Here is a 115343-nt window from a genome sequence, read left to right as displayed (position 1 = left end):
TGTGGCGGGCACGGCTGCCTGGAGGCGTACACCGGAGCCGAGGCGATGGTGCGTCGCTGGCGGCGCACCGGGGGAGATATCAGCCCCGACGCGGACGGCGAGCACGCGTTCGGTGCCTTGCTGGCCGCGGCCTCCCGCGACGGGAACACGATCTCGGATGCCGCGGCGTCGACCGTGCTCTCGGAAGCAGTGGAGTACCTCGGAGCGGGCATCGCGACCCTGGTGAACCTCTTCCTGCCCAACCGAGTGCTCATCGGTGGCTGGGCGGGACTGCTGCTCGGCCGACACCGACTGGAACTGGTGCAGGACAGCGTAGCCCGCTACGCGCTGCGCTATCCCGCCGACCGGGTCTCGGTGGCCGAGGGCAGGCTCGGTCCCGACGCGGTCACCGTCGGTGCCGCCACGTTGCCGGTCGCGCGCTTCCTCGACGAGGGCGGGCGTCGCACCGAGACCGTTCGCGCGGCGCACGCTCGGTGAGCGGGCTACGGCGCGCGGCGATCATCCCACGGCGCGTCCGGCTCCGTACGCTGCCGTTTTCGTCGTGCGTCCCGTCCGGGCCGCTGTGACACTCGGCGGATGGTGCAGCACTCCGGGAACGTCGAGCGACCCACCTCCGATGGACCGTATCCAGAAGGTGGTGAGTCCGCTCGTCAGCCGGGCTGGAAGTCCGTCCGGGTCGAAGGCCCCCCCGAGCGAGCACGCGCACGATTTCGAGGCCGCCGACCCCGGAACAGAACGTTCGAACGAGATCACCTTCACTCTGGGGCCGGAGCACGGTTCGCAGCCCCCCGCGACGGCTGCCGAGTCCCGGGACGAGAGCCCGTTGGCCGGGTTGCGTGTCGTGGTCGCCGACCACGACGTCGGGCTGCGGCGACGCACGGCCGAACTGCTGCGCGAGTACGGTGCGCTGGAGGTCGTCGAGACCGACGATCGCGAGAGATTCCGCACCGTGCTGCGAACCCGCCCGCGTGCCGAGAGCGGTTGGCACGTCGCGCTGTGGGATCGGGAGCTGGAATCCGATCCGGGTGGACTCGCCGAGTTCCTGAACGCCTGCGGGCACGAGTTCCCCGGCACGGCGTTCGTGCTCACCACCGATGAGGTCTCGACCACCGCGGCGGTGGCCGCGCCGCGCGGACGAGCCTCCGAGATCGTCACCCGCCGTGCCTCCGGCTCCGAACTGGCCGAAACGGTGCTGCGTGCCTTCCGGGACCGCCAACAGGATCGCGAGGAGGGCAGGGCGGAGTCCGGGGAGAGCGGGGCGGACCGGAAGCCGTTCCGGATGCTGGTGGTCGGCGCCCATCCCGACGATGCCGAGATCGGTGCGGGCGGGACCATCCACCGCCGCGTGCAAGCGGGCTGGGAGGTAACCGTGCTGACCATGTCACACGGTGCGGTCGGCGGCGATCCGGACGAGCGGGTCGCCGAGGCCCACGAGGCGGTCAACTCGCTGGGCGCGACTCTGATGTTGGAGGACCTGCCCGACGGCGGCATCCTCGACAACGGCGAGACGGTACGGCGGATCGAACGCGTGGTGCGGCGAGTCCGGCCCGATGTCGTGCTGGTTCATTCCGAGAACGACACCCACCAGGACCACCGCGCCGTCTACCGGGCCACTGTCTCCGCGGCGCGTGGCGTGGAACGGTTCGCCTGCTACCAGTCGCCCTCCGCCACGGTGGATTTCGCGCCGAACCGGTTCGCCGGGCTGCGCGAGACGGATCTGGAAGCCAAACTCACCTCCATTCACACCCACGGTTCGCAGGCCAGAACGCGGGCCTACCCGCGGGACGACCTGCTGCGGGCCACCGCGCGCTACTGGAGCCGTTTTACCAGGGAGTACTACGCCGAACCGTTGGAGCTGCACGGCAGCGGCCTCGTTCGTTCGGGAGTCGTCGAGCGGTGAGGCCGCCGTCTCCGGTATCACCCGATCCGGTGTCGTCCGATACACCACACCACGTGAAACGCGGTCCCAGCGGGGAGATGCGAAGCTCAGCGGGCGGAGTCGCCCCGGAGCGAGCACACTGGACGTGTCAGGAGCTCGTCGGGAGATGGGGGAACTCCGCTGAAGGGGCTGCTTTCGCTGCTGGCGGTGGCTTTGCTGGTGTGGTGGGTCAAGGAATCACCCGCCGAAGCCGCCTCGGCGGTGCGACAGGGTTTGGTAATGCTGCGACAGGCGGCCGAGTCGGTGAAGACCTTCCTCGAGGCACTGCCGTCGCTGTCCGCGTTGACTTCTTCCTAGCCGGCCGGCCCGGTGGTCGGTCGATCGCCGCGACGACGGGAACGCGCAGGGCACCGGGAACGTTTGGTGGAGGTCGGTTTCTCAGTCCGTGTAGAGCGCCTCGGCGAGCAGGGCGAGGCGGTTGGACAGCACGAACTCGCGCAGCGGTGCTGGGCGCAGGTCGAGCGTGGCCAGCGTTTCGGCGCGCATGTCGAACCGTTCCGCGCGGTACTCGCCACGGGTGGGGTCGTCGAACTCCGGGCCGTGGCGGGTGGATTCGTCCATCGAGGTCAGTCGTGCCACGAAGAAGTGCTGCACGGTGATGCCGCCGGAGCGGGCGGTGCTGCTCAGGAACACGCGTTTCGCGCCGGTGGCGGTGGCACCCATCTCCTCGGCGATCTCGCGGTGCATGGCCGCCTCCAGCGACTCGTCCCGGTGCTCCAGTCCGCCGCCGGGAGTTGTCCAGTAGGGCGCCATGTCCGGTTTCGTGCGGCGCAGCAGTACCAGGTGTTCCTCGTCGTCGATCAGGATGGCCCGGGCGGACCGGCGCTGGATCCGAACCGCCGGCTGGGACGTGCGCTGTTGGGTCATGCCGAACAAGCCTACGTGCGGTGCCGTGCCTCGCAGAGCGCGCCGGCCCGCTGACAACTTCGCTTTCTCGGCACGCTTCACATCGTGATTACACCTCGTGTTGTTCCATCCGATGCCGGAGTGCGCGAAACCGCGAACTGTCCGTCTCCCGGGGTCGTACTTCGGACCACCTCGACGCCGCGCTCTCGTTGGTCTCGGCGGTAACGGAAGGATTTTCACATGATCACGAAGCGGTGACTTCGTGAGATGGATCTCCTGTAAAGCGGCCGATCGCTCGCTTTCGCTCTTCCGAACGTCCCAATCCCACGTGCGCAAAGTGAGCATTGTTCGCATTCCTGTTCGCCTCGATGCTTTGTGCTGGTTTGTCCTGAACCGCCCGCCGCCGGCGAGGCGGAGCAGCACGTTGGAGGTAATCGAGTGCGCACGTCCCACAAGGGACGCCTGTTCAGATCACTGGGGGTAACTCTCCTGGTGTTCGCGGTACTGGGGTCTCCGTTGAGCCAATCGGTCGGCGCCACCGCCCGCGCCGCCACGGCCGAGCCGGTCGAGGCCGCGGCGACCGAGGCGGCCGCGTCGCGAGCCGCCGCCCGACAGGATTCCCGGGTCGAAGTGAGCGGTCTGACCACGTCCACCACACAGGTGTTCGCCAACCCCGGTGGTTCGTTCACCATGGAACAGTCCACGGTGCCCCAACGCGTCCGCAGGGACGGCGAGTGGACGGACCTGGACACCACACTGGTCCGGAGGAACGACGGCACCGTGGCCCCCACCGCGGTACCGGCCGAGGTCCGGTTCTCCGGGGGTGGCGACGGCCCGCTGGTGCGGCTCGGGGGAGTCGGTGACACGGCGGACAAGGCCCTGGAACTGGACTGGCAGGGCGAGCTGCCCACACCGGAGATCTCCGGAAGCACCGCCACCTATCCCGAGGTGTATTCGGGCGTGGACCTGCGGGTTCGTGCCACGCCGCGAGGCATTACCCACGAACTCGTGGTCAAAACGCGTGAGGCCGCGGCGGATCCGCGATTGGACCGGATCGGTTTCGACATGCGCGGCGAGGGCGTCACCGTCGAGACCGGCGAGTCCGGCAACGTGCGGGCGGTCGACGGGAACGGCGACACGGTGCTCACCACGGCCACCCCGATGATGTGGGAGTCCGCTACCGCGGGCGTCGCGAAGCGCTCCACGAGTTCCGCCACCGCGAAGGAGCAGCGGTCCCCCCCGCAAGCAGTCGCGAGTGGGAATGGAACTCGGTTCGGGCGAGGTGAGCCTCGTTCCGGATCAGGGAATGCTGGACGCGACGGACACGAATTACCCCGTCGTCATCGACCCGGCCTTCAGCTACGTCACTCCCGAGGAATCGGCGTGGACCCTGGTGCGACGCTCCCACCCGAACCAGGCCAACTGGAACCTCGCGCCACGGGACGAGGACGAGCGATACGCCGGTGTGGCGCGTGTCGGTCACGCACCGGGTTGGGGTTCGTCCTACATGGATCGTTCGCTGTTCCGGTTCGACACCAGAGCTATCAAAGGCGCTCGCATCAGCAAGGCCCAGTTCCAGATCTATCAGTCCTGGAAGTACTCGAACAGCTGTGATCCCGCCCAGGTGCCGCCGGTCGAGTTGTGGATGACCGGCCCCATCGGTCCGGGTACCACCTGGAACAACCAGCCGGGCTGGGGACGCAGGCTCGCCTCGAAGAGCACGGTACCGAAAGCGGGGCAGAGCTGTGGCCCCGCTTGGGTGGGGATGAACGCGCACAGCGCGGTGCAGCAGGCCGCCGACGAGCGGTGGAACGACGTCACGATGGGACTGAAGGCCACCGCCGCCGACGAGTCGTCCAACGATCCGGCCGCGTGGAAACGCTTCCACGTCAAGACTCAGGACGGGGTCCGGCTGTACCCCAAGGTGTTCATCGAGTACAACCGCCTGCCGGATCCGCCGCACGACACGTGGGTGGAGCCCTGGAGTGATCCGTGTCAGTTGTGCGATGGCACCACCTACCTCGGTGGTGACGAGGCACGGCTGAAAACCAGACTGACCGATCCGGACGGCGGTCAGGTCCGGGCGATCTGGGACATCCAGGCGGACGGCAGCAAAACCCGCGAACAGTGGTTGGCCAGTGACTCCGTCTTCAGCACACCGTTGGACCTGCGCGGACTGCACGGCAAAACCGTGTCCTGGAGCGTGCGGGGCAACGACGGTGCCCTGGACGGCGCCACCGCCAACGGTCCGAGCTTCGTGGTGGACCGGGTGGCTCCCGACAGCGCTCCGGGCGTGTCCTCATCGGTGTATCCGGCCGACAACAACTGGCACGGCGGCAGGGACGTTCCCGCCGAATTCACCTTCGACGCCGCCGGGGTCGGCGATGTGGACCACTACGTCTACGGATTCCAGGATCCGCCGAGCAAGACGGTGGCGCCGGACTCGCTGGGCGGCAGCGCCACGGTCACACTCACCCCTCCCACGGACGGGCCGGTGGACCTGTACGTGCAGAGCGTGGACCGTGCGGGCAACCGCAGCCCGGTTACCACCCACCACTTCTACGTCCGAGCGGGCAACGGCCCCGTGGCGCACTGGCCGCTCAACGGTGACGTCACCGACGCGGCCTTCCTCGGCGACCGGGACGGCAGCACGCACAACGGGGTCTCCTGGACGCCCGGTGCCGTGGACTCGGCGGTGCACCTGGACGGCAGCACCGACTATCTGACAGCTCCGAATTCCGTTCCCACCGACGCCGGTTTCTCCGTTTCGGCCTGGGTGCGCGCCGACGAGGTCGGCGACATGAGCCGCACAGCGGTGTCGCAGGACGGTGAGGTGGTCAGCGGTTTCATGCTGCAGACCCGCGCGGACGGCAAGTGGCACTTCGTGCTCAGCGGTTCTGACGAGACCGACGGCGGTACGTACAAGGCATTCGCGACCTCCGAGGTCGACGCCAAGACCGGGCAGTGGACCCACATCGCGGGTGTCTACGAACCCTCGGCCGAGGAGATCCGGCTGTACGTGAACGGTTCGCTGGCGGCCACCGAACCCTACTGGGGTGACATCTCCACCAGTGGTTCGACCGCGATCGGCCGGTCCAAGTGGAACGGCAACCCGACCGACCCCTGGGCGGGCGACGTCGACGAGGTGCGTGCCTACGACCGGGTGCTGGCCGAGTCGGAGATCAGCTCGCTGGTGAATCTGGACAACGTGCGCACCGGGCACTGGAAGTTCGAGCAAACCGGTGAGGCCGGTTCCGTGCCCAACATCGTTCCCGGTGGTCAGCCCGCCACGTTGCACGGTGATCCGGGCTACACCGAAGGGGCGTTGGGCTCCGCGCTGCGGCTGGACGGCACCGACGACCACGTCACCACCGCCGAGCCCTCGGTGCGCAGCGACGGCTCCTACTCGGTCGCCACTTGGGTCCGGCTGGACGAGAAGACCACCGAGCCGGTCACCGTGACCAGTCAGAACGGGCAGCAGCACGCCTCCTTCGAACTGGGCTACTCCGGCAGTGGGCAGGACTCCTGGACCTGGACGTTGCGCGGCTCCGAGCAGGCCACCGATCCGGAGACCGCCACCGTCTCCTCGACGAGAACACCGCGGACCGGGGTGTGGACCCACCTGGTCGGTGTCCACGACGTGCGAGCCGGGCAGCTGCGGCTGTTCGTCAACGGTGAGCTCGCCGGTAAGGCCCAGTTCAAGGGTGCCTGGCATCCGGAAGCCGGACAGTTCGAGGTCGGCCGGGCCAGAAGCGCGGGTTCGTGGGGCGGTTATCTGCCGGGCGCGGTGGACGAACTGCGCACCTACAGCCGTGCGCTCACTCCCGACGAGATCCGCGGCATCGTCAGCCAGGACAACGTCAGCTCCGGCTCCTGGAAGCTCGACGGCGACGTCACCGACGACTCCGGGCGCGGCCTGGACGGCACCGTGCACGGCGATCCCGGTTGGCAGGGCGGCCAGACAGTCCACCCCAACCCCGGGGACGAGGCGATCCAACTCGACGGCACCGACGACTACGTCGAAACCCCCAACGCGGTGGACACCAGTCAGAGCTTCACGGTCTCGACCTGGGCCAAACTGGACCACACCGGCGACTGGTACGAGGTGCTCTCGCAGGACGGCGACCGCACGAGCGGTTTCCACCTGCAGGTCAATCCGCAGGGCAAGTGGGGCTTTTCCATGTTCGGCTCGGATGTCGACGGTGGTGGCACTCCCACGCGGCTGATCTCGGCCGAAACCGCCCAGCTGGGGCTCTGGACCCACCTGACCGCCGTGTACGACGCCACGACTGGCGAGATCAGGCTCTACGTCAACGGTTCCCTGGTGGGATCGGCGGCACACACCAGTACCTGGAACGCCACCGGTGTCCTCGGTATCGGGCGGGGACAGTGGAACGGAGAGTCGGTCGATTTCTGGCCGGGCGCGATCGACGACGTGCGCACCTACAGCAGGGTGCTCTACGCCGAGGAGATCCGGCTGCTGGCCGGACGTGATCTGAACCTGGTGCACAACCTGCGGCTGAACGAGTCGGAAGGCACCAACGCCGCGGACTCGGTCGGCAACCAGCCGGGGACGCTGCACGGCGACGCCTCGTTCACCTCCGGACGTTCGGGCAACGCGGTGAGCATGGACGGCACCGACGACTACGTCTCCACCTCCGGCGTGGACCTGCGCACCGACGAGAGCTTCACCGTCTCGGCATGGGTGTATCTGTCCAGCAAGGACGATGAACAGGTTACCGCCGTCAGCGTCGACGGGCAGCAGACCAGCAAGTTCCGGTTGGGGCACGTTGCGGACATCGAGCATCCGTTGGGTGCCTGGATCTTCGAGATGCCGGAATCGGATACGGAGTCAGCACCGGTTACCGAGACGGCTGTAGCCACGCTGGATGCCGAGATCAACAGCTGGACACACTTGACCGGGGTCTACGATGCGACTACCGGCAAACTCTGGCTGTACGTCAACGGCAGTCGTATCAATGACGGAACGTTGCACAACACCTGGCAGAGCGACGGTGGGCTGCAGATCGGACGAGGTAAGGACGCCGGAGCTCAAACCGAGTTCTGGCCGGGATCGGTCGACGATGTTCGACTCTACACCGGCATGCTGAGCACTGACCGCATCGAATCGCTCTACGCGTCCTACGGAAATTCCTGAATCGAGGAAAACTCATACAGCCCTGAATTTTCGAGTTACAACGCGCGTCCCACCGGGAGGAAAGTGTGCGTTTATCGACGTCACGACCACGTGATAAGAGAGATGGATTAGCCGTGTTCCGAAAACACGTTGCCATGATAATGACCCCGGTCTTTCTGGCCGGTCTGCTGGCAGCCGTCGGAGTACCGCAACAGGCCAGTGCCGCCGACGGCCCTTCTGAACCGTTGCCCGATACGCCCTCGGTTCAGGTCGACCAACAGAACATGGCGATCGCCCCGAGGACGAGGCATCGAAAGACGCTCTGCAGGGGGACCAACCGGCCGGTGGTTCGGGAGGCCAGGAGAAAGGAGCGGGGAAGTACACCGCTACCTCACTCAAACCCTCGGCCACATGGGACGTCTCGGGCCACACCGGCAACTTCACCTGGAACTATCCCATCGAAGCTCCTGACGTTCCCGGTGGGCTCAAACCAGAGCTGGCGTTGTCCTATTCTTCGGGGTCGCTGGACGGACTGACCAGCGCGACCAACACTCAGGCATCCTGGATCGGTGACGGATGGAGCCTGTGGCCGGGCTACATCGAACGAAGTTACGCCTCGTGCGTAAGTGACTTGGACAACGGTTCAAACGACAAACCCGGTGACTTCTGCTGGAAGAGTGACAACGCCACGCTGTCCCTCGGAGGATCGGGCTCAAAACTCATCAAGGACGATGAAACGGGTGAGTGGCGGCCGAAAAGTGATGACGGGTCGCGTGTAGAGCGGCTGACCGGTGCGAACAACAGCGACAACAACGGGGAGTACTGGAAGGTCACCGAGGTCGACGGTACCCAGTACTTCTACGGTTCGCGTCCCGATTCGAAGTCGACCTGGACCGCGCCGGTGTTCGGGAACGACGCGGGCGAGCCCTGCCACGGTCCGAGCTTCGCGGAGTCCTCCTGCAAGCAGGGATACCGTTGGAATCTGGACAAAGTGGTGGATCCGAACGGCAACGTGATCCACTACTCTTACGAGACCGCGACCAATCATTACGGGCTGAACAACAACAGCGAGTCCGTGGAGTACGTTCGGGACGGTTGGCTGAAGAAGATCGAGTACGGTATTCACGAGAAACACGTACAGCAGCCGTCCGCGCGGATCCTGTTCGATGTCGCCGACCGTTGTGTTCCCGGTTCGACATGCGATCGTGAGCACGAGGAGAACTGGCCGGACGTTCCGTGGCGTTTGGAATGCACCGGTAACTGCGATGATACGCAGAACGCTCCGACGTTCTGGTCCACCAAGCGGCTTTCCAAGATCACTACACAGGTGCGTGGCGACTCCGGCTTCACAGCTGTGGACTCATGGAGTCTGCGTCACGAATTCCCCGATCCGGGCGATGGTGAACAACCCGCGCTGTGGTTGGACGGCATTACGCACACCGGCCATGTCGGTGGTTCCGCTGCCCTGCCGGAGGTGGAGTTCGAAGGTGTGCCGAAGCCCAACCGGGTTTACGCCGAGGACGGTCACGCCGCGCTGATCAGGTATCGAATCAGCGCGATCGTCTCCGAAGCAGGTGGGGTGCTCTCGGTCAAGTACGCCGAGCCGGATTGCGAGACCGGCGTGAACATGCCGGAGAAGCCGGAGACGAACACATTGCGTTGTTTTCCGGTCACCTGGTCCGCACCTTATGTCTCTGAGCGAACCGACTACTTCCACAAGTACGTGGTCGAATCGATCACCGAGCACGATCGCATCGGCAGCACGACGGGCTCCATCACCAAGTACGAGTACCTGGGTGGTGCTGCCTGGGCACACAGCAGTTCGGAGGTGACATCCGAAGAGGACCGGAATTGGAACGAGTTCCGCGGTTTCGGCCGGGTCCGGATCCGTACCGGTAGCGGCAATGACGGACCAGTGACGCTTACCGAGAAGCGATTCTTCCAGGGGATGGACGGCGATGCGTTGCCGAATAACGGCGAGCGTAGTGTCCGGGTCACCGATTCGGAAGGAAACAGCTACACCGACCATGAGTGGTTGCGTGGTTTCGCCTTCGAAACGATCACCTACAACGGTGAGGGCGGACCAGTGGTCAACAAGACCGTCACCGAACCGACGTGGCAGGGACCGACCGCCAAGAACGGTGACCTCGAATCCTACATGGTCAATTCCGGGACCGAGACGACGTACACGCCGCTGAGCAGTGGCGGTAGGCGTGTCACGCGTACCGAGACCAGCTACAACAAGCAGGGGCTGGTCACGCGGGTCAACGATCTCGGCAACGTCGACAAACCGGAGGACGACCTGTGCAAGCGCACCAGCTACGCGCGCAACACTGACAGCTGGTTGCTCAACCTGCCGAAACGTAAGTGGACGAACTCGGTGGCCTGCGGGAAGACGCCTTCGATGCCGCAGGACGCGGTGTCGGACACCCGCACCAGCTATGACGGCGGAAACTTCGGTGACGCGCCCACCTCGGGTAATGTCACCGAGGTCGAGGAACTGGAGCGGTACAACAACGGTTCCCCCGAATACACCACGGTCGCGACCAAGACCTTTGACGCACACGGACGTGTGCTCACCACGACGGATGCACTGGGCCGCGAAACGACCACCAGTTACACCCCGAAGCTGGGTGGTCCGGTGACCGAAACCTCTGTGACAAACCCGGCCGGACACACGGCCACTACGACCTTGCACCCATTGTTGGGAGCACCGGTCAAGGAAGTCGGCCCGGACGGTCGAATCACCGAGATCACTTACGACGCGTTGGGTCGTAGGACCAACGTGTGGCTGCCCAACCGTGATCGCGGCGAAAGCGAGAGCCCCAGTCAGAAATACTCGTACCGGATCGCCAAGGAAGAACCGGTGGTGGTCACCACCAGCACGTTGAATTCGGACGGTGACTACGTCAGCTACAACAAGCTGCTCGACGGGTTGTTGCGTCCACGGCAGATCCAGCGCCCGGCTTCCGGTGGCGGCAGGCTTATTACCGAGAAGCATTACGACTCGCACGGTCGCGTCTACCGTGCCACTCGTCCGTACTTCAACGACAACCCGGTGGACAAGAAGTTGTGGCGGGCGAGCAGCGCGGGTGAAGTTCCCGCGATGAGCCGCATCGAGTACGACGGGGCCGGACGTCAGGTAGCCGAGATTTTCATGGCTGGTGGCGTCGAGAAGTGGCGCACGGAGTACGGCTATGGCGGAGACCGCACTCACGTGACACCGCCGGATGGCGGTGTTCCCACCACCACGATCAACGATGCCCGTGGTCGCAAGGTCGAGCTCCGGCAGTACAAGAATTCCACTACCACCGGGGAATACGACTCGACGAGCTACACCTACACGGACGCGGGACAGCTCGAAACGGTCACCGATCCGGGTGGAAACACGTGGCGCTACACCTTCGACCTGAGGGGGCGCAAGGTCAAGGCCGAGGATCCCGACCGCGGGACCACGAGCTACTCCTACGACGCCGCGGGACAGATGGTGTCCCAGACGGACGCGAGAGGTAAGACGCTCGCCTATTCTTACGATGAGCTGGGACGTAAGACGGCCACTCATACCGGCTCCCTGAACGGGCAGAGGATTGCCGAGTGGGACTACGATTCCGCTCTTTACGGGAGTGGCAAACTGGCATCGTCCACTCGATGGATCGACGGCAACGCGTACAAGCGACGTATCGTTGCTTACAACGCGCAGGAAAAACCGACACGAATCAATGTCACGGTTCCCGACTCGGAAGGAAAACTATCCGGGACATACACGACCAAGTATGAATTCGAGGAAGACGGTTCGCTGGCGAACAAGATATTTCCTTCGATCGGAGGTCTGGACAAGGAGTCGATCGGACATTCGTACGATTCCCTGGGGAACCCGGCCACTACGTGGGGTTCACCCAACAAGGAGATCAAGTACGTTTCCGATACTCGGTACACCTCCTACGGTGAGCTCGCCCGCGTGCAGATGGGCGAGATCGGCAATCGGGTGTGGCAGTCGTACTACTACGACGAACACACCAGGCGCACCGAGCGCACGATCGTGGACGCCGAGGTGTCGGAACCGATGCAGGCCGATTTGGCCTACTCTTACGATCCGGCGGGCAACATCACCTCGATCGCTGATCAGCCGCGCAGTGGTGCCCCTGATGTGCAGTGCTTCCGGTACGACTACCTGCGTAGGTTGACCGAGGCGTGGACCACGGGTTCGCAGTGCTCGCAGGATCCTGCGACCGAGGATCTGGGTGGTGCGGCACCGTACTGGCGTTCCTACACCTATGACGAGGTCGGTAATCGTCTGACGGAGACGCGGCATTCCGCGGGTGGTGACTCGGTTCGCGAGTACTCGTACGAGGAGCAGGGTCATGCGTTGAATTCGGTGTCCACTGGTGGGGCGAAGAGTGGTGAGTTCGGTTATGACGCCGCCGGCAACATGACTTCTCGGAAGGTTTCGGGGAGTGATCAGTCGCTGGAGTGGAGTGCTCGGGGGAATCTGACCAGGGTTTCCACACCGGACGGCGAGAGCACCGAGTTCGTCTACGATGCGGATGGGAAGCGGTTGTTGCGTCGGTCTCCGTCGGGGACCACGTTGTACCTGGACGGTCAGCAGCTGCGGTGGGATGCGGAGTCCGGGGAGCTGTCGGGGACTCGGTATTACACGCATGGTGGCAGGACTGTGGCGGTGCGTGAGTCCGGTGCGGGGTTGACCTGGTTGGCGTCGGATCACCAGGGCACTTCGAAGTTGGCGGTGGATGCTGGGTCGTTGGAGACCACGAGGCGGCGGTTTTTGCCGTTCGGTGGGTCGCGTGGTGATCCGGCTGATTTTCCGGGTGAGAAGGGTTTCGTCGGTGGCACGATCGATTCCTCGGTCGGGCTGACCACGCTGGGTGCGCGGCAGTACGATCCGAGCATCGGGCGGTTCCTGTCGGTGGATCCGGTGATGGATCTGACGGATCCGCAGCAGATGCACGGCTACACCTACGGCAACAACAGCCCGCTCACCTATTCCGATCCCACCGGGCTGCAACCGGTCATCGGCACCGATGAGGAAGGCCAGCTCATACTTGCTCCGTTCCCCGGTAACTCAACCAGTAACAACGGGAAAACCCACCGGCCGAGCTCGGGTTCACAGACATCATCGGGAGCTGGCTCATCACGGCCGCGGGTGGATACGTGGGGCGCGAATCGTCCTGATCCCTCCCCGTCGCCGTCCGAGACACACCAGGGACCTGTCCCGTACAACGCCAAACTCCCCTCAGGCCCCAAGCCGTCGATTTCGATCGAGGAACTCAAAGCTCAGACCCACCGTGCTCTGGAATACGGGGGATTGATTCCGGTAATCGGCAACATTGCCGACGGCGCGAACTGTATCTGGTACGGGGCAGAGGGCAAAACCACCGACGCACTCCTGTCATGTGGGGCCATGATACCTGGTATCGGGCTGGGGATAGGGGTAGGTGTTATAGCGGCTAAGACGGGGATGCGCGCCTCCGACGACATCGCCAAAGGCCTCAAAAACACAACGAAAAAATCACCGAAAAAGAACAAAAAGAAAAACGAAAACGGTCGTGGCTATCTTAATAATAATGCTGCGGTAGGGGATCTAAAAAACCTAAAGCAAGGGAATGATCTCAAAAGAGAGCAAGAGATATATGGGAACTACTCTGATGAAGAGCTTCTACGTGCTGTCAGAAAACCGCGAGGCGGGATGGGAGAACAGCCTGGGGTTACCACGGATGGTAAAACTCTTCTGAACGGGAATCATCGAGCGAAAGAGCTCATCAGGCGCGCCGAGGACTCCAACTCGAGCATCAGCTATGATACCCCCATACCGTTGATAAACTTCAAGGGGGATTGATTTTATGGTACATATGTCAAAGGTTTTCTGGTGGAAAGTTCGTTGGTTTCTCTCTTCTTCTGTTTTTCGTTATGTCAACATAGAGAACATGGAAAAGATTTTCTCTGAATGTGAAAAGTACGGTATATCCGGGCATCAAAAAATAAATTGGTACAAAAAAAACAAGAATAACGTATCGAATATTTACATTAAGTTTGCTAAGCATGAGAGGCATCCGGTTTCGTGTTTTAGGTGTTTCGTAATTTTTGAAGTGTCGGAGGGTGAATACATCAAAACGTTGATGGATCTTTTGCCGTATAGGTATTTTAAGCAGAAATCGTTGCGCCGACATGAGGTTCATGGGCTCCTTGAACATGTGATAGATTTTGCTGTGCCGTTCGATCTCCTTTCGGGGAGTCAGGAATTTTGATACCCAAAAAATCGAGGAGGTGTATTTCTATTATGGTGGCGATAAATTTTGAAGAGTAGTATATCTGCTACTCATGTTGTTGCCGCTGTTGGTTGATTGTTTATCTGCGGCCCTTGGCTGATCCTTGTATTAAGTTATGGAGGATCAGGCGAGGGCCGCTACACATGCCTATCTACATAGACGCTGCGAGAGATATGACGTTCCGTTCTGGAGAGCTCCTCGATAGTGACGGAGGTGATTGTGATCTGGCTGTGCTGTAGTGGGTATTTCCAGTCCAGACTATGATTTGGTGGGGCCGTTCATCTGGGGGACATAGCGGCAGCGTGAAACCTGCCTTGTCTCGGTGGCTGAGGCTCGATCCAGTGTGTTTTCCTATACTTTCGAGTGCTGTTGTGAGGTGGCGAAAAGATGCCTGATACGTCACCAGGTCAGAATCCGCTAACTTGACATTTCGGTGTGGATTCTACCGGGACGGTACATGGCGACCGATGTCTCCATGAGCGTCTGTAAAATAGGATGAAGAGAGTCGTTATTTGTCAAGTTAGACGAAACCGACACGCCGTGGAGTTACGAATGAATGTTATTGATTGGAGATGCTACAGTATTTTTGATCCGGAAGTTTTAGGTCCTCCTCGGGATCTTTCTCGGCGTGATGTGCGGTGGCTGTATAAAAAAATCATGAGCGAGAAGCCGGAACGGTTGAAGGTGTTGCGAGAGTTTCTCGCGTGGCATGGTGTTGAGCTGTCGTCCGATGATGCCGGTGTGCAGCGGTTGAATGATTTCTTTCTTGCTCATGTCTCGGAAGACCCCGATTCTCCCGGCCGATTGCTTCCGGAATGGTACTCCGTAGCGCTGGACATGGGCTTGTTCCTGGGTGATGTGATGATCGAGCGGAATCCTAATCTATATTGGGAATTTCACACATGGGGAAAGAAAAATACAAATTACCAGAAGCAAGTTGTTGCGGGGTTTAATTTTCCTGATCCAAAATACAGCGTTGACCCAGAGGGCATAATTGTAATACAGGGAAATCGTGTCATAGATAATATGACAGTGAAGTCTGATAAGTTTATCAGAGCGGTTCATCAGGTTTCTGAGGATGCCAATCTGTAGTGGGAGTGTCGGGATCTGGTGCGGGTACGGTGTGCTGGGGCATGTTTGATGGTGGGGATGGTTGAGTTTGGTTGGTGGGTGAGGTGGTTTCCATGATGGTGGGGTGATGGTGCTGGCCTGTCTCGTCGGCTTCGCGCTGTGAGAGCGCGGAGCCGACGAGTGGTTGTGAGGCTTTTTGTCGAGAGTCTTTGGCGTGGTGGACTACCGGTTCGCGGTGTTCGCAGGGTCATGCGTTGAATTCGGTGTCCACTGGTGGGGCGAAGAGTGGTGAGTTCGGTTATGACGCCGCCGGCAACATGACTTCTCGGAAGGTTTCGGGGAGTGATCAGTCGCTGGAGTGGAGTGCTCGGGGGAATCTGACCAGGGTTTCCACACCGGACGGCGAGAGCACCGAGTTCGTCTACGATGCGGATGGGAAGCGGTTGTTGCGTCGGTCTCCGTCGGGGACCACGTTGTACCTGGACGGTCAGCAGCTGCGGTGGGATGCGGAGTCCGGGGAGCTGTCGGGGACTCGGTATTACACGCATGGTGGCAGGACTGTGGCGGTGCGTGAGTCCGGTGCGGGGTTGACCTGGTTGGCGTCGGATCACCAGGGCACTTCGAAGTTGGCGGTGGATGCCGGGTCGTTGGAGACCACGAGGCGGCGGTTTTTGCCGTTCGGTGGGTCGCGTGGTGATCCGGCTGATTTTCCGGGTGAGAAGGGTTTCGTCGGTGGCACGATCGATTCCTCGGTCGGGCTGACCACGCTGGGTGCGCGGCAGTACGATCCGAGCATCGGGCGGTTCCTGTCGGTGGATCCGGTGATGGATCTGACGGATCCGCAGCAGATGCACGGCTACACCTACGGCAACAACAGCCCGCTCACCTATTCCGATCCCAGCGGCAAGCTTTTCCTTATGCCGCCTCCATTCGATCCGATTGGTATGGTCACAACTGCCATCGCCGTCGTGAGTCACGTGACGAATTATGCTGGTCAGGGTTCGGATCAGCGTTACGTTGGCGGCGGTGGTTCCCAGAGTAGCTCTGGTGGTGTTTCCAGGGTTCGGGTGAAGGGGAAGGTCGCGTCGAAGGGGAAGCCTGAGGAGAACAATTCGTGGTTGCCGACGTTGAAGAAGGTCGGTCACGGGTTGTTGGACGGTGCCGGGATGATTCCGGTGGTCGGTAATGTCGCCGACGGCGCCAATTGTGCGTGGTATTCCGCCGAGGGTAAGGCGGTGGATGCCGCGTTTTCGTGTGCGGCGATGGTGCCTGGTGCGGGGCAGGCGGCGATGGCTGCCAAGTACGGCAAGCATGGCTGGGACGCGGCGAGTGGTTTGTGGAAGTCGTCGCGTGCCGCGCCGGTGCGGCGTAAGGCCGGGTCCGGGTGCGTGCCGGGAAACAGTTTCGTACCGGGCACGGCGGTGTTGATGGCTGATGGGTCGCATGAGCCGATCGAGGAGGTCGATGTCGGGGATCGGGTGATGGCCACCGATCCGGTGACCGGTGAGACCGAGCCCAAGCGGGTGGTGGCCACGATCACCGGGCAGGGTGAGAAGGATCTGGTCGAGGTCACCGTCGACACCGACGGCAACTCCGGGGACGAGACCGGTGTGGTCATCGCCACCGACGAGCACCCGTTCTGGGGCGACGACCAGGGCCGCTGGGTCGACGCCGAGAAACTCGACACAGGTGACGAGCTCCGCACCCCCTACGGTGAGCTGGTCGAGGTCACCGACACCCGCCAGTGGACCCAGACCCAGCGGGTGCACAACCTGTCCATCGCCGGCATCCACACCTACCATGTAAACGCAGGAAACACCGACCTCCTCGTCCACAACAAGGGGTGCAATTCAAAGGGCGGTAGTCAGAAAAATCAAGGAATTCAGGTTCCTGAAGGGGTTTCCAAAGGTAAGTGGCTCCAGGGGCGTGCTGCTAATCTAGGTTACGAACAAAGAGTTCCCGCGAACCAGCTTCCTTTTGAATCGATGGGAGAGCCCGGATTTTGGAGCAAAAAACAAAAAGCTTACATTACTCCTGATACAACTGGTCACAAAGTCACCAACGGTCGGAAAAAGTTCTCGAAAAGCGGCAAACGGCTGGGAACTTTCGATTCTGATATGAACTACATTGGGAAGTGATATGTTTAATATCGAGCTTACTAACGAAAAAGACGATTTTTTCGGGGAGTCTGTTTATAAGGGGCGCATAGTGGCCGGTGATTTGGATGAGTATTTCCGAAGTGAAACAAGTTGGTGGTCAAAAAGCGATTATGAAGAGAGTTGGATTAGGGAGATAATGCGCCTCATCAGAGGGGATACTGATGTGGCAGTATTGATCACTAAATTTTCCCCTCCGGAAAGTGCCAATTTTCTTCAGGGGTACGCTCTTTACGATTTTTGCGAGAATGTGATAATTCAAGAGCAAATGTTTGTTATTCACAATCTAGAGTATGTTTTCAACCCGTGCAAACCTGGAGAATTTTTGGAGTATAGCAGCACCACCGAAGAAGGCGAAATAATTTCTGAATGGAAAACGAAAAAAGAAGATTTGAGGATTTTTGTAAAAAGCCATGAATCGTGTTAACGACGAGGTGGATTCAAAAGCGAAAGTTGTGCAGATAGAACGTTTTTATCGGTGGTAACGCAAAAGCAACGGCTTTTCTGTGGTTGTGTGGATTTTTGGTCGGGCTCCATAGAGCCAGGGATGGCCGTTGCTTCTTGTTTTTCTCTGAACGTTGAAGGTTATGCAGGTGAGTTGAAGACGAGGACGGAAATAAAAAGCAACGGCCTTTCCGGTATCATGCTTTTCGACCAAGAACAAGCAGTATGCCAAGGAAAGACCGTTGCGTTACGCGGATACCACAGGGCTGAGTGAGGACCAGCTGTGCTGGTTGACTGAGCGGATCAGTGAGGTGATTCGGTGGGACCCGAGGAACACGTTGTCGGTGTTCATGGCTCTGGTGGTGACACTGGAGTCCTACCGGAGGAAATCTGACCCAGAAACAACTGGCGGCGTTCCGGAACACGAGTCAGTCGACGATCTCGCGGGTGTTGCGTCGGTTCGAGCCCGTCCTGGCCGAGCTCCTGGACGAGATGCACGCCCCACTGGAGGAGTTCCACGGACGAGTCACCCTCGTCGACGGTGTACTCATCCCCACAGGAAACCGTCGTGACCAGGAGAGACTGTACTCGGGAAAACACCGACGCTGCGGCGTGCGCCTGCAGCTGACCACCGATCTCCACGGGAACCTTCTCACGTGTTCGGAGATCTTTCCCGGCGCCACCCATGACCTCACGGTATTCCGGAACTCGTCACTGCACGAGACGCTGAACCATGCCAACACCATCGGCGATCTCGGCTACCTGGGCAGCGCCATCACCCAACCCACCAAAAAACCGAAAAACGGAACACTCGACCCCGACAGAGAAAAATCCAACACGACAATAGCGTTCCTACGCTATCCGATCGAACGCGCCATCGCCCACCTGAAAAACTGGACCATCCTCGCCAACCGATACCGCCGCTCACTCGTTCATCTTCAACGAGTACTCCACATCATCACAGGACTCCGACGACTTCAAGAGTCCTGGTAAACAGTTCAGTGCATAACCTTCAGGGTTCTTGTGGGGAGTGTCGACCTAACGGTGTAACTGCGGTGCCTGGAAGGCTTGGCCCCGCTGGGGCTGGGTCAGGAAGGGACCGCAGATGAGTACAACCGAAGAGCAGTCGCAGGAGCCGAAGCAGCCGGCGGACGCGTCGGCGTCTGTGGATCCGGGGTTGGTGCGCCAGCTGGCCCAGCGGGCCGCTGACGACGGCGTGGACCTGGTCGGCCCGGATGGCTCTTGTTGCAGCAGCTGACCAAACAGGTCCTGGAGGCCGGCCTCGAGGTCGAGATGATCGAGCATCTGGGCTACGACAAGCATGAGATGACCGGCCGCAACGGTGAGAACTCCCGCAATGGCACTCGTTCGAAGACGGGGACCACCGAGGTCGGCCCCGTCGAGCTCGACGTGCCCCGCGACCGGGACGGCTCGTTCGCACCGAAGACCGTGCGCAAGCGCCAACGCCAGCTGCACGGGGTTGACGAGATGGTGCTGTCGCTGGCCGCCAAGGGACTCACGACCGGCGAGATCTCCGCACACCTGGCCGAGGTCTATGGCACCGAGGTCTCCAAAGACACGGTCTCAAAGATCACCGACCGGGTCGTCGAGGAGATGGCGGCTTGGCAGGACCGGCCACTTGACCGTATCTACCCGGTGGTCTTCATCGACGCCCTCGTCGTCAAGGTCCGCGATGGGCAGGTCACCAACCGGCCCGTCTACACCGCCGTGGGAGTCACCGTCGACGGCGAACGCGACATCCTCGGGCTGTGGATCGGTGCTGGTGGTGAAGGCGCGAAGTTCTGGCTGCAGGTACTCACCGAGATCAAAAACCGCGGTGTGGAAGACGTGTGCTTCGTCGTCTGCGACGGGCTCAAAGGTCTGCCGCAGGCCATCGAACAAACCTGGCCACTGGCTATCGTGCAGACCTGTGTGATCCACCTGATCCGTAACACCTTCCGGCTGGCCAGCCGCCGGTACTGGGACGCCATGGCCAAGGACCTACGGCCGGTCTACACAGCGGCCACCGAAGCCGCCGCCAAGGACCGGCTGACCGAGTTCGCCGACAAGTGGGGCCAGCGCTATCCAGCCATCATCCGGCTGTGGGAAAACAGCTGGTCAGAGTTCGTGCAGTTCCTGGACTACAGTCCCGAGATCCGCCGGGTGCTCTACAGCACCAACGCCATCGAAAGCCTCAACGCCCGGCTGCGCCGGGCGGTCAAGGCCCGGGGGCACTTTCCCACCGAGCAAGCCGCGTTGAAGTGTTTGTATCTGGCGATCCGGTCGCTGGACCCCACCGGCACCGGCCGCCGCAAGTGGATGATCCGCTGGAAACCCGCACTGAACGCGTTCGCCATCGCCTTCGAAGGCCGTATCATCCCTACCAACGATCAGTAACCACCCGCACCGCAGTTACACTGTTCCTCTGACAGACCCCTCTTGTGTCGTTGTTTCGAATGTCCGAAACGCTTCGATCAAATGGAAGGTACAGGGAGGGAGCCTATCCCTGTCCCTGCTGCGGTTACCTGGTGCATGATTCCCCTCCGGGATCGTACGACATCTGCCAGATATGCTCCTGGGAGGACGACCCGGTCCAACTCCGTTGGCCGTGGTACAGCGGCGGAGCGAACAGTGAATCGCTTGTCGAGGCGCAGAGTGAGTACCGCACGGATATTCATGCCGGACGCTCGCGTCTCTCCAAGTGGTTCGCGAAGAAGGGACCCTCGAAAGGATCGGGGTTTCGTCCTATTGATCCGGAGGTCGACAACTTCGACTCCTCGGATGACACGCAGGATGAATGGCCGGAGGATAGTACGCGTCTATACTGGTGGCGCTCCAGTTTCTGGCGGAGCGAGTGATATTGGGTCAGTGGCCTGCTGGTTTCGCTGCGAGGTCGGTTGCTCACGGCAGTGCGCGTAGGTAGTCCGAACCGTCGGCACCGTCCAATCACAGTCGCGAGTAGCGATATCTTGTCAAAGTCTCCTGCCTCTAGCCAAGAAACAACGCTTTGTGGCATAATTCTCGCTGCGGAGAACACCACAGTAAACACAGTTGCGATGATCAATAGTGCGATAATTCCGGGTGGTTGATTGATATGGATTCCAGGTTGAAGCGGTACTGGTGGAATTTTCGTGGATTGCGAGGATCTAATAATATTCGTTTTGTTGCGGTCGAGGATATGGAAGTTATATTTTCCGACATCGAAAAGTACGGGTTGTCCGGGGTCAGGAAGAGGTGTTGGTACTACGAAAATCGAAATAGCATACTGAATATCTACACTAGGTTTGCCATACATGAAGGATATCCCAGGGACTGTTTTAGATGCTTTGTTATCTTTGAGATTACCGAGGGTGTGTACGTGCAGACTTTGATGGATCTGTTGCCGCATGTCTACCTCAGGCAGCGCCCGCTGCGGCGTCATGAAGCGCATGGTCTTATCGACGACTTGATGGGACGTCTCATACCGTTGAAGTATCTCACAGATGAATACCGAAATTGATTTCGGCGACTTTCTGGGGCGACTACGTCGTTCATGATCCCTCAAAATCAAATACTGTCTACCGCTTGAAGGTGTTGTGGGGTTTTCTCTCTTGGTATGGATTCATCGGGTGACTGATGATGCCAAGATGTAGTGAATTGTGAGATTCTGGTGTAGGGATTGGTGGGATGGGCGCTTGGTATATGAGGTGATTCCGTGGTTGTGGGGTGATGGTGCTGGCCTGTCTCGTCGGCTTCGCGCTGGTATTCTGCGGCATGTTCCGCTGGATAGGGTTAGTTGAATACTTTTGTCATGTGGTCGGCAAGCTCTTGCTTTGGGGATTTTTTACGAAGGAGGACGCCTTGCTCGTATCCAAGATCGACAGTGCGATGCAAAAGTTTCGCGAGAGCGTTCTCGATTTCGAGGAGTCGAGCATTCAGCACGACTGAGCCAGTGCGGAATCCTTCGTCCGGCGACCTCCTTCAAAATCGGTTGCCGGGCGTTCCGGGACTGTGGTCGTGTTCGTGTCGTGGTTTATTTTCACGAGAAGGACGTGGTTACACGGCTGCTCTTCGACGTCGACGCCGACTCGCTGGTCGACGCGCTCGACAGGTCGAGCAGGGTGGCCGAAACGGTGGAGTTTCCGGCGCTTCGGGTGGAGCTGAACGATCCGGACAATCCCGAACACGGGCCGAGATACGCCTCCCGTGCGTACTCCGCCGTGGCTCCGGACCCACGACACACGCCACAGGAGACACTGCTCGCTCCCGCCTATCCGGTGCTCGAAACGTACGACTTCGCCGCCGACCGCTACCACATGGACGACGAGGACGGCGTGCAGTCCGCGTTGCTCTTCATCGAGCATCGGTTCCTGCCCAGTTCGGGGGTGACGATCATCTCGATGTCGGGAGGTTTCGGTCCGCGAGCCGTCGAGGAGTTCCATGCCGCCGACCTCCCGCGTTGCGTTCCCCGGCCGGAGGAAGCAGGACGCGTTCACACAGCCTTCGAACATTCCGGAGACGATCCCGAACAGGCGATGGTCCGCCTGCACCTGTGGCTGCCTGCGGGGGACCTGAGCACCGCCATCGGCCTGGTCCGGGAACCGGTCCGCCGTCACGACGCGGCATTCGTCGAGCTGCTGCCCGCGGGCAAGCTACCGGAGGACGGTTATCACGCGGCACTGCTGTACCCCGCGCCGGAAGTCGCGAACGACGATCGGCCGCATACCCTGCGCACCGTCGCTACGGCCGCAGCCCGAACCCTCGGCCTTCATGCGGAAGAAGTGAATGTCGAGCAGTGCGGCGATGAGCCGATCGCTTTCGTAGCACGCCCCTTGGTGGACAGCCATCTCGCGGAACCGCGAGCGGTGGTGGGGGTCCACGTTCGCCTCGGAGGTGATCCGCTCGCGCTCGCGGCAGAGGACGAGCAGGACGAGGAAGACGACGAGGAGGACGAGCCGGACGTCGAACCCGACCCGGACTCCTGGGCAGAGGAGGAACGTGCCGAGTTCCACCAAGCACTGCGAGATCTCTTCGAATGGAACCGGGTCTGGCTCGTCGCCGACGCCGAGGTGCGCTGTACTGACGGTGCCATTGCCGAGGACGTGCTCTGGCGATGCGCCGATGAAGACCTCTCACGGGTTTCCGACGAGGATGTTCAGGGCCACCCCGAAGGAACCCGTGCCCTCGACAACGGGAACCACAGCGCGCGGTTGTCGATACGCACCTTCGAGGACGACCCCGACCGTGTGCTGGAGAACCTGCTCACCGTGCTCCCCACCGGCACGTGGCACAGCGAAACCCGCCCCTGGCGAACGGAACGGAACAAGGAAGTGGTGCTTCGCTGGTCACCACGTCGCGACGAGCACACGGCCCTCATCGCCGAGCTGCGGGTGCGTGTCTGTCGCGGAGTGCCGTCCCATCTCCTGTGAGAGCCGGCTTCCCAACGGCTGCGACCGGACGAACCGGCAGCGCTACGGCGTCGTGCCTCCGTCCAGCAACACCTTTCGGAACTCCGCCACCAGCGGTCGCAGGTCGATGTGGTGCCAGGCGGCCCACAGCCGCACCGAGGAATCGCACCAGGGCAGCTCCCGCAGCGCCACATCAGGGGGAGTGCCGCGCAGTACGCTGCGCTGCAGCAGCGCCATGCCCAGCCCGGATCCCACCAGCCCCAGCGCCGCCAGCGGCTCGGGCGCCACCGTGCGGATGTTCGGGGTGAACCCGTCCGTGGCGCACGAGGCGAGGAACTCCCGGAACTCCTCGCCATCGTCCTTGCGGCCGATGGCGATCCAGGGCTGATTGTCCAGATCGGATGGTTCGACGCTCTCGCGGTTCGCCAGCGGATGATCGGCGGGCATCGCGAGCACCAGCGGATCCGCCAGTACCAGCTCGGATTCCAGCACCGGATCGTCCCCGTCGGGCGGCGCGTCCACCAGCGCGATGTCCAGGCTCCGCCTGCGCAGCGCCTCCAGCTGTTCGGGCCCGGTCTGGTTGTACAGCGAGACGTGCACGTCCGGCCGCTCCCGACGCAACGAACGCAGCGCGCCGGGCAGCACGTCGGCGTGGATGGCGTGCTCCACGTACCCCAGGCACAACCCGCCGGTCTCGCCGCGTCCGAGTCGCTGCCCGAGCGACTCGACGCGTTCGGCGTGCCGCAGCAACGCCCGCGCCTCGGTCAGGAACACCTCGCCGTCCGGGGTGAGCCGGACGCGTTGTTTGCTGCGCTCGAACAGCACCAGCCCCAGCCGCTTCTCCAGGTCGGCGATCCGGCGGCTCAACGGGGACTGCGAGATACGCAGCCGCTCGGCGGCCCGCCCCACGTGCTCCGTTTCGGCCACGGCCACGAAGTACTCCAGCTGACGTAGCTCCACCATGTCAGACCCTCACCGCATCAATCTTCGCCAATTGAGTCTTGGACAGCTGTAACAGCCGAGCCTAGCGTCGTGGGAGAGGGGCCGGAAACCGGCCCGCACCACGCACGACGAGGAGTACACGTGAGCATCCGATCGTTGTTGTCCGGCGAGACCCTCGGTTTCGGCGCGGCCCCGGTGGGCAACATGTTCCGCCCGGTACCGGAGGAGGACGCGGCCGCCACGATCCGGGCCGCCTGGGACAACGGCATCCGCTACTACGACACCGCCCCGATCTACGGGGCCGGACTGTCCGAGATCCGGCTCGGCGAGGTGCTGTCGCGGTACGAACGCTCCGAGTACGTGCTCAGCACCAAGGTCGGCCGCGTGATCGAGTACGAGACGGACCAGCCCGCCGACCCGGACGAACAGGGCGGCATCTTCGCGCACGGACGCCCCAACAAGGTTCGCAACGACTACGGCTACGACGGCACCATGCGCTCGATCGAGCAGAGCCTGCACCGGCTGGGCACCGACCGCATCGACATCGCCTGGGTGCACGACATCTCCCCGGACTTCTACGGTGACGACTGGCTCGACGCCTTCGCCGCCGCGCGCACCGGAGCGTTCCGCGCGTTGACCATCCTGCGCGAGCAGGGCGTCGTCGGTGCCTGGGGCATCGGTGTCAACACCGTGGAGCCCTGCGAGCTCACCCTCGGGCTCGACGAGCACACCCCGGACGCCTTCCTGCTGGCGGGGCGCTACACCCTGTTCGACCACTCCTACGCGTTGCAGCGGCTGCTACCGCGCTGCGCCGAACGCGACGTGGAGCTGGTCGTGGGCGGACCGTTCAACTCGGGCGTACTGGCAGGTGGGAAGCACTTCGAGTACCAGGAGGCATCGCAGCGGGTGCTCGACGACGTCGACCGGCTGCGAAAGATCGCCGAGCGGCACGGTACCGACATCCGGGCCGCTGCCCTGCGGTTCCCGCTGGCGCACCCCGCCGTGGCGGCGACGATCCCGGGCATGTCGCGTCCGGAACGCGTGAGCCAGAACCTGGAGCTCTCGCGCACCCCGGTCCCGGCCGAGTTCTGGCGGCAGCTGCGTGACGAGGAGCTGGTCGACCCAGCCGCGCCGCTGCCGGACGGCGTCTGAGCCCGCCCACGACCGTCTCCGACGCGGGTGCCCGCGGTCCGCGCCTCCGCGGGCACCCCACCACAACCGAGCGAACCGATTCCGCTCATGCGTACGCACGATCTCGCCGAAGGGAACAGCCGCCCGGCATGTCGAACCAGAACAACCCCACGATCGCGGTCACCGGTGCCACCGGGGCGCTCGGCGGCACCATCGCGAAACGGCTCGCCGCCCGAGGTGCCTCGCAGCTGCTCCTCTCCCGTGATCCGACGCGGCTTCCCGAACTTCCGGGCGCGCGGCACCGTGGCCCGGCGAGCTACGACGACACCCCGGCCATGCGGGATGCCCTGCGGGGAGCCTCGACGCTGGTGCTGATCTCCTCCCACCCCACCGGCAAACGGCTGGAGGAGCACGCCAGCGCCGTACGGGCCGCGATGGACGTCGGCGTCGACCGAGTGCTGTACGTGTCGCTGATCGGCGCCGGCCCCACGGCGACCTACCGCAACGCCCGCGACCACTGGCTGACCGAGCAGTTCCTGGCAGGAGCCGGGGTGCGGCACACGATCCTGCGGTCCGGGTTCTACGCCACGACCCCCGCCGCGCTCGCCGACGACGAACTCGTCGTGCGCGGTCCCGGTGGGGACGGCCGGACCGCCTTCGTCACCCACGACGACATCGCCGAGGTGATCACCACCGTGGCCCTCGACGAGAGCACCGAGCACGACGGGCGGATCCTGGACGTCACCGGCCCCCAGGCGCTGACCCTGGCGGAGATGGTGGGCGCGATCGCGGAGTCCACGGGCAAGTCCTACCGGTACGAGCCCGAAACGCTGGAACGGGCCTTCGCCCGACGCTGGCAGCTCGGGGTCAGCGGCACGCAGATCGAGGCCTGGATCTCCTGGTACCAGGCCATCGCGGGTGGTGAGCTCGCCGCCGTCACCGATGTCGTCCCCCGCGTCACGGGATCACCGGCCACTCCGGTGTCCAGGATGGACTGGTGGCCCGCTCCGGACTCGGCTCGATGAACGCGTTCACGGTGGTGCCGGGCCGCGCTCGACGCACCCGGCGCCACCGTGACACTCACGCTGCCCTCCCGACGACCGCCAACTGCCAGGCGGCGCGGCACCGTTGACGGGCGGCGGTCGGCGAGGTGCTTCGCGACTCGACGTTCAGCGTGCTAATCGCCGTCCTCGTACCGCAGCTCGTCGACCAGGCTGGTTGCCACTTCACTCCGGGCGAGCAGCGGCACCCTCCCCGCCCCGCCTTCGCCGGAATCCACCCGCATCACCCGCACGGTGGTCCCGTTGCGTTCTACCACCTCGGTCAGTGCGACCTCGTCGAACGTCTCGTCGGTGGCGAGCAGCACTCCGGCGACCGCCTTCGGGTGCGGGGCCGCCGCGCGCAGTGCCGTTCCCGCCGCGCCGCTCGCCGCGACCAGTTGCAGCCGTGTCCCCGCATCGAACTGCCGTTCCAGCAGGGCACGTACCTGTAGCAACCCGTCGTCCACAGTGGATAGCGGGAACCAGTGCAGCGGCACGGTCTCGGCGAGTCCGGACCACGGGCCGGGAGGGCATCCCGCCCCCCGTCCTTCCGGGTCGAGCACCAACACCGCTGTCGTTGTCGGATTCGAGTCCGCCGAATCGGCACTGTCCATGCGGACCTCCTTTCCGCTGTGGCCCGGATACCCGGAACAGCGTGGTTTCATGCCGGGCGGCGCCGTTTTTCGACTGTCCCATCGGGGCAGGCGTGTCGAAAGTGCCGAATTCTAGATCTCCACCCGGTTTCTCGGTTCAGTGCGGATCCCTACCCAGCAGCCACGCCTGCCGGTGTCGGTTCGCTTCGAAGCACTTCCTGGCGAGCCGGGTCGTGCGCCGCCGTGCGGGGTTGTGCCCGATCTCCCGGGCGTTGACCTGCTCGGTGTCACGGGTGGAGGCGGTGGTCCTGGCCTGCTCGTGGCGCCGCTGCTCGTTCATCGCTGTGACCTCCGGTGGTTCCTGCTCGGATGACACGAGTAGTTTATATAGACAGGTCTGTCTAGTCAATTCGGATGTGCCGCTCCGACCTCACTCGTATCCGGTGTGGGAGTGAGGCGGGTACCCGCTCCGCACGCGTTTCGCTGGGGCGGTCGACTACCGCGCGGCGCGATCCCGGGCTGGCGCTGGACGTCGATCGTGCCGAGCTGGTGGTGGAACAGGTGCCGTTGCTCGTCCGGTATCGCGAGCTGCCCGTTCGGCTCGGGGGCTGAATCGGAACTTCGAGCGACGATTCTCAACGATCCCTCGAACTCTCCGAGGGAGTGACCGGTGCGGTGAGCATGCCGTGCGCGGCGTCGATCAGATCGATCGTCCAGTGCGCGGGGTGCTGCGGATCGGTCGGGGAGCCGGTGCGCTCGTGATCGGCGATGGTGTGCAGCACGAGATGCACCAGCATCCGCATCCGGCGGCCCAGTACCGCCTCCGGTAGTTCCTCGAGGCAGTGCCGTATCCCGGTCCACACCGAGCGCAGGCTGGAGGCCACCTCCCAGTCCCAGCCCGTGGGCGATGCGGGCTGGCTGAAGTACTGGGCCAGGAAACGTCCGTAGTGGCTGCCTGTCTCGTTGGTGCTGCTCGCCAGCGGCACGATGAACGCCGTCAGCAGGTCGCGCAGCTCGGTTCGCGCCTCGTCCTGCTGCTCGGCCAGCAGCCGCAGTCGGTGCTCGTTGATCCCGCTCATGCGGTGGTCGAGGATCGCGTTGACCAGTGACTCCTTGTCGCCGAAGTGGTACTGCGCCGCTGAGGTGTTGCGCTGCCCGGCGGCCACGCCGACCTCGCGCAGCGAGACCTCGCTGATGCCGCGTTCGGCGAACAGTCGCTCGGCGGTGACGATCAACCGTTCTCTGGTGCCCTGGCTGGTGGGACTGCTCATCCGGGCTCTCCGCGCTCGCTCGTTCGAACGGATTCATTGTGCCAACACCTTGCCCGTTTAATACACGTGCTTTAAATTGTGGCGCACACGACGGGGAGGGATCGATGAGTTCGATTCACGAATTCGCCGAGCGCTGCTGGAACGGCGAGGCGAGCACGCTGCACCACCTCGGCGGCGAGCAGCGCGCCGCGGAGCTGCACCGGATGGCCGACGGTGTTTGGATGTGGCCCGGTTTCGGCAACGTCTACGTGTTCCCCACCGAGCGGGGGATCGTGCTGTTCGACACCGGAAGCCGGACCACCGCCTCCGAGCTGCACGCCGCCGTCCGGCGGTACTGGTCACTGCCGCTGCACACCGCGATCTACTCGCACGGCCACGTCGACCACGTCTTCGGCACGGAACCTTTCGAGCGCGAAGCCGCCGACAACGGTGACCCGGCGCCCACAGTGCTCGCACACGAAGCGATCACGGCCCGTTTCCACCGCTACCGGCGCTCGGCCGGGTACAACACCGTCGTCAACCGCAGGCAGTTCCGTGCCCCCGAGCTGAACTGGCCCACCGATTACCGCTATCCCGACGTCACCTACCGGGACAGCACCGAGCTGCGCGTCGGTGAGCTCGACATGCGGCTGTACCACGTGCTCGGCGAGACCGACGATCACACCGTCGCGTGGTTGCCGGAACGGGAAGTGCTGTGCGTCGGCGATCTGTTCATCTGGGCCTCGCCCAACGCGGGCAATCCGCAGAAACCGCAGCGTCACCCTCTCGAGTGGGCACAAGGGCTGCGGTGGATGGCCGAGCTCGAACCCCGGTTGCTGCTTCCCGGGCACGGCGTGCCGATCGAGGGGCACCAGCGGGTGAGGCAGGCGCTGACCGACACGGCCGAGCTGCTGGAATCGTTGCACGACCAGGTGCTGGAACTGATGAACACCGGCGCATGCTTCGACGAGGTGCTGCACCGGGTCTCACCACCGGAACACCTGCTGTGGAAACCGTATCTGCGGCCGATCTACGACGAACCGGAATTCGTGGTCCACGCTCTCTGGCAGCGCTACGGCGGCTGGTGGGACGGTGATCCGTCCCGGCTCAAACCTGCCCCGCGTCCCGAGCTCGCCGCAGAACTGGCCGCCCTGGCGGGTGGAGCCGAACGGCTCGTCACGCGGGCCCGCGAACTCGGCGCGGCCGAACAACCCCGGTTGGCCGCCCACCTGGCCCAGCTCGCGGGTGACGCTGCGCCCCACGACCCGGCGATCCATCGACAGCGGATGCGGGTCTTCCGGGAACTGGAACGCGAGGCCGGTTCCACGATGGCACGCGGGATCTACGGTTGGGCCGTCGCCGAGTCCGAGGCCGTCGTGGAAGGGGGCGACGCGATGCGGGCTCTGGAACGCGCGGCCCGCCAGCACCCGACCGGTATCGAGCTGTGATTACCCGACGGCGGATTCGCCAGCGGAAAGCCCGACCTCGCAACCGCCCCGCGGCACCCGAGTGGGCAGCGGAGCCTCACCCTGTGGTGTGCTGTGGGTGACGGGAGCCGATTGTCCGAAAGGTGGCAGTGAACGCGCCATGTCAGTGCCCAGCCACGGAACCAGGCGCTGGCCGAGCCGGGTGTACGGCGAGGGGGACGAGCCGGACGCCCGGTTCTCACTCGCCAACGAACGGACCTTTCTGGCGTGGCTGCGCACCGCGATGGCGCTGATGGCCGCCGGCGTCGGTATCGAGACGGTCAACGCCGCCACCTCGTCGTCCCAGAATCCACTGGTCACCTGGCTGGCACTGCTGTTGTTGGCGGGCGGGGTGCTCGTCAGCGCCGCCTCGTTCACCAGGTGGGCTGCCACCGAGCGGGCGCTGCGCACCGGCAGACCGTTGCCCGCGCCCAGGATGGGGGCCGTGCTCGGCTACGGCCTCGCCGCCGTGGGAGTGGGGATCGCCGTACTGCTCGTGATCGTGGGGATCTGACGTGCCCGACCACCACACGGGTGACGAGCGAGCCCGCGCCCCGGTCGATCCGGGGTTGCAGATCGAACGCACCACGTTGGCCTGGTTGCGCACCGGACTGTCCTTCGCGGTCGGTTCACTGGTGCTGACCAGGCTCATCGCCCACACCAGGCCGCTGGTCGCGCTCGGCTGCGTGCTGGCGCTGCTGCCGGTCGCGGTGCTGGTGGGAGTGTTGGCGGTGCGCCGCTACCGTGCCGACAGCGCCCTGCCGCAGCATCGGCAACCGCTGGCGGACGGTGCGCTGCCCGCGGGCGTCGCGCTGCTGGCCGTACTGGTCGGAGCGGTAGGGATGGTTTACACCGTGCTGTTGTAGCTGAACTTTCCGGTGGTGCCCGCTCTGCGGTCTCCCTTGGCGGAACCTCCCGCACGGCTCTCGCTGCGTTGCTGGGCTGGTCGCTCTGGTGTGGTGGTTGCGTAGCCGTCACGTGAGTCGGCGCCTTGCGGTGTTGGGCCGCTCTTGAGTAGCGATCTACGCGGCGAGGCGGCCCGGCCTTGCAATGCATCCGACTCACGCACCGGGCACACGCGCGCTGCGACTCGCATGGTCGCTTCTCGACGTATGGCGCGGGGCGGGGGAAATTTCGCGAGAAATTGACGCCCACCCAGACGGTGCCGACCGCGTACCACCCCACCCGCTCGGCGATTTCGTGGGAAGTCGACACTACGGGGTGCCGATCCCACCGGTGGTGGTTCGGCACTGGTGCTCCGAATCGGACCGCACAACCCCAGTCAGGGATGCTCGCCGCGGTCCAGATCGGCCAACACCGCTTCGGCGGCGCGTCGCCCCGAGACGAGCGCACCCTGGATCGAGCTGGTGTCGCGGTGATCGCCGCACACGTACAGCCCGTCGCGCAGCCGTACCTTTCGCCGGAACGGATGTGGCGCGGGCATGGCGGGAAGCGCGCGTGGAATCGGATACGTCGCCAGCCACTGCCACTCCCGGGTGCCGCTGCCGAACAGTCGGGCCAGGTGTTCCCGGACCTCCGGTTCCACCGCGTGCGGATCGGGGAGTGCTCCGAGAACCGAGGTGCTGATCAGACTGCTCCCGTCGGGCGAGTAGGACGGTGCCACGTCGCTGAGCACCGTGGTGTTGAGCACCGCCCGTCGTGCGTCGGTGACGATCGTGCCACCGCGTACCGGGCTGTGCCGGGCACGGTGGTAGAAGGTCGTCACGGCGTTCCACGCGGGAACCCGCAGTCCCGGGAGCAGTTCACCGGCGGTGCTCGCGTCGGTGGCCACCACCACGGCCCGCCCCCGCATCGTCGCGCCGTCGCGCAGTCGTATCCGCCCAGGTGAGACCTCGGCGACCGGCTGTTCGTACCTGATGCTCGCCGGTGACAGCCGCGCGGCGAGCTGCCGCGGCAGCGCGGCCATCCCGGTACGGGGCAGCACCGGCGCGGCACGGGCGAAGCAGCGCCACACGTGGTGGAAGAACCGCGAGGAGGTGGACAGCCGGTCCTCCAGGAATACCCCGGAGAGGAACGGCCGGAACAGCTCCTCGACCGTTCGCGTCGACAGACCTCGGCGTGCCAGGTCCACGCGGGTGGAACGGTCCGGTGCCGAGGTGAGGTGCCTGCCCGGCAGCAGCGCGTCGCGGGCGGTGAAAAGGCCGAGCGCGGCCGCGTCCGGAATCGGCAGTCCACCGCGCACGAGCTCACCGATACCGGCCGGATCCGTGCGTGGATCGGCCAGCCGCACGACGCGGCCGTCGCGCCGGACGTGTCGTATTCCCCTGGTGAACCGCCGCGGTTCCAGGGCGGGCACGTCGACGCGGTTCCGCACCTCGGGGTAGGCGGGAGCCAGCACCTGGAAACCGCGGTCCAACCGGAAACCGTCCACCTCGTCGGTGCGAACCCGTCCGCCGGGCTCCTCGGCCGCCTCCAGCACCAGAACCCTTACACCACGCGAGACCAACCGCTCGGCGGCGCTCAGTCCGGCGAGCCCGGCGCCCACGACGATCACTTCCGAGGCCACGCGGTGAACCTAGTAACCGCATCCGCGCCGCGCCACTCGGCGAGCATCTGTCATTCGATCGAGTGAGTCCAGTCGGAATGGTGGGATGTGCTGCCGAAACCTCGTCCCCGCGGCCACGGGGACGCCGGACCGATCCAGTAGCCTCGTGCGGCGTGACCGCCCCCGCGATTCTGTGGTTCCGCCGTGACCTGCGACTGTCCGACCACGCGGCCCTGCTGACCGCCGCACGCCGGTCCGAATCCGTGTTGGCGGTGTTCGTGCTCGACGACAACCTGCTGCGCCCGGCCGGGGCCAGTCGGCGCGACTTCCTGTACGGGTGTCTGCGTGAGCTGGACGAGCGTCTCGGGCACCGGTTGCTGATTAGGCACGGGGACCCCGCCGAGGTGCTGCCGGAACTGGCCGGGCGCGTCGGTGCGGAGAGTGTGCACGTCTCCGCCGACACCAACCCCTACGGCAGTCGCCGTGACGGGCGTGTACGCGAAGCGCTGCGGGAACGAGGAGTCGACTGGGAGGTCACGGGCTCGCCCTACGCGGTGACACCGGGACGGATCACCAAGGCCGACGGTACGCCGTACAAGGTATTCACCCCGTTCCGCCGTGCCTGGTCCGAGCACGGCTGGCCGCTCCCCGCCGAGACCGGTGTGGACACCGTGGAATGGATGAGCCCCGACGGACTCGACGGTCTGCCCGTTCCCGACGTCGAGCGGGACGCGGGCCCCGAGCTGCCACCACCGGGCGAGACGAACGCACTGCGCCGTTGGCACGAGTTCGTCGAATCGGGCCTGGCGGAGTACAACCAGCAGCGCGACCGGCCGGACATCGCCGGGACCAGCAGAATGTCGGCCTACCTGCGTTGGGGGTGCGTGCACCCCCGCACGATGCTGCGCGATCTGTCCCGACTGGACCACCACGGCGCGGGGAGCTACCGCAACGAACTGGCCTTCCGGGAGTTCTACGCCGACGTGCTGTGGAACTGGCCCGCCAGCGCCCGGTACAACTTCGACACCCGCTTCGACCGGATGCCGCTGGACACCGGCAGCGAGGCGAACGTGCTGTTCGACGTCTGGTGCGCGGGACGGACTGGCTTCCCGATCGTGGACGCGGGAATGCGCCAACTGCTGCACGAGGGCTGGATGCACAACCGCGTGCGGATGATCGTGGCCAGTTTCCTGGTCAAGGATCTGCATCTGCCCTGGTGGTGGGGAGCTCGCCATTTCATGCTGCACCTGGTGGACGGGGATCTGGCCTCCAACCAGCACGGCTGGCAGTGGGCGGCGGGCAGCGGCACCGACGCCGCGCCCTACTTCCGCGTCTTCAACCCGACCACGCAGGGTGAGAAGTTCGACCCCTCAGGGGAGTACGTGCGCCGGTACGTGTCGGAACTGCGCGGTGTCGACGGCAGCAGGGTGCACCGTCCGTGGAAGCTCGACGGCGCGCGGGCGCCGGACTATCCCGCACCGGCGGTCGATCACTCGCACGAGCGGCAGGAGGCGCTGGCCCGCTACGGTCGCATCAAGAACTCGTAAAGAATTCGCGGCGGCATGTCCCGGGCTGCCGTGAGTTCTCCCTCCGAGCCCGTCGCGAATGTCCGGCCGCTGCGGAAGCGAGGTCGTCACCCTTCCGCGGGCTGCTCCCGCCGGGACGGGTGCTCTTGCCGGGAGGGTGCGGTCATCGCCCAGCGGATACCCGCCGTGACGGTCCGCCCGCTCAGTCGCACCAGAGTCGCCTCGGTCACCGGCAGGTACGGCAGCCGCAGCGGCAGTCGCGCCCAGCGGGGCAGCAGTGCCACGGCCGCCGCCGCCAGTCCCGCGTAAGGGGCACGGGCCGCCAACGGCAGCGGTGGTTCCAGCAGCAGGAACCGCGCGGTGGAGCGCGCTTCCGGGGTTCCCGCCAGTTCGGGACGGTACTGCCGGATCTGCTCGTCCAGTTCGGCCTCGGTCTCCGGTGGGTCGATCACGCCGAGCTCACGTGCGACGTGGGCGGTGTCTGCGACATAGCCGTCCCGACCGGGAGCGTCCAACGGGCGCTCGCCGTAGCGCTGGTGCGCCCGCAGGAAACTGTCGATCTCGGCGATGTGCACCCAGCGCAGCAGCCGCGGGTCGGTGGCCGCGTAACCGCGTCCGTCGGGCGCGGTTCCCGCTACGTGCTCGTGCACCGCACGGATCCGGCGGACGGTCTGCTCGGCGTCGTCGGCGGTGCCGAACGTGGTCACCGCCAGGAAGTAGCTGGTTCGTTGCAGCCGTCCCCACGGATCACCCCGGTAACCGGAGTGCGCGTTGACCCCGGCCATCGCCAGCGGGTGCAGCGACTGCAGCAGCAGTGCCCGCAACCCGCCGACGAACATCGAGGCATCCGCGTGCACCCGCCGGATCGGCCGTTCCTCGTCGAACCAGCGCGGTCCCGTGGTGGAGTGGATGCGCTCCCTACGTTCCGGTCCCTCCGAGCCCGCCACGTGTTCGAATACGCTCGCTCCCAGCCGGGAGCGCAGCCGCGATACGGTCATACCGCCATCGTGCGCGCATCCGTGCCACGCGCGCCACGGTGCGAGGCCCTCACAGCTCCAGCGGGATCCGGCTTCCCGCCGCACCGAGCATCGCGGCGATCGCGTCGGCGATGTCCGGGGTGTGACGACGGTTCTCGGCGTGCGCCACGCGCAGGTTGACCGAATGGCGTTCCGCGTCGTGCCACTCGGGCCAACCCCGCCGCGCCAGGTCTTCCAGCCTGGCGAACTCGGGCAGCGCCTCGGTGGTGTTGTCGAGCAGCCATCGCAGGTACTCGCGCTGCTGCGCGAGCACGGAGTCGTCGCGGGTGATCACCGGGCCGTGTCCGGGGACCAGGGTGTCCGCCTCGAAGGTCTCCAACCAGTCCAGTGCCTCGATCCAGCCCCCGATGCTGCCGTGCAGCGCCAGGGGAGTGACGCCGTGGAACAGCAGATCGCCGGTGAACAGCACACCGTCGTCGGGGTGGTGGATCACCAGGTCCCCGTCGGTGTGCGCCCTCGTGGGCACCGGGTGGATCTCGGCGTGGGTACCGCCGAGATCGACGGTGGTTCGCCCGGTTACCGGAGTGATGTGATCCGGCGGGTCGATCGAGCCCCAGTCGGCGTACTCGAACAGTTCCGGGTAGGTGTGCGGCCCGTCGTGGATCTCCTCGACCGCTGAGTTCGCCGCGTGGACCGAGCCGCCGTGTTCGACCACCTGACGTGCTCCGTGCGAGTGGTCGCCGTGAGCGTGGGTGAGCACGGCGGTCAACCCCGTCTCCGGCTCGGGACCTCGCGCCGCTTCCAACAGGGCCCGGCTGCGGCTCTCGGTGGCGCAGGTGTCGACGAGCAGGGTCCGGTGCTCCCCGGTGATCCAGCCCGCGTTGTTGTGGAACCAGCCGCCCGGCAGCTGCAGGTAGGCGGAGCTGTGCTTACCGATACGAGTGATCGCGGTGGCCGTCACTGCGTGGAGTCCCCTTCCGGAAACGAAGATCACGGATGTCGCTCGGTCATGTTATGCCGCACGGTTGTGACGCCGCGCACGCCACTGTCCGAGCTCGACGGATTCGGCGTGTCGCCCCTTGGCGGTTTCCGTTCTCGCCCCTCCTCGAACGGCAGTGTCGGATCGGTACCGGATCGAGAGATGCCGTCCTTCAGCAATAGTGCGTTTGAAGTTTCAGTATTGATCGAAATAAACTGCTCGTGCGAGCGGTGGCATCCAGCAGTAGGTGTCGTGGCTCCGCTGCCGAACGAACCGATCGGTTGTTCGTGCGGTGCGATCCTCGAAGTCGCCGATAGCATGACGCCATGCGTCACCCCGTGACACCGGACGGGCGTTACTTCGTGGCACGTGGCAGGTTGTGGCGCCGCACGAATCCGGATCTCGATCCGGACCGTCGGGACGAACTCGTGCGGGAACTGATGGCCGCCCGCAGGAAGAAGCGGGCCGCGATGCGCCGGGAGGACGCCGCCGCCCGGGAAGAGGCGCGGACCGAGGTCGATGCGGCGAAGCGTGCCCTGGGAGAGCGCGGTCCGGTGTGGTGGACAGACGGAGCTCCCGATCTCACCGGGTACGCGGTCGGCGACACGCCCTACGCGGGCTGGTTCGCGGGGCTGGGTGAGCACCACGATCCCTCCGGAGAGTGAGTCGGGGAGCACGGTGAACGAAATCGTCTCACGCTCTCCCGCTGGCCCTACAGGCAATGTTATGAATATTTTTCCGATACGTACGGTGGAGAATTCCTGCTGAGCTTCCGGCGGCTCGGCACCCGTAGCTTCCGGCTCTGTTCGACGTGTCTGTCCGTTTGGCGATTTTGACATGATTGTCCGAAGCCCTTGTTCGTCGAGCCGGTGCTACAGTGCTCAGTAAACGCTCTCGAACGCCCGAGCGGTAGTGATCGGCATTTCCTTTCGATGTCATCTTCGTTCGGTAAGCGACTTGTCAGCGGTGCATCAGCGGTGAGTCAGCGGTGCGTCAGTAGATCTCTCTACGGTTTGCGCAGAGAGCGGTGAACGGTGGCACCGAGGGAATCGATGATCGAGTGAATAAATATTTTGGTGTAGCGGTCGTGCGTGAGAGGAATGTTGTCGTTTTAAGCCGGTTTTCGATCGGTTGTGGTGAATCTGAACAGGGGTGATGTAGGTGAACTCAGGGGCCCAATGCTTGTGGAAGAGCGACGAAGTCGATCTCGAGCGGTATCTGACTCGTATCGGATATACGGGCGGACGAGCCGCCACAACAACGGCTTTGTTGGCGCTGCACCGCTCGCATGTCACTTCCATCCCCTTCGAGACGATCGACATCGTCCGCCGAAGGCCGGTGAGCCTGGAATTGCCGGATGTGCAGGAGAAACTCGTGAATCGTCTCCGGGGCGGTTACTGCTACGAGCACGTCGTGCTTTTCGCGGCCGTGTTGGAGCGATTCGGTTTCGGCGTAACCGGGCTGCACGCGCGAGTGACAGCTGACGCGCTGCGGTTGCTCGGCCTGCGTAAACGTCAGCGGGATACGTTGGATGACTCGCGCGCCGCACCGCGTCCCAACACGCACGCCGTTCTCATGGTCACAACCATTGACAGTCCGAATCCGTGGCTCTGCGACGTGGGGTTCGGCGGTGGTCCGTTGGAACCCGTCGAGCTGGTGGAGAACGGTTCTTCCGAGCAGTGCGGCTGGGAATTCTTCCTTCGGCGCGACAGCACGGAAATCGATACCGATCTCTGGAGGTTACGGCAGTACAGCCCGGCCGGATGGTTGGATCGCTACACTTTTACGATGATACCTCAGTACACCGTGGACTACGAAGTCGGTAATCATTACCTCACCACTCATCCTTCGTCGGTTTTCCGGCGCAACCTGTTCGTGCAACGTTTTCTTCCCGAACGTCACGATATCCTGCACGGCACCACTTGGTTCACCGTGCGACCCGACCAGCCATCCGTGGAAAAATTAATTAGCACGGAAGAGCTTTCCGGGTTTATTTATGACTTTTTCGGTATAGACGCGGAGGTGGAAAGCTGGTTCGATTCGTCCTTTTGATTCAGTGCATCCGCTCATGTTTTGGAGGGTTTTCTTGTTTTCTGAGAAAATTATTTCGCAAGAGTTTCCGGAAGTAGTGGAGTGGTTCCGGGAGCATTTGGAGAGTTCGAGTGAGAGTATGGATCGTTCGGGCGCCGTTTGCCCGTTTGCGGGACCCGCTCGAAATGCGGAAACGCTCGATTTTCGTGTGGCGGAGGTGGCCGATCGTGACGGCCTGTCCGAGCTTGCCGCACTTATGGAGGAGAACGTCGAAGAATTCCAGAAGATCGACTGGCCTGCGGGTAAGGAGAGTATAGGAGCGCTCGTTGTCGTCATACGGGGACTTCCGGAAAACCAGCATTTCCTGCTGGATGATGCCCAGGGTGCGGTGAAGGATATCGCGGTGCGAAAAGGATTGATGATCGGACAGTTTTATCCGGACTGCCCTGACTCCTCGGCGAGAAACTCGAATTTTCAGGTTTCGCAGGCTCCGGAGCCGCTTTTCGTGATACGTCGTATGGCTTTTCACGATATTCTTTTTCTGCACGACAATCCTAGGTTGTTCGCCGAGTACGAGCGGAGGTTCGGGCACTATTACACCGAACACGGGGAACGTAATATTGATCCAAGGTTCGTGGAGCTTTATCATACCGCTCGAGGGGATTTTTCCAAGAGTCCTTACATTGATTACCAGAGTATAGACACACTCTTGTCGCTCCAGTTCCCCAACACTCGGGCACCCGCCGAGATGACGTTCTACGTGATCGGCCAGGTAAAGGAAATGCTGTTCAAATTGATTTATAAGGAAGCTCGGTCCGTTCGGGCTCGTATTGTCGAAAACCGGGTGGAGGACGCCATCGTCCATTTGGGAAGAATCAAGCAGGAGTTTGACACGCTGAGCAGTACTTGGAATGTGGTCGACACTCTTTCCCCAGCTGATTTCGCCGAGTTCCGTGACCAACTCGGAGAGGCATCGGGGATCGACTCCTACATGTTCCGAATGATGGAGTTTATGCTCGGGAAAAAGTCGGAAGAAATGGCTGAACGCCACAGCGGTATAGCGGGTGCGGAAGAAAACGTCCGGCGCGCGTTGCGTGAGAGCAGCGTTTACGATGTTGCTGTGGAGCTGTTGCTCGATCGGACCGGGTCGGCTGTCGAGAAACAGAATTACCAGGATGTGCCACACGATTCTTCCGTCTCGGAAAAAGTGCTCGGTGCGTGGACGAGCGTGTACCGGCAACGAGATCGCTCCGACCAACTGTTTCGACTCGCGGAGTCCCTCATGGATGTTGCCGAGGCGTACGGGCGCTGGTGTTGTCAGCACATGCTGACGGTGGAACGAATCATAGGTTGCAAAACCGGCACAGGTGGGACGACAGGGGCTCACTGGCTTCGGAGCTCGGCGAATCATCGGATTTTTCCCGAACTCTGGCAGGCTCGCACTCTGGTCTGAATCTTTTTCGGCTCGGTTTTCATTGCTCCGAAGTGTTCGTTTTCCGTTTGATTTTCAATTCGAAATTTCCTTTCATGTGATTGTGAGGAGCTGTCTTGGTCACTTCCGAGAGAATCGCGCAGAAGATAGTCGACGAGTACGAGGACAGGACATCGGCATCACGGTCCGCCTTCCTGAAGGCGCAGGACCACATGCCGGGCGGTGATACGCGCACGATGACGAGCTACTGGCCTTATCCGGTGTATTTCGACAAGGGGCAGGAAAACACTGTACGAGATCTGGACGGGAACTGGTACACGGACTTTCTGGCCAACTACGGTGCTCTGGTGCACGGCCACAACCACCCTGCTCTGATCGAAGCGGTCCACGAGCAGATCGAGAAGGGAACCGCGCCGGGTGGACCCACGTTGGTTCAAATCGAGCACGCACGCCGGATGCGTGAGCGAGTCCCCTCACTGGAAAAATTGCGTTACTGCAACTCCGGTACCGAGGCGACCATGTGGGCGATACGAACGGCTCGTGCCTTTACCGGTCGTGATCTGGTGATCAAGATACACGGCGGCTATCACGGTACCCACGACTGGAGTCAGATCAGTGCCTTCGTCGTTGCCGGCGGGGAGTTCGAGCAGTATGATCGAGCGCTGGATCCGGTGCAGGTGAGTCCCGGGGTTCCCGAGAGTGTGCTGAATTCGGTTCTGTCCATTCCTTACAATGACACCGCGACAGCTCGACGAGTTCTGGGTGATTACGCGGAACGGGTAGCGGCCGTGATAGTTGAGCCGGTGCTCGGCGTCGGTGGTGGCATTCCAGCGGAACTGGATTTCATGCGCACTCTTCGTGACCTTACCGATGGTATAGGTTCCCTGATCATTTTCGACGAATGTGCCACTTTCCGGGTAGGCCCCTGGCAGCTGAAGCACGATGTACGACCCGACCTGACCACTTTCAGTAAGATCGTCGGAGGCGGGCTTCCCATCGGTGTTTTCGGAGGACGTTCGGACGTGATGAAGATTTTCGACCCACTGTCGGAAAGTGAACCGGTCTTTCACGCCAGCGCTTTCGGGGGTAACAGTCTTTCGCTGGCTTCAGGAATCGCTGCCCTGGACAATTTCGGTTCGGACGAGATCGAGCGTCTCAACGAACTCGGATCCGCACTTCGCGCAGGCCTTGACCGGATGGCTGCTCGGGAAGGGATCGCGGGTGACGCGGTTGGTTTCGGTTCCATCAGCTATTTCCACTTCGGCTCGGGAAGACTGGACAACGCGGCAGACACGGCGGCCAGACGTGCGAACAGGGCTACACTGCGAGGTTTGATGCATCTGGAGCTGCTCAACAAGGGATTCCTCTTGGGAAGACATGGCATCATTTGTCTCAGTACGCCTACGTCGAACGAGGCCGTTTCCGATTTAACGAGTGCTTTCGGCGAGGTGCTGTGCAAGCTGCGTCCCTACATCGCCCATCATCATCCCGACCTGCTTGTCGAGCCCTCGGTACACGGAGAATCGGCATGAGCGTCTCACCCGCTGATTGGTCGTTGACGCGAGCGGTTCGTGAGCTGACCAGTGGACGTATCACTGCCGAGACATATGCTCGCGCGCTTCTCGCCCGCTGTGCCGAATATCGCTGGCTGAACGCTTTCGTCGCTTGTGATCCGTCGCGCGTGTTGGAACAGGCACGGGTGGCGGACTCGGCAGGTCCTGATACCACACGTCCGCTGCACGGTGTACCGATCGCGGTCAAGGACAACATCGACGCCTCCGGGTGGAACACCACGGCAGGAACACCGGCATTGCGGAACAATCTCGCCCACTTCGACGCCGGGGCGTGGTCACGACTGCGTGACGCCGGAGCCATCCTGCTGGGCAGGACGAACATGCACGAACTGGCCTACGGGATCACAGGGGACAATCACTGTTTCGGGCCGGTCCCTAACCCGGTCGCCGCGGGCAGGCTTGCCGGCGGTAGCAGCAGCGGCAGTGCGGCGGCCGTCGCTGCTTCGCTCGCTCCGGCCGGTTTGGGAACCGATACCGGTGGATCGGTGCGCATTCCCGCCGCGCACTGTGGCATCATCGGTTTCCGGCCCAGTACGGGGAGATACCCTGTGGACGGAGTCCTCCGGATATCGCACACCCGTGACACGGTCGGCATCCTGGCACGTGATGTAGCCGATCTGTGTTTGCTCGACAGTGTGCTCGCCGTTGAGACCGAAGCATCGGGGTCCACGGACTGGGGAAAACCCGGTACACGATTCGTCGTCCCCTCGTTCCCGGGAAATGTCGACCTCGACGCGGAGCTGATGACCGTTTTTCGTCGTGGATTGGAGAGACTGCGGAGAGCGGGACTGGTTCTGATCGACTCCGACCATCCCCCGGAGGTTCCGGAGTTGATCGACAAAACGAGTTTCCCGATATCGCTCGCCGAAACCCCCGTCAACTTCCGGAACTATCTGGCCGGGATGAAATACCCGGTGGGACTGGAGCGGTTGTTGGCGTCGGTGGCAGATCCCGAGGTGCGCGAGTTGTTGTACCCGCTCCTGTTGGAGGAGCCCATAGGGGACTCCGAGTATCGACGGGCTCTGGACAGTCTTCTTCCGGAGCTCGATCAGCTGGCTCGGCACACCCTCGACAGGCATGGCGCGGTGGCTTACCTGGTTCCTACCACTGTTCTCGGTCCACCTGGTACGAACACCTGCCGCGAGGTGTCGCTCAACGGTCGTGGTGTTCCCACCTTTTCCACCTACGTGCGCAACACCAATCTGGCCAGCCTCGTCGGCTGGCCTTCGGTCAGCATCCCGGTCGGAAAAACGGTGCGGGGCCTGCCTGTCGGTCTCCAGCTTGACGTTCCTGCCGGTCACGACCGCCAACTGCTGGACCTGGCTCGACGCTGCAGCGCTCTGCTGTCCGGTCCTTCGTCGTAGTCGACGTAACTCCTCGGCACCCACTAAGCGGAACAGAGACGTCACAGGAGTGATTTCCTTGCGGAACCCCTCGGAAGTGTTCGGCTCCGAACACCTGCCGGATCGACTCCCCGACGCCGAGCTCATCGAGCGGTACCGGCGAAGCGGCGGAAATCCGGAAGAGTTGATCTATCTAAGTCTGGGGGAGAGTTGGACCGGACCGCCCACAGGGCTTCGTGAGGCGCTGTCGGGTGCGGTACCCGAGTACGCGCACGGCTACACGCTCTCCCCGTACGGTTTTCCCGCACTGCGGGATGTCCTACGGCGGTACATCGTTACCACGCACGATCTCCTCCCGGAGCCGGATGTTCGAACCGATTACGAGGTCGCGGTGAGCTCGAACGGAACCCGGGACGCGATGTTCGACTTCGGCAGGCTGTTGTGTGCCACCGCTGGTGAGCGTGAAGGAGACAAGATCGCGTTACTGCCCAACCCCGGCTGGGACTACTCCGGGGTTTTCGAGCCGCTCGGTTTCCGCGTGTTGCCCTATGATGTGTCGGAAGCGGACGCATATCGCCCCGACGTCGATTCGGTGGTGCGGCTCCTGGACGTCAGCAGGAAGAGCTGTCCACGAGCCCAGCTGTTGCTGGTTCTCAATCCGCAGCACAATCCTACCGGAGCGGACTGGGGGGACGAGGCCGTTCGACAGTTGATCAGAGCCGCGCTGCGGAACCGGGTCGCTCTGCTGATAGACGACGCGTTCTATGCCGTCTACGATCCGGATACTGTACCCACCAACACCGTCGGGATTCTGCTAGCGGAATCGGCCCGTAGTGAGGTGGGCAGTCGGTTTCCCTGGCTGGCCGTCCGAACCCTGGGCAAACAGTTCCACTGCAACGGCTGGGGGATAGGTGCGTTGACGGCCCATCCCGAAACATTACGCGGCCTGGTTCGACAGGTGCACCATCACGCATACGGCGCTGCCGTGCCTTTGCAGGCGGCAATAGCCGGATGGATGGCCGATCCGGCCTCGGTTTCGTATCTCGAAGGCTTACGATGCGACTATACCGCCAAACGTACGCACGTCGCCCGAAGGTTGGTAAGTGAACTCGGATATCCGGAGCACGCCGGTTTTCCGGGGTGCTGTACTTCTTATGTCCGCCTCCGTGTTCCCGAACGATTTTTGTGTTTTTCCGATCCGGCTGCGATATATCGGGGGAGATGCCTTCACGATGCTGGTGTTCTGTTCGGCGAGGGAAGTATGGTTCCCGAACATTATGGAAGTGATTCGGTCTCGAAACACGTACGGCTGTACCTCGGTCCGAAACGTTTCGAGCTCGATTCGGCGGTGGACCGGATCCTGGATGCCGGACTGAGCTGGATCGAGCCGACCCCAACGATGTGAACGATTCCGCTCCTGGTGGGGCGAACGGTTGCTCGTGGCGTCCGGTGGCGGCCCGCTGGGTAGCGCTCGTTCCTCCTGTTCATGGTCTCGCCCCTGGGCAGCACAACTAAATGAAAAATATTAATTTACGTGCGGTGTTCGGGTCTCCTCTACTCGAAAGTCGGGTTCGAGCTGAACCTTTTCGGTCGGATGACACGTATGGATGTCGGTGGTTGGGAGAGAACACGTAACCGGCTATCATGAATGCAAGAGTGGTTCACGGGTATGGTGTCAGACCGATGCGGCCGCTACACAGACGTTTTCGGATTCGTTGTTTCGGTTCCGAGGTTGTTGAGCCGGACGACGTGATGGGGCGCGTGACCGGTTGTGAGCTCTCGGCACCGTGCCGCTCTCTCACAGTCTGGAGGAAACCGCTATGACCAATTCCGTTCCGTCCACCGGTGACGATCGTCTTACCGGGGACGCTTCCGCACAACTGGTATCACCGACCGGACGATACGTCCTGGTGTTCAGCGACGATACATTCGCCCGTGAGACCGATCAGGTCGAAACGCTGCGTTCGGTGGGTGGCGCGGTCAACGTGGCCAGCACCTCCGACTACGAATGGCGTGCGCTGAACGTGGATCAGGCCGCCTCGGCCGATGCCACCGTCTTCGCCGACCTCGGTATCGGCACGGTGACGGCCGATCCGGACAGGGCGGCCTCGATCATGGCCGCCGCTGCCGAGGACCCCCGCGTGACGGCCATCGAGCCCGAACAGTACATGTACGCCCTGAGCGGGCCGGAGGACACACAAGCAGAACCGTCCACGGCTCGGACACCGACCACTGACACCGGCTGGTCCACCGTTCGGGCCGCCCCGGTCGAATTCCACGACACCTCCGAGGCGACCTGGGGGCTGCAGGCCACCGGAGTGCTCGACTCCGCCGCGACCGGCCAGGGAATCCGGGTGGCCGTGCTGGATACGGGGCTGGACTCGAGTCATCCGGACTTCGCCGACCGCGAGATCTCGGCACGTTCCTTCGTGAGCGGCGAAGCAGCCCAGGACGGCAACGGTCACGGCACGCATTGCGTGGGCACGTCCTGCGGCCCGGAGAACCCGCCGGAACCACCCGGCAGCCGTCGTTACGGAGTGGCGACCCGAGCCGAGATCCTGGTGGGCAAGGTGCTCGGTGACGGTGGATCCGGTACCGACACCAACATCCTCGCCGCGATCAACTGGGCGATCGGCAACGACTGCCGGGTGATCTCCATGTCGCTCGGTGCCGACATCCGTGCCGTCTCACGGCGTTACGAGACCGTGGGGCAGCGGGCGCTCAATCGCGGTTCGCTGATCGTGGCAGCCGCGGGCAACAACGCCGACCGCGATTCCGGGAACCCCGGTTTCGTGGGTGTCCCGGCCAACAGTCCCTCGATCATGGCGGTAGCCGCGTTGGACTCCCGGCTCGGCATAGCCGACTTCTCGGCGCGCAGCAACCCGGTCGACGGCGGGCAGATCGACATCGCGGCACCGGGAGTCGACGTGTATTCCACCTGGCCCATGGACCGGCGGTACCGCACGATCTCCGGTACGAGCATGGCCACCCCGCACGTCTCGGGCATCGCCGCGCTGTGGGCGCAGCGTACCGACGCGGCAGGGGAGGCGCTGTGGTCCACGCTGATCCGTGGTGCCCAGCGGCTCGAACTGCCCGGCGTCGACGTCGGAGCGGGAATCGCCAAGGCACCCTCGTGAGGCGCGGACGGAGACCATGACCGACGAAGTGGTGGTCACCGTGCACGACGAGTGGCTCGACCACATCGACACCGTGGCGCGGCGACTGCGTCGGGTCGGGATGCGCGTGGACCGGGTGCTCGAGCTCGTGGGGGTGATCACCGGCGTTCTGGAGCGTGAGCACTTCGACGCTGCCCGCGCCGTGCCGGGCGTCGCCGCGGTGGAACGTGGCGAGACCGTGCGGATCCCAGGCGGTGAGAACCAGTAGGAGTCCGCCACTTCGGTGAGCCGGGGTGGCGGACTCCGACCGGGGAGACCGCTCACGGGAACGCTCCTCCAGAGGTGGCTTCACTGCCCCCGGCGTTGTCCCGGGTACCACCAGTCCGATGGTGGATTCGGTTCCGTGCCACCCCGACCACCGGCACCATCCGGCGCGATTCCCGCTCGGTGCGCGGCGGCACCCGGCATTCGTTCGGCGAGGAGCCGGTTGAGGTCCGTCGCTGGCACGATCCCCTCCGCTCGTCCCTGATCCAGCACCAGGATCGAGCGCCGGGGGTCGTCGTAACGGGCGAGCACGCTGGTCACCGGTTCACCGCGACTCGCGGTGGTGAACTCGGAGAGCGGATCGGCCAGCTCGCGCAGCGTGTTCCGGTTTCGCTCGGTGATCGGCACCTCGTGCAGTCGACGGGGGCTGAGCACTCCGCGCAGCGTGCCGTCGCGATCCACCACCGCGAATACCGAGCCGTCGTGGCCGAGCGGGGCGTTCAGCACGTCACTGACCGACAGGTCCGACCACCGCGGGGTCGCGCCGGTCGTGACGAACTCATCTATCCGGGCATCGCCCAACGCCATGCCCAGCCTTGCCTGCTGGCGTTCGGCGGCGGCGGCCTGTAGCACGAAAAGGCCGACCAGCATCGCCCAGATTCCCTCGATGCCCCGCGTGACCACACTCACGAAGCCGCCCGCGATGAGCAGGAACCCCAGACCAGCACCCGTGCGGGTCGCCCACAGGGCGGCTTTGAAGCGCTGTCCGGTACGGGCCCAGATCACCGCGCGCAGAATTCGACCGCCGTCCAGCGGAGCGGCCGGAAGCAGGTTGAACACCATGATCGCGAGGTTCAACATCCCCAGATAGGCAGCAACGATGATCGCCAGCTGGCCGGCCTGCAGAGTGACCAGCACCCATGTCGCTAGCGCGAACGCCCCCGCCACCGCGCCGCTCACCAGCGGTCCGACGCCGGAGATGAACAACTCCGCCCTGGGGGTGGGGGCCTCGCCGCGCAGCCGGGCGATCCCGCCGAGCAGCCACAGCGTGACCCGGTCCACGCTCAGACCGTGTCGTACGGCCACGAGCGCGTGAGCCAGTTCGTGCAGCAGCACCGAGACGATCAGCAACAGCGCGGCCGCGGTGCTCGCGAGCCAGTAGAAAACCGTGGCGTGTCCGGGAAGCGTGGTGGGCAGCCAGTAGGCACCCAGCATGAAGACGATCAGTCCGATGATGCCCGCCACGCTCCAGTGCAGCTGCAGGCGAATCCCGGCCACCCGGCCCAGCGGAATCGTTCCCGTCATCACCGTTCACCGCCCTTCGGCGGGGTGTTGCCGACAGTGGGGTGCGAGGTGTGCCCACTGCGCGGTCATCCCGATGTCCAGCGTAGTCGCTTCCCCGGGCTGGTATCGAACAATCGTGCGCGCCCGAGCTTCGAGGAACGCGGGATCGCTCCGGTATCGTCCGCGACTCGCGGTGCCGCGAGTACCGTCGATTCCGCGACCGGGCGAAGGGAAGAGCTGCTGATGAGTACCGGCACGGCGACACGAGGATCGCGGCCGCGTGGTTCCGCGCGGGAGCGACTGCTCGAGGCGGCCTCCGAACTGTTCTACCGGCACGGCATCCGTGCCGTCGGCATCGACACGGTCATCGAGCGTGCCGGGGTCGCCAAGATGAGCCTGTACAACCACTTCAGCTCCAAGGACGAGCTGGTGGCCGCCTACCTCGAACGTCGTGAACAGCGCTGGAGCGCGTTCTTCGACAGCGAGCTGCGACGGATCGGCGGCACGTCCGCGGGCCGGGTGCTGGCGGCTTTCGACATCTTGGCGAGCTGGCTCGAACGGGAGTGTCCCCGTGGATGTGCGTTCGGCAACGCCGAGGCCGAACTCGCCGATCCGACGCATCCCGCGCAGGCGGTGATCGAGGGGGACAAGGCGCGGTTGCGCGAATGGCTGACCGAACTGGTCGCCGCTTCGGGGTCGGCCGATCCGTCGCTGCTCGCCGAGCAGCTCTTCCTGCTGTGGGAAGGAGTGCTGGTCACTTCGGGCACCGGACGGGTCCGTGATCCGGTCGCCGCGGCCAAACAGGCTGCCGCTCGACTGCTGGGATGAGTCCTACATACCCCCCCGGGGGTTCGTGGCCCGTCCGGTGGGGCCTGGTTCTCACGGGTGGGGTTACGGGTAGGGGGTATGCTGGGATTGGTTTGTCCGTGTCGGTGAGGGAGGTCGAATGCGCGGGTATGCCCAGGACAAAGAGGAGTACCTCAAGCGGCTGCGGCGTGTCGAGGGCCAGGTGCGCGGTCTGGCGCGCATGGTCGAGAACGATGAGTACTGCATCGACGTACTGACCCAGGTCTCGGCGGTTACCAAGGGGCTGCAGGCGGTGTCGCTGGGGCTGCTGGACGAGCACCTCAAGCACTGCGTGGCCGAGGCCGTCTCCGAGGGCGGTGAGGACGCCGAGGCCAAGATCCAGGAGGCCAGCGACGCCATCGCTCGTCTCGTGCGCTCCTGAGCCGGCCCCTTCTCGGCGCTCTGTCCCGCGGGCGCGGGTGCGTGTCCGTTCCGGGGCGAGTCCTGTGACCGGTGCTCGTCGTCGGTAGTCCGGCTGTGGGAGTTCGGCGCTCGACTCGTTGACACGGTACCCCCGTAGGGTATATAGCTGGATTCGGAACACGATATCGAACGCGGCCAGTCACGAGTCGCCGCCGGCGACCTCCGTCGCGGTGCCGCGGAAAGCTCCCGGTCGTGTCGAGAGGGGAACCAGCGATGACCACCGGCCGACAGGACACGCTCCCATCGGAGCAGGCGATCGACACCGAACTGTCGGTCGGCGGAATGACCTGCGCCTCCTGCGCCTCTCGGATCGAGCGCAAGCTCAACAAGCTCGACGGGGTGAGTGCCACCGTCAACTACGCCACCGAGAAGGTCAGGGTTACTCATCCCCCTGATACCGGTACCGAGCGGCTCGTCGGCACCATCGAGGCGGCGGGCTACAGTGCCACCCCCGCCGGCTCCTACAGCCCCGAAAGCCGCGACGAAACGGCGGGTGAAGCCACGGAGACCGCCGAGAGCGCGGGGAGCGACGAGCTGCTGCTCCGGCAGCGGTTGATCGTCTCGGCGCTGCTCTCGGCCCCCGTCATCGCCATGGCCATGGTGCCCGTGCTGCAGTTCACCTACTGGCAGTGGATCTCGTTGACCCTGGCCGCGCCGGTTCTGGTGTGGGGGGCGCTGCCGTTCCACCGCGCCACCTGGACGAACCTGCGCCACGGCGCCGTCACGATGGACACCCTGATATCGCTGGGTACCTCGGCGGCCTTCGGTTGGTCGCTGTACGCCCTGCTGTTCGGTGGCGCCGGGGTTCCCGGCATGACCCACTCCTTCGATTTCTCGGTGCGACACGTCGACGGTGGGAGCTCGATCTACCTCGAAGTAGCCGCCGGCGTGACCACCTTCATCCTGGCGGGCAGGTACTTCGAGGCCCGCTCCAAGCGTCGATCCGGAGCGGCGCTACGTGCGCTGCTGCGGCTCGGCGCCAAAGAGGTCGCGGTGCTGCGCGACGGCCGGGAGTCGCTCGTTCCGGTCGAACAGCTGCGCGTCGATGACCTGTTCGTGGTACGTCCCGGTGAGAAGATCGCCACCGACGGAGTGGTGACCGAGGGCAGCTCGGCCGTGGACGCGAGCATGCTCACCGGCGAATCCGTGCCCGTCGAGGTCGAGCCCGGTGACACCGTGATCGGTGCCACGGTCAACGCGGGCGGCCGGATGGTCGTGCGAGCCACGCGGATCGGTTCCGACACCCAGCTGGCCCGGATGGCCAAGCTGGTCGAGGACGCGCAGGCGGGCAAGGCGCGGGTACAGCGTCTCGCCGATCGGGTCTCGGCGGTGTTCGTGCCGATCGTGATCGTCCTCGCGCTCGGTACGCTGCTGTACTGGCTGTTCGCCGGTGGCGGAGTCACCACCGCGTTCACCGCCGCCGTGGCCGTGCTGATCATCGCCTGCCCCTGTGCCCTGGGGCTGGCCACCCCCACGGCACTTCTGGTCGGTACCGGCAGAGGCGCTCAGCTGGGAATACTGATCAAGGGCCCCGAGGTGCTGGAGTCCACTCGCCGCGTGGACACCGTCGTGCTGGACAAGACCGGAACGATCACCACTGGCGACATGGAGCTGCTCTCGGTCCACACCACCGAGGACGGTTCGGACTCCGAGGTGTTGGCCTTGGCCGGAGCGTTGGAGAACGGCTCGGAGCACCCGATCGCCCGGGCCATCGCTCGCGGCGCCGCCGAGCGGGTGGGTCCGCTGCCCGCGATCGAGGAATTCGGCAACATCGAGGGACTCGGCGTACACGGAGCCGTCGACGGCCACACCGTCCTCGTGGGGCGCGCCCAGCTGATCGAGCAGCGGGGCATTACGCTGCCCGGGCCACTCGCCGAAGCCAAGCGGGCCGCCGAACGGGACGGCTCGACCGCGGTGGTGGTGGCCCGCGACGGTGAGGCCCGCGCCGTGCTGGTCGTCGCCGACACCGTCAAACCCAGCAGCGCGCAGGCCGTGCGAGGAATGCGCGAACTGGGGCTCACCCCCGTGCTGTTGACCGGTGACAACGACGCGGTAGCCCGCTCCATCGCCGCCCGCGTCGGTATCGAGCAGGTCCGGTCCGAGGTGATGCCCGAGGACAAGGTCGACGTCGTCGGGCGTATCCAGGACCGAGGCGGCGTGGTCGCCATGGTCGGTGACGGGGTCAACGACGCCGCGGCGCTCGCACGTGCCGACCTGGGGCTGGCGATGGGAACGGGTACCGACGTGGCGATCGAGGCCAGCGATCTCACGCTGGTGCGTGGCGATCCGCGCGCCGCGGTGGACGCGATCCGACTGTCCAGGCGCACGCTTCGGACCATCAAGGGCAATCTGTTCTGGGCGTTCGGGTACAACGTGGCCGCGTTGCCGCTGGCCGCGGCGGGACTGCTCAACCCCATGATCGCTGGGGCGGCCATGGCGTTCAGCTCGGTGTTCGTCGTCGGCAACAGCCTTCGACTCCGCGGTTTCCGCGGGGTCGCTCACCAGGACTCCGCGAGCACCCCGCTCGGGGCCGGCGGCGATCCCGTTCGTGCGGAAACCACTTCGTTCACCCACTAGATCCAGGCTGCCGAAACTCACTCGCCGGTTCCGGAGGGAGCCGCCACCGGACCCACCGAGTCGTCCACCCTGCCGAACAACGCCTCCGAGCGCAGTGCGGCGTAACCGGGTTTGATCACCTCGTTGATCAGCGCGAGCCGCTGGTTGAACGGCAGGAACGCCGACTTCATCGCGTTGACCGTGAACCACTGCAGATCGTCCAGCGTGTAGCCGAAGGTGTCGATGAGCTCGCGGAACTCACCACTCATGCTCGTCTGGCTCATCAGCCTGTTGTCGGTGTTGACCGTCACGCGGAAGTGTAGTCCCCGCAGCAGGGCGATGGGGTGCTCCGGCAGGGAGTTCACCGTCCCGGTGTGCACGTTGGACCGCGGGCACATCTCGAGCGGAATCCTCCGGTCCCGCACGAAGGAGGCGAGCCGCCCCAAGTGGGCTGTTCCGTGCTCGTCGAACGTGATGTCGTCGAGGATCCGAACTCCGTGCCCCAGGCGCGCCGCGCCGCAGTACTGGATCGCTTCCCAGATGGAGGGAAGCCCGAAACCCTCGCCCGCGTGAATGGTGAAGTGGAAGTTCTCGCGGCGCAGGTACTCGAACGCCTCCAAGGACTGGGTGGGTGGATGGCCCGCTTCCGGGCCGGCGATGTCGAAACCGACCACGCCCTCGTCGCGGTAACGTACCGCCAGCCTGGCGATCTCGGAGGAACGGGAGGCCTGTCGCATGGCACACAGCAGCAGCCCGAGCCTGATTCGCCTGCCGTGCCGCGCCGCACGGTTCGCGCCCTCGGCGAATCCGGCCAGGATGGCCTCGACCACCTGGTCCAACTCCAGGCCGCCCTGGGTGCTCAGTTCGGGGGCATAACGGATCTCGGCGTATACCACCCCGTCGGCGGCGAGGTCCTCGGCGCACTCCGCCGCGACCCGGTGCAGCGCCTCCGAAGTCTGCAGCACCCCGACAGTGTGGGCGAAACGTTCCAGATATTCCTCCAGCGAGCCGGCCTCGGCCGCCGCGGCGAACCAGCCCTCCAACTCCTCGGGATCCGTGCTCGGCAGCTGCTCGTAGCCGTTCCGCGCCGCGAGTTCGGCGACCGTCCGCGGGCGCAGGCCACCGTCCAGGTGGTCGTGCAGCAGTACCTTCGGAGCCTGCACGAGCTGTTCGTCCGTGGGGCCGGTGGTCATCCCTCGCATCAGTGCTCCTTCTGCCTTGCGCAAGGTTGTCAGACAAGTTTGATTGGTCGAGTGTCTACACCTCGCGCCGCTCTGGTGTCAAACTTTGCTTGCGATCGGCGTTTCGCATGGTTGTCTTGTTGTGTTCCCAGCTCGGCCCGGCTGATTGACCAGGGTGCCTCTTCGGAACTAACTTGTCTGACAAAGTTCCGAATGAGGTGAAGTGTGCCGGGCAGTCGTGGATCACAGCGCAGACCGTCGGTGGAGCTCTACGAGCGGATCGTGGAGGCCGTCCGCCAAGGACACTACCCACCCGGCTCGGCACTGCCGTCCGAACCCGAACTCGCCGGTGAGCTGGGGGTGAGTCGCCCAGCGCTGCGGGAGGCGCTGATCCTGTTGCAGGAGGACGGGGTGATCACGGTTCGTCGGGGGGTGGGTCGCACGGTCAGCACCGGGACCCCGCACCGGGGTTTCGAACGCCTGGGCTCCGTGGAGAAGTTGCTGGGTGCCGAGGCGACAGGCGTTCGTGCGCTGGCCCGCTCCACCGAAGAGCCGACCGACCTGGTGCTGCAACACCTGCCGGTCCCCGCGGCCAGCGAGATCCGGTTCTGGGAGAGCATCGTCGACGTCGAGGGTTCGCCCGCCTGCCTGGTCCAGGAATGGATTCTGCCGGACGAGACCCTCGTCGAGCTGGATCCGGACCTGCCGGAAGCGTTGCGTGTCGCCTCGGAGGAGCCGAGGACCATGTTGGACGTGCTGACCTCGCGCTCTCCCGGGCTTTCGCTGCGCGGGTCGAGCGGGATCACGGCGACAGTGCTGGGAGGGCAACGCGGTGTGGCCTTCCAGCGTCCGGCCGACACCCCGGTGGTGTTGATCACCCAGGTGGTCCGCGAGGACAGCACGCCGCTGATGATCGGCAAGTACATGTTGCCCAGTGGGGCTCCCGCCGTGCCGTTGTTGCAGACCAGATGAGCGGTAGGAGTCCGTTGCCGTCGTTTTCCCGGAGAGGATTCGGGTTTCGAAAGGTGACGGGTAGACGTCCGGCTATTCGGTACGTGGCTGCGCCGAATCGGCGGTGCCGGGCACCGCCGAAAGGACGCTGTGCGTCGGATTGTGTTGACCGTGACGTCACCTCGCCCTAACTTGACCGAACAGTGTTCGGCTTTTCGAACGGCTGGTTTCGGAACGATCGGCTACCGCGTTCGGGTGGCTCACATTGCCCGGTCGAGTGGACCAGCGTGTCATGGCCGGTCAGGTGAACGCGTGATTCCTAGTGTGCCGAGCACGGACAACCTTTGAGGAGCCCATGTTCACCAAACGAATTCCACTTCGGATAGCGGGTGTCATCGCCGCTTTGCTGACGAGCCTCGGAATCGCCGCCCCCGGCGCCGCCGCGGCGGACTACCCGATGCCCGGTGCCGTGACCGGCGATATCGGCGCACACGACCCATCCATGTTGCGTACGGATTCCGGCTACCGATTGTTTTCCACCGGTGGCGGGATTCAGCAGCGCCTTTCCGTCGACAGAACCGACTTCGAACGTACCGGTTCGGCGTTCACCAGTACTCCCTCCTGGATCCACGACTACAATTCCGAGGGCGACATATGGGCCCCGGACGTCTCCCACCACAACGGCAGGTACTGGCTGTACTACGCCGCCTCCTCGTTCGGATCCAACCACTCGGCGATCGGTCTGGCCACCAGCACGACCGCGGCGCCCGGTGACTGGCAGGACCAGGGCATCGTCTATAGCACGACCACCAGCGACAACCACAACGCCATCGATCCGAACCTGTTCGTCGACAGCTCCGGAAAGTGGTGGCTGGCCTTCGGCTCCTTCTGGAGCGGGATCCGCATGATCAGGCTCGACCCCGCCACGGGAAAGCAGCACGGTACGGACCGAACGCTCCACCATCTCGCCAGCGGTCCAGCCTCGGACGCCGTCGAGGCTCCGGAGATCGTCGAGCGTGACGGCTACTTCTACCTGATCACCTCTTTCGGACAGTGCTGTCAGGGCACCGACAGCACGTACCGGGTCATGGTCGGACGTTCCACCTCGCCCACCGGTCCCTATGTGGACCGCTCCGGAACCCCCATGCTGCAGGGTGGTGGTACGCGAATACTCGGAAGCCACGACAACATCATCGGGCCCGGTGGGCAGAGCGTGATGCACGACAGCGACGGCAGCCTGCTGGTCTACCACTACTACGACGCCAACGACTCCGGCGCGCACAAGCTGGGGATCAACCTGCTCGACTGGGACTCCCAGGGGTGGCCCTACGTGACGTGAGCTCTCGGTTCCGCTCGTGGTGAAGCGGCCGGTCGGACCCGGGTGAGGTCCGACCGGCCGCTGTGCTCGACTCGTGGATTCACTCCTGATCGCGACCGGAATCGTTTCGTCGGGTGTCCTCCTCGGAGGTACTCGTCGTGCTACCTCCGCCCGGCTCACCGGTCGGTCCCGTCCTCGTCCGTCTGGTCGCGCTCTCCCGGAGACCGATTAAAGGGCTCGGCTCCTCCGTTCGGGGCAGTGTGCGGCGTTCCTGATTCAGTGCCCTGCTCAGACCCACGCACATCAGCAGCAGCACGATGCAGAACGGCAGTCCGGCCACGATCGAGGCGGTCTGCAACGCGCTCAGCGCGTCCGCCCCGCTGACCGCTCCCGCAGCCAGCAACACCGCGGCGATCACACCCTCCAGCACGGCCCAGAACAGCCGCTGCTGCCATCTCGGACGCGGATCACCGCCGTTGGTGAGGATGTCGACCACAAGCGAGCCGGAGTCCGAGGAGGTGGCGAAGAACAGCACAACCACGATGATCGCCAGTACCGAGGCCAGTATGCTGACTACCTCGACCACCGGTAGTTGATTGAACAGCACGAACATCGCGGTTTCCGAACTCGCGTCGCCGATGGGGTTGTTCGGGTTGGCACGAAGCCGCTGCAGCGCCGCGTCGCCGAACACCGTCAGCCACACCATCGAGGCCCCGACCGGTGCGAACAGGGCACCGGCGATGAACTGCCGAATCGTACGTCCGTACGAGATCCTGGCAAGGAACATTCCCACGAAGGGGGACCAGGAGATCCACCATCCCCAGTAGAACAGGGTCCAGTCGGCCTGCCATTCCCGGGCCGCCGCGTTGCCGGGGTAGGTCTCGAAGCTCGTCAACGGCAGGTTCTGCAGGTAGGTGCCGATGTTGTTCGCCAGTGCGTTGACGATGTCGCGCGAGGAGGCCACTACGAACACGAACACCATCAGGGCGAACGCCAGCCACAGGTTGATCAGCGACAGGTTGCGGATGCCCTTGTCGATGCCGAGCATCACCGACACGACCGCGATCGCCGTGATGGACAGGATCAGGATCACCTGCAGCGTGGCCGTGTTCGGAATGCCGAACAGAGTCTCCAGTCCGGCGCCCACCTGCTGGCCACCGATCCCGAGCGAGGTGGCCAGGCCGAACAACGTGCCGAACACGGCGAGGATGTCGATCAGGTGTCCCACCCAGCCGTAGATGCGGTCGCCGAGCAGCGGATAGAACGCCGCGGCAGGGCGCAGTGGCATTCCTCTGCGGAACGCGAAGTAACCCAGCGACAGCCCCAGCACGATGTAGATCGCCCAGGGATGCAGTCCCCAGTGGAAGAAAGTGAGGTTCATCGCCTCGGAGACGTCCGCCTCGGTACCACCGGGGCCGGTGGGTGGGTTGAGGTAGTGCGAAACCGGCTCGCTGACCGCGAAGTAGACCAGCCCGATACCCATGCCCGCCGTGAACAGCATGGCGAACCATGGCAACCTGCCGTACTCCGGTTTGGAGTCCGGCGGACCGAGCCGTATGTTGCCGAACCTGCTCAGCATGATCACGACCACGAAGATGAGGAACAGCGTGGCCGACAGGATGTAGAGCCAGCCGAAGTTGGTCGTGATGAAGCTGTTGACGTTGCTCGCTACCGTGTCGACGTTCGCCGGGGCCAGCACGCCCCACAACACGAATGCTATGGCCACGATCCCCGAGATGATGAAGACCGGGGGATTCGTATGTGTTCTGATGTAATCTCGAATCACTGTGGATCACCATCCCCGAGCGCTGCGGGGCGCCCGCGGTGAGGACACCGGGACGCTTGGGGCCCGCGCACTATCGTCCTCTATCGGACCGTTCCATGCAGAGCAGACATTCGCGTCCGCCCGCTCGACGCCCGGTTTCGAGAACTGTATCGATCCTGATCCCGGTTCCGGTGCGACTGTGGTTGGCGGTACAGCCCCTCGGGCGAGAACCACACGCCAACAGCGGGTTAACTTGGGGAGAGTCGTTCTTACCAGGAGGTAATGGTGCTGGAACCCGCGGCCCGCGCTGAGCTCGAGATGGCGGTTCCGCCCGAGCTCGTCTACCGGATGCTCACCGATCTCGACGTGCTCGCCGAAGTCTCCGAGGAACTCGAGTCCTGCACCTGGCTGGACGAATCATCTCCACGCCCGGGAGTTCGTTTTCGTGGCTTCAACCGGAACGGTGATAAAACCTGGTCGACAGTGGCTACTGTGCGTGTAGCCGAAAGTGGACAATGCTTCGCATTCGACGTCGACGACGGTGACACACCGGTCTCGCACTGGCGTTTCGAGCTCAGTTCCACCGATGCGGGCTGTCTCGTGGTGGAAAGTGCCTGGGACCGTCGTCCTGCCTGGTACACCCCGGTCAGCGCCGATACCACCGGCGAGGCCCACAGGCAGGAAGCAAATCAACGCAACATCGAGCGCACTCTGCACGCGCTACGAGCGGCCGTCGAGCGCGGTTGAACCGTTCGGGCCGGGCGAGTGCCGCTTCCGAAGCCGTGCGCGAGCTCGGTGCGGGCTTTGCCGCGGATTTCCCAAGCGGACCCGAGTGTCTTTCTCGTCCCTTCATCGGATTCGCCGGTCTCTTCCGGGTAAGTGCCGCGAAGTTTCCGAAACATGTCGCTTCGGAGGATTCCGGCGAATAAGTGATCCTGTGTGGACGGATACACGTCTTTCACACTCTAGTGGTACTCCGATCGGTATTAGTACCCGCCGCCGCTAGGAGTGATTCCGCTGGTTGCGTACGATCTTGCCCGCGACCACCTCACCGCACCGGAGTTGTGCCGGGCAAGTCCGTCATGGACCTCAAGTCGCCGGGCACGGACCAACTCCGGCGACGGCGGTGTCGTCTCCGTGGCTGCCATGACGCATGGTGCCCCGCACGTTCGTTCACGAGGGACGCATGACAACACAACACCCAAAGACCTCGCCCCACCACCGTTGGAGTGTCGCGTCGGTGGTGCGATCGGCGGGCGCCGCCGGTTTGACCGCCCTGGCGGTAGCAGGGGCGGCGGCCATCGCGCGCCAGCGACAGCGGATAATGGAGCTCGTTCGGGAGCGTGAGCAGCATCTCGCCGAGCTCGAACACCTGAGGACCAAGCGGTTGCCCGCGCTGGCCGAATCCCTCAACGGGATGTCGAGCGCCCCGGTGCCGGGTCCGTTGCGGCAGGAGGACGGCACGTTCGCCTCCGACTCGCTCGCCGAACTCGTCGACGTGATCGAGCGGATCGTGCGTGCCACTCGCGAGCACACCGAACACTCCTCACGACGCACCCTGACCGGTGTGCTGGACACGGTGCGCGGGCTGGCCTCCGAACAGCACATGGCGGTGTCGGACATGCAACACCGGCACGACGACGCCGATGTGCTCGCCGATCTCTACACCATCGACCACGCCGGTTCCCAGCTCAGCAGGCGGCTGCGGGGGTTCGCCGTGCTGTTCGGGGCCTGGATCGGGCAGCAACGTTCGGCGACGAGTCTGCAGGACATTCTCCGCGGTGCCCAGTCGCAGATCAGGGATTACCAGCGCATCTCCGTGAGTGCCTACAACCCCAGCACACAGGGCGATTCCGTCGGCGATCTCGGTGTTATCACTCGCGTGGTGGAACCACTGGTCCTGTTGGTGGCGGAGCTGCTGGACAACGCCGCGCGTTACTCCCCGCCGTACGCCCAGGTCGCGGTCGGAGTGCAGCACGCCCACAACGGCGTCGCCATCACGATCGACGACGCGGGAGTCGGCATGCCGCTGGAGGAACGGCGCCGAGCCGAACGGCTGTTGTCGAAACAGGAGATCGCCCTGGACGAGATCGGTGATCCTCCCCGTGTCGGATTCGCCGTCGTCGGGCTGCTGGCCGTCCGTTACGGACTGACCGTCTCCGTGGACGCCCCACCACTCTACGGCGGGATGCGGGCAGTGGTGTTCGTGCCCAACGAGTTGCTGACCCATATCGAGACCCCCGACGAGAACGAGGTCCGTCAGAAGGCGTCCACCGAGTCGGCCGGTGGCGAGGAGCAGTCCACCCCCGCTCGGCAGCGCACTTCGGGAGGACTGCCCAAACGCAGTCGCAGGACACGGGAAACCGCCGCGGCACAAGCCGACTCGGCACCGCCCGCGGACTCCGACAGCGCCGCGGGGTTGGCTGCCTGGCAGCAGGCCAGTGACTCCAGCAGTGCCGTGTCCGTTGGTGAGAACGAGGATGAGGACCCCCACGCATGAGTACGAACACCGTCCGGCGCCCGGAACTCCGTTGGATGCTCGACGACGTGCTGCTGCCGGAGGTACGCAGCGCCGTGGTCTTAGCCAGAGACGGATTGGTGATCACGGCCACGGGAGACATCGGTGAGGCCGACGCCGACCGGTTCGCGGCGTGTCTGGCCTCGCTGCGCGGTTCCTCCGCCGCGGCCACGGAGTTCTGCGGCGCGCAACCCACGTGGAACCAGACGCTCATCGAGTTCGACACGGGCTACATCTTTCTCATCGCCGCCGGGCCCCATGCCTACATGGGCGTGTCGACCACCAAGAAGGTCGACATGGGGCCGGCGACCCAGCGGTTCCACGCGGTGGTGCAGAAGCTGGGATCCGAACTGGGAACCCTGCCCCGATCCGGGGACAGTGACCGATCATGAGTCCGCCCCGCCGGCGGGATCGGGAGTCGCTGGTACGTCCTTACCTGATCACGGGGGGACGTGCTCACCCGACCAGGAACACTCTCGACCTCACCACGCTCATCCAGGCCACACGGCATGCCGATCCCGCGCTGCTCTCACCGGAGCAGCGTCGGACCCTGCGGCTGTGCTCCGGCGGATCGTTGTCGATCGCCGAGATCGCGGCCCATCTCGAGTTACCGGCCAGCGTCACCAGGGTGATAGTGGCGGATCTGGTGGACCAGGGGCATCTGGCCACGTTGTCGACCGAGTGGCAGCAGCACGGGCCGGACCGCGAACTACTGCAGGAGGTGCTTGATGGGCTCAGAGCCCTCCGGTGAGGTGTATCTGCCGGACAGCGTCCGTACCGCCGTCAAGGTTCTGGTAGTGGGGCCGTTCGCGGTCGGCAAGAGCACCTTCGTCAACACGTTGTCCGAGATCGAGCCGTTGCACACCGAGGAGACGATGACCCGGGACGGTGCGGTCGTCGATGATCTGCACGGGATCACGGACAAGACCACCACCACGGTGGCGCTCGACTTCGGCCGTCGCACGCTCAGCGACAGGGTGGTGCTGTACATGTTCGGCACGCCGGGGCAGCAGCGTTTCCTGTCGATGTGGGAGGACCTCGCCCACGGGGCGTTGGGTGCGCTGGTGCTGGCAGATGTGGCACGCCTCGAGGAGTCCTTCGACGTGATCAGCGTGCTGGAGGAGCGGGGACTGCCCTACGGAGTGGCGATCAACGATTTCAACAGTGTCGATATCCCCTCCCATGAGGAATTACGCGAGGCGTTCGACTTACTGCCCGAGATTCCGCTGGTCACCTGTGACGCTCGTGATCGCTCCGCCACCGCGCGAGCGATGATCTCCCTGGTGGAGCACGTGCTCGCCTCACCCTTGCAACACGCCCAGGAGTCCGCATGACCGAAACCGACCGGGACGAGACAGCAGTGCTGTCCGGTTGTCCGATGCACGCCGACCCCACGCCGATCCACGATCAGGCGTTCGCCGCCGACCCCGACGGTGTCTACGCCGAGCTGCGCGAGCAGGGACCGCTCGCCTCGGTCGAACTCGCCCCGGGAGTTCCCGCCACGCTCGTGCTCGATCACGAGACCGCCCTTTCGGTGCTGCGCGATCCCGAGACGTTCCCGAAGGACTCTCGTGCGTGGCAGCGTGAGGCGCCTGCCGACAGCCCGGTCGTGGCGATGATGATGTACCGGGACAATGTGCTGTTCCAGGACGGTCCCGCGCACGACCGGCTGCGGCAGGCGATCACCGACAGTCTCAGCCGGGTCGACTCCGTGACGCTGCGTCGGTACGTGACCGAGAGCGCCGAGAGCCTCATCCGGGACTTCAGTCCCACCGGGAAGGCAGACCTGCTCGCCGAGTACGCCCGGGTGCTGCCGTTGCTGGTGCTCAACAGGCTGTTCGGCAGTCCACCGGAACTGACCACCCGCATGGTCGACGCGATGACCGCCCTGTGGGACGGGAGCGACACCGAACGGGCCAACCGGGAACTCGGCCAGTGCATCGCGGAGCTGATCGCACTGCGTCGTGAACAGCCCTCGTTCGACATAACCACCTGGTTGCTCGGGCACGAGGCCGATCTCGACGACGAGGAGATGGTGCAGCAGCTCGTGGTGTTCATGGGTGCCGGTGCCGAACCGGTGCAGAACCTGATCACGAACGCGCTGCGGCTGTGGCTGGCCGACGACCGGTTCGCGGGCGATCTTTCCGGAGGACGGCTACCGGTGGAGGACGCCATCGACGAAGTGCTCTGGAAACAACCGCCGCTGGCCAACTACGCCATCACCTACCCGACACGCGAGGTCGAGTTGGCGGGCAGGTCGCTTCCCGCGAACCAACCCGTGGTGATCGGCATAGCCGCGGCCAACACCGATCCCGCACTGCGGTCCACCCGCCGTGACGGCAACCGGGCACATCTGGCCTGGAGTGCCGGTCCGCACACCTGCCCGGCAAGAGGGACGGCCCGATTGATCGCCTCTGTTGCGATCGAGACCATTTTGGATACGTTGCCAGATATGGACTTGGCTGTGCCCGCCGACGAGTTGGAGTGGCGACCCGGGCCGTTCCACCGTGCTCTGACCGCGCTGCCGGTGCACTTCCCGCCTGTCCAGGAGCCCGACAGTCGTGACGAGACACCTGGAGAAAGCGGCCGATGGAGCAATCGTCCTGCCCACACGTCCTGGATCCCACCGGAGACGACGTCCACACCGAAGCGCGCCGGCTCCGTGACCAAGGCCCCGCGGCGCGCGTTGAACTACCTGGGGGAGTGGTTGCTTGGTCGGTGACCAGTCACCGGCGATTACGGGAGCTACTCGCGGACAACCGTGTTTCCAAGGATCCCCGACAACACTGGCCCAGCTGGATCAACGGCGAGATCCCCGATGACTGGGCGTTGGCGAGCTGGGTCGCGGTACGCAACATGTTCACCGCGCACGGGCAGGAGCACCGCAGACTCCGCTCGCTGGTCTCCAAGGCGTTCACCCCACGCCGGATCGCCGCGATGCGCCCCTTCGTCGAAACGAAGACCAACGAGTTGCTCGACGAGCTGGCCGCCCTGCCCACGCGGGGCGGTGTCGATCTCCGCGAGCGGTTCGCCTATCCGCTGCCCATCTCCGTGATCTGTCACCTGTTCGGTGTCCCCGACGATGCTCGCCCCGGACTGCGCCGCGTCGTCGACGGTGTGTTCGACACCTCGGCCACACCCGAGCAGGTGCAGGCCACCCAGTACGAACTCTATGCGCTGCTCAATGATCTGGTGGCGACCAAACGGGCCGAACCCGCCGACGATCTGACCAGTGTGCTGTTGCAGGCCAGGGACGAGAACGAGGCTCGGCTCGACGAGCGTGAGCTGGTCGACACACTGATCCTGCTGATCGGGGCGGGACACGAGACCACCGTGAATCTGCTCGACCACGCGATAACCGCCGTGCTCCGCCACCCCGACCAGTTGGCAATGGTCCGGGAAGGCTCCGTTTCCTGGGAGGAGGTGGTCACCGAAACACTGCGGTGGCAGGCGCCGCTGGCCAACGTTCCGTTGCGGTACGCCGTCGAGGACATCGAGTTCGACGGTGTCGTCATTCGCGCCGGTGAGCCCATCCTGGCCGGTTACGCCGCGGCGGGACGTGATCCGGAGCGCTATGACCGTCCCGACGAGTTCGACGTCACTCGGTCGGACAACGGGGATCACCTGGCGTTCGGGCATGGCGCGCACTACTGTCTCGGCGCACCACTGGCGCGGCTGGAGGCGGAGGTCGCGCTGCCCGCCCTGTTCGAGCGCTTTCCCGGTATGCGACTCGCGGTCACGGGTTCCGAACTCCGGCCCGCCGGAGGCTTCATCGCCAACGGACACGCCACCCTTCCGGTGATGCTGGACGGACTTCCGCGACCGCGTGGCACGGCCCCTGTCGCGTGAGCCCCGCCGCGTTCGTCGGGTGGTGTCGTGCTGCCCCTCGGTAGTGCCGCGCTGTCGGACGAGCACGGCCGGTACGATGTCCGATTCGGACACGACGAGAGTGCTCTCGGTGAGCGGACCTCGTCGTCTCGCGACGTCGGACGAGTGATCGACAGCTCTTCCGGAAGGGACGGATGGTTTGTTCGCACGGCGGAAACTGGTGAGCTGGAGTGCGGGGTTGGCCGCCTCGGTCGGGTTGGCGCGTTCCGCTCGCGCCGAGTCCGGTGGTGGTGGAGGTCGCCGACCGGGATTCGACCCGGGCGACATGAGGTTGGTGAACCTCTCGCACGTCAACGATCCGGAAACGACCAGTATTTATCCGGGGGATCCGGAGTTCACCCTGAGCACCGTGGCCACGCTCGAACAGGACGGGTTCTACCTGCAGTACGTGCAGGAGGGGGAGCACACCGGTACGCACTTCGGAGCCCCCTGTCACTTCAACGCGGGTGAACCCGGTGCCGACGAGTTGGAACCCGAGGATCTGCTGCTTCCGGCGGTCAAGATCGATGTTCGTCGCGAGGCCGAACGGGACCCCGACCACGCTGTCACGGTGGAGGACCTGTGGCGCTTCGAACGGCGGCACGGTCCGATTCCGCGAAACGCCGCGGTGGTGCTGTGGACCGGTTGGCAGGAGAAATGGGGTACTCCGGCTTTCCGGAACCTCGACGAACAGGGTCGGATGCATCACCCGGGGTTCTCCCCCGAGGCGGTGGGTTGGCTGCTGGAAACCGGTCGACTCGGTTATCGCGGGGCCCTCGGTACCGACACCTTCAGTCCCGATGTCGGAACGGACCACCAGTACCGGGTGTCGCTGATGCTGTACAAACGGCACCGCATCAGTCTGGAGGTTCTGGCGAATCTGGAACGTCTCCCCACCACCGGCGGTTGGGTGTTGGCGGGCGGGCCCGCTCATCGCAACGGTTCGGGGGCCACGTCCACGGTGTTCGGGCTGTTGCCGAAGCACTGATCCAGGCGGAGGGGCTATTCGTGAAAGGGAGACGGCGGTTCTCCGGCCGTCTCCCTGATCTCCCCGAAGCGCCCACCGGCTGCTTCCGCGGGGGAGTGGCCGGTTCAGCCCACTACGGCTCGCACGAGCTGATTCGCAGCGGGTAGTCGCAGCTTCCTGCGTCGTGGTCCCAGCCGTGTGGAGCCACTGTGCACTGGCAGGACGGGATCAGTTGTGCAGCGAGATCCCATCGTCCGGAACGTTGGGGTTGTCCGGAACAGCGGGGCCGTCCGGAGCGGTGGGGCCGTCGTGGACGGAGTGGGCTTCGGTATCCGGCGGTTCGTCGTGAACCGGCGGAGCAGCACGGATCGTCCCCTCTTCCACCGCCCCCGCGCCGGCCGGTTCGTCGTCGGCCGGTTCGTCGTCGGCAGGGGCAGTCCCTTGAGGCGGTGTTCCGCCGCCCCGCTGTTTGCGCCGTTGTTTCGTGGCGTACATCGCCGCGTCGGCGTGATGCAGCAGTGTCTGGGCCGAGATCTCCTCATCGACCGGGCAGTGCACGATCCCGAGGCTGCCGCCTATCGTGTGACTTCGGCCCTCGACGGTGAAGGGACGCTGCAGTGCCGCCAGCACCCTCCCGCCGACCAGCTCGGACTCCTGCCTGCGTTCCGTGGCGACCAGCACGGCGAATTCGTCCCCGCCGAGCCGGGCCACGGTGTCGGCCGTCCGCACGCATTCGCGGAGCCTGTCGGCCACGGCGCGCAGCAGCGCGTCCCCCGCGGAGTGCCCGAAGGTGTCGTTGACCGCCTTGAAGCCGTCGAGATCCAGGTACAGCAGTCCGAACGGGTAGTGCGTCCGGCTGTTGCGCGTGATGCTGTCGTGCAGTCTCTCGTAGAGCAGCGTGCGGTTCGCCAGTCCGGTCAGGGGGTCGTGCGAAGCCTGGTGAGCCAGATCCTCCTGGGTGTTCCGCACCTTCTCCAACAGCTTGGCGTTGTCGATGAGCGTCACCAGCTGTCGCAGGACGACCAGCACGAACAGCAGGAAGACTCCGACCACTTCGAGGTCGTCCGTGCCGGCTCCCAGCACGGTTTTCACGGTCGTGTAGGAGGCCGCCACCATCAACGGCAGGTACGGCAGCATGAGATGCGCCCAGTCGACGGTGCGCTCCCGCCATTCGTGCCCGGACGCTGCTTCGTGATCGTCGGGGACGATCGCTGCCAACGCGATCAGCGCCGGCCCCGCCACGAATCCCGCGTCGAACAGGGGGTTCATGCTAGCCGCGCCGCTGCTGACCAGGTAGGCGAAGATGCTGTCGGAGACCGACAGGGCGATCAGGCCCGAACCCAGCAGCAACAACCGCAGACTGTTGCGGGCGCGTCGGAAGGAGGCGAGCAGTACGACGATCACCACGAGCACGAGATCGGTAACCGGGTACGCCACCGCCACCACGAATCCCAACGCGGTCGGTGCTCCCGAACTGACCACGGCGCCCAACGCGGTCGCCCAGGTCAACAGGAACAGCGAGCCGGTGACGATCAGACCGTCCAGCACGAGGACGGCGCGGGTGCGGGCCGCCGCTCGGGCGGAACGTGCCGTGATTCCCCTGACGGGTCGACCGTCCTCGGCGAACACCAGCAGGGCGGGCAACGCGAACACCGGCAGGGTCAGAAAACCGACATCGGCCAGCGACGGCGACGGCAACGGTGTGTCGGCGAAGGTGCGGAACCAGGCCCATACCGCCATGCCAGCGGTCCAGCCCGCGGTACCGAGCCCCAGCAGCACCCGCCAGTGCCGTTGACCGCCGTGGTTGTGCCGAGCTCGCCACCAGCAGGCGATCGTCGCTCCACTACCACTGATCAGTTGTGCCGCGTCGTCGACGATCAGCGCTGATTCCTCGGTGAGTACTCCGGACCCCAGAACGGCGATCACAGCCACCACGTAACAGCACACCAGTGCCGACACCAGCGGAAAATATCTGGTCATCAATCCTCCGCCTGCGGCGAACGGGTCCGGAGATCGCGGCCGGTACATTTTACGCCCCGTCGCGATCATGAGAATACCTGTGACCGGATCAATTCGTGCCCGTAACACTGGCCCGTAACACTGGATGGAATATTCCGATAAGCTGGAATCGTCGCCTCCGTGCGCGTTCGCCGTGAACTCCGTGGAATCGTTCCGGGCCGAGATTCCGCCCGGAATCGCCTTTCCTACCGCTCCCGAGGGGCGCTACCGTCTCCCCTCCGGGAGCTACGGACAGCACGCCCGAGGCCTCGGCGACCGAGTCCGATGAACGTCCTTCGGACGGGGGTGGCCGAAGCACTAGTATCCGGCGGGCCGTCTCGACAGTGCTAGGAGCGTTCATGCCCGTGCCCGCCGATCGAGCACCTGGCTTCGCGGAGCCTCGGACCGGGTGGTCAGCGCCCGATCCGATGACCAGCGTGGCCACGGCGTACCGCATCACGAAGAACCTCAAGGAAGGTCTGAACGGGACCGGGGTCAAAGCGGCCGCACGGGATCTTCGACGACTGCTTCGTGCGCGGGCGGTGGTGCTGACCGGGCTGTCCGGTGACTGGGTGCGGGCGGGAACTCCGAACGATCCGCGAGGCGCGGCCAAGTTGATCGACAAAGTGCTGCACACCGAGACGCGGCACGGTCGACCGCCGCTGACCGCCGTTCCGCTCCACTCGAGTGCTGAGCTCGTGGGGGTTCTGCTGGTCAGCGGCCGTGTGTCGGTGTCCGCGGTGAGCCGGGCCGGAGACTGGATCGAGGACTCGTTGGAACGCGGCAGGCTGGAAAGCACCGCCGAGCGGGCAGCGCGTTCCGAGCTGCGTGCGTTGCGTTCCGAGATATCCCCGCACTTCGTCTACAACGCGTTGACCGTGATCGGATCTCTCATCCGCTCCGAGCCGGATCGCAGCCGTGAGCTCGTGCTCGATTTCGCCGATTTCATCCGCTACGGGCTCGCGCGAAACCGTGAGTACGCCACCGTTTCCGACGAGTTCCACGCCATCGAGACCTACCTCGCGCTGCAGCGCGCGGTGCTCGGCAGTCGACTGCGGGTACAGATTCGTGTGGCGCCCGACGTGCTGGCCGTGTCCGTGCCCTACCTGGTACTACAGCCCTTGGTGGAGAACGCGGTGCGGCACGGGATCCAACCGGCTTTCGTCGGGGGTGCCGACGGGGCCGGCCTCGTGCAGGTCTCCGGTGAGGCGGCCGGAAGCGATCTGGTGATCAGTGTGGAGGACGACGGAGTGGGCATGGATCCGGCCGACGCGGAGGAGATACTGGCCGGTCGTGGTTCCGAGAACAGTGTCGGCCTGGCCAACGTGGATCGCAGGTTGCGATCCATCTACGGTGCCTGGTACGGCCTGGTCGTCGAGACCGCGCGAGGGGCGGGGACAAAGGTGATTTTCCGGGTACCCATGTTTCAACCCGGAGTGGTGCCGCGATGACCAGAGGACTTCGAGTGCTGGCTGTCGACGACGTTCGCCCCGCCTTGGACGAGCTCCGCGAGATGCTGCGGGGTGCTCCCGAGGTCGCCGAGGTGACGGGAGCCGACGAGGCGTTGGCGGCGCTGAAACTGATACAGAGCGACCGGTTCGACGTGGTGTTCCTGGACATATCGATGCCCGGCCTCGACGGCATCGAACTCGCATCGCTGCTGACCAGGCTGAGTTCTCCGCCGGTGATCGTGTTCGTCACGGCCTACGACGGGCACGCCGTGACGGCATACGACATCGGTGCCGTCGACTACCTGCTCAAACCGGTACGTGCCGAACGGCTGGCCGCGGCACTGGCCAAGGTGAGCAGGGTGGTGGCCTCCCCCGGTGATGCGGCCGACTCGGAGCAGCCCGTTCCGGTGACCGACGCGATGCCCGCGCTGCCGGTGGAAACCGCCGGTCGTACCAAGTACGTGCGCCGTGGCGACGTGCGTTTCGTGTCCGCCGACGGTGACTACGTCCGACTGCACACCCCTTGGGGGGAGCACGTGGTGCGGATGCCCATCTCACGGCTGGCTGAGTACTGGTGCTCGGCCGGTTTCCAACGAGTGCACCGCAGCTTTCTGGTCGCGTTGCAGGCGGTGCTGGAGCTGCGCAGCGACTCGGCGGGTGGTCTCGTGGCGCACACCGAGCTCGGTGACGTCCCGGTCAGCAGAAGGCACGCGCGCGAACTGCGCGAGAAGTTGCTGCACCAGGCCCAACGGGTCGAGCTGGACAGCGCGTCCCGGGGAAGCCGATGAGCGAGGGTAAACGGGTTCCGGTCATGAGTCCCCAGACCCGGATGGCTCGTGTCCGACGGGTCTCACGGACCAACTGGAGCGAGCCACCGCTGGGGCCCGCCGAACTCGAACGGGCCACCCGGCTCTACCGTGCCCAGCGGTTTCACGGGGCGATCACATTGTCCGGACTGGTCCTGCTCGTGTTCGGTCTCCCCCTGGTACAGGCCTACCTGCCTATGGTCACCTCGGCGCGGGTGGCGGGGATTCCGGTCTCCTGGTTGCTCCCGGTGCTCGTCCCGTTCCCGGCGATGGTGCTGCTGGCGTGGCGGCAGCTGCGGCGCGCTGAGCGGCTGGAGCGGCACCGATGACGGTGGCGGTGCTGGCGGTCGCGCCGGTGGTGCTGCTCACTCTGTTCGTCGGGGTGCGCGGCGTCGCCGCGATGCGGACCACCTCGGACTTCCTGGTCGCGTCCAGACAGGTCTCGCCGCTGTTGAATTCGGCTGCCGTCTCCGGTGAGTACCTCTCGGCCGCGTCGTTTCTGGGGATCGCGGGCATGATGGTCAAGGACGGGCCCGGCGCGCTCTGGTACCCCGTCGGATTCACAGCCGGTTATGTGGCGATGCTGGTGCTGGTCGCCGCTCCCATGCGGCGCTCGGGAGCGTTGACAGTCCCCGATTTCGCCGAGGCTCGGTTGTCCTCCACAGCGCTGCGCAAGCTGACCGCCGTGGTGGTGCTGCTGATCGCGGTGCTGTACCTGGTGCCGCAGTTCCGCACGGCGGGACTGGTGCTCAGCGCGGTCAGCGCCACGCCGTACTGGGTCGGGGTGGTCGTCGCCGGGGTCGTCATCAGCGTCACCCTGGCGCTCGGCGGTATGCGGGCGGCCACCTACGTGCAGGCGGTGCAGTTCTGCCTGAAGCTGTTGCTGTTCGCCGTGCCTGCCGTGTGGTTGACGGTCCACGCCGGAGCCGACGTGCGGCAACAGGCGTTGCGGCCCGTGGAGTTCGAACACTTCGAGGAACGGACCCGTGTGGAGTTCCGCATCGGGGTCACGTTCCGGATCACCGAGCCGACGCGGATCCATCGTCCGGACGGTAGCGACCGTGTGCTGCAACCGGGCACGCACCGGGTGCGGGCGGGGCGGACTCTCGTCTTCCCTGCGGGAGAGCCCGTGCCGCACGTCGGTTCCGGTGGTCGTCCGGGAGGGGAGCGATGGCGACTTCCGCTGCTGGACGTCGCCGATGCCGGACATCCGCTGTTCGGAACCTGGGCGGTACTGATCGCCACCATGTTCGGCACCATGGGGCTCCCGCACGTGGTGGTTCGGTTCCACACCACCCCCGACGGGGCGGCCGCGCGTCGTACCGCTGCTCTGACGGTGGGACTGCTGAGCGTGTTCTACCTGTTTCCCGGTGTTTACGGGGCTCTGGGCAGGGTGCTGCTGCCGCGACTCTACCTGTCCGGAGGAACGGACACGGTGGTGGTGGCGCTGCCCGCGCGCGTGGACGGCGGTTGGGTGGGCACGCTGTTCACCGTGCTGTTGACCGGTGGTGCGTTCGCGGCGTTCCTGGCCACCTCGTTGGGACTGTTACTGGTACTCGCGGGAGCCGTCTCGCACGACCTCGCGCCCGGAGGTCTGGGGCGACTGCGCGGTACCGCTCTGCTCGCGGCCGCGGTGGTCATCCTGCTGGCGCTGTTCGCGGCTCCGCTGGAAACCAACATTCTGGTCACCTGGGCGTTCACACTCGCGGCGGCGACCTTCTGCCCGCTGCTGGTGTTGGGGATCTGGTGGTGGCGGCTCACGGCGGCGGGCGCTGTCAGCGGCGTACTTGTCGGACTGCTCGGTTCCTCGGCCGGAATCGTGGTGACGCTGTTCGGTCCGGAGCTGCGTGGCTGGTGGGCGATTCTGCTGGCTCAACCGGCGCCGTGGGCGGTACCGCTGGCCTTCGGCACGATGGTGCTGGTCTCACTGCGAAGCGGTGCCTCCTCGCGGTCCAGGTCGGCCATGCTGCGGCTGCATCTGGACCAACGGACGACGTCGGAATCCGGGCGGTGAGGATCGGTGACGGATTCCGCGTCGCCCGCGTCGTCTTCTCCGGGAGCGTCTCGTTCGTCTCGTTCGTCTCGTTCGTCGCCCCGCTCGTCCACCGCTCGTCGCACGGTTCGCCCATTCGTCCCACGTGCCTCCCCAACACGGCGCGCTCTTCCTACTGTGCCTTGAGTCACTCTTTCGTGTGAGGAGGTCGCTCGTGACAACCGACGAGTCCGAGTCCCGTGACCCGACGGTCGAACAGTGGAAGGAGGCCCACGCCAGCGCGGACTTCGTGGCCCTGCGCCGCAGGTTGCGCGGTTTCGTCTTTCCCGTGGCCGTGCTGTTTCTGAGCTGGTACCTGCTGTACGTGTTGCTCGCCGACTACGCCCACGGATTCATGTCGATCAAGCTCGTCGGCAACATCAACGTTGGTCTGGTGCTGGGACTGCTGCAGTTCGTGTCCACCTTCGTGATCACCGGAATCTACGTGCGGTTCGCGAACCGGCGGCTCGATCCGGTGGCGGGCAGGATCCGTGAGGAGATCGAGGGGAGGTCGGAATGACCCAGTTGGCGCAGAGCGGTGGGCTGCAGGGCAGCAATCCCGTCATCAACATCAGTATATTCGTCGCTTTCGTCGTCGTTACCCTGGTCGTGGTGTTGCGCGCCAGTCGCACCACCAAGACCGCCTCGGACTACTACGCCGCCGGGCGAGCGTTCTCCGGTCCGCAGAACGGGATAGCCATCTCCGGTGACTACCTCTCCGCGGCGTCCTTCCTCGGGATCGTCGGTGCCATCGCGCTGTACGGCTACGACGGCTTCCTGTACTCGATCGGCTTTCTCGTTGCCTGGCTCGTCGCGCTGCTGCTGGTCGCCGAACTGCTGCGCAACACCGGCAAGTTCACCATGGGTGACGTGCTCGCCTTCCGGATGCGCCAACGTCCGGTGCGGGCGGCCGCCGCGACCTCGACACTGGCGGTGAGCTTCTTCTACCTGCTGGCCCAGATGGCCGGGGCCGGAGTACTGGTGTCACTGCTGCTGGGAATCAGCAACCCGGTCGGTGTCAGCCTGGTGATCGCCATCGTCGGCGTCATCATGATCATTTACGTCCTCGTCGGTGGTATGAAGGGGACGACCTGGGTGCAGATCATCAAGGCGGGCCTGCTGATAGCCGGTGCCGGTGCGATGACCCTCTGGGTGCTCGCCAAGTACGGTTTCGACTTCTCGGCTCTGCTGCAGGGAGCGGTGGACAAGGCCGGTGCCGACGGACAGCGACTGCTCGAACCGGGGGCGAAGTACGGTACCTCCGAGATCAGCAAGTTGGACTTCCTATCGCTGGGGCTGGCGCTGGTGCTAGGCACGGCGGGTCTGCCGCACGTACTGATGCGGTTCTACACCGTCCCGACCTCACGGGAAGCGCGTCGTTCCGTGGTCTGGGCCATCTTCCTGATCGGGCTGTTCTACCTGTTCTCCCTGGTGCTCGGCTACGGCGCGGCCGCCATGGTCGGACCGGAGACGATCAGCCAGGCCCCGGGTGCCTCCAACTCCGCGGCACCGTTGTTGGCCCAGGCGCTGGGTGGTCCGGTCCTGCTGGGCTTCATCTCCGCCGTGGCCTTCGCGACCATCCTCGCGGTGGTGGCGGGACTGACGATCACGGCGTCCGCATCCTTCGCGCACGACATCTACGCCAACGTCATCAAGAGGGGCGAGGTCTCCGACAAGCAGGCGGAGGTCCGCGTCGCACGGATCACCGCCGTGGTGATCGGTGCCGTGGCCATCGTCGGCGGCATCCTCGCCCGCAACCAGAACGTGGCGTTCCTGGTGGCCCTGGCGTTCGCGGTCGCCGCTTCGGCGAACCTGCCGACGATTCTGTACTCGTTGTTCTGGAAGCGGTTCAACACCACCGGCGCGTTGTGCAGTATCTACGGTGGTCTGGGCATCGCGATACTGCTCATCGTGTTCTCGCCCGCTGTGTCCGGCAGTGAGACCGCCATGCTCAGCGGCGTGGACTTCCAGTGGTTCCCGCTGGAGAACCCCGGTCTGGTCTCCATCCCGGCCTCGTTCTTCCTCGGTTGGCTCGGCACCGTGCTCTCCGGCGAACACGACGAGGCCAAGTACGCCGAGATGGAGGTGCGTTCCCTGACCGGTGCCGGGGCGGAGAAAGCCTCCTCGCACTGAGCGAAGTTTTCCAGCCGGGTCGTCCGAGCACTCTGTGAGTCGACCGTCGGGTGCTCGGACGACGCGATCGAGGAGGCCCGGCCGAGCGGGTCGGGGCCTCCTCGAACTTCGCTCAGCCCGGTGGCTGCGTTCCTGGGGGCAACCCCTCCGGCGGCGGTGTCGCTTCCGGGTGGATGCCCAGCACGATCGAAGCGCTGATCGTCGGTCGGACGGATCCAACCGGCACACGCCCGATCCGCAATCGCGTCATCGGGCCCTCGTCACCCGAGTTATACAACAGGTCTTCGGCGTTGGTGGTGCGTGGGACGGTGTTGTGCGAATACGGTTCGGTGCGGGCTAGGCGTTCGTTGAACTCCCGCGGAAAGTAGAGCTGGCCGGTGTGTGAGGTGTCCCCGCCCCGCCAGCTGCCGTCCTCGCGGTGTCCACCGGTGATCGTCTTGATATGGATGTGCGTGGTCCGCCCCCGGTACCAACCGGGCACGATGCTGCGGAAATTCGCGAAACCGCGTCGATCGGTCAGCTGCACACCACGTAGCCATGTGGTGTGGTCGGTCGGCTCGGCGTGTCCGGTTTCGTCCAGCGGTGGGATCTCGCCGTCGTCGTACTCGGTGTAGGAGGAATAGACGCCGAGCGCGTCGCAGTGCCAGATGTCGACCGCGATGCCGGGCAGCGGTTCACAGTTTGAGGCGTCCACCACGACGATGTTCAGCAGCAGGTCGATACCGCGTTTGTGCTCGGTTATGTTCCTTCGGAGAATCCGGTAGTCCAGATAGTAGGGACCTTCCATCTGTTCCGGTGCCAGCACGCAGGAGGGTTGAAATCGCCCGCCGGACTGGGTCTCCTCGGCGGATCCGGTCGCGTTCGCCGGCTCCCGGCCGGTTCCCGCGGCGAGTGTGCCGATTCCCAGACCGCCGAACGCGGCGAGAGCGGTGCGTCGTGTCGTGCCGCGCTGGTCCGCCTCGTGCTCGTCGTCGGGTTCTCGTTCCGTCATGGCGGGCAATGTAGGCTACCGTGATCGCCCTCCGTGGCCGAGCGGACCACAAATTCGTGTTTCCCGATGTGGCTTTTCCGCTCAAGGATGGAACCACGTGAGCGCGTCCGCTCTGCGACGTTGCCGCGACCAGCGGCGCAGCTCCGCCGCGAACACGGTGAGCGGTGACCGTCCGTCGGAGACGGTGGAGGTGAGCAGCGGTGTGAAGTAGCGCTCCACCAGCCGGAGCCACAGTTCCTTGTCCGGTGTGAAGTGCAGGTGCAGTCCGGAGTGCTGTTCCTGCCAGCGGCGGATCGCCTCGATCTTGCGAGTTCCGTGACCGTGACAGATCAGGTGAATGTCGCGGTTGTCGAATTTTCGGTTCTCCAGGTCGCGGAGGAACCGCACCAGATTCCCCGAACTGTCGTTTCCGGTGGGATGGGAGAGGCGGTTCGCCAGTTCCGTACGCAGCACCACGTCGTGGTCACCGGGAGCCGGTGGGAAAACCCTGCCCGCACCGTTGTCGGGATCGTGACTCTCGTCGAAGGCCATGACCATGATCGACTCCGGCGGAGCGAGGTAGAGGGCCGTCCAGGGGGCGTTCCTGGTGGCTTCGTTCGTTCGACCGGTTTGTGCGGTGCTGATGCCGAGTCGGTACAGAATTCGCATCACCGAGGAGGGGGACACTCCGGCCCGACTGGACAGCGCGCGCTTGGTCCACCTGATGCCGTTCGGTGGTGGTTCGGTCAGTACCGCTTCCAGAATCGTCTGTACCTGTTCCTCCGAGATCGACCGTGGTGCCCCCGAACGGGGCCGGTCCTTCAACGCCGCGAGCCGTCCCTGGCGGAAGCGCCGCCGCCATTTGCCGACCACCTGTGCGGAAACTCCGACTTCGCGGGCAACGCTCGCGTCGGACAGCCCGCGTGCGCACTCCAGCACGATACGACAGCGCAGCGCGACCGCTTGCGAGGTGGACGGCAGTCTCGTCCAACGAATCAGCCATTCCCGTTCCGCTTCCGAGAGCGACAGCGCTTCCTGGGAACCGGAGGTGTCCATCATCGGCGATGCTAGGTCAATCATCCGCTCTCGGGAACGGTTCCGAGGTTTCCGTGCCCGAACATCGCAACCGTGGCGCTTCCTCCGCGACAGTGGCGGAGAAAGCGCCGCTGCTGTCACGCGCTCAGGGCCAGAGACGTTCGGTCGCCAGTTCCGCGCCCTGTGCCAGCGATTCCAGTTTCGCCCAGGCCAGTTGCGGATGGACCCGTCCGCCCAGCCCACAGTCCGTGGAGGCCACCACTCGCTCACGCCCCACGCATTCCGCGAACCGCACGATGCGGTCGGCGACCAGTTCGGGATGCTCGACCACGTTGGTAGCGTGGCTGACCACACCGGGCAGGATCAGTTTGTCGTCCGGCAGAGTGACGTCCTGCCAGACCTTCCACTCGTGCTCGTGCCGGACGTTGCCCGCCTCGAACGAGTAGGCTCGCACATCGATCGAGAGCAGGACGTCGACGAGATCGCGCATCGGCAGATCAGTGGTGTGCGGGCCGTGCCAGCTGCCCCAGCACAGGTGGAACCGGATGCGGTCCTTGGGCAGACCACGGATCGCATGGTTGAGCGCCTCCACGCGGCGCATGGTGAACCGCTTGTAGTCCGCCACGGACGGTTCCGGGTTCACCTGGTCCCAGTTCTCCGCGATGGCGGGATCGTCGAGCTGCAGAATGAGACCGGCGTCGATGATCGCCTTGTACTCCTCCCGCATCGCCTCCGCACACGCGTAGAGGAACTCCTCCTGGCTGTCGTAGTACTCGTTGCCGATCCGGGAACAGCTCGCCGGGGCGATCGCCGTCATGAAGCCTTCCTCCAGGCCGTTGGCCCGCAGCGCACGTTTGAACCTCGCGATGTCGGCGTTGATCGCTTCGTGGCCGACGTAGGTCAGCGGTCCTCGGCACACGGGGAAGCTCATCGGACTGGTGGAGACCTCCACACCCGATGTCGGATCGGCGTAGGCTTCGGCGAACCTGACACGGTCCCGTCGATTCCCGAAACTGGTCAGAGCCACTTCTTCGGTGGCTCGCCGTCCCTCGTGACTCGTCTCGAACAGCGAGGAATCGGCGAGCTCCAGCCCACCGAGCCGTTGGAACGAGTACGACCACCAGGCCCCGTAGTCCACCCGTTGACTCACCGATTTGCCGAATTCCCCGTCTCCGACCAGATCGAGTCCGGCACCGCGTTGCCGTTCCACCAGTTCGGTGACGGCTTGGTTCACTCCGCTGTGGTACTGCTGCTCATCGATACCTCCCTCGGCCCGGGAACGATTGAGCTCGATGAGTTCTTCCGGACGCGGCAGACTTCCAGCCTGGGTGGTGAGGATTCGGTCTGTGCTCGAACGCATGGCTGCGGTCCTCCACTCGGGGGTTACTGCGAGCGCCATGCTTACCCCGGAACCCCGAATCGGCAACCGTGCTGGTTACCGTGCCGTGGGCGTGTCACGCCCCGCCCCTTCGGTCCGGACCGCTGCGTACGGACTTTCGGTCCGGACCGGAACTCCTCGTCGAACGCACCGGGGTTCTTTTCGGACCGGGCTTCTTCCGGTTCGGGCCTCGAACGGCCCGGTTCCGCGACGAGTGGCATCCTCGATGTCGTGTCCGAGCAGCCAGCCGCCGACAGGCACCCGCCATCCGCCGCGAAACTACGGGCCTGGCGCAGGATGCTGGCCGACGAACGAGCCGAGGCCACCGTTTATCGTGAGCTCGCCGACCGCAGGCACGGCACCGAACGGGAGATCCTGTTGCGGTTGGCCGAGGCCGAGCAGCGTCACGCCGAGCACTGGCGGCGTCTGCTCGGGGAGTACATCGGTGAGCCGCGCCGCGCCACGTTCCGAATGCGGGTGTTGGCCTTCCTCGCTCGCGGATTCGGATGGATCTTCGTGCTGGCGCTGGTGCAGCGTGCCGAAATCCGTTCCAACTACGAGTCCACTGCCGACGCCACCGAGGCCATGGCCGCCGACGAGCGTGTGCACGGCGAAGTGGTACGCGCGCTGGCCGCACAGGGGCGGGCACGGATGTCCGGAACGCTACGAGCGGCCGTTTTCGGCATCAACGACGGTCTGGTCAGCAATTTCGCCCTGGTGCTCGGTGTGATCGGGGGAGGAGCGGGTACCACCCTGGTGGTTTTGACCGGATTGTCCGGGCTGTTGGCCGGAGCGCTGTCCATGGCCGCGGGCGAGTTCGTGTCCGTGAGCTCGCAGCGAGAACTCATCGCGGCGGGAAAGCCCGACGACACGGCGGACGGCGCGGTGCCGCTACTGGATGTGGACGCCAACGAACTCGCTCTGGTGTACCGGGCACGTGGTATGTCGGCCACGGAGGCCGAGCGACGTGCCGAAGTGGTACTGCGCCGACCCGTTCCGGAACAGCATCCAGCGGGTGAGGAGCCCGACGGTGGGGAAGTGGTCGGCAGTGGTGCGAAAGCCGCCGCCTCCAGTTTCGCGGCCTTCGCCATCGGGGCGCTGTTGCCGGTACTGCCGTTTCTCCTCGGGCTCCACGGCCTGCTCGCCGTGCTGGTAGCCGCGGCGTTGAGCGGTTCGGCGTTGCTGCTCACCGGAGCCACAGTAGGGGTGCTGTCCGGAGCCGCCCCGCTGCCGCGCGCCCTGCGTCAGCTCGCTATCGGAGCCGGAGCAGCGGTGATGACTTTCCTGCTGGGGCTGGTGTTCGGGGTGACCGCCTCCTGATCTCGTTCGGGTGAGCCCGAGTCTCGTCGCGCGAGCCAGTGAGGGAACGTTCTCGCGAACGTCCGTGTCCCCGGTTCACGGGGATTTACCCGCTTCACGCCTCGGAGAGCGACTCGACCAGTTCGCCCACCCGGGGCTCCGGCATGGTGCGTGCCATGTCGGCAACCGTGAGCATGCCCACGAGCCGTTCCCCGTCGATCACGGGAAGGCGCCGGATCCGGTGCTCGTTCATGACGCGCATCGCCTCGTCGGTCGTATCGTCGGCGCCGATCGTGACGGCCTCCTGCTGGTTGAGATCGCCCGCCGGGAACGTCCCGGCGTCCCGTCCCTCGGCCACCACTTTGATCACGATGTCCCGATCCGTAACCATGCCCTTGATCCTGTCGTCCTTGCCACAGATGGGAAGTGCGCCGACCGCGAGACGTGCCATGAGCCGGGCGGCGTCGGCCGCGGTCTCCGAGGTGCGTACGCAGTCGGCTCCAGGGTGCATGATTTCTCGTACCGTGCCCATCGTTCACCTCCGGTGTTTTCCCGCCGGGTGCTCCGGGACATTTCCCGCCCGACCACATCAGGATGTCCTTCTCGAGTGTTTCCCCACGCTGTGGCGCTCAAACGCCACAGTCTTATCCGGGTTGCCGGTCGGTGAGCGAGCAAGCGGTGTCACGCCCATCCCCAGTGGGATCGTTGTGCCCGTATGGACCATGCCGAAACGGCTTCGTGATCGGGCTCCTCCGGAAGCGGCGTCCGCTGCTCGGACAGCAGTCGTTCCGCTCGGGCGCTCACCCGTTCGATGTCGTCGACTACTCGTCGCAGCTCGGTGATCTCACTACGTTTGACGGTGAGTACATGCTCCCGCTCCCGATCGGGCATCGGTAGCGTCAACCGGCCGTGCCGGGTGCTCTCGTGCCCGCGGCCGGGATCGGAGCTAGCGCAGTTCGCGAGCGAAGAGCCCGGCGACGGCCTTCGGGTCGAACCAGGTCGATTTCGGTGGCATCACCGACCCCGAGTCGGACACCGCCATGACCTGTTCCACCGTTGGTGGGTGCGGCACCAGGCAGATCGCGTTCCGGGACGAGCACCAGCACTTTCCCCCGCCGTCGGAACTCTCACCGTGTTGTCCGTTCTGATCGACGATACGGGAGACGGCGGGCAACAACTGCTCGTCGAGCAACACCGCGTCCAGCCCCGCCCGCACCTGGTTCGGCTCGATGGGCGAGCGCAGCCAAAGCCGGAAACACCGGTCGTTGAGGCGGAGCAACACCACTCCCGCTGCCGGATTGGTCGTGGCGGTCGAGGTGCATTCCTCGATTCGTGTGACCACCGGCAACGCCGTCAGTCGTTCGAGCACCCACGCCGTGGACAGCTCACGGTGCGCGGGCAGACAACGGTGGTAACCGAGAATGCGCATCTGGCTGCTGGGAAACAACGCGGCCAACGTGAACGCGCGCGGATCCTCCTCCGTGGAGTGTCGGTGTGACCGGCCGTTCCGCTCGGCGACCGCCATCCGGTGGTGGCCGTCCGCGATGTAGACCGCCGGAACACTCGCCAGTTCCTCCCGCACTGCTCTGGCCAGCACGGTGTCCTGTCGCAGCCACACGCTGTGCCGAACTCCGCCGGTGGCGTCCGCCTGAAGATCGGGTTCCCGCTCGGTCACTCCGGCGAGGAACTCGCTCAGACGCGGCCGGTCCGGATGCGTGAGCGTCACCGGCATCTGTTCGACGCCGCTTGCCTCGGTGAGCTGTTCGATGCGGTGTTCCCGCTCGGGTCTGGTGGCCTCGTGGCGGCGGATTCTGCCCGCTCGGTAGTCGTCGAGCGAGACCTCGACGACCACGCCGGTCTGTTGGTGCCTGCCCGCCCGCAGCCGGTAGACCACCACGGTCGGCAGTGGCGGGCGGGTGTAGCCGCCACCGCCGAGCAGTCGCCTCACCCGTTCGGGCTCGATGGAGCCGTCCAGTGGTTCGCTACCTCGCTGGTCGAGCACCAGCAGCCGCGGGTGGCGTACCGTGATTCCACCGGAATGATGATCGCTGTTTCGGGGGACGGTAGTGGTGTGCTGGATGCGCGGGGCGTTCATGAGACACCACCGGAACGTGCCGACACCGCCGCGGCTCCGGTCCGCTCGGGCGGTGAGTGCTGTTCGTTGACACAGTGCAGTACGCTTCCCGCCCGGAAAGCCCCGATCATGTGTACCACTTCGTCGGCCACGGCTTGCTGCGCCTGCTCGGTGGAGGCCCCGATGTGATGCGTGCCGTACACGTTGGGGTGAGCGGCCAGCCGCGACGTGATGTTTCCCGTTCCGCCCTCCGGCTCGTCGCGGAACACGTCGATGCCCGCCCGGATCCCTCGGCTTTCCATGGCCTCGATCAACGCGTCCTCGTCGACCAGCTCGCCACGGGAGGTGTTCAACAGGATCGCGTCCGAACGCATCCGGGCGAGCAGCTCGCGATCGACGATGTGGTGGGTAGCCTCCGTCAACGGCAAGTGCAGGGACAGCACGTCACAGGTCTGTGCGAGTTCGTGCGGGTCGGCTACGAGTTCGATCCCGAGTTCCTCGACACGCTCCCTCGTCTGCCGGTCCCGTTCCGGGTTGTCCAGGGCGTACACCTGGGTGCCGAACGCCGCGGCGCGCTCCGCGAACCGCAGACCGATGCGCCCGAGCCCCAGCACGCCCACCCGGCGTCCGTGGATTCCCCGGGCACGCGAGTAGCGTCGTTTGTCCCAGTGGCCGGCGCGCAGATCGGCGACGTTGTCGGCGATGTTGCGGTCCAGCGCCAGCAGCAGGCCGAATGCAAGCTCGGCGACGGCCACCGCGTTGCGTCCCGGGACGTTGCAGACGTGAATCCCCAGTCGTGCGGCGGCCGCGCTGTCGATCGTGTTGGTGCCGGAGCCGGCCCGGATCACCATTCGGAGCGCGCCGCCCGCTTCCAGAGTTTCGGCGGTGATCGGAGTGCTGCGCACGACGAGGACCTCGGTTCCGCCCAGCGTCTCGCGCAGCTGTTCGGAGTCGAGATCGGGCTGGTACACGCACTCGTGCCCGAGTCGTGAGAGCTCGGCCAGGGAGGTTTCCGGGAAGGTGTCTGCGACGAGAATCCGCATCGATGGCTCCCTTGCGATCGGTGGACCGCCCCGGTGGTTCCCCGGTTTCACCGGGGGTAACCGCACCAGTGGCACCTCAACAGCGCAGTGTCACGAACGATAGCACCTTGTTGCTTATTGCGCACCGAATTGCTTATAACGCAATGTTGGCCGTTCGGGGGATTACCGTCAACACCTGTCCGCCGGGCTGTGCGCACAACTCGCCCAACAGCATGAAGATCACGTGTCGCTCGCGGTCCCGGAATGTCCCGGCGATCGCCCTGTGAGGCTCCCGGAGCCGCGGCCACGATTCACTCCCATCACGCAGTGCGATCATGTCGCCGATCGGGCATTCCGGGTGTGAGGAGATTCGAACCAGGCCGTGCGAGGAGATCGACCATGTCGGATACCGAGATCACCGTGATGCCGGGTAGGCAGGACATCGTGCTGAGCAGGGTGTTCGATGCGCCGCGCGACATCGTCTTCCGCGCTTGCACCGAGCCGACGTTGGTGCCTCGCTGGTGGGGACCCCGGCACTACAACACCACGGTGGAGCGTGACGACGTAGCCACCGGTGGGAGCTGGTACTACATCAGTCGTGACGAGGAGGGGGTCGAGTACCGCTTCCACGGCGTGTACCACGACATCACCCCACCGCATCGAATAGTGGCCACCTTCGAGTACGAGGGGATGGCCGGACACGTGTCACTCGAGACCGTCACCCTCTGGGAGGACGGGGCGGGGACGACCCGTTACGTGGGAACCTCGGTGTTTCAGTCCGTGGCCGACCGCGACGGGATGGTGCAGAGCGGTATGGAAGAGGGCGCCCGGGAAGGGATGAGCCGGTTGGCGGAGGTGATCAGGGTGTTGCGGGAGCGCGCCGAGTGGTGAGTCGTCCCAGTTGCCGGGGGACGCCGCCCACGGCACGTTGACCGGCCGGTCGTGTCCCGCACCGGATCCTGACCGGCCGGAGCCGAACTCATTCCGCTGTAGCAGCGGGACGTTCTTCAGACAGGCAGCGGTTCCCCCACGATCTCGGAGCAGGCCAGCCCGTCACCAACGGCCGGTGAGCCGCTGAGGCCGAGTGCCTGTTGTTGCTCGAGCTCCTCGCAGCGCACGACGGAGCCGTTCACCAGCAGCGGAGCCATCTCTCGTGCGGCAGCCGTGTAAGCGAGCACACGCTCGGGGCTTCGACCGTTCTCCAGTTCGATCGAGGCGGAGTCGTGTAGTCGTACCAGGCGGTAACGCTTGCCGCGGCCTTCGCACCGGTCGAGCACTCGGCGCTGTTCCGCGGTGGCGTACCAGACCGTGTGCTGCTCGGTGACCCCCGACGCCGCGGCGAGTACGGCGGGTCGTTGGCCGTCGCGGGGGCGCAGTCCCGAGGACCAGACCGCTGCCATCCCGTCGCACTCCGCGCGCAGCACGACCGCCGGGCCGGTCAGTGACAGATTCCGGCGCAGCCACCCGATCTTCTCCGGGCAGGCGTTGGAGCCGTAGGCGAGTACCGGTCGCCGTTGCCGCAGCGGTTCGGCACCGTGCTCAGCCAGCCACCGGTCCAGGCAGGGTTCCGTCCGCGCTCCGGTGCGTACTCGCCATCCCGAATCGGTGGTGGAATCGGGCAGTAGCGGGTATCCCACCCCGTCGAGATGAACGAAGGAACAGTCGGGGCGCGTTCCGGGGTAGGGATGCTCGGGGTAGTCGCTCTCGGCGAACGGTTCGACCGTCGCGGATCGGGTAAGCAGGTGGGGAACGGTCATCGGCCGTCCACCCTGGCAGCCGAGCATCCGCCCACGCTGCGATCGCCGTCACATTCAGTGGGGTTCAGAGCCTGAAATGTGACGAGTTTTTCAGATACTGGGAGCGGCTCACGGTGAGCTTCACCGAATGACGGTATCCGCTCTCGGCCGAGCGAAGGCACCGGCTCCGGACTCTCACGTTTCGAAAGTCCGCTCCGGGCGGTCGGCGTTGCGTCGTGCTGAAGCCGAAAACGAACGGTGCCCGCTCACCCCTGGGGGAGCGGGCACCGTCGTGTGTTTTATTCGCGGGCTCGAAAGCTCGAGATCAGAGCGCGCGGACGGTATCGGCCTGCGGGCCCTTGGCGCCCTGGCTGACCGTGTACTCCACCTGCTGCGCCTCGTCCAACGTGCGGAAGCCCGGTGCGTCGATCGCGGAGTAGTGCACGAAGACGTCCGGCCCGCCGTCGTCGGGAGCGATGAAGCCGAAGCCCTTTTCCGAGCTGAACCACTTGACGGTTCCCTGTGGCATGGCTGTCTCCTTTCGGGAGCTGATTAGGTCACCGGTGACCGTCCCGTACGGCCACCAATGGTCGTGGATCTCAGACGGCGCCTACTCCAGCTACACCAAAGACAGCTGCTCGCCCGCACCAACTATCTGCGAACGTGCTCTAACACGACTCCAGAAAAACGACCGAGGCTCATCATACACGCCTCGGTCGCGGGGTGCAGCACTCACGTGGCAACTGATCGAAAAGCGCGTGTGGCCGGCTCGGGTGCGGCGATGGGCCCGGATCGCGGGGCCTTCAGCCGGCGCCGTGGTCGAGCGGACCGACCGACGCTGCCAGGGTTCCTCGACGGTTTCGTCCTCATTGGCCATCTCGGGACGGCCTTCCTGGACCACCCCGCCGGGACGGGGTGGTGGCGCTTGTCCCGTCCCAGGGCTCAGTTCGCGGTGTAGTGGGCCACGCCTTCCACCAGCTCGACATCGAGTCGTCCCCACTCCGTGAGCAGCTTCAGGTGCGCCGCCGTTTCGAGTATCGCCAACGTGCGGTTGAACGTGTCGAGCTCGTCCAACGCGTACCCGTGCCGGGTCCAGGTCAGCGTCCGCGCCGTCTGATACGCGGTTTCGGCCCCCTCGGCCACCGCGGTGGCCATGGTCGTCAACCGCCGTTCGTGGTGCCGCAGCAGCTCATCGACCCGGGTGTGCACGCTCGCTCCCGCGGGTCCGTGAGCGGGCAGCATCCGTGTGTCCGGCAACGAGCGGGTCAACCGCAGTGAGTCGAGGAAGTCCCGCAGCGGCACCGGCCCGGGGGCCTGCTCCAACGCCACGGAAGGGGTGATGTGTGGCAGCACGTGATCGCCGGTGAACATCAGCCCCTCGGCCTCGTCGAGGAACATCACGTGGCCGCGGGTGTGGCCGGGGGTCGGAACCACGCGTAACGTTCGTCGCTCCAGCTCGATCGGGGTCGACTCGTCGAGCCACTCGTCCGGTTCCTGCCAGGTTCCCTCCGGCGGAAGGGCGTCCGGCGTGCCGAACTCGGCTTCCAGCGCGTCGACGACGTTCTTGGCCCCGCACTCCAACAGCTGTTCCCGCTGCCTGCGCATCGGGACGTGATCGGAAGCCATCAGGCATCGCAGGTTGGGGCGTTCGGCTGCTCCGAGAGCGACTCGACAACCGGTCTCGTCTCGCAGCGTCACCGCCTGTGTGTAGTGGTCCCGATGGACGTGGGTGACGAGAACGCGGGTTATGTCGCTGAGTTCCGCCCCCAACGTGGCGAGCGCTTCGGCGAGTTGGTTCCGGGACTCGTCCAGCGCCCAACCACCGTCGATCAGGGTGACGGTGGAGGTGTCACGAATCGCGTAGACGTTGACCGCGCGCAGCCCGTCACCGGGCATCGGCAGGGGAATCCGGTGTACTCCCGGGGCGACTTCGTGTGCCCCCGGCTCCGTCCAATCCGCACTCGACATGCTCACCTCCACGACGCCAACCTGTGATCGGGCAGGCATACCACGCGGTCGGTAATCGATCGAGTGGGTGCGACACAGCTCACCAACTCGTGAGATGGTCGGGTGGGCCGACGACACGACTGCCGCGGCGGTGAATGCCAGGCGGGCGCGGTGGTTGGTCGGCTTGTTCCCGGAACGTCCACGATTCGGCGTCGGCCCGGTATCAGGTCGTTGCCCACCGCACGGGGAGGTTCCGCAGGGAACGGATGAAACTACCCGTGTTCCATTCCGGGGCCGTGCCGTCCAGGGCCGTTTCCAGATGGGGGAAGTGGCGCACCAGACCTTCCAGTGCTACCTCCAGTTCGATCTTGGCCAGTTGTGCTCCCAGACAACGGTGCACTCCGCTGCCGAACGCCAGGTGGTGGTTGTCCACACGTTCGATGTCCAGAGTGCCCGGAACGTCGAACGTCTCGCCGTCCCGGTTCGCCGAGGTGAGCGCCACCAGTACCGTCTCGCCCGCTCCGACGGTCACCCCGTTGACGGTGACCTCCTCGAGCGCTACTCGTGGGAAGGTGACGTCGAAACCGAACAACGGCACGTAGCGCAGTAGCTCCTCCACAGCGCCGGGTATCAGCTCGGTGTCCGCGCACAGTCGCCGCCACTGTTCCGGATAGTCACGCAGCAGCACGAGAACGGAATTGGTGATCTGGTTCTTGGTCGTCTCGTGACCGGCGGCGAGCAGCGTTATTCCGAACTGCACCAGCTCCCGCTCGCTCAACTTGTCGTCCTCGTCCCGAGCCGACACCAGTACACTGAGCAGATCGTCGGTGGGATCGTGACGTTTTTCGTTCACCAGGCCGGCCATGTAGTCTTCCATGTTTCGCCAACCGGCTTGTACCTCCTCGGCGGGTGTGCCGCTCACGCTGGCTATCTTCTCGGTCCACTCGCGGAACAGCGGTTGATCTGCCTCGGGGACGCCGAGGATGTGGCATATTACTCTGATCGGTAATGGAGCGGTGAAATTCTCGATCAGATCCACGGGACTGTCGTGGTGTCGTGCCAACCGCTCCAGGAGTTCCTCCGAAGTCCGCCGCACGTACGGACGCAGCTGTTCGATTCGGCGGACCGTGAACGCCTTGGCCGCCAACTTGCGGAGGCGGGTGTGTTCCGGGGGGTCGGAAGCCAGCAGTGAACCGGGCTGCGGTGCGAACGTGCCGAGGCGTGGAACTCCCTCGTCGATGCTGTGGGCCAGACTGAAACGGTTGTCCGTGAGGACGAACCGCACGTCCTCGTTCCGCGTGACCAACCACACCGGTACGCCCGAGAGCGCGACCCTGCTCACCGGATTCTCCGTCCGCAGTCGGGCGTAGACGTCGTCGATGTCGTTCGTCGATAAAGCGTCGAACGGAAAGACCGGTATTTCTGTTCGTGCTGACTGCACGGCTTCCTCCCGGCAGGACCGTCAAATCGAGGTCATTCCCGCCCACCCGGAAATAATTTGTTCCCCGAGTGGAATTGTTTTCAGCCTATTCCCGGGGTTCGAGACGATACAACATTATGCTGCTGGGATTTTCGGGTGAGTTTGCGGTTTCGGTGTGTCGCCGTGTTCCGGTAGTTCGATCGCGTTGCGCCAGGACGCGTACGCCCGTTTCCTCCGGGAGGAGTTTTCGGTGGCCGGGTTCCCACCGGGTGGGCAACGGCGGAGCCGTTCGGTCACACGTTCGAGCGGTCACGAGGGATCGTCGGAGTGCGGGGTGTCGTCGGAGGAGGCACCGCGAGCGGAGTTGGCTATGTACCGTTGAACGGTCCGGGCGACAGCCGGGGCGGTCCGCGGCGATTCCGAAGTCGGTGGCAATTCCGCCGTGGGAAATTTCGCCGCGGACCGTCGTGGTCGGCTCAGTGCTCGCCACCCAGCCTGCCCGCCAGCGCGGCGTGCCGCCGCTTGCTGGACTCGTTCATACCGGTGATCGATACCGTGCTGCCGCGTTGCCGGTACTTCGTTTCGACGGCGTCGAGCGCGGCCACGGTGGAGGCGTCCCAGATGTTGGCTCCGGAGAGGTCGATGATCACGTTGCCGGGATCACCCGCGTAGTCGAACTGGAACACCAGGTCGTTGCTGGAGGCGAAGAACAGCTGTCCGGTGACCCGGTAGATCTTGGTCCCGCCCTCCGGATCGAGCACGCTGTCGATGTTGACCAGATGCGCCACGCGCTGTGCGAACAACACCGTGGCCACGACGACGCCAACCACTACACCGATCGCGAGGTTGTGGGTGACGACCGTAACGACCACGGTCGCCAGCATCACGGCCGTCTCGCTCTTGGGCATCATGCGCAGTGTTCTCGGGTGAACGCTGTGCCAGTCGAACGTGCCCACCGAAACCATGATCATGACCCCGACCAGAGCCGCCATGGGAATCAGGGCCACCACCGGTCCCAGCGCCACGACCAGAATCAGCAGGAACACTCCGGCCAGGAAGGTGGACAATCGGGTCCGCGCGCCGCTGGATTTCACGTTGATCATGGTTTGACCGATCATCGCGCAGCCACCCATGCCACCGAAGAAACCGGTGACGACGTTGGCGAGCCCCTGTCCCCAGGACTCGCGGGTCTTGTCCGAGTGCTCGTCGGTGATGTCGTCGACCAGCTTGGCGGTCATCAACGACTCCATCAGCCCGACCAGGGCCATGGCGATCGCGTACGGTGCGATGATTCGCAACGTCTCGAAAGTGGCGGGGACCGACGGCAGGCCGGGAACGGGCAGACTGCTGGGAAGTTCACCCTGGTCACCGACGGTGGGTACGGCGATCCCCGCCGCCACGGTGAACACGGTCAGCGCGACGATGGCCACCAGCGGTGCGGGAATCGCGGTGGTCAGCCTCGGTAGCCCGATCATGACTGCCAGTCCCACCGCCACGAGCGCGTAAACGCTCCAGGGAACACCGGTCAGGTACGGCAATTGGGCGGTGAAGATCAGAATCGCCAACGCGTTGACGAATCCGACCATCACGCTTCGGGGCAGGAACCGCATCAACCGCGCCACCCCGAGCATCCCCAGCACAGCCTGGAACACGCCGCCCAGGATCACGGTGGCCACCAGGTAATCCACTCCGTACTGCCGTGCCACCGGTGCCAACACCAGCGCGATAGCCCCGGTCGCCGCCGAGATCATGGCGCGCCGCCCGCCGGTCAGCGAGATCGTCACCGCCATGATGAACGAGGCGAACAGCCCGACCCGGGGATCGACGCCGGCGATGATGGAGAACGAGATGGCCTCCGGAATCAGTGCCAACGCCACCACGAGACCGGCCAGTACCTCGGTCCGCAGCACCCGTGGCGACAACCAGTCCGGGCGAGACATCCGGTCACGTAACACGGCAGGAAACGACATCATCTTCTTTCGTACGAGGAGAACCGCGGGTGGAAGACCGATCGGAGCGGAGCCACACCTGTGGGGCTCACGCGATCACAACGGACCCTACCGTTACGTAACGGCAATGATGGCCGGAGTGTGACATATGTCGGTGTGTGATCCACGGAAATCCTCGTCGCCCCGGCAGTCCGAAGACTCCCGGGGCGGAACCACCGTTGCGCCGGGAGGGGCGTTCCGGCGAACGCTCGGTCCCCACGGCACGAGTTCGTCCCGTCCGCGGGAGGCCGACTACGTCAACGGCACACGGAGCGCAGACTCCGAACCAGTGCCCGACCGTGCAGCGTGTCCAGCTCCGAAGCCACGTGTGCACCGGCCCTCGCCAGTTCGACACGACAGTCCGGAGCGTGGCGGGCGTCCTCGGAACGCGCCAACGTGCTCAGCAGTTCGTCGTTGATCTCGTCTATCCGGGCACGCACCGCGTCCATGTCCGGACGCTGTTCCGGTGGCTCGGCCACACCGTTCTTCCAGCCAAAGATCAAACCACGCTGGACGAGCTTGTTCGCCTCGATCTGGTCCCGGAAGATCTCGGCGGCCGCGGTGGGGGCCACCCCTGTCCGTTCCGCCTGTTCGGAGATCTCGGCGAGTACTTCGCGTTCCCTGGCGGGTACCTCCACGGGCTTACCGCTGTCGAATTTGACCGCGGCCACCCGGTCTGCCACCGCCAGTCGCTCGGCCGCCAGTCGGACCAGTGGTTCGAAGCCGGTGGAACCGGTTTCGGCGGCGGCCGACGGCGTCATGCCGAATCCCGCCAGGGCGAGCAGCACCCCGGCGGCCAGACGTGCTTTCAGATTGGTCACGGCGAGTGCTCCGTTCCGTCGTACTCGGAAACTTTCCACATCCGTGTAGCACGGAGCGACCGGTGACGATCGGCCGAAAAAGTTGATCTCGCCTCAAGGTATGAGGCCCGGCAACGGCTCCCGGAAACACGTCACCGTCGTCGTGTCGGTCAGTTTTGGCCGAGCTCGGTCGCGAAGGCCCGGTAGGTCTGTTCGTCGAAAAGTACGAACCGCACGAGTTCCACACCGGTGTCGGCCTCGCGCACGGCCCGGATCGCCACGCGTGCCGCCTGGTCGACCGGGTAGCGGTACACGCCCGTGGACACGGCGGGGAAGGCGACGCTGGTGGCGGGCAGCGAATCGGCGACCCGCAACGATTCCAGGTAACACGAAGCCAGCAGGTCCGAGCGGTCCCGCGAGGCCGAGTAGGTCGGGCCGACGGTGTGTATCACCCACCGGGCGGGGAGTTCGCCCGCCGTGGTGGCCACGGCGTGCCCCACCGGCAGCCCGTCGGTGTGCTCGGAGGCACGCAGCTGCTTACAGGCCTCCAGTATCTCCCGGCCGCCGCGTCGATGGATCGCACCGTCGACACCGCCACCGCCCAGGAGCGAGGAGTTGGCCGCGTTGACCACCGCGTCCACCCGCTGTTCGGTGATGTCGCCCTGTATCGCCGTGATGCGCATGGTCGTATTCTCGGCTCCGTACCGGTTGTTCCACCAGCGGGCGTGTTCGACGTCCCGTATGCGATGGACTCAGAACAGTGCCTTGCCGAGCAGCACGGCCGCGCTCAGACTCGCCACCGCGAGCAGCACCGGACGCGTGCGCCCGTTGTCGAGTATCCGGCGCAACGGCCCCGAAAGTACGAATCCCAGCAGCGCGAACGGGAACAGCACGCCGGCCGCCAGCAGCTGTTCACCGTGTACCTGTCCGGAGAAGACCAGCGCGACCAGGGACAGCACCGATCCCAGCGCGAAGTAGGCGCTGAGCGTGGTGCGTACCGTCGGTCCCGCGTTGTGCTGGTACACCAGTGCGATCGGTGGGCCGCCGATCGCGGCGGCGGTTCCGAAGACACCGCTGAACATTCCTGCGGTGAAGAGCGTTCCCGGCACCGGTCTGGGGCGCCACGAGACCAGGGACAGCACCACGGAGACCAGCACCACCAGGCCGATCAGTACCGCCAGCCACCGATTCGGCAGCAGCGCCAGCGCGGTGACCCCGAGCACGGTTCCGGGCACTCTGCCGAGCAGCCCCCACCGGACCCCGCGCCAGTCGGCCCGACCTCTTTCGCGGAGCAGGGGGAGGATCGCGAAGGCGGAGGCGGTCAGCAACAACGGGACCGGTACCAGCGCCGGGTGGGCGATGGCCAGCAGCGGTGCGGCGATCAGGTTCATGCCGAACCCCACCGCTCCCTGCACGACCGCTCCGCCAAGCACGATCGTCCCCGCCAGTAGCAGCATCCAGATGCTCAAGTGTTCCCTCGATCGTTTCGGGCATGCTCGGTGCGCCGAGTCAACCGCCGCGACGTAAGTGGCACGAGCGCGGGGACCCTTCGATGTGTTCGACTTCATATCCCGGCGTCGAAAGCGGTCGCCGGACGGGTCTCGGGGATGTGTTCGCGATCGGCTCCGGGGTGTTTCCGCCTGTCCGGTCGGTCCTGTTTCCTCTCGCGAAGTGGCGAATCGGACGCCGGGGCCGTTTCGTGTGCCCCGCTCGATGCGACAGATGTCACCGGGATGGCGCAACCCCGGTGGTAGCCGACCTCCGCTATGCCGGTTGACCTGCTGATTCGTTGAATATGTCCGTTCCCGGAAGACCCTTCGCTACTCCGTTCGGAGTAGTGGCACTACTCTGTTCGGAGGTATTTACCGATGATTGACGGCCGTACGTTGTTCGCTCGTGGCACGAATCGTGCTCGCGGTGGTGCGGGCTTGCCGCCATCGGCAGCCGCGATCCGCCGTGACCGACGTCGACAGAAGGAAAACCTGAGGCCGACATGGAAACGATCGCACTCGAACTGGTGCCGCCCGATCAGGACGGCGGTGTGGAGAGCGCAGTTGAGGAAGGCCGCAAGGTGGCCGAGAGCTGCCGCACGTCCGGGCTCGGGGACCGCATCCAGCACCTGATGATCCCCGGCTTGATCGCCGAGGACGACGATCGTCCGGTCGAGATCAAGCAGAAGATGGACACGCTCGATTTCTGGCATGCCGTTCGTCCCGAGATCGGCGATGTGAAGGGGCTGTGTACCCAGGTCACGGCATTCCACGACAAGCAGCAACTGACCGACCGTATCGGTGACCTTCGCAGCGCCGGTATGGAAGGCATCGCCTTCGTCGGTGTGCCGCGAAACATGAGCGACGGCGAGGGGCCGGGTATGGCTCCTACCGATGCGTTGGCCGAGTTCAAGGGAACCGTCCCCAACCGGGGGGTCATTCTCATTCCCACCCGTGAGGGGGAACACGGCCGGTTCAACTTCAAGTGTGAGCGGGGCGCCACCTACGGCATGACCCAGCTGCTGTACTCGGATGCCATCGTCGGCTTCCTCAAGGAGTTCGCGCAGCAGACACCTCACCGTCCGGAGATCCTGCTCTCGTTCGGTTTCGTACCGGGCGCCGAGAGTAAGGCCAAGCTCATCGACTGGCTCATCCAGGATCCGGGCAATCCGGTTGTGGAACAGGAACAGGAGTTCGTCGCCAGACTGGCGGAGAAGTCCTTCGAGGAGCGCAAGCGTCAACTCGTGGACCTGTACAAGCGGGTCGTGGACGGGGTGCGTGACCTCGGCTTCCCGCTGAGCATTCACCTGGAGGCGCCCTACGGTAACTCCAAGCCCGCTTTCGAGACCTTCGCGGAGATGCTGGACTACTGGTCGCCCCGCCAGAGCTGACGGAGTGGAGCCAGAGCTGACGGAGTGGATGCGGGCGGCGAAACCGGTTGTCGTTTCGCCGCCCGCATGTGCTTTCCGACCGCCTGTTTCGAAACGTTCGCTCGGACGGTCGGTCACCGTCCCCGCTCGGGGACGGACCTGTCATGCGTGTCGCCACTCCCGGATTCGGGCATAGCCCCGGATCAGGCGCAGCGCCGTTGTGATGCCGACTCCACCGATGATGTTGCCCAGCAGGGTCCAGCTGAACCACGTGATCCATTCCAGGTAACCGTAGTCGGCCCCGGCGTGGATTCCGCCGAATATCAGCAGCGAATCCAGTATCGAGTGGTGCATACCTGTTCCGACGATCAGGAATCCGGTGACGGCGCTGGCGGTGAGTTTCGCCATGTCGTTGTCGGTGCCGTTGTGCATCCTGGTCATCAGCGTGATCGCACTACCGGCCAGCACCGCCAGACACAGATTCTGCGGTGACAGCGCGGCGTTGGCGAACTTGCCGCCCATTTCCACGGCCGTGGTGTGCAGACCGGGAAACGCGGTGATCACCACGAACATCAGCGCCCATCCGCCGAGCAGATTGCCGGCCAGGGTGCCGCCCCAGAAGCGGGCCAGTCGTCGCCAGGTGGCCTGGCGAGCCGCCACCACCACGATGGGCACGAGAAAGCCCTCGGTGAACAGTTCGGCGTGGCCGAGCAGCAGCGCGATCAGCGCGACCGAGAACGCCATACCCGCCAGCAGCGGACTCCCGGTGGTCTGGTACACGGTCAGCAGAGCGAGCACGCCCAGTGCCACTTCCACACCGGCGACCAGAGCGGTCGCCAACAACTGCGGCCACGTTCGGTAGAGACGGGGACGCCCCTTCTCGATGATCCGATCGATGGCACGGTCCACCTCGTTCTCGCGCGGTCGTTGTCGACTTTCCGGCGCGTGGGGGGTGACTACGTGACTAGGCTGCTCAATCTGCTTGGTAACCACGACCTACCTGTGTTCGTATTCGAAGGTGTAAGGGCCAATTTCCGGGTGTATCGGCCTCGGCCGCCGCGCGTTCCCGAACGTCATGTGTTGCCCGTCAGCGGAAGAGATGCTTGCTGTCCGGGGAAGAAGTCCGTTGTTCGAGCCGCGACCCGCCAGTGTCGCAAAGCCGATATTCCGGGCGTAACCCCGGTCGGAAAACCCCTGCCGGGGAATGGTGTTAGGGAGTCGCGATCCCGGTCGATCCGTGCGGGCAGGGGCTGGTCCACCCGCCTGGACGCCGCCGGTATCCGTCGAGCGGGCACGACCCCACGGCTTTCAGGCCCACGAACGAGCACTGCCGCGGTAGAGGTGTGGCGGAATCAGTCGTTCGATCCGGTGCGGTGGCTTTCCACCCGCTCGGCCGGCGCCCGTTCGGTGCGGCGCAGCCACACTACGCCACCGAGCTGTACCGCCATCGCCGCGGCGATCAGAACCACCGCGGTAGCCGCGAAGGGTGACCAACCGATGACGGTGAACAGCACCAGCCCGACGACCAGGAAGACTCCGGTACGCACGAGCACGAAGGTCAACCTTCGGGAATTCATCGAACCTCGCTCGGACGGCGGTTGCAATCGCGAGTGCGCAGCATACGTGAGTTCGGGGCCGCTGAGGAGCCCGCCCAACGCGGCGAGACGCCGACGCACATGTCTCGCTCGGGAGGCGAGCGGGCCGTTCGGCGATGACTCCCAAGTGTCATTCGTCCGTATCGGCCGTACCGGCGGTGAGCGCAGACTGGCGACGGCAGGACGCGGCGCACGCGCGTGGCGGAGTCGGAGTACGAGCGGATCGAGGACCGCCAAGCGGTCGTGGCTTCGCACGGGCGAACGCGGAAATCGATTCGCCGGGATCGTCGGAGAAAATCATGCCCACACAACTGCGAACACTCACACCGGAACCGACCATCCTCTCGGACGATACGTTGCGTGACTTCCGGGCCGATTTCCGTGGCTCGGTGATCGGTCCCCTGGACAGTGAGTACGAGCAGGCCTGCGTGGTGCAGAACGGTGTGTTTCGTCGCGAGCCCGGTCTCGTGCTGCGCTGTCACGGAACGGCCGACGTCGTCGACGCCGTGGAGCTGGCCCGCGCGCGTCGGTTGTTGGTCGCGGTTCGGGGAGGTGGGCACAGTGTGGCCGGTCACAGCAGTTGTGCGGGCGGTCTGCTGATCGACCTCTCCGGGATGCGTGCCGTGTCGGTGGATCCACGGCGCGGAGTGGTACGTGCCCAGGGCGGTGCGACCTGGAGCGACGTCGACCGGGAAGCGCAGCTGTTCGGGCTGGCGGTGCCCGGTGGAATCGTGTCCACCACCGGGGTGGGAGGACTCACCCTCGGTGGCGGGATCGGTTGGCTGCACCGTGCGTACGGCCTCACCTGCGACAACCTTCGGGCGGTCGAGCTCGTCACCGCCGACGGTCGAGTGGTGCACGCCGACGACGAGCATTACCCCGAGCTGATGTGGGGGTTGCGCGGTGGTGGGGGGAATTTCGGGATCGTCACCGCCTTCGAGTTCGACGCTCACCCGTTGGGCCCCACGGTGATGGACTCCACCGTGATCTACGACGCGGGCGATGCCGATGCGCTGTTCCGGCGATGGCGGGACTGGGCGGACACGGTTCCGGACGAGGTGACGACGAGAGCGCTGTTCTGGACCATGCCCGCCGACCCGACGTTGCCTCCGGAACTGCACGACAGGGACGTGCTCATCCTCGCGGCGTTGTACGCGGGCGACGTGGAGAGCGGGCAGCGGGTACTCGACCCGATCGCGCGGTTCGGTACGCCGGTGGCCGATCTCAGCGGCCCCGCACCGTACCGCCTCGCGCAGTCCTCGTTCGACGTGTTCTTCCCCAAGGGCGAGTTGCTCAGCTACTGGAAGTCGATATACCTCGACGAACTGACCGACGACGTCGTCGAACTGGTACTGCGTCGTTCGCGGCAACGGCCGCATCCGTGGACGATGGTGCACCTTCCACTGCTCGGTGGTGCCATGAAGCGTGTCGATGCCGAGGCCACTGCTTTCGGGGACCGGCATGCTGACTACATGCTCAGCGTGGACGGGAACTGGTTCGACCCGTCGGACAGCGCTCGGGTTACCGAATGGGTGAGGGAGACCGTTGCCGAAGCGGCCGAGCTACCCGCGGCGACGGGAACCTATCTGAACTTCAGCGGTGACACGGAGGTCGACGAGTCGGTGCGCCGGGCCGCGTTCGGGACGAATCTGCGTCGGTTGACGCGGCTCAAGACCGAATACGATCCCGACAACCTGTTCCGCTCGAATTCCAACATTCCACCGGAATGAGCGGGACCCCTTCGGGGAGCTCATCCGAGGTCGGGCCTTCCCGTCGGTGGCGGGCGGGAGGCTCCGCCGGGCGAGTGCGATCCGGAAGCGAGTCGACAGGAACCCTTGCCCACCCGAACCGGATCCGCACTCGTTCCTCTCGGCGTCACAGCGGGTCGGGATCCGTATCCGTCAGTTCGCCCGCCAACCACAACCACCTGGTGATACCGAGATCACGCAGGAACGCCGAGTCATGGCTGGCCACCACGAGCGCGCCCTCGTAGCCCGCGAGCGACTCGGCCAGTTCGCGGGTACTGGTCATGTCGAGGTTGTTGGTCGGTTCGTCCAGCAACAGCAGTTGCGGAGCCGGTTGCGCCAGCAGCAGTGCGGCCAGGGCGGCGCGGACCCGTTCCCCACCGGAAAGAGTGCGTACCGGTTGATCCGCGCGCTGTTGTCTGAACAGGAAACGTGCCAGCCGGGCCCGAATCTCGTTGTCCGTCGCTCCGGGAGCCAGCCGTGCGACGTTGGCCGCTGCCGAAAGCGATTCGTCGAGTACCTCGTGGCGCTGCGGCAGGTAGCGCAGTGGCACGTTTACCTCGACAGCACCGTGCTCCACCGGCAACAGTTCGGCCACGGTGTGCAACAGGGTGGATTTGCCCGCGCCGTTCGGCCCGGTCAGAGCCACCCGTTCCGGGCCACACAGCTCCAGCTCCGGAATCGAGACCCCGTTGCGCAACTCGGCCTGCCGGACCGAGAGCACTCGACGGCCGTTGGGCACGGCGGTGGCGGGGAGATCCACCCGAATGTTCTCCTCCTCGCGGACCTGTTCCCGAGCATCCGCCAGCTGTCGCCGAGCCTGTTCGAGCCGTTGTTCGTGCAGGATACGATTCCTACCCGCCGATACCTGCGCGTCCCGTTTTCGCTGCCCCGCCACGATCCGCGGCATGCGGTTCTCGGCGGCGATCCGTGCACCCCGCGAACGTCGTCTGTCCGCTTTCTCGCGTGCCTCGACCAGTTCGCGCTTTTGCCGTTTCACGTCGGCCTCGGCCGATCGGACCGATCGTTCGACCGCTTCCCGCTCAGCGGCCACCGCTGCCTCGTAGTCGGCCAGGTTCCCGGTGTAACTGTGCACGGTCGCCTCACGCAGTTCCACGATTCGATCCATCAGTCCGAGCAACTCACGGTCGTGACTGACCACGACCAGCGCACCCTCGTAGGAGCGAACCGCTTCGTAGAGCAGGCGCCGTGCCTTTCGGTCGAGATCGTTGGTCGGTTCGTCCAGCAGCAGCACTTCCGGCCGTCGCAACAACAGGGCCGCCAAGTGCAGCAGGACGAGCTCGCCGCCGGACAGTTCGCCGAGCACGCTGTCGAGCCGGAGATGCCCGAGACCGAATCCGTCCAGCATCCCCAGACAGCGTTCCTCGATGTCCCACTCCTCGCCGAGCGCGGTGAAATGCTCCTCCCTGGCTTCCCCGGCCTCGATGGTTCGCAGTGCCGCCAGGCGGGCGGTGACGCCGAGAGCGTCCGCCACACGCGCCGTTTCGTCGAAAGTGAGCCGTTGCGGCAGATAGCCGAGCTCACCGGACGTTCGTACGGTCCCGGATCGAGGGGACAACCCGCCGGTGATCAGTTCCAGCAGGGTGGACTTGCCGGTTCCGTTCGAACCGACGACTCCGGTTCGTCCCGCTGCCACGGACCAGTCGAGATCGTGCAGTACTACTGTGCCGTCCGGCCACTCGAAGGAAACGGCGGCGCATTCGACGAGAGTCCGGTCGCGTGTGGACATGGTTCTGCCTCCAGAGAGTTTTCGACTCGATCAACCGGCGTTTGGAGACACCGCGCCACCACACAACGGGAGGGCCGGAAAGAAGACCGCAACTGGGCTCGGGATGGCACACGATCCGAGGTCATGTCACTGCGTACCAGAGGGCACGCGATGTCTCGAGACCTCAGCGGCGCACTTTCCCTCCCCGCGACGGCAGCAGAACCGACAAGATTCTACGTCGTTGCTCGCCGTGCGGACAACCCGATCCGGCGCTTCGATCGACTCGGGTGGGGCGCACGATCGTGCTGACGCGGAAGCCGCGGGGCAACACGTTTCCGGTGGTTCTGCCATGCCTCGCGGGCCCGCATTCGAGTGTTGGTTCTCCACTCGAAAAGTCCATTCTCGTGTGAAAAGATGGCAACATCGTTCTTCGGCTACTAGTTTTGACAGCGTGCGCATCCTGTTTTCCGCCATAGCGGCGCACGGGCATTGTTTTCCGCTGTTGCCTCTCGCCGCGGCGGCACGCGAGGCAGAACACGAAGTGGTCGTGGCCACCGGCGTCGAGCTACGAGCAGCCGTTCACGCGGCGGGTGCCGAGTTCGTCGAGGCCGGTTTACCCGTCTTCGACGCTCTCGAGGCGGTCGTGAGCCGTGACGACCGTCTCGAGACCGATGACCCAGCCATCCTCGGCGACCCAGCCATCCCCGGCGGTCTCCCGGCACAGCAACGTGACCGGGTCGTGGGGCAGCTGTTCGGCTGTGTGCTGCCGCGTCGTTTCGTCTCGGACATCCGTACTCTGCTGTGCTCCCGTCGATTCGACCTCGTCGTTTACGAAACCGGTAACCCGGGGGCCGCGCTGGCCGCTGAGCTCGAGGGGGTACCGGCTGTTCGCCACGGATTCGGTAGGGAACTCGCGGGGGGCTTCACGGCCGCGTTCGGGGCTCCGTTGCTGGAGCTGGCCGATGAACTGGGGGTTTCCGCTCCCGCCGACGATCTCGGGACCCTCGGGAACACTTATCTGGACGTCTTCCCATCGTCCCTGCAGGATCCGGCGGTGTTCGCGCTTCCCCGGCGGATCGATATACGAGCGAGCCCCTTCGCCGAATCCGGTGAACTACCCGAAGCGGTAACCGCACGACCGCGTGATCGTCCGCTCGTCTATCTGACGCTGGGAACCGCTTTCGGCAGCGCCGACGTGTTGCGCACGACCGCGCGAGCGATCGCCGAGTTCGACGTGGACCTGCTCGTCTCGACAGGTCCCAGGGTGCGTACCGAGACGCTCCAAGGTCTGCCGGACAACGTCACGGTCGGGTCCTGGTTCCCGCAGGCCCATCTGATTCCTCGGCTGGATCTGGCGGTGCATCACGGTGGCGCGGGCACCACGCTGACCGCGTTCGCCGCCGCGGTTCCGCAGTTGCTGCTGTCGCAGGGTGCTGATCAGTTCGACAACGCCGCGAGCGTAGTAACCGCTGGGGCGGGGCGCAGCATAATGTCCGAGGACGACCATGGACACGGTTGTCACGGCGGGGGAGGAGTTGCTCGGCGATTCGGCCGCGGTGCGGGCGGCGCGTTACCTGGCGGCCGAAATGGCCGCGGCGCCGGATTCCGCCGCTGTGGTGGAACGACTTTCCGAGATGTACGGCTGAGTCGGGCGGAGACCTCGCGGTTCGGTTCAGTACGGACCCGAAGGAGGGACGAACCCGTGTGATGAAATTCATCGCACGCTCTCGTTCGTTGTCGGCCGGCCTCGTCGCCCACCTCGTGGGCGCGTTCTGCCCCGCATCACGCGAGGACACGGAGAGTGTTCACTTCGCCTGTGCCTGTTCGGCCGTTGGTTCTTCCTGTCCGTCGGCAGTACAGTGAAAATATTTAAACCGCTTAGTTGGTTTTATTAGAGACGAGACAGGGAGCATGTCGTGATGGCGATGAGGCAGGAGCGGGCCGAGCACACCCGCTGTCGGGTGGTGCACGCCGCTGCCGAGGTGGTCGAACGTGACGGTGTGCGGGACGCGACACTGACTCGCATCGTGGCGGTTGCCGGCGTCTCGAAGGGGGCACTGTACTTCCATTTCGATACCAAGGAGCAGCTCGCGGACGCCGTTTACGAGGCCGGGATCGCGAGACTCGGAAAAGTGGTGGCCGAGAACTATCGTTGGTACCACTCGGCGTTGGACACGCTGGCTCTGTTGTGTGGGGTCCTCGTGCGTACTCTCCGCCGTGACGTGGTCGCCCGTGCGATGATCAGACTGGCGCGGGAGACGGATGTCAGCAGCCGGTTGTCGGGTGATCCGTACCACCACTGGTGGCTGGTCGTGTATCGCTTGTTGGTGCGAGCTCGTAACCAGCGCGAGGTGCCCAGCGGTATGGACCTCGAGGCGGGGGCCGGTCTGTTGGTCTCGGCCACGGTGGGCCTGGAGATCCTGGCGCGAAACAATCCCGCATGGTGGAACGAGGGGAGTGTGGACCGCATCTGGCACATGCTGTTGCATGTGCGTGAGCAAGCGGTCGCGGTTACGGGCTCCTCGGAGGAGGTGCTGTCCGAGTGGCGACTCGGTTCCGAGGCGCACAGTGGTTCAGCACTGAAAAGTACCGCCCGGTTGGATTGATATGTTGACCGAAACAGTGAGTCCGACGTGTCCCGGTCGTTGACGTAGGGATGTCGGTGGTCCGGCAACGTACTGGAGGAGAGCTTGGTTAAGCAGGAACGCGCGGTGCGGACGAGGGCACTGGTGCTGCGGGCCGGGGCCGAGGTGATCGCCGCACGTGGTTACGAAGGGGCGACGATCGCGGAGATCCTCGCTCACGCCGGAGTGACCAAGGGGGCGATGTATTTCCACTTCCCGTCCAAGCAGGCGTTGGCGGAGGCCGTGATCGAGGAGCAGACCAACATATCGACCGTGCCGGTGACGAGTTCGCGGTTGCAGGACGCGGTCGATCTCTCGCAGCGCGTGGCCCGGGCGTTGCAGTCCGATCCGTTGTTGCAGGCGGGTACGCGAATCGCCGTGGAGACAGGGTTCGCCAAGGAACCGATCGTTCCGTACCAGCAGTGGACCAGTGTGTTCCGTTCGATGTTCTCCTCCGCCAAGGAGAGCGGGGAAGTGTTGCCCTCCGTCGACCCGGTGGAGACAGCGGAGATGTTCGTCGCCTCCTACTTGGGCGTTCAGCTGTTCTCGCAGGCCGCCACCAACCGCGAGGACGTGTGTGACCGGGTTGCCACGTTGTGGCGTCATCTGCTGCCCGGAATCGCGACTCCAGGGGTGCTGGCACGAATCGAACCGGACGGTGTCGGTGATCTCGACGACTTCGGTAGTATTCCCCAGCAGCACGAGGCCACCGACATCGCGTCCTCGTGATCCCGCTGTGCCTGAACGCCCTCACTCGGCGGAGCTCTCAGAGCTCCACCAGTACGGTCCCCATGTGCTCGCCGGCTACGAGTTCACGAAGTGCTTCGGGGGCTCGTTCGAGTCCGTACAGCCTGGTGTGCGGAAAGCTGAAAGCCCCTTCGGTGAGACCGTCCACGAACACGCGGGTCCACTCCCGTTCCGCGTCCGCGTGATCCCGTAGCGAGACACCCCGGATTTCCATCCTCCGCCTGATCAGCAGTGCGGAGTCCAAGCGGGTCGGCGCGCTGAGTCCGTCCCCACCGAGTTGGCCCGACAGCGCTCCCAGCAGCGCCACACGTGCCCCGGTGTTGGCGTTTTCCACCGCGGCTTCGAGCTGTTCGCCGCCCACGGTGTCGCAGACGACGTCCAGACCCTCCGGCGCGGCCAGTCGCAGTTGATTCGTGACAGTGGTCTCGTTCCGCAATACGAGTTCGTCGTAACCGAGTTCTCGACGCAGCCGGTCGGCCTTCTCCGGTGAGCCGGTGCTTCCCAGCACTCGTTTCGCGCCGAGGTGTCGCGCGATCTGTCCGGCCAGAGTGCCGAGGCCACCGGCCGCTCCGCTCACGAAGACCGTGTCCCCGTTTCCGACCCGCGCGACCCTGCGCAACGCGGCCCAGGCGGGAGCACCGTGCGAGAGCAGTGCTCCAGGGTCGTGTGCGTCGGTGGGCTCTATCGACTCGACCGCCGTCGTTTTCAGCAGTGCGTAGTCGCGCCAACCCAGTCCGTGCTTTACCAGGGCACCGGGTTCGATATCGCTCGCCGGCCCCGCGGCCACGACCTCGCCGATGGCGGCGCCCCACAGTGGACTCCCCCGCCGATAGGAAGGTATCGGGAGGTCCTCGGCGACCATCATGGTGCACATCGCCGCTGTCACCGCCATGAGCCTGTTGCGCACCAGAACTTCGCCCGTGCCGGGGCGAGGCACCGCCGTGGTGATCACGCGGAAGTGTTCCGAGGTGAGTGGCATTCCCGTCGCTTCGCCGAGATGTACTTCCCGGTTCGGTTCCACGGGCACGAGCGTTGGTCCGGAAGTCACCGCAACACCACCAATCATCGTCGAACCGGCGGGCCCGAACGGCGAGCCGGCTGACCGAAGTTTCCCTTCAAGACTACTCACTACACTCTTGAAAAACCGACTAACCGGTCTCTATGCTCAGCGAGGGGGATTTCAAACCGCACGGTAGGTATCTTTAATGCTGTGGAGGGCCTTATGACCAGCAGTATCGTCGCCGACACCGTCACCGAAGAGTCCCGTGAGCAACCAACCGTCTCGTTCGAGCAGAGTCTGCCACGTCGCTGGGTCCATCGTGCCGCGAACACCGAGGTTCTGGTTACCAGTTTCGGTGAACGCGGCGAGAACGATTTCGTGCTGGGGGCACAGTTACCTCGTGCGCACGCCCTTTACGGGCCGGTCGCGGGTGGTCACGATCCTCTCCTGTTCGCGGAGGCGGCGCGGCAGGCAGGGTTGGTCGTGGGACACGCCGGCTTCGGCGTTCCCTACGGACACCAGTTCATAATGGACACATTGGATTACGAGGTGGAGCCGGAAGCGCTTCGTCTTGCCGATACTCCCGCCCAAATCGTACTGGAAATTCACTGCGAAAACGTCAAATGGCGGGGTAGGACATTCGCCGGGGCGAATATGCACGTGCACGGATATCGTGACGGGGTATTCGTCGGGAGGGTCACGCTGCCGTACAGTTGCATATCCCCCGCGGCTTACGCGCGAATTCGGGCAGGCTGTGACGACTTCACCGATACAGTGGATCAGGCGGAACTTCCGGAGTCCGTTCCGCCGTGGCGGGTCGGTCGTGATTGTCCGTCCGACGTGCTGCTGGCGCCGACGCCTCACGAACGTACCTGGTTGCTGCGGGACGGACGTACGCATCCGGTGCTGTTCGATCATCCGGTCGATCATGTTCCGGGAATGACCGCCCTGGAAGCGGCGCGCCAAGCCGTACGCTCCGAATTCTGCCCGGACACGGTGCTGCCGGTGGGTATGCGAACCCGCTTCCACAGTTACATCGAGTTGGGACGGTCGTGTTTCGTGCGGGTCCACGACGAACCTATCGCGGGGGACACCGTGCGGGTGACTCTGGAACAGGAAGGGCGGGTCGCGGTCGACTCGACCGTACTGGTCCGGCGATTGTCCGACGAAACGCGGCGATGATCGCTCGGCGAGGCTCCGCGGCAGAGTTCGGTCGGCTGGTCGGGTGTGCCGTCCACCCTGTTGCGGTCCTGCCTCGCGCGTCGAGGACACGGGAGTGTCCTTGGATGCGGCGGGAAGAATTCACGGGCGCGCTCGACAGCGGTCGTGTGGCGGGGTTGACCGGGAAGGACTTGGCAAACCGCGCAGTCGGTTTGCCAAGTCGGTTTTGGAGTTGGTATCCCGGAAATGGCGACTGACAGTTTTCGCCACGTGAAACCGGAAGGCCCTACTGCGCCTCGGAACCGAAAGCGGCATCGAAAGACGCCGCAGGCGGAGTGAAGTTCAGGTTTCGCACGAACTCCAGCGCTTCGGGAGTTCCCCGCAGCCGATCCATGCCCGCGTCCTCCCATTCGATGGAAATCGGACCGTCGTAGCCGATCGTGTTGAGCGTGCGGAAGCAGTCCTCCCAGGGGACGTGGCCGTGCCCGGTGGACACGAAATCCCAGCCACGTCTGGGATCCCCCCAGGGGAGGTGTGAGCCGAGCACTCCACTGCGGCCGTCATTGCTCCTGACACGCGCCTCCTTGCAGTCGACGTGCAGGATGCGGTCCTGAAAGTCCCACAGAAAAGTCACCGGATCGAAGCCCTGCCACACGTAATGCGAGGGATCGAAGTTCAGTCCGAGTGCGGATCGGTGGTCCACCGCTTCGAGAGTACGAACCGTGGTCCAGTAGTCGTAGGCGATCTCGGTGGGATGGACCTCCAACGCGAACCGGACACCACACTCGTCGAACACGTCGAGAATGGGGTTCCAACGGTCGGCGAACTCCTGGTAACCACGCTGCACCATTTCGTCGGGAGTCGGCGGGAACATCGCCACCGTGTACCAGATCGGAGAGCCGGTGAAACCGACGACTTTGTCCACACCGAACTCGGCCGCTGCTCTCGCCGTGTCCCGCATCCGTTCCGCGGCACGTTGTCGAACACCTTCGGGATCACCGTCCCCCCAGATCTCCGGGGGAAGGATGTTCCGGTGTCGTTCGTCGATCGGATAATCGCAGGTGGCCTGGCCGAGCAGGTGGTTCGACAGCACCCAGCAGTTCAGATCGTGCTTTTCCAGCACCTCTCGTTTCCGCCGTACGTAGTCCTTTTCCGCGAGCGCCCTGTCCACCTCGAAGTGATCACCCCAGCAGGCGATCTCCAGGCCGTCGTAGCCCCATTCCGAGGCGAGCTTGGCCACGTCCTCGAACGGCAGGTCGGCCCACTGGCCGGTGAACAGTGTGATCGGTCGGGGCATGATCATCCTTTCCCGTGGTGGTGTTCAACTCGTTGTCAGTCGCGGTTCGCGAAGGCCGGAGAGCTCGAGCAACAGGTCCTTGACTTCCGTGGCGTGGTAACTCTCCCGGCCGAAGCGTTCGTCGGAGCACAACAGCACCGGTCCGTCGGAGGGGCTGTCCGCGAGCCTGCCGTGACTGCCGCGAACCGGGGTCGGATCGAGCGGTACCACGTTCATCCGGTACCGCAGTCCCAGTTTCTTGCGGGCCACCGCTGTCGCCGCGCGCAACCTGACCAGCCGGTCGCGGGGATCCATGAACAGTTCGGCCGGGTCGTAGCCGGGCTTGCGGTGGATCTCCACGTGCGTGGCGAAATCGGGGGCCCGTGCGTCGTCCAACCAGTAGTAGTAGCTGAACCACGAGTCGGGTTCGGCTACCGCCACCAAGTCACCGGCACGTTCGTGATCGATGCCGTACCGTTTCTTGCCCGAGGCGTCGAGAACTTCGTCGACACCGGGCAGCGCACCGACGACGTCACGTACCCTGGCGAGATCATCGGCGTCCCGGACGTATATGTGCGCCGCCTGATGATCCGCGACGGCGAAGGCACGGGAACTCCACGGATCGAGGTACTCCATGCCCGCCTGAGTGTGTACGTGCAGCAGTCGTTCCCGCCGCAGTGCGCGATTGATGTCGATCGGCCTGCTCACCTCTGTCATGCCGTACTCCGACAGGGCCAGCACCGTGACTCCTTGCGCTTCCGCGCGGTTCAGCAACGGAGCCAACGCCCTGTCCACCTCCCGTGCCGCCGCCGCGGCTCGGGGACTGTCCGGGCCGTAGCGTTGCAGGTCGTAATCGAGGTGTGGGATGTAGGCCATCGTCAGGTCCGAACCGCGAGTGGACAGCAAGTGGCCGGTGGCCTCGGCGATCCAACGGCTGGACTCGATCGAAGCGGTCGGTCCCCAGTAGTTGAACAGCGGAAAGGTCCCGAACTTGTCGGTGAGCTCGTCACGCAGTCCCGTTGGGTAGGTGTAGCAGTCCGGCGACTTGCGCCCGTCCGCGTGGTAAACGGGACGAGGGGTCACGGTCTCGTCGACGTCCATCCCCATCGCGTACCACCAGCAGACGTTGCTGACCCGATAGCCGGGATCCCGCTCGCGTGCCGCTTGCCAAATCTTTTCGCCGCGCACCAGCCCGTTGTACTGGCGCCAGAAGAAGACCTCACCGATGTCACGGAAGAACCAGCCGTTACCGACTATGCCGTGGTCACCGGGATGTCGTCCGGTGAGCAGACTGGACTGCACCGGACAGGTGACGGCGGGGAACACGGTTTTCAGCTCGGCTCGAAAACCACGGCGCGCTATTCGGTCCAGATTGGGCATGTGTTCGAGAAGTCGGGGGGTCAAACCCACCACGTCCAGCAGCAGTACCGGAGTACGTGCCTCGGCTGTGTGATTCATCGACCTTCCTCCGTGAGTCCGAGTTCGAGCAGTCGGTTCCGGGCCCAGTCGAGTTCGGCCGCGATCCCGGATCCGATGCTCGCGGAGTGATCTCCCGAGCCCGGGAGTACGTCCCAGGTGTAGGTCTCCACCTCCACGTGGCGGGTGTGTGCCGTGTTGTCGCCGAGCAACGAGCGGAGTGTCTCCCCGAGCACGTCATGCGTCCCACGCAGCGAGGCACTCGGATCGGTGTGCAGCGGAGTGTGGAAGTGCACCCGCCACGGTTGGTCTTCCGAGAGTTCGCCTGCCAGCGCCGAATCCAGATCATCGACGGCACGCCGGACCCCGTCACCGCTCTGCTGGGTCTGATGCAGAAACCTGGGTTCCACGAAGGAGGTCAGCTCCGCACGTTGCACCGGGTCGCCGGGGTTGTCCACCCGCAGCGCGGAGGACGCCTGCGTTTTGACCACCGGCAGGCCGGCTTCGCGCAGCCGTCGCAGCGCTCGGTGCGGGTTTTCGAACGCCACGGCCACGTGGCAGGTGTCCAGACAGATCCCGAGGTGCTCGGTGTCCGTTCCGGACAGCGCGGAAACGAGCTGATCGGTCGTCTCCAACACGCACCCCGGCTCGGGCTCCAACCCGACCCGCACCGAACGTCCCTCCCGCGCGGCTAGTCGAGCGAGCCCGTCCGTCAGTTCGGTCAGATGTGCCAGGGCTCGGTTGTGGTGGTGTTTCGACCACCACGCGCCCCATCCCAGCGGTAGTGTGGACACGCTGCCGCTGGTGACGTCTTCGGGTAGCAGTTGGGACAGTAGTTTCGCCAAGTCGAGTGTGTAGTCCAGTCTCGCGCGCTCGGACCAGTCGGGCCGGTACACCGCGTGTTTGACCACCGCTCGTTGGAAGCCCCGATAGGGGAAACCGTTCAGCGTCACCACTTCCAGGCCCCTTGCCAGCAGCTCGGTGCGCAGTCGGGCCAGCGCGGTGTCGTCCTCGACCAACGCGGTGGCCACGTCCCGTGCCAACCACAGTCCGAGCCCGAGCCGTTCGACGCCCAGCCTCCGGCGTATCGGTACGGCGTAGCGGTCGAACTGAGCGATGATGCCTTCGAGGTCTTCCGCTGGATGCACGTTGGTGCAGTAGGCCAGGTGTACGGTTGATCCGTCACGATGACGAAATCGCATGATCACCGTTTCCCGCGTTCGATGGAGTTTCCCGCGAAAGTGGTGCCGTCACCGTCCCCGAGCGTGGATGTCTCCGTGCGCAGTCGACCACTCTGCCCGTAGAATCCGACCGGGTTCGACCAGAAAACAGTGTCAACCGCGGCCGGTTCGAAACCGGCGGCCAGCATCGCGTGCGCGGTTTTGCTCGTTTTCAGCGGATCGCTCTTGCCCCAGTCGGCCGCCGAATTGACCAGCATCCGTTCCACGCCGTACCCGCGCATTATCCGAACCATCCGGTCCTCGTCCATCTTGGTGTCCGGATAGATCGAAAACCCCATCCAGCAGCCCGATTCCGCCACGGCTTCGACGGTCACCTCGTTGAGGTGATCGACGACGACACGTTCGACGGGGATGCCGGACTCCCGGATCACATCGAGGCTGCGCCGCGTCCCGGCCTCCTTGTCCCGGTGCGGGGTGTGTACGAGCACCGGTAACTCGTGCTCGGCGGCCAGTTCCAGCTGAGCGGCGAAGGCATCGTCCTCCTCGGCGGTCATGGCGTCGTAACCGAGCTCGCCCACCGCCACCACGCCGTCCTTGGCCAGGTAACGGGGTAGTACCTCCAGTACGTCACGGCATCTGGGGTCGTTGGCCTCCTTCGGATTGAGACCGATGGTGCAGTGATGCGCGATACCGTACTGCGAAGCCCGGAACGGTTCCCATCCGATCAGGCCGTCGAAGTAGTCCACGAAGGTTCCCACCGAGGTGCGTGGCTGCCCCACCCAGAAGGAAGGCTCGACCAGGGCCCTCACTCCTGCCCGGTACATCGCGTCGTAGTCGTTCGTGGTCCGCGAGCTCATGTGGATGTGCGGGTCGAAAATGCGCATCATGCCTCCTCGGCGGGGTGGGGTTGTGCCGGGTCCACGACCAGCCACACGTCGTTGGGTATCTCCCGTCCTGCCGCGCTGCGCTCCCTGGCGTAGTCGGTGAGCATGCGTGCCAGCTCGGCGTCGGCACGTTCCCGCACTCCGGAGACGTCCCGTAGTGGAATTCCGAGGAACACGCACTTGAGCACGCCCTGCCGGTAAGCGGGTGCGTCGAGATGACGGGCGCCGAACTCGGCCATTCCCGCTGCGATCAGGCCGGTGTCGTTGCTGCGCAACGCGTCCCGTACCAACGGCAGCCCGGCATCCACCAGCTCCGGTTCCTCCCGGAGCACACCCGCACCTCGCAGTACGCCGCGTTTCTCCGCGGCATCGCCGTACCGGTACAGCGCGCTGATCTCCGTTCCCAGCTCGGCACCCGTCGACGGCAGCGCCGTCAGCAGCAACGCGCGCACCGCGTCCTCGCTGTTCCAGTTCCGCAGTGTTCCGGACTCGGCCGCATCGTCGACGAGCGGGCCACGACCGCATTTCCTGCCCGCTGCCGGAAAGAGCGTGCCGATCGCACGTACCTCCGTGGCGATGTCCGTCAGTGCCTCGTCCAACCAGCGTCCCGCGGTCTCGTCGATCCGCTCGTCGAGCGCGGCACGCAGTTCGGCCGGATTCGGAGCGGTCATGCTGTCACCTCCGTGGCTGCCTGCCGAAGAAAACGCAGCGAGCGCTGTGCCACGGCGGGCGCGGCGTGGCTGTGTCGGGGTAGTTCCACGGAGACCAGACCGCGGTAGCCCACCTCGCGCAGCGCGTCCATCACCGGTGGGAAATCGATGTCGCCCTCGCCGAACTCCAGGTGTTCGTGCACGCCACGTCGCATGTCGTCGATCTGGACGTTGACCAGGTCCGGGCCGGCACGGCGTACGCACGCCGGTACGTCCACGGGTTCCAGACAGCGGCAGTGCCCGATGTCCAGCGTCACCCCGAACAGCTCGGGGTGGTTCAACTTCGCCGCCAGCTGTTCGAAACCGTCCAGGTCCTGGACGAACATGCCGGGTTCCGGCTCGAACCCCAGCTTCACGCCGTACTCGGCAGCGGTGTCGAGAACCTCCGAACAACCTTCGACCAGCAGCGACCACGCCGTTTCGTCGTCGAGGTGGTAGGGCTTCGTGCCGCTCCAGAACGAGACGACCCCGGCCCGCAGTTGCGCCGCGATGTGTACCGCACGGTGCAGCAGGTCGAGACGCAGTGCTCGGCCGGGTTCCGACAGCAGCGTCGGATGGTGCTTGTGTCGCGGATCGAGCAGATAGCGCGCGCCCGTTTCCACCACCGCGTCGAGTTCCAGTCGTTCCAGATCTCGTCTTAACCGCGCGGTGTGTTCGGCCACGTCAGGGTGAAACGGATCGAGATGGTCGTGATCGAGTGTTACCGCGACTCCGTCGTAGCCCTGCTCGGCCAGGATCTCCAGCGAATCCGTCAGCCGGTGGTTGTCGAATCCGTTCGTGCCGTATCCGAAACGTAGTGTCCGCTCGGAGCCGGAGTGTTTCGGCAGCGCCGTCGCGTTTGTGGGGAAGGAACCGATTTCACTCATGTCGGTGACACCCGTCCGAAGAGTCGTCGCGCGATCGGGAAAAGCGTCAGGACGGTGGCCGCCCGCCGTGGAGCTCCTCCCCCCGCGGTCAGCGCCGCTTGCAGCGGGATCATCCCGAGAATTCCGGCACTGGTGGCTTGTCGCAGTCGTGCCGGGCTCGGGTCGCGGAGAGCTTTCAACTGAGCCGTCCCGGTCGTGCCCACGTAGACGGCCAGTGCCGCCGACATCGTGGCCCCGACGAGGCGGTGCCGCGATTCCGGACCTCTTACCGCGGTCATCCGGATCGCTCGGGGGAGAAGCGTTGAGACGATCGTGGTCGTCATCGTCAACGCGGCCCCGGGAACCCGTCGGGACGCTCCGCTGACCTCCGCACGCCCCACCGTGCTGACGCCGTAGGTGTGCGCACCGATGGCGGCGGCCGCCGGTGCCGCGTCGCGGAAACCACCGGGGCCGGCGCCGTGCAGCACGTCGAGTGCGCGCGCGGCGGCCATCGTGGCTGGACCGGCCGGAATCCGTTTCAATCCCATGTTGTAGCCCCAGACCGTGCCCGCCAGCGGTACGGTGACGCGCAGGGTTCGCCTGCCGCAGGAGAGCGCGGCGATCGTCGTGGCCAAGCCGGTGAACGAGATCGCCAGGCCCAGCGCGAGCCCGGGCGGAACCCGGCCGGACGGGATCGGCCTCGCCGGTCGCTCAGCCGCGTCGACCTCCCGGTCGGCGTAGTCGTTGAGCGCCATGCCCGCCCAGTACAACAAGCACGAGGACAACATCAGCATCGTCGTCTGACTGGACGGGCGTCGTGCGGCGGATCCGGCCGCTACGTCGCCGGGCACGGACAGCGCGGCCGGAGCGCGTACGAGTTCCACCAGTGTCCGAATTCGCACTGTCATCCCTCCTTGAGTCGTTCGACGAAGGAACGCAGCGCTTCGAACTGGGCCACCAACCGATGCTCTTCCGAGGCCACCGGATCCTTGAAGAAGAAGCCGAGCTGGGGGAGCGGACCGTAGTGCCCGCGTTCGTGTGCCCGTGCCAGCAGCCTGGCCAGGTCGAGTACGAGAGGTGCGGCCAGGGCGGAGTCGCAGCCCTGCCAGGTGAACTGCATGCTCATGCCGTTGCCGAGAAACCCCTCGAAGGATATGTGGTCCCAGGCGGTTTTCCATTCGCCGAGAGCGGGGACGTAGTCGATGTGCACGTCCCCGTCGACCGGATGCCCCAGCGACTCGCCGATGGCACGTTGTTTCGAGGTGGTTTTGCTGGTCACGTTGTTCGGGTCGGCGAGGTTGCGTCCGTCACCGCCGCCGAGCAGGTTGGTGCCGGACCAGGACCGGACGTGTAGCGCGCGGCTGGAGAACATCGGCAGCAGCGCACTTTTGACAAGTGTCTCGCCGGTTTTGCCGTCGCTGCCCGCGTATGGCACCCGTTGTTCCGCGGCCAGCTGATCCAGCGCTGGTAACCGAGCTCCGACGGAGGGCGTGAAGTCGGCGTACGGACAGCCCGCTCGCAGGGCCGCGTAGGCGTAGAGCGAGCTCGGCGGAAGTGGTCCTCCTTCGGCCGGATCGGGATGCCGCAGGCCGTTCTCCAGCTCTTCGAGGTCGGCGTGTTCCCGCCGGGACGGTGGGTGGGCTTCGGTGGCGGCCACATTGATCACCACGACGCGCGACAGCGCGTACAACTCCCGGAAGGAACACAGCTGTTGGGTCAGCCGTTCGGCCGCTTCCAGTTGGTCGTGGCGTTCGTCCGCGGTACCGATGCCGGGCCGGATCCGGTTGTCCGCGGCCGTGAGATCGGTGTGAACCAGTTCGCGCAGTCCGCGCGGCAGCACGCCCCCCGCCTCGAGTTGCTCGGCCCGCTTCGGTAGCGGCGTGTCGGTGATGTCGTGCCCGGCGAACACCAGTCGGTCGAATCCGGGCATCGCGGGGTCCATGAGTTCCGGTGATTCGGTGACGCAGCCGGTGGGGGGAATCAGCCGGTCGCGCAGTGCCGCCGCGCCCGTGATCGCCGTGGTCGCGACCGATCCCCGGGCGCCGATGAGCCAGACCCCGGTACGTCCGTCGCTGTCGGGACTCGTCAATGGACGGCCCTCCTCGTTCGCCTCGATCCGTTCGGCACGCCCCGACCGCCGGACGGGTGCGGCAACATCCGTCCGGCGGCGGAACTCGCCAGGTGGCACGGTCCCGGTCCCGCGCGGTGCGAGACCGGGACCGGAACTCACTCGCCGATGTCGGAACGCCCGGCGGCGCTCATGATCCGACCCTTGTCACGTCCGGAGATGACATCGTCCGCCAGCAGCTCGTTCGTCACCCGATCCACGTGGGACACGAACCGCCCGTGATCGTCGTAGCCGGCCTGTTCGTCGATCAGGTCGTTGATCGTGCAACCGTTCCCGGAGTCCCTGTTGGTGACGCCGGTGTCGTCGGAGCCGATCACCACGGTTTTCCGCAGGTCCGAACCAGGACAGGAGTCGGGCCTGATCTCGAGGTTGAACGTGCCCACCTTCGACGTGTTACCCGCCTCGTCCGTGGCCCGGTACCGCACGGTGTGCTCGCCCGCTCCCCGCACGGTCACCGGTTCCGCGTAGTCGGTCCAGCCCTGCTCGTCCAGGCGGTACTCCACGGTCGCCACCCCGGACCCGCTGTCCGAGGACTCCAGGGTGACGCTCACGGGAGTGTTGTAGGTTCCCGCGTACTCGCCGTGCGGATCACCGTTGGGATCGGCGGGGGAGGGAACGGCCGATACCTTCGGCGCGGTCACGTCGATGCCCTCGTCGACACGGACGTTGCGGAAGGCGACCGTGTCCTCGTCACTGTGGTTCTGCAGCCCGATGTGACCGTTGCTCAGATCGACGTTCTGGTCGTCGTCGACCCAGTGGGTGATCCGCGCACCGTTGAGGTGGACGGTGATCGACTCTTCGGTCACGACGATCTCGTAGGTGTTCCACTCACCGGCCGGGTTCAACGCGGCGTCGCGTTTCTCCTGGTCGGGAGCCTGTTCGTCATAGATCGCCCCTGTCTGGTTCTCCGGGGCGTCGGTGGGGTCTATCTGGATCTCCTCCCCGTTGTTGACGGCCGACCAGGGATCGTCGCCCGGGTCGGGAAAGCCGACGAACACCCCGGAGTTGTCCTGGTCGGACAGCTTCCAGTCGAGCTTCAGCGAATAGGGCGCCGTGAACTGCCGGTCACCCAGCCAGTACAGTCCCATGCCGCCGGTGGAGCGCAACGTGCAGTTCGCGGTGTGCTCGAATCCGCCGGGACCGGCCTGTTTCCAGCCGTTCATGCTGGCCGCGGTGCCGTCGAACAGACTGGTGTAGCCCTGCTCTGGTTGCACCGGTTCGCAGTTCGGCGCGGCATCGGGGCTCAGGTGCATCGAGTCCACGTCGAACAGACCACCCGAACCGCTGCCCGTGAACACCAGGAACAGCTCGTTCGAGCCACCCGGATCGGTCACCGGAACGGGGCCGACGTCGGTGTAGGTGCTCCAACCGCCGGTGTTGGGTACATCGGCGGTGGCCACCACCGGTCCGTCCGGTGCACCGGAACGCACCTCGATCGTGCCACCCGGACCGCCCGAGGAGACCCGGAACGTGGCCGAGCGAATCCCATCGAGGTTGTACGGAGTGAACGAGATCCAGTCACCCGACTGGATGTGCCCGACCCTGGCGCCGGCCTCGGCACCCGCACTGTCCTCCACGAGCTGCACGCCGTCGCTGTCTTCGAAGAACTCCGCCTGCTTGCTCGCGGGCTGCATGATGATCTCGGCGGAACCGGTCAGGTCGGGCGCCTGCTCGGTGGGCGAGGTGTCGGTGTAGCTGGCGTTGAGCACACCGTAGATGTCGGCGCCCTGGTGGCCGTCCGTGTTGGAGGTTTCGATAGTCCCGCTGCAGCCGTTGGCCTCGCTCAACGGGTGCCCGTGCGAGTCGTTGCCGGTGGAGTGGCCCAGGATGTACTCCACGTGCACCTTCGAGCAGTCGACCGCCGTGCCGTCCGGATCGGTGACCGAGACCTCGTAGTTGACCGTGTCCCCGAACTCGAACACCTTGCCCGCCGTGGGCCGTTGGAACGTCACGTTGGGAGCGGTGTTGCCCACCACCACGGTTTCACTGGCCGAACCGGTTTTGCCGGTCTGGTCGGTGACGGTCAGCGTGGCGGTGTGCTCGCCGTCCGAGGTGTAGGTGTGCGTGGGGTTGGTTTCGGTGCTGTCGGTCTGCCCGTCCCCGTCGAAGTCCCACGCGTAGCTCAGCGAGTCACCCTGGTCCGGATCCGAGGATCCCTTCGACGAGAAGTCGACCTCCAACGGCGCCTGACCGTTCGTCGGTTCGGCCGAGATCTGTGCGGTGGGGGCTCGTCCGTCACGGGTGTAGTCGATCCGGTACACGGCCGAGTCCTCGGCGCCGCCGAAGTACCCACTGCCGTAGTCGAGTACGTACAGCGAGCCGTTCGGACCGAACTCGATGTCCATCGGACGGGTCAATGTCATCGAGGAGAAGAAGTCCTCGATCCGCGACGGCTGACCGTTCGAGTCCGGAGTGATCGTCTTGATCCAGCCTCGTCCCCACTCGTAGGCGAAGAACTTGCCGTCGTAGGAGGCCGGCAGTTTCGTGGTGGAGGGGTTGTCGGCGTCGTAGTTGTAGACCGGTCCGCCCATGGGTGACTCGCTGCCCGAGCCGAGCTCGGGAACCGAGTCGTCATTGTAGGGCAACCACGCGGGCTTCGCGGTGGGAAGTTCCGTGAGTCCGTCGTTGTTGGGGGAGTCGTTGACCGGATTGGCGCAGTCGAACTCGCCGTTGGAGTTACCGGTGGCGAAGTCGTAGTCGTGGTAGGCCTTGTTGTCGCCCACGCAGTACGGCCAACCGTGATTGCCGGGCTCGGTGACCCGTTCGTACTCCACTATGCCCGCCGGGCCGCGTTGCGGATCGGCGGTTGCGGCGTCGGGACCGTAGTTGCCCACGTAGACAGTGCCGGTCCGCTGATCGACCGAGATCCGGTAGGGGTTGCGGAAACCCATCGCGTAGATCTCGTCGCGGGTCTTGTCGCTGTTGTCCCCGGCGAACAGGTTGTCCTGCGGGACGCTGTACGAACCGTCCGGTGCGACGTCGATCCGCAGCACCTTGCCACGCAGGTCATTGGTGTTACTCGAGGTGCGCTGCGCGTCGAATGCCGGGTTGCGGTTGCCACGTTCGTCGATCGGGGTGTAACCGCTCGACTGGAACGGGTTCGAATCGTCCCCGGTGGACAGATACAGCGAGCCCTCGGGGCCGAAGGCGATGTCCCCGCCCACGTGACAGCACATGCCGCGGGTGGCGTCCACCCGCATGATCTGCTGCTCGCTGGTCATGTCCAGGGAGCCGTCCTGAGCGAGTTTGAAACGCGACAGCTGGTTGTACCCCTGCCACTCCTCGAACGTCGCCGGATCGTCGGCAGTCGCGGGGGCATCTCCCGAGGGAGTGTTCAACGGGGGAGCGTAATAGAGGTAGACCCACCGGTTCTGCTCGAAGTTCGGGTCGATCGCCAGCGACTGCAGACCTTCCTCGTCGTGGGTGTAGACGGGGATGTCGCCAGCCACTTCGGTGTTGCCGGACGCGGTGGTGTAGTACAGCGTGCCCTGGCGTTCGCTGTGCAGCACATCACCGTTCGGCAGTACCGCCATGCCCATGGGCTCGCCGACCTCGTCGGCCGTTTTCGCCAGTGTCACCTGGTTGAGAGTCCCCTCCGCTGCGGCCTCGCCGCAGTCGGCCGAGACGGCGCCCGCCGCGGTCCGAATACCACCCGCGAGATGGTCCAGGAAGTTCTGGTTCGAGAAGGACTCGGTGGTGTGTCCCATTCCCGTGTACCAGGAACGGCCACCCTGATAGGGCTGACACCAGCTGATCGGGTGGTCCTCGCCCATCGAGCCACCGTCGTAGGTGGACTCGTCCAGCGTGCTCAACACGTGCACGTCTTCGCGCGGATTGGGCGAGTAGTTGTACCACTCGTCGGTGCGATTCCATTCCGTCGGTAGATGGGAGGTGGAGGGGTGCTCGGAGTCGGTGACGTTGACGGTGGCTTCCTGAACGGCCGGGTGCGAGTCGAAGTAGGCCCCGACGAGGTCGCCGTAGAACGACCAGTCGTACTCCGTGTCCGCCGCCGCGTGCACACCGGCGTAACCGCCGCCGTTGTTGATGTACTTCTCGAAGGCCGCCTGTTGCGCCCCGTTGAGCACGTCACCGGTGGTGGACAACCACACGACCGCTTCGTACTGCTTGAGGTTGTCGTAGGTGAAGGCCGAGGCGTCCTCGGTAGCGGTCACTCCGAAGTGGTGCTCGTTGCCGAGCTCTTTCACCGCCTCGATTCCGGCCGGGATGGAACCGTGTCGGTAACCGGCGGTCTTCGAGAACACCAGTACGTTGAATTCCTGGTGCTTCGGGGTGACATCCGCCGCGGATTCGGTGTTGTTCGCGGCGGTCGTGGAGTCGTCGGACCGGGCGGCGGCGGGCGCGCCGAACGCGATCATGGTTCCGACGAGAAGTATCGTGCTGAATGTCGCCGCTAACGCTCTACGTAATAACGGTGGCACGGTGTCTCCCTCTGTAGACAGCATGCTGCTTCGGTTTCGAATACTGGTTGCGCGACAGATTTTCTTTACCGGAATCGGCATTTCCGATACGGCCGGTTCCCGATTCTCGTTCCGGGGCGATGCCGGACCGTCGCGAGGAGCGAGGAATCCGGTTGACCGGCTTCACGGGTATGACGGATCCGACGGAACAACTCGATCGAGCGCTCGATCGAAATCTCGGATCGTGCTCAGCATCCGAGACGTCGAAGGTAGTGGTATCCCTCCCTCGCGGTTTCCCTCGGGTGCGGTTGGTCGTCGCGTTCCACGAGGAAGTGGCGTATTCCGGCGTGCTTCCCCGCCGCGAGAATGCGTTCGTAGTCGATGACACCCTCGCCCAGGTCGGCGAACGAACCGTCCTGGGCCATTCCCTTGATGTGCGCGAGTGGAAATCTGCGAGGGGCCCGTTCGAACAGTTCCAGGGGGTCGACGCCCGCCTTGATCACCCAGTAGAGGTCCACTTCGAAGTCGACCAGATGCCGGTCGGTCTCTTCCAGCAGGACGTCGTACGGACGCTTGCCTTCCAACTTCTCGAACTCGTGGGCGTGGTTGTGGTACCCGATTCGGACACCGTGCCTGCGTGCCAGATCACCGGCCCAGTTCAGCCGTTCGGCCAGCCGGTGGTACGAGGCCAGGTCATCTGCGGAGAACCAGGGAAGTACTATCCAGCGCTGTCCCAGCGTCCTGGCCCGGTCCAGTAGCTGTTCCAGCTCGTCCTGTTCGGTGGGGATGTCCTCGTGGGCTGCGGGGCTCCGGAGCCGCAGCTCTCGCAGCAGATCGCGCGCTTGTTCCGGTGTGTGGTCGTACAGTCCGGCGAACTCCACCTCCGAGTAACCGACCTCGGCCAGGAACGAGAGCGTGTCGGACACCGACTCGCTCATCATGTCGCGCATGGTGTAGAGCTGGATTCCGATCCTGCTCCGCGGTATGTGCGGCCCGTGGCCCCACTCCGCTCCCGCGAACGCCGTTCGCGCTCCCACGGTCGAGGCTCCCACCGCCAGCGCCGCCGCACCCGCACCGCGGAGAAAAGCACGTCTGCCGTTGTTCGTGAACTCCCGCATGACCGATCCTTTCGTGCTCGAAGGTGATTCACGACTCGTTCTGCCGGGGGACCTCCGTCCACACGCTCTGATTGCTCGAGCTGTGCTCGACGGCCGCCAGCACGTGTTGCACCGCGAGGCCGTCGGCGAACGAAGGCTCGGGATCGCCGTCGGTGCCGACGGCTTCGAGCAGGTCCCGCATCTGATGCGTGAAGGTGTGCTCGTACCCGAGTCCGTGACCCGGTGGCCACCACGCGTGCATGTAGGGGTGGTCCGGTTCGGTGGCCAGTATCCTGCGGAAGCCGGCTGTGGACTCGTCCTCGGTGTGGTCGTGGAACAGCAGCTCGTTCATCGACTCGAAGTCGAAGGCCAGACTGCCCGCTGAGCCGTTGAGTTCCAGCCGCATGGCGTTCTTGCGCCCGGTCGCGAACCGGGTGGCCTCGAAGGTGGCCATTCCGCCACCGTCCAGCCGTGCGAGGAACGCCGCCGCGTCGTCCACGGTGACCTCTCCGTAGGAGCCGCTGCCGTCGTCGAGTGGACGTTCGGGAACGAATGTCTGCGTGATTCCGGACACGCCAGTGATGTTCTGCCCCGTGACGAACCGGGTCAGGTCGACAATGTGGGCGCCGATGTCACCCAGCGCACCCGAGCCGGCCCGCTCTCGGTCGAGGCGCCACATCATGGGAGATTCCGGGTCCACGATGAAGTCCTGCAGGTACTGGGCGCGT

The 115343-nt window shown here is 65.0% G+C and carries 96 protein-coding genes and 1 pseudogene (2 of these 97 only partly in view); 55 read left to right on the top strand and 42 right to left on the bottom strand.

Annotated elements, in window-relative coordinates:
- The 3 genes from J2S53_RS05605 to J2S53_RS05595 all read left to right on the top strand — a co-directional run.
- On the top strand, positions 1 to 477 hold the 3' portion of the coding sequence (locus J2S53_RS05605; protein WP_456240072.1) for an ROK family transcriptional regulator. 774 nt of this gene lie to the left of the window's left edge; the window shows 477 of its 1251 coding nt (coding positions 775-1251); its start codon lies off the left edge, out of view; it ends in the stop codon at positions 475 to 477.
- 139 nt (positions 478 to 616) lie between these two features.
- Positions 617 to 1900 carry a PIG-L family deacetylase gene (locus tag J2S53_RS05600; protein ID WP_456240071.1) on the top strand — a complete coding sequence of 428 codons (1284 nt, stop codon included), beginning with the start codon at positions 617 to 619 and terminating at the stop codon, positions 1898 to 1900.
- Between the two features lie 186 nt (positions 1901 to 2086).
- Complete coding sequence (locus J2S53_RS05595) at positions 2087 to 2236, top strand: hypothetical protein (RefSeq protein ID WP_456240070.1); 150 nt, start codon at positions 2087 to 2089, stop codon at positions 2234 to 2236.
- Between the two features lie 81 nt (positions 2237 to 2317).
- Here J2S53_RS05595 and J2S53_RS05590 read toward each other — a convergent pair whose 3' ends face one another.
- Positions 2318 to 2806: an NUDIX domain-containing protein gene (locus tag J2S53_RS05590; protein WP_456240069.1), complete on the bottom strand. Its 489-nt coding sequence runs from the start codon at positions 2804 to 2806 to the stop codon at positions 2318 to 2320.
- A gap of 1240 nt (positions 2807 to 4046) precedes the next feature.
- Here J2S53_RS05590 and J2S53_RS05585 point away from each other — a divergent pair.
- The 10 genes and pseudogenes from J2S53_RS05585 to J2S53_RS05540 all read left to right on the top strand — a co-directional run bounded on the left by J2S53_RS05585 (position 4047) and on the right by J2S53_RS05540 (position 23285).
- The gene (locus tag J2S53_RS05585) at positions 4047 to 7943 is read left to right on the top strand and encodes a LamG-like jellyroll fold domain-containing protein (protein WP_456242711.1); all 3897 of its coding nucleotides are present in this window, start codon (positions 4047 to 4049) and stop codon (positions 7941 to 7943) included.
- A 301-nt stretch (positions 7944 to 8244) separates the two neighbouring features.
- Positions 8245 to 13776 (top strand): RHS repeat-associated core domain-containing protein, encoded by a 5532-nt coding sequence (locus J2S53_RS05580; RefSeq protein WP_456242710.1) that lies wholly within the window; start codon positions 8245 to 8247, stop codon positions 13774 to 13776.
- Between the two features lie 1087 nt (positions 13777 to 14863).
- Positions 14864 to 15298: a hypothetical protein gene (locus J2S53_RS05575; protein WP_456240068.1), complete on the top strand. Its 435-nt coding sequence runs from the start codon at positions 14864 to 14866 to the stop codon at positions 15296 to 15298.
- A gap of 242 nt (positions 15299 to 15540) precedes the next feature.
- Positions 15541 to 17415: a polymorphic toxin-type HINT domain-containing protein gene (locus tag J2S53_RS05570; RefSeq protein WP_456242709.1), complete on the top strand. Its 1875-nt coding sequence runs from the start codon at positions 15541 to 15543 to the stop codon at positions 17413 to 17415.
- Position 17416: 1 nt separating this feature from the next.
- Positions 17417 to 17860 (top strand): hypothetical protein, encoded by a 444-nt coding sequence (locus J2S53_RS05565; protein WP_456240067.1) that lies wholly within the window; start codon positions 17417 to 17419, stop codon positions 17858 to 17860.
- Positions 17861 to 18324: 464 nt separating this feature from the next.
- Positions 18325 to 18870, top strand: coding sequence for a transposase family protein (locus J2S53_RS05560; RefSeq protein ID WP_456240066.1), 546 nt, complete (start codon positions 18325 to 18327; stop codon positions 18868 to 18870).
- Positions 18871 to 18982: 112 nt separating this feature from the next.
- Positions 18983 to 20274, top strand: a pseudogene (locus J2S53_RS05555) (IS256 family transposase).
- Between the two features lie 59 nt (positions 20275 to 20333).
- Complete coding sequence (locus tag J2S53_RS05550) at positions 20334 to 20735, top strand: CPCC family cysteine-rich protein (RefSeq protein WP_456240065.1); 402 nt, start codon at positions 20334 to 20336, stop codon at positions 20733 to 20735.
- Between the two features lie 847 nt (positions 20736 to 21582).
- Positions 21583 to 21804, top strand: coding sequence for a hypothetical protein (locus tag J2S53_RS05545; protein ID WP_456240064.1), 222 nt, complete (start codon positions 21583 to 21585; stop codon positions 21802 to 21804).
- Between the two features lie 104 nt (positions 21805 to 21908).
- On the top strand, positions 21909 to 23285 hold the full coding sequence (locus J2S53_RS05540; protein WP_456240063.1) for a hypothetical protein: 1377 nt from the start codon (positions 21909 to 21911) through the stop codon (positions 23283 to 23285).
- Between the two features lie 42 nt (positions 23286 to 23327).
- Here the strand turns inward: J2S53_RS05540 and J2S53_RS05535 are convergent, their stop codons facing one another.
- Positions 23328 to 24227: a LysR family transcriptional regulator gene (locus J2S53_RS05535; RefSeq protein WP_456240062.1), complete on the bottom strand. Its 900-nt coding sequence runs from the start codon at positions 24225 to 24227 to the stop codon at positions 23328 to 23330.
- Between the two features lie 120 nt (positions 24228 to 24347).
- Between J2S53_RS05535 and J2S53_RS05530 the strand changes: the two genes are divergently transcribed.
- Both J2S53_RS05530 and J2S53_RS05525 read left to right on the top strand, forming a co-directional pair.
- Positions 24348 to 25358: an aldo/keto reductase gene (locus tag J2S53_RS05530; RefSeq protein WP_456240061.1), complete on the top strand. Its 1011-nt coding sequence runs from the start codon at positions 24348 to 24350 to the stop codon at positions 25356 to 25358.
- 128 nt (positions 25359 to 25486) lie between these two features.
- The gene (locus J2S53_RS05525; RefSeq protein ID WP_456240060.1) at positions 25487 to 26362 is read left to right on the top strand and encodes an NAD(P)H-binding protein; all 876 of its coding nucleotides are present in this window, start codon (positions 25487 to 25489) and stop codon (positions 26360 to 26362) included.
- A 152-nt stretch (positions 26363 to 26514) separates the two neighbouring features.
- Here the strand turns inward: J2S53_RS05525 and J2S53_RS05520 are convergent, their stop codons facing one another.
- Complete coding sequence (locus tag J2S53_RS05520) at positions 26515 to 26991, bottom strand: hypothetical protein (RefSeq protein ID WP_456240059.1); 477 nt, start codon at positions 26989 to 26991, stop codon at positions 26515 to 26517.
- Between the two features lie 136 nt (positions 26992 to 27127).
- Positions 27128 to 27346 (bottom strand): hypothetical protein, encoded by a 219-nt coding sequence (locus J2S53_RS05515; RefSeq protein WP_456240058.1) that lies wholly within the window; start codon positions 27344 to 27346, stop codon positions 27128 to 27130.
- A 38-nt stretch (positions 27347 to 27384) separates the two neighbouring features.
- On the opposite strand from J2S53_RS05515, the gene J2S53_RS05510 reads away from it, so the two are divergent.
- Entirely contained in the window at positions 27385 to 27582 is a 198-nt protein-coding gene (locus J2S53_RS05510) for a hypothetical protein (protein ID WP_456240057.1), read from the top strand.
- Positions 27583 to 27605: 23 nt separating this feature from the next.
- On the opposite strand, the gene J2S53_RS05505 is transcribed toward J2S53_RS05510, so the two are convergent.
- Entirely contained in the window at positions 27606 to 28241 is a 636-nt protein-coding gene (locus J2S53_RS05505; protein ID WP_456240056.1) for a TetR/AcrR family transcriptional regulator, read from the bottom strand.
- 104 nt (positions 28242 to 28345) lie between these two features.
- Between J2S53_RS05505 and J2S53_RS05500 the strand changes: the two genes are divergently transcribed.
- The 3 genes from J2S53_RS05500 to J2S53_RS05490 all read left to right on the top strand — a co-directional run bounded on the left by J2S53_RS05500 (position 28346) and on the right by J2S53_RS05490 (position 30552).
- A complete protein-coding gene (locus J2S53_RS05500) occupies positions 28346 to 29668 on the top strand; it encodes an alkyl sulfatase dimerization domain-containing protein (RefSeq protein WP_456240055.1) in 1323 nt (440 codons plus the stop codon).
- A 139-nt stretch (positions 29669 to 29807) separates the two neighbouring features.
- Positions 29808 to 30200 (top strand): YidH family protein, encoded by a 393-nt coding sequence (locus J2S53_RS05495; protein WP_092973608.1) that lies wholly within the window; start codon positions 29808 to 29810, stop codon positions 30198 to 30200.
- A gap of 1 nt (position 30201) precedes the next feature.
- Positions 30202 to 30552 carry a DUF202 domain-containing protein gene (locus J2S53_RS05490; protein WP_456240054.1) on the top strand — a complete coding sequence of 117 codons (351 nt, stop codon included), beginning with the start codon at positions 30202 to 30204 and terminating at the stop codon, positions 30550 to 30552.
- Between the two features lie 416 nt (positions 30553 to 30968).
- Here J2S53_RS05490 and J2S53_RS05485 read toward each other — a convergent pair whose 3' ends face one another.
- Positions 30969 to 32213: an NAD(P)/FAD-dependent oxidoreductase gene (locus J2S53_RS05485; protein ID WP_456240053.1), complete on the bottom strand. Its 1245-nt coding sequence runs from the start codon at positions 32211 to 32213 to the stop codon at positions 30969 to 30971.
- Positions 32214 to 32365: 152 nt separating this feature from the next.
- Between J2S53_RS05485 and J2S53_RS05480 the strand changes: the two genes are divergently transcribed.
- The gene (locus tag J2S53_RS05480; protein WP_456240052.1) at positions 32366 to 33739 is read left to right on the top strand and encodes a cryptochrome/photolyase family protein; all 1374 of its coding nucleotides are present in this window, start codon (positions 32366 to 32368) and stop codon (positions 33737 to 33739) included.
- An 86-nt stretch (positions 33740 to 33825) separates the two neighbouring features.
- On the opposite strand, the gene J2S53_RS05475 is transcribed toward J2S53_RS05480, so the two are convergent.
- Together J2S53_RS05475 and J2S53_RS05470 are read right to left on the bottom strand one after the other, a co-directional pair.
- Positions 33826 to 34716, bottom strand: coding sequence for an oxygenase MpaB family protein (locus J2S53_RS05475; RefSeq protein ID WP_456240051.1), 891 nt, complete (start codon positions 34714 to 34716; stop codon positions 33826 to 33828).
- A gap of 49 nt (positions 34717 to 34765) precedes the next feature.
- Entirely contained in the window at positions 34766 to 35656 is an 891-nt protein-coding gene (locus J2S53_RS05470) for an MBL fold metallo-hydrolase (protein ID WP_456240050.1), read from the bottom strand.
- Between the two features lie 344 nt (positions 35657 to 36000).
- On the opposite strand from J2S53_RS05470, the gene J2S53_RS05465 reads away from it, so the two are divergent.
- The 8 genes from J2S53_RS05465 to J2S53_RS05430 all read left to right on the top strand — a co-directional run bounded on the left by J2S53_RS05465 (position 36001) and on the right by J2S53_RS05430 (position 45438).
- The gene (locus J2S53_RS05465) at positions 36001 to 36339 is read left to right on the top strand and encodes a hypothetical protein (protein ID WP_456240049.1); all 339 of its coding nucleotides are present in this window, start codon (positions 36001 to 36003) and stop codon (positions 36337 to 36339) included.
- Positions 36340 to 36856: 517 nt separating this feature from the next.
- A complete protein-coding gene (locus J2S53_RS05460) occupies positions 36857 to 37726 on the top strand; it encodes an arylamine N-acetyltransferase family protein (protein WP_456240048.1) in 870 nt (289 codons plus the stop codon).
- A 34-nt stretch (positions 37727 to 37760) separates the two neighbouring features.
- On the top strand, positions 37761 to 39158 hold the full coding sequence (locus tag J2S53_RS05455) for a tryptophan 2,3-dioxygenase (protein WP_456240047.1): 1398 nt from the start codon (positions 37761 to 37763) through the stop codon (positions 39156 to 39158).
- Positions 39159 to 39253: 95 nt separating this feature from the next.
- Positions 39254 to 40669: an aspartate aminotransferase family protein gene (locus J2S53_RS05450; RefSeq protein WP_456240046.1), complete on the top strand. Its 1416-nt coding sequence runs from the start codon at positions 39254 to 39256 to the stop codon at positions 40667 to 40669.
- Entirely contained in the window at positions 40666 to 42075 is a 1410-nt protein-coding gene (locus J2S53_RS05445) for an amidase family protein (RefSeq protein ID WP_456240045.1), read from the top strand. Before J2S53_RS05450 ends, J2S53_RS05445 begins: the two co-directional genes overlap by 4 nt.
- Before the next feature lie 58 nt (positions 42076 to 42133).
- Positions 42134 to 43459 (top strand): aminotransferase class I/II-fold pyridoxal phosphate-dependent enzyme, encoded by a 1326-nt coding sequence (locus J2S53_RS05440; protein ID WP_456240044.1) that lies wholly within the window; start codon positions 42134 to 42136, stop codon positions 43457 to 43459.
- A gap of 415 nt (positions 43460 to 43874) precedes the next feature.
- Positions 43875 to 45191, top strand: a complete 1317-nt coding sequence (locus J2S53_RS05435) for a S8 family serine peptidase (RefSeq protein ID WP_456240043.1) — start codon at positions 43875 to 43877, stop codon at positions 45189 to 45191.
- A 16-nt stretch (positions 45192 to 45207) separates the two neighbouring features.
- A complete protein-coding gene (locus tag J2S53_RS05430; protein ID WP_456240042.1) occupies positions 45208 to 45438 on the top strand; it encodes a hypothetical protein in 231 nt (76 codons plus the stop codon).
- An 80-nt stretch (positions 45439 to 45518) separates the two neighbouring features.
- Here J2S53_RS05430 and J2S53_RS05425 read toward each other — a convergent pair whose 3' ends face one another.
- Positions 45519 to 46739, bottom strand: coding sequence for a site-2 protease family protein (locus J2S53_RS05425; RefSeq protein ID WP_456240041.1), 1221 nt, complete (start codon positions 46737 to 46739; stop codon positions 45519 to 45521).
- A gap of 222 nt (positions 46740 to 46961) precedes the next feature.
- Between J2S53_RS05425 and J2S53_RS05420 the strand changes: the two genes are divergently transcribed.
- The 3 genes from J2S53_RS05420 (at position 46962) to J2S53_RS05410 (ending at position 50564) form a co-directional block, all read left to right on the top strand.
- Positions 46962 to 47546, top strand: coding sequence for a TetR/AcrR family transcriptional regulator (locus tag J2S53_RS05420; RefSeq protein ID WP_456240040.1), 585 nt, complete (start codon positions 46962 to 46964; stop codon positions 47544 to 47546).
- Between the two features lie 118 nt (positions 47547 to 47664).
- Complete coding sequence (locus J2S53_RS05415) at positions 47665 to 47946, top strand: metal-sensitive transcriptional regulator (protein ID WP_092626884.1); 282 nt, start codon at positions 47665 to 47667, stop codon at positions 47944 to 47946.
- Positions 47947 to 48200: 254 nt separating this feature from the next.
- The gene (locus J2S53_RS05410) at positions 48201 to 50564 is read left to right on the top strand and encodes a heavy metal translocating P-type ATPase (protein WP_456240039.1); all 2364 of its coding nucleotides are present in this window, start codon (positions 48201 to 48203) and stop codon (positions 50562 to 50564) included.
- Between the two features lie 17 nt (positions 50565 to 50581).
- On the opposite strand, the gene J2S53_RS05405 is transcribed toward J2S53_RS05410, so the two are convergent.
- Positions 50582 to 51736, bottom strand: coding sequence for an adenosine deaminase (locus tag J2S53_RS05405; protein ID WP_456242708.1), 1155 nt, complete (start codon positions 51734 to 51736; stop codon positions 50582 to 50584).
- A gap of 213 nt (positions 51737 to 51949) precedes the next feature.
- On the opposite strand from J2S53_RS05405, the gene J2S53_RS05400 reads away from it, so the two are divergent.
- Both J2S53_RS05400 and J2S53_RS05395 read left to right on the top strand, forming a co-directional pair.
- Complete coding sequence (locus tag J2S53_RS05400) at positions 51950 to 52696, top strand: GntR family transcriptional regulator (RefSeq protein WP_456240038.1); 747 nt, start codon at positions 51950 to 51952, stop codon at positions 52694 to 52696.
- 334 nt (positions 52697 to 53030) lie between these two features.
- Complete coding sequence (locus J2S53_RS05395; RefSeq protein ID WP_456240037.1) at positions 53031 to 54014, top strand: arabinan endo-1,5-alpha-L-arabinosidase; 984 nt, start codon at positions 53031 to 53033, stop codon at positions 54012 to 54014.
- 79 nt (positions 54015 to 54093) lie between these two features.
- Here J2S53_RS05395 and J2S53_RS05390 read toward each other — a convergent pair whose 3' ends face one another.
- On the bottom strand, positions 54094 to 55779 hold the full coding sequence (locus J2S53_RS05390) for a BCCT family transporter (RefSeq protein WP_456240036.1): 1686 nt from the start codon (positions 55777 to 55779) through the stop codon (positions 54094 to 54096).
- Between the two features lie 261 nt (positions 55780 to 56040).
- Here J2S53_RS05390 and J2S53_RS05385 point away from each other — a divergent pair, with 261 nt between their 5' ends.
- The 8 genes from J2S53_RS05385 (at position 56041) to J2S53_RS05350 (ending at position 63131) form a co-directional block, all read left to right on the top strand.
- On the top strand, positions 56041 to 56505 hold the full coding sequence (locus J2S53_RS05385; RefSeq protein ID WP_456240035.1) for an SRPBCC family protein: 465 nt from the start codon (positions 56041 to 56043) through the stop codon (positions 56503 to 56505).
- A 439-nt stretch (positions 56506 to 56944) separates the two neighbouring features.
- Positions 56945 to 58258, top strand: coding sequence for an ATP-binding protein (locus J2S53_RS05380; protein WP_456240034.1), 1314 nt, complete (start codon positions 56945 to 56947; stop codon positions 58256 to 58258).
- Complete coding sequence (locus tag J2S53_RS05375) at positions 58255 to 58668, top strand: roadblock/LC7 domain-containing protein (protein ID WP_092930072.1); 414 nt, start codon at positions 58255 to 58257, stop codon at positions 58666 to 58668. The genes J2S53_RS05380 and J2S53_RS05375 overlap by 4 nt, the downstream gene beginning before the upstream one ends.
- On the top strand, positions 58665 to 59027 hold the full coding sequence (locus J2S53_RS05370; RefSeq protein ID WP_092972798.1) for a DUF742 domain-containing protein: 363 nt from the start codon (positions 58665 to 58667) through the stop codon (positions 59025 to 59027). The genes J2S53_RS05375 and J2S53_RS05370 overlap by 4 nt, the downstream gene beginning before the upstream one ends.
- A complete protein-coding gene (locus J2S53_RS05365; RefSeq protein ID WP_092930078.1) occupies positions 59005 to 59610 on the top strand; it encodes a GTP-binding protein in 606 nt (201 codons plus the stop codon). The genes J2S53_RS05370 and J2S53_RS05365 overlap by 23 nt, the downstream gene beginning before the upstream one ends.
- Positions 59607 to 60998 (top strand): cytochrome P450, encoded by a 1392-nt coding sequence (locus tag J2S53_RS05360; RefSeq protein ID WP_456240033.1) that lies wholly within the window; start codon positions 59607 to 59609, stop codon positions 60996 to 60998. Before J2S53_RS05365 ends, J2S53_RS05360 begins: the two co-directional genes overlap by 4 nt.
- Positions 60995 to 62125, top strand: coding sequence for a cytochrome P450 family protein (locus J2S53_RS05355; protein WP_456240032.1), 1131 nt, complete (start codon positions 60995 to 60997; stop codon positions 62123 to 62125). The genes J2S53_RS05360 and J2S53_RS05355 overlap by 4 nt, the downstream gene beginning before the upstream one ends.
- A gap of 199 nt (positions 62126 to 62324) precedes the next feature.
- Complete coding sequence (locus tag J2S53_RS05350) at positions 62325 to 63131, top strand: cyclase family protein (RefSeq protein WP_456240031.1); 807 nt, start codon at positions 62325 to 62327, stop codon at positions 63129 to 63131.
- A 207-nt stretch (positions 63132 to 63338) separates the two neighbouring features.
- On the opposite strand, the gene J2S53_RS05345 is transcribed toward J2S53_RS05350, so the two are convergent.
- A complete protein-coding gene (locus tag J2S53_RS05345) occupies positions 63339 to 65090 on the bottom strand; it encodes a diguanylate cyclase domain-containing protein (RefSeq protein WP_456240030.1) in 1752 nt (583 codons plus the stop codon).
- Between the two features lie 377 nt (positions 65091 to 65467).
- Here J2S53_RS05345 and J2S53_RS05340 point away from each other — a divergent pair, with 377 nt between their 5' ends.
- The 6 genes from J2S53_RS05340 (at position 65468) to J2S53_RS05315 (ending at position 71530) form a co-directional block, all read left to right on the top strand.
- A complete protein-coding gene (locus J2S53_RS05340; RefSeq protein WP_456240029.1) occupies positions 65468 to 66559 on the top strand; it encodes a sensor histidine kinase in 1092 nt (363 codons plus the stop codon).
- Positions 66556 to 67347 (top strand): LytR/AlgR family response regulator transcription factor, encoded by a 792-nt coding sequence (locus J2S53_RS05335; protein WP_456240028.1) that lies wholly within the window; start codon positions 66556 to 66558, stop codon positions 67345 to 67347. Before J2S53_RS05340 ends, J2S53_RS05335 begins: the two co-directional genes overlap by 4 nt.
- A 23-nt stretch (positions 67348 to 67370) precedes the next feature.
- The gene (locus J2S53_RS05330; RefSeq protein WP_456240027.1) at positions 67371 to 67694 is read left to right on the top strand and encodes a hypothetical protein; all 324 of its coding nucleotides are present in this window, start codon (positions 67371 to 67373) and stop codon (positions 67692 to 67694) included.
- Positions 67691 to 69379: a sodium/solute symporter gene (locus J2S53_RS05325; RefSeq protein ID WP_456240026.1), complete on the top strand. Its 1689-nt coding sequence runs from the start codon at positions 67691 to 67693 to the stop codon at positions 69377 to 69379. Before J2S53_RS05330 ends, J2S53_RS05325 begins: the two co-directional genes overlap by 4 nt.
- A 193-nt stretch (positions 69380 to 69572) precedes the next feature.
- On the top strand, positions 69573 to 69917 hold the full coding sequence (locus J2S53_RS05320) for a DUF485 domain-containing protein (protein WP_092626899.1): 345 nt from the start codon (positions 69573 to 69575) through the stop codon (positions 69915 to 69917).
- Positions 69914 to 71530 (top strand): solute symporter family protein, encoded by a 1617-nt coding sequence (locus J2S53_RS05315; RefSeq protein ID WP_456240025.1) that lies wholly within the window; start codon positions 69914 to 69916, stop codon positions 71528 to 71530. Before J2S53_RS05320 ends, J2S53_RS05315 begins: the two co-directional genes overlap by 4 nt.
- A gap of 112 nt (positions 71531 to 71642) precedes the next feature.
- Here J2S53_RS05315 and J2S53_RS05310 read toward each other — a convergent pair whose 3' ends face one another.
- From J2S53_RS05310 to J2S53_RS05300, 3 genes are all read right to left on the bottom strand, one after another.
- Positions 71643 to 72521: an intradiol ring-cleavage dioxygenase gene (locus J2S53_RS05310; protein WP_456240024.1), complete on the bottom strand. Its 879-nt coding sequence runs from the start codon at positions 72519 to 72521 to the stop codon at positions 71643 to 71645.
- Between the two features lie 81 nt (positions 72522 to 72602).
- Entirely contained in the window at positions 72603 to 73556 is a 954-nt protein-coding gene (locus J2S53_RS05305; protein ID WP_456240023.1) for a helix-turn-helix domain-containing protein, read from the bottom strand.
- Positions 73557 to 73680: 124 nt separating this feature from the next.
- Positions 73681 to 74895, bottom strand: coding sequence for a cobalamin-independent methionine synthase II family protein (locus J2S53_RS05300; protein WP_456240022.1), 1215 nt, complete (start codon positions 74893 to 74895; stop codon positions 73681 to 73683).
- A gap of 315 nt (positions 74896 to 75210) precedes the next feature.
- On the opposite strand from J2S53_RS05300, the gene J2S53_RS05295 reads away from it, so the two are divergent.
- Positions 75211 to 76233, top strand: coding sequence for a VIT1/CCC1 transporter family protein (locus tag J2S53_RS05295; protein ID WP_456242707.1), 1023 nt, complete (start codon positions 75211 to 75213; stop codon positions 76231 to 76233).
- A 94-nt stretch (positions 76234 to 76327) separates the two neighbouring features.
- On the opposite strand, the gene J2S53_RS05290 is transcribed toward J2S53_RS05295, so the two are convergent.
- From J2S53_RS05290 to J2S53_RS05275, 4 genes are all read right to left on the bottom strand, one after another.
- A complete protein-coding gene (locus J2S53_RS05290) occupies positions 76328 to 76744 on the bottom strand; it encodes a CBS domain-containing protein (RefSeq protein WP_456240021.1) in 417 nt (138 codons plus the stop codon).
- Positions 76745 to 76893: 149 nt separating this feature from the next.
- Positions 76894 to 77103, bottom strand: a complete 210-nt coding sequence (locus tag J2S53_RS05285; protein WP_456240020.1) for a hypothetical protein — start codon at positions 77101 to 77103, stop codon at positions 76894 to 76896.
- Between the two features lie 55 nt (positions 77104 to 77158).
- Positions 77159 to 78307 (bottom strand): DUF1015 family protein, encoded by a 1149-nt coding sequence (locus J2S53_RS05280; RefSeq protein WP_456240019.1) that lies wholly within the window; start codon positions 78305 to 78307, stop codon positions 77159 to 77161.
- The gene (locus tag J2S53_RS05275; protein ID WP_456240018.1) at positions 78304 to 79329 is read right to left on the bottom strand and encodes an NAD(P)-dependent oxidoreductase; all 1026 of its coding nucleotides are present in this window, start codon (positions 79327 to 79329) and stop codon (positions 78304 to 78306) included. Before J2S53_RS05275 ends, J2S53_RS05280 begins: the two co-directional genes overlap by 4 nt.
- A 378-nt stretch (positions 79330 to 79707) precedes the next feature.
- Between J2S53_RS05275 and J2S53_RS05270 the strand changes: the two genes are divergently transcribed.
- Entirely contained in the window at positions 79708 to 80199 is a 492-nt protein-coding gene (locus J2S53_RS05270) for an SRPBCC family protein (protein WP_456240017.1), read from the top strand.
- Positions 80200 to 80315: 116 nt separating this feature from the next.
- Here the strand turns inward: J2S53_RS05270 and J2S53_RS05265 are convergent, their stop codons facing one another.
- The 8 genes from J2S53_RS05265 to J2S53_RS05230 all read right to left on the bottom strand — a co-directional run bounded on the left by J2S53_RS05265 (position 80316) and on the right by J2S53_RS05230 (position 88668).
- A complete protein-coding gene (locus J2S53_RS05265; protein WP_456240016.1) occupies positions 80316 to 81065 on the bottom strand; it encodes a hypothetical protein in 750 nt (249 codons plus the stop codon).
- Between the two features lie 304 nt (positions 81066 to 81369).
- Positions 81370 to 81573, bottom strand: coding sequence for a cold-shock protein (locus J2S53_RS05260; RefSeq protein WP_092626912.1), 204 nt, complete (start codon positions 81571 to 81573; stop codon positions 81370 to 81372).
- A gap of 413 nt (positions 81574 to 81986) precedes the next feature.
- Positions 81987 to 83012, bottom strand: a complete 1026-nt coding sequence (locus J2S53_RS05255; protein WP_456240015.1) for an MBL fold metallo-hydrolase — start codon at positions 83010 to 83012, stop codon at positions 81987 to 81989.
- A gap of 202 nt (positions 83013 to 83214) precedes the next feature.
- On the bottom strand, positions 83215 to 84432 hold the full coding sequence (locus J2S53_RS05250; protein WP_456240014.1) for a cytochrome P450: 1218 nt from the start codon (positions 84430 to 84432) through the stop codon (positions 83215 to 83217).
- A 455-nt stretch (positions 84433 to 84887) separates the two neighbouring features.
- Positions 84888 to 86381, bottom strand: a complete 1494-nt coding sequence (locus tag J2S53_RS05245) for a SulP family inorganic anion transporter (protein WP_456240013.1) — start codon at positions 86379 to 86381, stop codon at positions 84888 to 84890.
- 275 nt (positions 86382 to 86656) lie between these two features.
- Positions 86657 to 87220 carry a chorismate mutase gene (locus tag J2S53_RS05240; protein WP_456240012.1) on the bottom strand — a complete coding sequence of 188 codons (564 nt, stop codon included), beginning with the start codon at positions 87218 to 87220 and terminating at the stop codon, positions 86657 to 86659.
- Between the two features lie 149 nt (positions 87221 to 87369).
- The gene (locus tag J2S53_RS05235; RefSeq protein WP_456240011.1) at positions 87370 to 87882 is read right to left on the bottom strand and encodes an O-acetyl-ADP-ribose deacetylase; all 513 of its coding nucleotides are present in this window, start codon (positions 87880 to 87882) and stop codon (positions 87370 to 87372) included.
- 69 nt (positions 87883 to 87951) lie between these two features.
- The gene (locus tag J2S53_RS05230; RefSeq protein ID WP_456240010.1) at positions 87952 to 88668 is read right to left on the bottom strand and encodes a TSUP family transporter; all 717 of its coding nucleotides are present in this window, start codon (positions 88666 to 88668) and stop codon (positions 87952 to 87954) included.
- 524 nt (positions 88669 to 89192) lie between these two features.
- On the opposite strand from J2S53_RS05230, the gene J2S53_RS05225 reads away from it, so the two are divergent.
- Positions 89193 to 90080, top strand: coding sequence for a mycobacterial-type methylenetetrahydrofolate reductase (locus J2S53_RS05225; protein ID WP_092926372.1), 888 nt, complete (start codon positions 89193 to 89195; stop codon positions 90078 to 90080).
- 141 nt (positions 90081 to 90221) lie between these two features.
- On the opposite strand, the gene J2S53_RS05220 is transcribed toward J2S53_RS05225, so the two are convergent.
- Together J2S53_RS05220 and J2S53_RS05215 are read right to left on the bottom strand one after the other, a co-directional pair.
- Positions 90222 to 90968 (bottom strand): formate/nitrite transporter family protein, encoded by a 747-nt coding sequence (locus J2S53_RS05220; RefSeq protein WP_092926374.1) that lies wholly within the window; start codon positions 90966 to 90968, stop codon positions 90222 to 90224.
- Positions 90969 to 91411: 443 nt separating this feature from the next.
- Positions 91412 to 91636: a hypothetical protein gene (locus tag J2S53_RS05215; protein ID WP_456240009.1), complete on the bottom strand. Its 225-nt coding sequence runs from the start codon at positions 91634 to 91636 to the stop codon at positions 91412 to 91414.
- A gap of 317 nt (positions 91637 to 91953) precedes the next feature.
- Here J2S53_RS05215 and J2S53_RS05210 point away from each other — a divergent pair, with 317 nt between their 5' ends.
- Entirely contained in the window at positions 91954 to 93384 is a 1431-nt protein-coding gene (locus J2S53_RS05210; RefSeq protein WP_456240008.1) for an FAD-binding oxidoreductase, read from the top strand.
- A gap of 145 nt (positions 93385 to 93529) precedes the next feature.
- Here J2S53_RS05210 and J2S53_RS05205 read toward each other — a convergent pair whose 3' ends face one another.
- Complete coding sequence (locus tag J2S53_RS05205; RefSeq protein WP_456240007.1) at positions 93530 to 95149, bottom strand: ATP-binding cassette domain-containing protein; 1620 nt, start codon at positions 95147 to 95149, stop codon at positions 93530 to 93532.
- 430 nt (positions 95150 to 95579) lie between these two features.
- Here J2S53_RS05205 and J2S53_RS05200 point away from each other — a divergent pair, with 430 nt between their 5' ends.
- From J2S53_RS05200 to J2S53_RS05190, 3 genes are all read left to right on the top strand, one after another.
- The gene (locus J2S53_RS05200; protein ID WP_456240006.1) at positions 95580 to 96836 is read left to right on the top strand and encodes a glycosyltransferase; all 1257 of its coding nucleotides are present in this window, start codon (positions 95580 to 95582) and stop codon (positions 96834 to 96836) included.
- A gap of 211 nt (positions 96837 to 97047) precedes the next feature.
- Positions 97048 to 97734, top strand: coding sequence for a ScbR family autoregulator-binding transcription factor (locus J2S53_RS05195; RefSeq protein ID WP_456240005.1), 687 nt, complete (start codon positions 97048 to 97050; stop codon positions 97732 to 97734).
- Between the two features lie 84 nt (positions 97735 to 97818).
- Positions 97819 to 98481: a ScbR family autoregulator-binding transcription factor gene (locus J2S53_RS05190; RefSeq protein WP_456240004.1), complete on the top strand. Its 663-nt coding sequence runs from the start codon at positions 97819 to 97821 to the stop codon at positions 98479 to 98481.
- A 37-nt stretch (positions 98482 to 98518) separates the two neighbouring features.
- On the opposite strand, the gene J2S53_RS05185 is transcribed toward J2S53_RS05190, so the two are convergent.
- On the bottom strand, positions 98519 to 99547 hold the full coding sequence (locus tag J2S53_RS05185) for an MDR family NADP-dependent oxidoreductase (RefSeq protein ID WP_456240003.1): 1029 nt from the start codon (positions 99545 to 99547) through the stop codon (positions 98519 to 98521).
- A 174-nt stretch (positions 99548 to 99721) separates the two neighbouring features.
- On the opposite strand from J2S53_RS05185, the gene J2S53_RS05180 reads away from it, so the two are divergent.
- Positions 99722 to 100681, top strand: coding sequence for a ScbA/BarX family gamma-butyrolactone biosynthesis protein (locus J2S53_RS05180; protein ID WP_456240002.1), 960 nt, complete (start codon positions 99722 to 99724; stop codon positions 100679 to 100681).
- Between the two features lie 265 nt (positions 100682 to 100946).
- Here J2S53_RS05180 and J2S53_RS05175 read toward each other — a convergent pair whose 3' ends face one another.
- The 11 genes from J2S53_RS05175 to J2S53_RS05125 form a co-directional block, all read right to left on the bottom strand.
- Positions 100947 to 101957, bottom strand: coding sequence for a sugar phosphate isomerase/epimerase family protein (locus J2S53_RS05175; protein WP_456240001.1), 1011 nt, complete (start codon positions 101955 to 101957; stop codon positions 100947 to 100949).
- A 24-nt stretch (positions 101958 to 101981) separates the two neighbouring features.
- Positions 101982 to 103394 carry an alkaline phosphatase family protein gene (locus tag J2S53_RS05170; RefSeq protein ID WP_456240000.1) on the bottom strand — a complete coding sequence of 471 codons (1413 nt, stop codon included), beginning with the start codon at positions 103392 to 103394 and terminating at the stop codon, positions 101982 to 101984.
- The gene (gene eboE, locus J2S53_RS05165; protein ID WP_456239999.1) at positions 103391 to 104554 is read right to left on the bottom strand and encodes a metabolite traffic protein EboE; all 1164 of its coding nucleotides are present in this window, start codon (positions 104552 to 104554) and stop codon (positions 103391 to 103393) included. Before eboE ends, J2S53_RS05170 begins: the two co-directional genes overlap by 4 nt.
- Positions 104555 to 104556: 2 nt before the next feature.
- Positions 104557 to 105417, bottom strand: coding sequence for a TatD family hydrolase (locus J2S53_RS05160; protein ID WP_456239998.1), 861 nt, complete (start codon positions 105415 to 105417; stop codon positions 104557 to 104559).
- The gene (locus J2S53_RS05155) at positions 105417 to 106088 is read right to left on the bottom strand and encodes an EboA domain-containing protein (protein WP_456239997.1); all 672 of its coding nucleotides are present in this window, start codon (positions 106086 to 106088) and stop codon (positions 105417 to 105419) included. Before J2S53_RS05155 ends, J2S53_RS05160 begins: the two co-directional genes overlap by 1 nt.
- Positions 106085 to 106993 (bottom strand): sugar phosphate isomerase/epimerase family protein, encoded by a 909-nt coding sequence (locus tag J2S53_RS05150; RefSeq protein WP_456239996.1) that lies wholly within the window; start codon positions 106991 to 106993, stop codon positions 106085 to 106087. Before J2S53_RS05150 ends, J2S53_RS05155 begins: the two co-directional genes overlap by 4 nt.
- Positions 106990 to 107880: an SCO3242 family prenyltransferase gene (locus J2S53_RS05145; RefSeq protein ID WP_456239995.1), complete on the bottom strand. Its 891-nt coding sequence runs from the start codon at positions 107878 to 107880 to the stop codon at positions 106990 to 106992. Before J2S53_RS05145 ends, J2S53_RS05150 begins: the two co-directional genes overlap by 4 nt.
- On the bottom strand, positions 107877 to 109061 hold the full coding sequence (locus tag J2S53_RS05140; protein ID WP_456239994.1) for an inositol-3-phosphate synthase: 1185 nt from the start codon (positions 109059 to 109061) through the stop codon (positions 107877 to 107879). Before J2S53_RS05140 ends, J2S53_RS05145 begins: the two co-directional genes overlap by 4 nt.
- Positions 109062 to 109198: 137 nt before the next feature.
- Entirely contained in the window at positions 109199 to 113476 is a 4278-nt protein-coding gene (locus tag J2S53_RS05135; RefSeq protein WP_456239993.1) for a ThuA domain-containing protein, read from the bottom strand.
- 290 nt (positions 113477 to 113766) lie between these two features.
- Positions 113767 to 114636, bottom strand: coding sequence for a sugar phosphate isomerase/epimerase family protein (locus J2S53_RS05130; RefSeq protein ID WP_456239992.1), 870 nt, complete (start codon positions 114634 to 114636; stop codon positions 113767 to 113769).
- Positions 114637 to 114664: 28 nt separating this feature from the next.
- Positions 114665 to 115343: the 3' portion of a Gfo/Idh/MocA family protein gene (locus J2S53_RS05125; protein WP_456239991.1), read on the bottom strand. The gene runs 485 nt beyond the window's last position; 679 of the gene's 1164 nt are visible here — the last part of the coding sequence; its start codon lies off the right edge, out of view; the stop codon is at positions 114665 to 114667.

The sequence above is a fragment of the Actinopolyspora lacussalsi genome (genome assembly GCA_030803735.1).
Classification (GTDB): domain Bacteria; phylum Actinomycetota; class Actinomycetes; order Mycobacteriales; family Pseudonocardiaceae; genus Actinopolyspora; species Actinopolyspora lacussalsi.
The sequence above is the reverse complement of the archived record's forward strand: the minus strand, read 5'-3'. Positions and strand labels throughout refer to the sequence as shown.

Excerpts from the sequence above, each read along its gene's own strand:
- J2S53_RS05600 (WP_456240071.1), top strand. The coding sequence starts at position 617 with ATGGACCGTATCCAGAAGGTGGTGAGTCCGCTCGTCAGCCGGGCTGGA.
- J2S53_RS05590 (WP_456240069.1), bottom strand. The coding sequence starts at position 2,806 with ATGACCCAACAGCGCACGTCCCAGCCGGCGGTTCGGATCCAGCGCCGG.
- J2S53_RS05585 (WP_456242711.1), top strand. The coding sequence starts at position 4,047 with ATGGAACTCGGTTCGGGCGAGGTGAGCCTCGTTCCGGATCAGGGAATG.
- J2S53_RS05575 (WP_456240068.1), top strand. The coding sequence starts at position 14,864 with ATGAGCGAGAAGCCGGAACGGTTGAAGGTGTTGCGAGAGTTTCTCGCG.
- J2S53_RS05565 (WP_456240067.1), top strand. The coding sequence starts at position 17,417 with ATGTTTAATATCGAGCTTACTAACGAAAAAGACGATTTTTTCGGGGAG.
- J2S53_RS05550 (WP_456240065.1), top strand. The coding sequence starts at position 20,334 with ATGTCCGAAACGCTTCGATCAAATGGAAGGTACAGGGAGGGAGCCTAT.
- J2S53_RS05535 (WP_456240062.1), bottom strand. The coding sequence starts at position 24,227 with ATGGTGGAGCTACGTCAGCTGGAGTACTTCGTGGCCGTGGCCGAAACG.
- J2S53_RS05525 (WP_456240060.1), top strand. The coding sequence starts at position 25,487 with ATGTCGAACCAGAACAACCCCACGATCGCGGTCACCGGTGCCACCGGG.
- J2S53_RS05520 (WP_456240059.1), bottom strand. The coding sequence starts at position 26,991 with ATGGACAGTGCCGATTCGGCGGACTCGAATCCGACAACGACAGCGGTG.
- J2S53_RS05510 (WP_456240057.1), top strand. The coding sequence starts at position 27,385 with ATGTGCCGCTCCGACCTCACTCGTATCCGGTGTGGGAGTGAGGCGGGT.
- J2S53_RS05505 (WP_456240056.1), bottom strand. The coding sequence starts at position 28,241 with ATGAGCAGTCCCACCAGCCAGGGCACCAGAGAACGGTTGATCGTCACC.
- J2S53_RS05500 (WP_456240055.1), top strand. The coding sequence starts at position 28,346 with ATGAGTTCGATTCACGAATTCGCCGAGCGCTGCTGGAACGGCGAGGCG.
- J2S53_RS05495 (WP_092973608.1), top strand. The coding sequence starts at position 29,808 with ATGTCAGTGCCCAGCCACGGAACCAGGCGCTGGCCGAGCCGGGTGTAC.
- J2S53_RS05475 (WP_456240051.1), bottom strand. The coding sequence starts at position 34,716 with ATGACCGTATCGCGGCTGCGCTCCCGGCTGGGAGCGAGCGTATTCGAA.
- J2S53_RS05465 (WP_456240049.1), top strand. The coding sequence starts at position 36,001 with ATGCGTCACCCCGTGACACCGGACGGGCGTTACTTCGTGGCACGTGGC.
- J2S53_RS05445 (WP_456240045.1), top strand. The coding sequence starts at position 40,666 with ATGAGCGTCTCACCCGCTGATTGGTCGTTGACGCGAGCGGTTCGTGAG.
- J2S53_RS05435 (WP_456240043.1), top strand. The coding sequence starts at position 43,875 with ATGACCAATTCCGTTCCGTCCACCGGTGACGATCGTCTTACCGGGGAC.
- J2S53_RS05430 (WP_456240042.1), top strand. The coding sequence starts at position 45,208 with ATGACCGACGAAGTGGTGGTCACCGTGCACGACGAGTGGCTCGACCAC.
- J2S53_RS05425 (WP_456240041.1), bottom strand. The coding sequence starts at position 46,739 with ATGACGGGAACGATTCCGCTGGGCCGGGTGGCCGGGATTCGCCTGCAG.
- J2S53_RS05420 (WP_456240040.1), top strand. The coding sequence starts at position 46,962 with ATGAGTACCGGCACGGCGACACGAGGATCGCGGCCGCGTGGTTCCGCG.
- J2S53_RS05415 (WP_092626884.1), top strand. The coding sequence starts at position 47,665 with ATGCGCGGGTATGCCCAGGACAAAGAGGAGTACCTCAAGCGGCTGCGG.
- J2S53_RS05410 (WP_456240039.1), top strand. The coding sequence starts at position 48,201 with ATGACCACCGGCCGACAGGACACGCTCCCATCGGAGCAGGCGATCGAC.
- J2S53_RS05405 (WP_456242708.1), bottom strand. The coding sequence starts at position 51,736 with ATGACCACCGGCCCCACGGACGAACAGCTCGTGCAGGCTCCGAAGGTA.
- J2S53_RS05395 (WP_456240037.1), top strand. The coding sequence starts at position 53,031 with ATGTTCACCAAACGAATTCCACTTCGGATAGCGGGTGTCATCGCCGCT.
- J2S53_RS05385 (WP_456240035.1), top strand. The coding sequence starts at position 56,041 with ATGGTGCTGGAACCCGCGGCCCGCGCTGAGCTCGAGATGGCGGTTCCG.
- J2S53_RS05380 (WP_456240034.1), top strand. The coding sequence starts at position 56,945 with ATGACAACACAACACCCAAAGACCTCGCCCCACCACCGTTGGAGTGTC.
- J2S53_RS05375 (WP_092930072.1), top strand. The coding sequence starts at position 58,255 with ATGAGTACGAACACCGTCCGGCGCCCGGAACTCCGTTGGATGCTCGAC.
- J2S53_RS05370 (WP_092972798.1), top strand. The coding sequence starts at position 58,665 with ATGAGTCCGCCCCGCCGGCGGGATCGGGAGTCGCTGGTACGTCCTTAC.
- J2S53_RS05365 (WP_092930078.1), top strand. The coding sequence starts at position 59,005 with ATGGGCTCAGAGCCCTCCGGTGAGGTGTATCTGCCGGACAGCGTCCGT.
- J2S53_RS05360 (WP_456240033.1), top strand. The coding sequence starts at position 59,607 with ATGACCGAAACCGACCGGGACGAGACAGCAGTGCTGTCCGGTTGTCCG.
- J2S53_RS05345 (WP_456240030.1), bottom strand. The coding sequence starts at position 65,090 with ATGACCAGATATTTTCCGCTGGTGTCGGCACTGGTGTGCTGTTACGTG.
- J2S53_RS05340 (WP_456240029.1), top strand. The coding sequence starts at position 65,468 with ATGCCCGTGCCCGCCGATCGAGCACCTGGCTTCGCGGAGCCTCGGACC.
- J2S53_RS05335 (WP_456240028.1), top strand. The coding sequence starts at position 66,556 with ATGACCAGAGGACTTCGAGTGCTGGCTGTCGACGACGTTCGCCCCGCC.
- J2S53_RS05330 (WP_456240027.1), top strand. The coding sequence starts at position 67,371 with ATGAGTCCCCAGACCCGGATGGCTCGTGTCCGACGGGTCTCACGGACC.
- J2S53_RS05325 (WP_456240026.1), top strand. The coding sequence starts at position 67,691 with ATGACGGTGGCGGTGCTGGCGGTCGCGCCGGTGGTGCTGCTCACTCTG.
- J2S53_RS05315 (WP_456240025.1), top strand. The coding sequence starts at position 69,914 with ATGACCCAGTTGGCGCAGAGCGGTGGGCTGCAGGGCAGCAATCCCGTC.
- J2S53_RS05310 (WP_456240024.1), bottom strand. The coding sequence starts at position 72,521 with ATGACGGAACGAGAACCCGACGACGAGCACGAGGCGGACCAGCGCGGC.
- J2S53_RS05305 (WP_456240023.1), bottom strand. The coding sequence starts at position 73,556 with ATGGACACCTCCGGTTCCCAGGAAGCGCTGTCGCTCTCGGAAGCGGAA.
- J2S53_RS05300 (WP_456240022.1), bottom strand. The coding sequence starts at position 74,895 with ATGCGTTCGAGCACAGACCGAATCCTCACCACCCAGGCTGGAAGTCTG.
- J2S53_RS05295 (WP_456242707.1), top strand. The coding sequence starts at position 75,211 with ATGCTGGCCGACGAACGAGCCGAGGCCACCGTTTATCGTGAGCTCGCC.
- J2S53_RS05290 (WP_456240021.1), bottom strand. The coding sequence starts at position 76,744 with ATGGGCACGGTACGAGAAATCATGCACCCTGGAGCCGACTGCGTACGC.
- J2S53_RS05285 (WP_456240020.1), bottom strand. The coding sequence starts at position 77,103 with ATGCCCGATCGGGAGCGGGAGCATGTACTCACCGTCAAACGTAGTGAG.
- J2S53_RS05280 (WP_456240019.1), bottom strand. The coding sequence starts at position 78,307 with ATGAACGCCCCGCGCATCCAGCACACCACTACCGTCCCCCGAAACAGC.
- J2S53_RS05275 (WP_456240018.1), bottom strand. The coding sequence starts at position 79,329 with ATGCGGATTCTCGTCGCAGACACCTTCCCGGAAACCTCCCTGGCCGAG.
- J2S53_RS05270 (WP_456240017.1), top strand. The coding sequence starts at position 79,708 with ATGTCGGATACCGAGATCACCGTGATGCCGGGTAGGCAGGACATCGTG.
- J2S53_RS05265 (WP_456240016.1), bottom strand. The coding sequence starts at position 81,065 with ATGACCGTTCCCCACCTGCTTACCCGATCCGCGACGGTCGAACCGTTC.
- J2S53_RS05260 (WP_092626912.1), bottom strand. The coding sequence starts at position 81,573 with ATGCCACAGGGAACCGTCAAGTGGTTCAGCTCGGAAAAGGGCTTCGGC.
- J2S53_RS05255 (WP_456240015.1), bottom strand. The coding sequence starts at position 83,012 with ATGTCGAGTGCGGATTGGACGGAGCCGGGGGCACACGAAGTCGCCCCG.
- J2S53_RS05245 (WP_456240013.1), bottom strand. The coding sequence starts at position 86,381 with ATGTCGTTTCCTGCCGTGTTACGTGACCGGATGTCTCGCCCGGACTGG.
- J2S53_RS05235 (WP_456240011.1), bottom strand. The coding sequence starts at position 87,882 with ATGCGCATCACGGCGATACAGGGCGACATCACCGAACAGCGGGTGGAC.
- J2S53_RS05225 (WP_092926372.1), top strand. The coding sequence starts at position 89,193 with ATGGAAACGATCGCACTCGAACTGGTGCCGCCCGATCAGGACGGCGGT.
- J2S53_RS05215 (WP_456240009.1), bottom strand. The coding sequence starts at position 91,636 with ATGAATTCCCGAAGGTTGACCTTCGTGCTCGTGCGTACCGGAGTCTTC.
- J2S53_RS05210 (WP_456240008.1), top strand. The coding sequence starts at position 91,954 with ATGCCCACACAACTGCGAACACTCACACCGGAACCGACCATCCTCTCG.
- J2S53_RS05205 (WP_456240007.1), bottom strand. The coding sequence starts at position 95,149 with ATGTCCACACGCGACCGGACTCTCGTCGAATGCGCCGCCGTTTCCTTC.
- J2S53_RS05195 (WP_456240005.1), top strand. The coding sequence starts at position 97,048 with ATGGCGATGAGGCAGGAGCGGGCCGAGCACACCCGCTGTCGGGTGGTG.
- J2S53_RS05180 (WP_456240002.1), top strand. The coding sequence starts at position 99,722 with ATGACCAGCAGTATCGTCGCCGACACCGTCACCGAAGAGTCCCGTGAG.
- J2S53_RS05175 (WP_456240001.1), bottom strand. The coding sequence starts at position 101,957 with ATGCCCCGACCGATCACACTGTTCACCGGCCAGTGGGCCGACCTGCCG.
- J2S53_RS05170 (WP_456240000.1), bottom strand. The coding sequence starts at position 103,394 with ATGAATCACACAGCCGAGGCACGTACTCCGGTACTGCTGCTGGACGTG.
- eboE (WP_456239999.1), bottom strand. The coding sequence starts at position 104,554 with ATGCGATTTCGTCATCGTGACGGATCAACCGTACACCTGGCCTACTGC.
- J2S53_RS05160 (WP_456239998.1), bottom strand. The coding sequence starts at position 105,417 with ATGCGCATTTTCGACCCGCACATCCACATGAGCTCGCGGACCACGAAC.
- J2S53_RS05155 (WP_456239997.1), bottom strand. The coding sequence starts at position 106,088 with ATGACCGCTCCGAATCCGGCCGAACTGCGTGCCGCGCTCGACGAGCGG.
- J2S53_RS05150 (WP_456239996.1), bottom strand. The coding sequence starts at position 106,993 with ATGAGTGAAATCGGTTCCTTCCCCACAAACGCGACGGCGCTGCCGAAA.
- J2S53_RS05145 (WP_456239995.1), bottom strand. The coding sequence starts at position 107,880 with ATGACAGTGCGAATTCGGACACTGGTGGAACTCGTACGCGCTCCGGCC.
- J2S53_RS05135 (WP_456239993.1), bottom strand. The coding sequence starts at position 113,476 with ATGATCGCGTTCGGCGCGCCCGCCGCCGCCCGGTCCGACGACTCCACG.
- J2S53_RS05130 (WP_456239992.1), bottom strand. The coding sequence starts at position 114,636 with ATGCGGGAGTTCACGAACAACGGCAGACGTGCTTTTCTCCGCGGTGCG.